This is a genomic window from Micromonospora sp. NPDC051141 (assembly GCF_044455765.1).
GTDB lineage: Bacteria > Actinomycetota > Actinomycetes > Mycobacteriales > Micromonosporaceae > Micromonospora.
This window is the reverse complement of the sequence record NZ_JBITFD010000005.1, coordinates 225,815-336,273: the sequence shown is the minus strand read 5'-3', so window position 1 is coordinate 336,273 and position 110,459 is coordinate 225,815. Positions and strand designations below refer to the sequence as shown.

Annotated in this window: 113 protein-coding genes, 2 tRNA genes and 2 pseudogenes (2 of these 117 running past the window's edge); 52 read left to right on the top strand and 65 right to left on the bottom strand. The window is 72.9% G+C overall.

Translation table 11 applies throughout. The features are described 5' to 3' along the window. Together galE and galK are read left to right on the top strand one after the other, a co-directional pair. Positions 1 to 85 carry the end of a UDP-glucose 4-epimerase GalE gene (gene galE, locus ACIA6B_RS12770; protein ID WP_396772902.1) on the top strand. The gene continues 902 nt to the left of window position 1, outside the view, so the window shows 85 of its 987 coding nt (coding positions 903-987); the start codon falls outside the window, past its left edge; it ends in the stop codon at positions 83 to 85. After that, on the top strand, positions 82 to 1,242 hold the full coding sequence (gene galK, locus ACIA6B_RS12765; RefSeq protein ID WP_396772900.1) for a galactokinase: 1,161 nt from the start codon (positions 82 to 84) through the stop codon (positions 1,240 to 1,242). The genes galE and galK overlap by 4 nt, the downstream gene beginning before the upstream one ends. Positions 1,243 to 1,429: 187 nt before the next feature. Here galK and cysN read toward each other — a convergent pair whose 3' ends face one another. The 9 genes and pseudogenes from cysN to ACIA6B_RS12720 form a co-directional block, all read right to left on the bottom strand. Beyond that, the gene (cysN, locus tag ACIA6B_RS12760; RefSeq protein WP_396772898.1) at positions 1,430 to 2,734 is read right to left on the bottom strand and encodes a sulfate adenylyltransferase subunit CysN; all 1,305 of its coding nucleotides are present in this window, start codon (positions 2,732 to 2,734) and stop codon (positions 1,430 to 1,432) included. Further along, positions 2,734 to 3,645, bottom strand: a complete 912-nt coding sequence (cysD, locus tag ACIA6B_RS12755) for a sulfate adenylyltransferase subunit CysD (protein ID WP_396772896.1) — start codon at positions 3,643 to 3,645, stop codon at positions 2,734 to 2,736. Before cysD ends, cysN begins: the two co-directional genes overlap by 1 nt. Before the next feature lie 79 nt (positions 3,646 to 3,724). Then, positions 3,725 to 4,558, bottom strand: coding sequence for an inositol monophosphatase family protein (locus ACIA6B_RS12750; protein WP_396772894.1), 834 nt, complete (start codon positions 4,556 to 4,558; stop codon positions 3,725 to 3,727). A 75-nt stretch (positions 4,559 to 4,633) separates the two neighbouring features. After that, entirely contained in the window at positions 4,634 to 5,224 is a 591-nt protein-coding gene (gene pth, locus ACIA6B_RS12745; RefSeq protein ID WP_396772892.1) for an aminoacyl-tRNA hydrolase, read from the bottom strand. A 100-nt stretch (positions 5,225 to 5,324) separates the two neighbouring features. Continuing rightward, complete coding sequence (locus ACIA6B_RS12740; protein ID WP_396772890.1) at positions 5,325 to 6,020, bottom strand: 50S ribosomal protein L25/general stress protein Ctc; 696 nt, start codon at positions 6,018 to 6,020, stop codon at positions 5,325 to 5,327. A gap of 285 nt (positions 6,021 to 6,305) precedes the next feature. Then, a complete protein-coding gene (locus ACIA6B_RS12735) occupies positions 6,306 to 7,286 on the bottom strand; it encodes a ribose-phosphate diphosphokinase (RefSeq protein WP_107157145.1) in 981 nt (326 codons plus the stop codon). A gap of 50 nt (positions 7,287 to 7,336) precedes the next feature. Continuing rightward, positions 7,337 to 8,860, bottom strand: a pseudogene (gene glmU, locus ACIA6B_RS12730) (bifunctional UDP-N-acetylglucosamine diphosphorylase/glucosamine-1-phosphate N-acetyltransferase GlmU); the annotation flags it as partial. 115 nt (positions 8,861 to 8,975) lie between these two features. Beyond that, a tRNA-Gln gene (locus ACIA6B_RS12725) sits at positions 8,976 to 9,047 on the bottom strand. Positions 9,048 to 9,062: 15 nt separating this feature from the next. Continuing rightward, positions 9,063 to 9,923: a helix-turn-helix domain-containing protein gene (locus ACIA6B_RS12720; protein ID WP_396772888.1), complete on the bottom strand. Its 861-nt coding sequence runs from the start codon at positions 9,921 to 9,923 to the stop codon at positions 9,063 to 9,065. 77 nt (positions 9,924 to 10,000) lie between these two features. On the opposite strand from ACIA6B_RS12720, the gene ACIA6B_RS12715 reads away from it, so the two are divergent. Next, positions 10,001 to 10,663 (top strand): TetR family transcriptional regulator, encoded by a 663-nt coding sequence (locus tag ACIA6B_RS12715; RefSeq protein ID WP_396772886.1) that lies wholly within the window; start codon positions 10,001 to 10,003, stop codon positions 10,661 to 10,663. Here the strand turns inward: ACIA6B_RS12715 and ACIA6B_RS12710 are convergent. The 6 genes from ACIA6B_RS12710 to ACIA6B_RS12685 all read right to left on the bottom strand — a co-directional run bounded on the left by ACIA6B_RS12710 (position 10,660) and on the right by ACIA6B_RS12685 (position 16,522). Then, the gene (locus ACIA6B_RS12710) at positions 10,660 to 11,133 is read right to left on the bottom strand and encodes a DUF4383 domain-containing protein (protein WP_396772884.1); all 474 of its coding nucleotides are present in this window, start codon (positions 11,131 to 11,133) and stop codon (positions 10,660 to 10,662) included. The two genes, ACIA6B_RS12715 and ACIA6B_RS12710, sit on opposite strands and share 4 nt — an antisense overlap. A gap of 116 nt (positions 11,134 to 11,249) precedes the next feature. Continuing rightward, positions 11,250 to 11,705: a DUF4383 domain-containing protein gene (locus ACIA6B_RS12705; protein WP_396772882.1), complete on the bottom strand. Its 456-nt coding sequence runs from the start codon at positions 11,703 to 11,705 to the stop codon at positions 11,250 to 11,252. 85 nt (positions 11,706 to 11,790) lie between these two features. Continuing rightward, the gene (locus ACIA6B_RS12700; protein WP_396772881.1) at positions 11,791 to 13,590 is read right to left on the bottom strand and encodes an ABC-F family ATP-binding cassette domain-containing protein; all 1,800 of its coding nucleotides are present in this window, start codon (positions 13,588 to 13,590) and stop codon (positions 11,791 to 11,793) included. Positions 13,591 to 13,656: 66 nt separating this feature from the next. Further along, positions 13,657 to 14,610, bottom strand: coding sequence for a 4-(cytidine 5'-diphospho)-2-C-methyl-D-erythritol kinase (locus tag ACIA6B_RS12695; RefSeq protein WP_396772879.1), 954 nt, complete (start codon positions 14,608 to 14,610; stop codon positions 13,657 to 13,659). An 84-nt stretch (positions 14,611 to 14,694) separates the two neighbouring features. Continuing rightward, entirely contained in the window at positions 14,695 to 15,564 is an 870-nt protein-coding gene (gene rsmA, locus ACIA6B_RS12690; protein ID WP_396772877.1) for a 16S rRNA (adenine(1518)-N(6)/adenine(1519)-N(6))-dimethyltransferase RsmA, read from the bottom strand. 13 nt (positions 15,565 to 15,577) lie between these two features. After that, entirely contained in the window at positions 15,578 to 16,522 is a 945-nt protein-coding gene (locus ACIA6B_RS12685; RefSeq protein ID WP_396773149.1) for a TatD family hydrolase, read from the bottom strand. Positions 16,523 to 16,604: 82 nt separating this feature from the next. Here ACIA6B_RS12685 and ACIA6B_RS12680 point away from each other — a divergent pair, with 82 nt between their 5' ends. Then, a complete protein-coding gene (locus ACIA6B_RS12680) occupies positions 16,605 to 17,849 on the top strand; it encodes a hypothetical protein (protein ID WP_396772875.1) in 1,245 nt (414 codons plus the stop codon). 58 nt (positions 17,850 to 17,907) lie between these two features. Beyond that, the gene (locus ACIA6B_RS12675; RefSeq protein ID WP_396772873.1) at positions 17,908 to 18,759 is read left to right on the top strand and encodes an alpha/beta fold hydrolase; all 852 of its coding nucleotides are present in this window, start codon (positions 17,908 to 17,910) and stop codon (positions 18,757 to 18,759) included. A gap of 54 nt (positions 18,760 to 18,813) precedes the next feature. On the opposite strand, the gene metG is transcribed toward ACIA6B_RS12675, so the two are convergent. Continuing rightward, positions 18,814 to 20,616 carry a methionine--tRNA ligase gene (gene metG / locus ACIA6B_RS12670; protein ID WP_396772871.1) on the bottom strand — a complete coding sequence of 601 codons (1,803 nt, stop codon included), beginning with the start codon at positions 20,614 to 20,616 and terminating at the stop codon, positions 18,814 to 18,816. A gap of 127 nt (positions 20,617 to 20,743) precedes the next feature. Here metG and ACIA6B_RS12665 point away from each other — a divergent pair, with 127 nt between their 5' ends. Continuing rightward, positions 20,744 to 21,571, top strand: coding sequence for a hypothetical protein (locus ACIA6B_RS12665; RefSeq protein ID WP_396772869.1), 828 nt, complete (start codon positions 20,744 to 20,746; stop codon positions 21,569 to 21,571). 37 nt (positions 21,572 to 21,608) lie between these two features. Here the strand turns inward: ACIA6B_RS12665 and rsmI are convergent, their stop codons facing one another. After that, the gene (gene rsmI, locus ACIA6B_RS12660) at positions 21,609 to 22,448 is read right to left on the bottom strand and encodes a 16S rRNA (cytidine(1402)-2'-O)-methyltransferase (protein ID WP_396772867.1); all 840 of its coding nucleotides are present in this window, start codon (positions 22,446 to 22,448) and stop codon (positions 21,609 to 21,611) included. Positions 22,449 to 22,540: 92 nt separating this feature from the next. On the opposite strand from rsmI, the gene ACIA6B_RS12655 reads away from it, so the two are divergent. The 3 genes from ACIA6B_RS12655 (at position 22,541) to ACIA6B_RS12645 (ending at position 26,642) form a co-directional block, all read left to right on the top strand. Continuing rightward, complete coding sequence (locus tag ACIA6B_RS12655; protein ID WP_396772866.1) at positions 22,541 to 24,214, top strand: dolichyl-phosphate-mannose--protein mannosyltransferase; 1,674 nt, start codon at positions 22,541 to 22,543, stop codon at positions 24,212 to 24,214. 362 nt (positions 24,215 to 24,576) lie between these two features. Then, positions 24,577 to 25,866, top strand: coding sequence for a VWA domain-containing protein (locus tag ACIA6B_RS12650; protein ID WP_396772864.1), 1,290 nt, complete (start codon positions 24,577 to 24,579; stop codon positions 25,864 to 25,866). Between the two features lie 2 nt (positions 25,867 to 25,868). Next, a complete protein-coding gene (locus tag ACIA6B_RS12645) occupies positions 25,869 to 26,642 on the top strand; it encodes a peptidase (protein WP_396772862.1) in 774 nt (257 codons plus the stop codon). A gap of 116 nt (positions 26,643 to 26,758) precedes the next feature. On the opposite strand, the gene ACIA6B_RS12640 is transcribed toward ACIA6B_RS12645, so the two are convergent. Continuing rightward, positions 26,759 to 27,028, bottom strand: a complete 270-nt coding sequence (locus ACIA6B_RS12640; protein WP_396772860.1) for a hypothetical protein — start codon at positions 27,026 to 27,028, stop codon at positions 26,759 to 26,761. Positions 27,029 to 27,148: 120 nt separating this feature from the next. On the opposite strand from ACIA6B_RS12640, the gene ACIA6B_RS12635 reads away from it, so the two are divergent. From ACIA6B_RS12635 to ACIA6B_RS12620, 4 genes are all read left to right on the top strand, one after another. Continuing rightward, the gene (locus ACIA6B_RS12635) at positions 27,149 to 27,805 is read left to right on the top strand and encodes a 4'-phosphopantetheinyl transferase (RefSeq protein WP_396772858.1); all 657 of its coding nucleotides are present in this window, start codon (positions 27,149 to 27,151) and stop codon (positions 27,803 to 27,805) included. Between the two features lie 79 nt (positions 27,806 to 27,884). Further along, positions 27,885 to 29,267: a hypothetical protein gene (locus ACIA6B_RS12630; protein ID WP_396772857.1), complete on the top strand. Its 1,383-nt coding sequence runs from the start codon at positions 27,885 to 27,887 to the stop codon at positions 29,265 to 29,267. Positions 29,268 to 29,707: 440 nt separating this feature from the next. Further along, entirely contained in the window at positions 29,708 to 30,439 is a 732-nt protein-coding gene (locus ACIA6B_RS12625; protein ID WP_396772856.1) for a G5 domain-containing protein, read from the top strand. A gap of 99 nt (positions 30,440 to 30,538) precedes the next feature. Then, positions 30,539 to 31,003 carry a hypothetical protein gene (locus ACIA6B_RS12620; protein WP_396772854.1) on the top strand — a complete coding sequence of 155 codons (465 nt, stop codon included), beginning with the start codon at positions 30,539 to 30,541 and terminating at the stop codon, positions 31,001 to 31,003. A 1-nt stretch (position 31,004) separates the two neighbouring features. Here the strand turns inward: ACIA6B_RS12620 and ACIA6B_RS12615 are convergent, their stop codons facing one another. Continuing rightward, positions 31,005 to 31,874: an alpha/beta fold hydrolase gene (locus ACIA6B_RS12615; RefSeq protein WP_396772852.1), complete on the bottom strand. Its 870-nt coding sequence runs from the start codon at positions 31,872 to 31,874 to the stop codon at positions 31,005 to 31,007. A gap of 173 nt (positions 31,875 to 32,047) precedes the next feature. Between ACIA6B_RS12615 and ACIA6B_RS12610 the strand changes: the two genes are divergently transcribed. Next, positions 32,048 to 32,917, top strand: a complete 870-nt coding sequence (locus ACIA6B_RS12610; protein ID WP_396773147.1) for an aminoglycoside phosphotransferase family protein — start codon at positions 32,048 to 32,050, stop codon at positions 32,915 to 32,917. Positions 32,918 to 32,951: 34 nt separating this feature from the next. Here ACIA6B_RS12610 and ACIA6B_RS12605 read toward each other — a convergent pair whose 3' ends face one another. Further along, positions 32,952 to 34,067, bottom strand: coding sequence for an EcsC family protein (locus ACIA6B_RS12605; RefSeq protein ID WP_396772850.1), 1,116 nt, complete (start codon positions 34,065 to 34,067; stop codon positions 32,952 to 32,954). A 509-nt stretch (positions 34,068 to 34,576) separates the two neighbouring features. Here ACIA6B_RS12605 and ACIA6B_RS12600 point away from each other — a divergent pair. Beyond that, on the top strand, positions 34,577 to 34,918 hold the full coding sequence (locus ACIA6B_RS12600) for a hypothetical protein (RefSeq protein WP_396772849.1): 342 nt from the start codon (positions 34,577 to 34,579) through the stop codon (positions 34,916 to 34,918). 350 nt (positions 34,919 to 35,268) lie between these two features. On the opposite strand, the gene ACIA6B_RS12595 is transcribed toward ACIA6B_RS12600, so the two are convergent. Next, the gene (locus tag ACIA6B_RS12595) at positions 35,269 to 36,471 is read right to left on the bottom strand and encodes a helix-turn-helix domain-containing protein (protein WP_396772847.1); all 1,203 of its coding nucleotides are present in this window, start codon (positions 36,469 to 36,471) and stop codon (positions 35,269 to 35,271) included. Next, on the bottom strand, positions 36,458 to 36,622 hold the full coding sequence (locus tag ACIA6B_RS12590; RefSeq protein WP_396772845.1) for a hypothetical protein: 165 nt from the start codon (positions 36,620 to 36,622) through the stop codon (positions 36,458 to 36,460). Before ACIA6B_RS12590 ends, ACIA6B_RS12595 begins: the two co-directional genes overlap by 14 nt. A 189-nt stretch (positions 36,623 to 36,811) precedes the next feature. On the opposite strand from ACIA6B_RS12590, the gene ACIA6B_RS12585 reads away from it, so the two are divergent. From ACIA6B_RS12585 to ACIA6B_RS12565, 5 genes are all read left to right on the top strand, one after another. Next, positions 36,812 to 37,942: a helix-turn-helix domain-containing protein gene (locus ACIA6B_RS12585; protein WP_396772843.1), complete on the top strand. Its 1,131-nt coding sequence runs from the start codon at positions 36,812 to 36,814 to the stop codon at positions 37,940 to 37,942. Then, positions 37,939 to 38,541 (top strand): HD family hydrolase, encoded by a 603-nt coding sequence (locus ACIA6B_RS12580; RefSeq protein WP_396772841.1) that lies wholly within the window; start codon positions 37,939 to 37,941, stop codon positions 38,539 to 38,541. Before ACIA6B_RS12585 ends, ACIA6B_RS12580 begins: the two co-directional genes overlap by 4 nt. A 105-nt stretch (positions 38,542 to 38,646) precedes the next feature. Next, on the top strand, positions 38,647 to 39,222 hold the full coding sequence (locus ACIA6B_RS12575) for a hypothetical protein (protein WP_396772839.1): 576 nt from the start codon (positions 38,647 to 38,649) through the stop codon (positions 39,220 to 39,222). A gap of 59 nt (positions 39,223 to 39,281) precedes the next feature. Next, the gene (locus ACIA6B_RS12570; protein ID WP_396772838.1) at positions 39,282 to 39,611 is read left to right on the top strand and encodes a hypothetical protein; all 330 of its coding nucleotides are present in this window, start codon (positions 39,282 to 39,284) and stop codon (positions 39,609 to 39,611) included. Positions 39,612 to 40,240: 629 nt separating this feature from the next. Then, positions 40,241 to 40,414: a hypothetical protein gene (locus ACIA6B_RS12565; protein WP_396772836.1), complete on the top strand. Its 174-nt coding sequence runs from the start codon at positions 40,241 to 40,243 to the stop codon at positions 40,412 to 40,414. 430 nt (positions 40,415 to 40,844) lie between these two features. Here the strand turns inward: ACIA6B_RS12565 and fxsT are convergent, their stop codons facing one another. Continuing rightward, positions 40,845 to 45,239: an FxSxx-COOH system tetratricopeptide repeat protein gene (fxsT, locus tag ACIA6B_RS12560; RefSeq protein WP_396772834.1), complete on the bottom strand. Its 4,395-nt coding sequence runs from the start codon at positions 45,237 to 45,239 to the stop codon at positions 40,845 to 40,847. Between the two features lie 156 nt (positions 45,240 to 45,395). Here fxsT and ACIA6B_RS12555 point away from each other — a divergent pair, with 156 nt between their 5' ends. Continuing rightward, positions 45,396 to 45,542: a hypothetical protein gene (locus tag ACIA6B_RS12555; RefSeq protein ID WP_396772833.1), complete on the top strand. Its 147-nt coding sequence runs from the start codon at positions 45,396 to 45,398 to the stop codon at positions 45,540 to 45,542. A 272-nt stretch (positions 45,543 to 45,814) separates the two neighbouring features. On the opposite strand, the gene ACIA6B_RS12550 is transcribed toward ACIA6B_RS12555, so the two are convergent. The 6 genes from ACIA6B_RS12550 to ACIA6B_RS12525 form a co-directional block, all read right to left on the bottom strand. Beyond that, positions 45,815 to 45,891, bottom strand: a tRNA-Ala gene (locus ACIA6B_RS12550). 240 nt (positions 45,892 to 46,131) lie between these two features. Beyond that, the gene (locus ACIA6B_RS12545) at positions 46,132 to 46,914 is read right to left on the bottom strand and encodes a hypothetical protein (protein ID WP_396772831.1); all 783 of its coding nucleotides are present in this window, start codon (positions 46,912 to 46,914) and stop codon (positions 46,132 to 46,134) included. A 178-nt stretch (positions 46,915 to 47,092) separates the two neighbouring features. Continuing rightward, positions 47,093 to 47,734 carry a GNAT family N-acetyltransferase gene (locus ACIA6B_RS12540; RefSeq protein WP_396772829.1) on the bottom strand — a complete coding sequence of 214 codons (642 nt, stop codon included), beginning with the start codon at positions 47,732 to 47,734 and terminating at the stop codon, positions 47,093 to 47,095. Beyond that, a complete protein-coding gene (gene glp / locus ACIA6B_RS12535) occupies positions 47,731 to 49,044 on the bottom strand; it encodes a gephyrin-like molybdotransferase Glp (RefSeq protein ID WP_107157119.1) in 1,314 nt (437 codons plus the stop codon). Before glp ends, ACIA6B_RS12540 begins: the two co-directional genes overlap by 4 nt. Continuing rightward, positions 49,041 to 50,030 carry a UTP--glucose-1-phosphate uridylyltransferase gene (locus ACIA6B_RS12530; protein WP_396772827.1) on the bottom strand — a complete coding sequence of 330 codons (990 nt, stop codon included), beginning with the start codon at positions 50,028 to 50,030 and terminating at the stop codon, positions 49,041 to 49,043. The genes glp and ACIA6B_RS12530 overlap by 4 nt, the downstream gene beginning before the upstream one ends. 9 nt (positions 50,031 to 50,039) lie before the next feature. Next, positions 50,040 to 52,226, bottom strand: coding sequence for a diguanylate cyclase (locus ACIA6B_RS12525; protein WP_396772825.1), 2,187 nt, complete (start codon positions 52,224 to 52,226; stop codon positions 50,040 to 50,042). An 86-nt stretch (positions 52,227 to 52,312) separates the two neighbouring features. On the opposite strand from ACIA6B_RS12525, the gene ACIA6B_RS12520 reads away from it, so the two are divergent. Next, entirely contained in the window at positions 52,313 to 52,960 is a 648-nt protein-coding gene (locus ACIA6B_RS12520) for a 5-formyltetrahydrofolate cyclo-ligase (RefSeq protein WP_396772823.1), read from the top strand. Next, a pseudogene (locus tag ACIA6B_RS12515) lies at positions 52,917 to 53,117 on the top strand (FmdB family zinc ribbon protein); the annotation flags it as partial. The gene ACIA6B_RS12520 and the pseudogene ACIA6B_RS12515, both read left to right, overlap by 44 nt. 62 nt (positions 53,118 to 53,179) lie before the next feature. On the opposite strand, the gene ACIA6B_RS12510 reads toward ACIA6B_RS12515, so the two are convergent. After that, a complete protein-coding gene (locus ACIA6B_RS12510) occupies positions 53,180 to 53,401 on the bottom strand; it encodes a hypothetical protein (RefSeq protein ID WP_396773174.1) in 222 nt (73 codons plus the stop codon). A 600-nt stretch (positions 53,402 to 54,001) separates the two neighbouring features. Here ACIA6B_RS12510 and ACIA6B_RS12505 point away from each other — a divergent pair. Next, on the top strand, positions 54,002 to 54,265 hold the full coding sequence (locus tag ACIA6B_RS12505; RefSeq protein WP_396772822.1) for a hypothetical protein: 264 nt from the start codon (positions 54,002 to 54,004) through the stop codon (positions 54,263 to 54,265). A gap of 150 nt (positions 54,266 to 54,415) precedes the next feature. Here ACIA6B_RS12505 and ACIA6B_RS12500 read toward each other — a convergent pair whose 3' ends face one another. Further along, positions 54,416 to 54,598: a hypothetical protein gene (locus tag ACIA6B_RS12500; protein ID WP_281943797.1), complete on the bottom strand. Its 183-nt coding sequence runs from the start codon at positions 54,596 to 54,598 to the stop codon at positions 54,416 to 54,418. 209 nt (positions 54,599 to 54,807) lie between these two features. Here ACIA6B_RS12500 and ACIA6B_RS12495 point away from each other — a divergent pair, with 209 nt between their 5' ends. After that, complete coding sequence (locus tag ACIA6B_RS12495; protein ID WP_396772820.1) at positions 54,808 to 55,683, top strand: hypothetical protein; 876 nt, start codon at positions 54,808 to 54,810, stop codon at positions 55,681 to 55,683. A 196-nt stretch (positions 55,684 to 55,879) separates the two neighbouring features. Here ACIA6B_RS12495 and ACIA6B_RS12490 read toward each other — a convergent pair whose 3' ends face one another. Beyond that, a complete protein-coding gene (locus tag ACIA6B_RS12490) occupies positions 55,880 to 56,362 on the bottom strand; it encodes a DUF2231 domain-containing protein (RefSeq protein ID WP_396772818.1) in 483 nt (160 codons plus the stop codon). A 188-nt stretch (positions 56,363 to 56,550) separates the two neighbouring features. Here ACIA6B_RS12490 and ACIA6B_RS12485 point away from each other — a divergent pair, with 188 nt between their 5' ends. Beyond that, positions 56,551 to 57,402, top strand: a complete 852-nt coding sequence (locus tag ACIA6B_RS12485) for an oxygenase MpaB family protein (RefSeq protein ID WP_396772816.1) — start codon at positions 56,551 to 56,553, stop codon at positions 57,400 to 57,402. A gap of 180 nt (positions 57,403 to 57,582) precedes the next feature. Here ACIA6B_RS12485 and ACIA6B_RS12480 read toward each other — a convergent pair whose 3' ends face one another. From ACIA6B_RS12480 to ACIA6B_RS12430, 11 genes are all read right to left on the bottom strand, one after another. Then, on the bottom strand, positions 57,583 to 58,536 hold the full coding sequence (locus ACIA6B_RS12480) for a RecB family exonuclease (protein ID WP_396772815.1): 954 nt from the start codon (positions 58,534 to 58,536) through the stop codon (positions 57,583 to 57,585). 42 nt (positions 58,537 to 58,578) lie between these two features. Further along, positions 58,579 to 59,193: a MarC family protein gene (locus tag ACIA6B_RS12475; protein WP_281943080.1), complete on the bottom strand. Its 615-nt coding sequence runs from the start codon at positions 59,191 to 59,193 to the stop codon at positions 58,579 to 58,581. Between the two features lie 31 nt (positions 59,194 to 59,224). Further along, positions 59,225 to 60,091 carry a PHP domain-containing protein gene (locus ACIA6B_RS12470; RefSeq protein WP_396772814.1) on the bottom strand — a complete coding sequence of 289 codons (867 nt, stop codon included), beginning with the start codon at positions 60,089 to 60,091 and terminating at the stop codon, positions 59,225 to 59,227. A gap of 10 nt (positions 60,092 to 60,101) precedes the next feature. Then, positions 60,102 to 61,382, bottom strand: a complete 1,281-nt coding sequence (locus tag ACIA6B_RS12465; RefSeq protein ID WP_396772812.1) for a hypothetical protein — start codon at positions 61,380 to 61,382, stop codon at positions 60,102 to 60,104. Then, positions 61,379 to 62,227: a SigE family RNA polymerase sigma factor gene (locus ACIA6B_RS12460; protein WP_396772810.1), complete on the bottom strand. Its 849-nt coding sequence runs from the start codon at positions 62,225 to 62,227 to the stop codon at positions 61,379 to 61,381. The genes ACIA6B_RS12465 and ACIA6B_RS12460 overlap by 4 nt, the downstream gene beginning before the upstream one ends. Positions 62,228 to 62,330: 103 nt before the next feature. Then, positions 62,331 to 63,203 carry a PH domain-containing protein gene (locus ACIA6B_RS12455; protein WP_396772809.1) on the bottom strand — a complete coding sequence of 291 codons (873 nt, stop codon included), beginning with the start codon at positions 63,201 to 63,203 and terminating at the stop codon, positions 62,331 to 62,333. Between the two features lie 6 nt (positions 63,204 to 63,209). Then, complete coding sequence (locus ACIA6B_RS12450; RefSeq protein WP_013283898.1) at positions 63,210 to 63,368, bottom strand: hypothetical protein; 159 nt, start codon at positions 63,366 to 63,368, stop codon at positions 63,210 to 63,212. A 118-nt stretch (positions 63,369 to 63,486) separates the two neighbouring features. Beyond that, positions 63,487 to 64,185, bottom strand: coding sequence for a DUF6758 family protein (locus ACIA6B_RS12445; RefSeq protein WP_396772807.1), 699 nt, complete (start codon positions 64,183 to 64,185; stop codon positions 63,487 to 63,489). An 89-nt stretch (positions 64,186 to 64,274) separates the two neighbouring features. Continuing rightward, on the bottom strand, positions 64,275 to 64,898 hold the full coding sequence (locus ACIA6B_RS12440) for an RNA methyltransferase (protein WP_107154915.1): 624 nt from the start codon (positions 64,896 to 64,898) through the stop codon (positions 64,275 to 64,277). Positions 64,899 to 64,933: 35 nt separating this feature from the next. After that, entirely contained in the window at positions 64,934 to 65,425 is a 492-nt protein-coding gene (locus tag ACIA6B_RS12435; RefSeq protein WP_396772805.1) for a hypothetical protein, read from the bottom strand. Positions 65,426 to 65,518: 93 nt separating this feature from the next. Beyond that, positions 65,519 to 66,034: a MaoC family dehydratase gene (locus ACIA6B_RS12430; protein ID WP_396772803.1), complete on the bottom strand. Its 516-nt coding sequence runs from the start codon at positions 66,032 to 66,034 to the stop codon at positions 65,519 to 65,521. 546 nt (positions 66,035 to 66,580) lie between these two features. Between ACIA6B_RS12430 and trxA the strand changes: the two genes are divergently transcribed. From trxA to ACIA6B_RS12415, 3 genes are all read left to right on the top strand, one after another. Continuing rightward, on the top strand, positions 66,581 to 66,943 hold the full coding sequence (trxA, locus tag ACIA6B_RS12425; protein ID WP_281943096.1) for a thioredoxin: 363 nt from the start codon (positions 66,581 to 66,583) through the stop codon (positions 66,941 to 66,943). Positions 66,944 to 67,092: 149 nt separating this feature from the next. Further along, complete coding sequence (locus ACIA6B_RS12420) at positions 67,093 to 67,533, top strand: hypothetical protein (protein WP_396772801.1); 441 nt, start codon at positions 67,093 to 67,095, stop codon at positions 67,531 to 67,533. Further along, the gene (locus tag ACIA6B_RS12415; RefSeq protein WP_396772800.1) at positions 67,530 to 68,483 is read left to right on the top strand and encodes an MFS transporter permease; all 954 of its coding nucleotides are present in this window, start codon (positions 67,530 to 67,532) and stop codon (positions 68,481 to 68,483) included. Before ACIA6B_RS12420 ends, ACIA6B_RS12415 begins: the two co-directional genes overlap by 4 nt. Positions 68,484 to 68,528: 45 nt before the next feature. Here ACIA6B_RS12415 and ACIA6B_RS12410 read toward each other — a convergent pair whose 3' ends face one another. Next, positions 68,529 to 68,948: a thiol-disulfide oxidoreductase DCC family protein gene (locus tag ACIA6B_RS12410; protein WP_396772798.1), complete on the bottom strand. Its 420-nt coding sequence runs from the start codon at positions 68,946 to 68,948 to the stop codon at positions 68,529 to 68,531. Here ACIA6B_RS12410 and ACIA6B_RS12405 point away from each other — a divergent pair. Next, positions 68,884 to 71,106 (top strand): intein-containing Rv2578c family radical SAM protein, encoded by a 2,223-nt coding sequence (locus ACIA6B_RS12405; RefSeq protein ID WP_396772796.1) that lies wholly within the window; start codon positions 68,884 to 68,886, stop codon positions 71,104 to 71,106. The two genes, ACIA6B_RS12410 and ACIA6B_RS12405, sit on opposite strands and share 65 nt — an antisense overlap. A 26-nt stretch (positions 71,107 to 71,132) precedes the next feature. Further along, a complete protein-coding gene (locus ACIA6B_RS12400) occupies positions 71,133 to 71,540 on the top strand; it encodes a CoA-binding protein (RefSeq protein WP_396772795.1) in 408 nt (135 codons plus the stop codon). Here ACIA6B_RS12400 and ACIA6B_RS12395 read toward each other — a convergent pair. Then, positions 71,497 to 72,150 (bottom strand): TetR/AcrR family transcriptional regulator, encoded by a 654-nt coding sequence (locus ACIA6B_RS12395; RefSeq protein ID WP_396772793.1) that lies wholly within the window; start codon positions 72,148 to 72,150, stop codon positions 71,497 to 71,499. The genes ACIA6B_RS12400 and ACIA6B_RS12395 overlap by 44 nt on opposite strands. An 87-nt stretch (positions 72,151 to 72,237) precedes the next feature. On the opposite strand from ACIA6B_RS12395, the gene ACIA6B_RS12390 reads away from it, so the two are divergent. Then, a complete protein-coding gene (locus tag ACIA6B_RS12390) occupies positions 72,238 to 72,876 on the top strand; it encodes a PH domain-containing protein (RefSeq protein WP_396772791.1) in 639 nt (212 codons plus the stop codon). Between the two features lie 12 nt (positions 72,877 to 72,888). On the opposite strand, the gene ACIA6B_RS12385 is transcribed toward ACIA6B_RS12390, so the two are convergent. Further along, positions 72,889 to 74,085, bottom strand: a complete 1,197-nt coding sequence (locus ACIA6B_RS12385) for an acyl-CoA dehydrogenase family protein (RefSeq protein WP_396772790.1) — start codon at positions 74,083 to 74,085, stop codon at positions 72,889 to 72,891. Positions 74,086 to 74,261: 176 nt separating this feature from the next. Between ACIA6B_RS12385 and ACIA6B_RS12380 the strand changes: the two genes are divergently transcribed. Further along, positions 74,262 to 74,666, top strand: coding sequence for a DUF4190 domain-containing protein (locus ACIA6B_RS12380; protein WP_107154907.1), 405 nt, complete (start codon positions 74,262 to 74,264; stop codon positions 74,664 to 74,666). A gap of 4 nt (positions 74,667 to 74,670) precedes the next feature. On the opposite strand, the gene ACIA6B_RS12375 is transcribed toward ACIA6B_RS12380, so the two are convergent. Continuing rightward, complete coding sequence (locus tag ACIA6B_RS12375) at positions 74,671 to 75,561, bottom strand: SDR family NAD(P)-dependent oxidoreductase (RefSeq protein WP_396772788.1); 891 nt, start codon at positions 75,559 to 75,561, stop codon at positions 74,671 to 74,673. 116 nt (positions 75,562 to 75,677) lie between these two features. Here ACIA6B_RS12375 and ACIA6B_RS12370 point away from each other — a divergent pair, with 116 nt between their 5' ends. Continuing rightward, positions 75,678 to 76,166 carry a DUF4190 domain-containing protein gene (locus ACIA6B_RS12370; RefSeq protein WP_396772786.1) on the top strand — a complete coding sequence of 163 codons (489 nt, stop codon included), beginning with the start codon at positions 75,678 to 75,680 and terminating at the stop codon, positions 76,164 to 76,166. Positions 76,167 to 76,206: 40 nt separating this feature from the next. On the opposite strand, the gene ACIA6B_RS12365 is transcribed toward ACIA6B_RS12370, so the two are convergent. After that, positions 76,207 to 77,163 carry an HpcH/HpaI aldolase/citrate lyase family protein gene (locus tag ACIA6B_RS12365; protein WP_396772785.1) on the bottom strand — a complete coding sequence of 319 codons (957 nt, stop codon included), beginning with the start codon at positions 77,161 to 77,163 and terminating at the stop codon, positions 76,207 to 76,209. Positions 77,164 to 77,287: 124 nt separating this feature from the next. Here ACIA6B_RS12365 and ACIA6B_RS12360 point away from each other — a divergent pair, with 124 nt between their 5' ends. Continuing rightward, positions 77,288 to 78,112: an SDR family NAD(P)-dependent oxidoreductase gene (locus ACIA6B_RS12360; protein WP_396772783.1), complete on the top strand. Its 825-nt coding sequence runs from the start codon at positions 77,288 to 77,290 to the stop codon at positions 78,110 to 78,112. A 71-nt stretch (positions 78,113 to 78,183) separates the two neighbouring features. Continuing rightward, entirely contained in the window at positions 78,184 to 78,471 is a 288-nt protein-coding gene (locus ACIA6B_RS12355; protein ID WP_396772782.1) for a hypothetical protein, read from the top strand. A 4-nt stretch (positions 78,472 to 78,475) separates the two neighbouring features. Here the strand turns inward: ACIA6B_RS12355 and ACIA6B_RS12350 are convergent, their stop codons facing one another. After that, entirely contained in the window at positions 78,476 to 80,629 is a 2,154-nt protein-coding gene (locus ACIA6B_RS12350) for an APC family permease (protein ID WP_396772780.1), read from the bottom strand. Between the two features lie 133 nt (positions 80,630 to 80,762). Between ACIA6B_RS12350 and ACIA6B_RS12345 the strand changes: the two genes are divergently transcribed. Continuing rightward, positions 80,763 to 81,719, top strand: coding sequence for a DMT family transporter (locus ACIA6B_RS12345; RefSeq protein WP_396772779.1), 957 nt, complete (start codon positions 80,763 to 80,765; stop codon positions 81,717 to 81,719). Positions 81,720 to 81,785: 66 nt separating this feature from the next. On the opposite strand, the gene ACIA6B_RS12340 is transcribed toward ACIA6B_RS12345, so the two are convergent. Continuing rightward, positions 81,786 to 82,319: a hypothetical protein gene (locus tag ACIA6B_RS12340; RefSeq protein WP_396772777.1), complete on the bottom strand. Its 534-nt coding sequence runs from the start codon at positions 82,317 to 82,319 to the stop codon at positions 81,786 to 81,788. 291 nt (positions 82,320 to 82,610) lie between these two features. Further along, positions 82,611 to 83,480 (bottom strand): PhzF family phenazine biosynthesis protein, encoded by an 870-nt coding sequence (locus tag ACIA6B_RS12335; protein WP_396772776.1) that lies wholly within the window; start codon positions 83,478 to 83,480, stop codon positions 82,611 to 82,613. 33 nt (positions 83,481 to 83,513) lie between these two features. On the opposite strand from ACIA6B_RS12335, the gene ACIA6B_RS12330 reads away from it, so the two are divergent. Genes ACIA6B_RS12330 through ACIA6B_RS12320 form a run of 3 tightly spaced genes read left to right on the top strand, consistent with a single transcriptional unit; the run spans position 83,514 to position 86,587 of the window. After that, on the top strand, positions 83,514 to 84,794 hold the full coding sequence (locus tag ACIA6B_RS12330; RefSeq protein ID WP_396772774.1) for a magnesium transporter MgtE N-terminal domain-containing protein: 1,281 nt from the start codon (positions 83,514 to 83,516) through the stop codon (positions 84,792 to 84,794). Then, positions 84,787 to 85,431, top strand: a complete 645-nt coding sequence (locus ACIA6B_RS12325; protein WP_396772772.1) for a DUF1003 domain-containing protein — start codon at positions 84,787 to 84,789, stop codon at positions 85,429 to 85,431. Before ACIA6B_RS12330 ends, ACIA6B_RS12325 begins: the two co-directional genes overlap by 8 nt. 10 nt (positions 85,432 to 85,441) lie before the next feature. Further along, the gene (locus tag ACIA6B_RS12320; protein ID WP_396772770.1) at positions 85,442 to 86,587 is read left to right on the top strand and encodes a P-loop NTPase; all 1,146 of its coding nucleotides are present in this window, start codon (positions 85,442 to 85,444) and stop codon (positions 86,585 to 86,587) included. Between the two features lie 75 nt (positions 86,588 to 86,662). On the opposite strand, the gene ACIA6B_RS12315 is transcribed toward ACIA6B_RS12320, so the two are convergent. After that, positions 86,663 to 87,088, bottom strand: coding sequence for a preprotein translocase subunit TatB (locus ACIA6B_RS12315; RefSeq protein WP_396772768.1), 426 nt, complete (start codon positions 87,086 to 87,088; stop codon positions 86,663 to 86,665). A 72-nt stretch (positions 87,089 to 87,160) separates the two neighbouring features. Further along, the gene (locus ACIA6B_RS12310) at positions 87,161 to 88,468 is read right to left on the bottom strand and encodes a S1C family serine protease (RefSeq protein ID WP_396772766.1); all 1,308 of its coding nucleotides are present in this window, start codon (positions 88,466 to 88,468) and stop codon (positions 87,161 to 87,163) included. Positions 88,469 to 88,724: 256 nt separating this feature from the next. Between ACIA6B_RS12310 and ACIA6B_RS12305 the strand changes: the two genes are divergently transcribed. Further along, positions 88,725 to 89,333 carry an O-methyltransferase gene (locus ACIA6B_RS12305; protein WP_396772764.1) on the top strand — a complete coding sequence of 203 codons (609 nt, stop codon included), beginning with the start codon at positions 88,725 to 88,727 and terminating at the stop codon, positions 89,331 to 89,333. Positions 89,334 to 89,341: 8 nt separating this feature from the next. Here the strand turns inward: ACIA6B_RS12305 and ACIA6B_RS12300 are convergent, their stop codons facing one another. Further along, a complete protein-coding gene (locus ACIA6B_RS12300; protein WP_396772763.1) occupies positions 89,342 to 90,802 on the bottom strand; it encodes a leucyl aminopeptidase family protein in 1,461 nt (486 codons plus the stop codon). Between the two features lie 145 nt (positions 90,803 to 90,947). After that, the gene (locus ACIA6B_RS12295; RefSeq protein ID WP_013283866.1) at positions 90,948 to 91,115 is read right to left on the bottom strand and encodes a DUF3117 domain-containing protein; all 168 of its coding nucleotides are present in this window, start codon (positions 91,113 to 91,115) and stop codon (positions 90,948 to 90,950) included. Between the two features lie 189 nt (positions 91,116 to 91,304). Here ACIA6B_RS12295 and ACIA6B_RS12290 point away from each other — a divergent pair, with 189 nt between their 5' ends. Both ACIA6B_RS12290 and ACIA6B_RS12285 read left to right on the top strand, forming a co-directional pair. Next, on the top strand, positions 91,305 to 92,123 hold the full coding sequence (locus ACIA6B_RS12290; protein WP_107154892.1) for a PaaX family transcriptional regulator C-terminal domain-containing protein: 819 nt from the start codon (positions 91,305 to 91,307) through the stop codon (positions 92,121 to 92,123). 4 nt (positions 92,124 to 92,127) lie between these two features. Beyond that, positions 92,128 to 92,919, top strand: coding sequence for an enoyl-CoA hydratase/isomerase family protein (locus tag ACIA6B_RS12285; protein WP_107154891.1), 792 nt, complete (start codon positions 92,128 to 92,130; stop codon positions 92,917 to 92,919). Between the two features lie 3 nt (positions 92,920 to 92,922). Here ACIA6B_RS12285 and ACIA6B_RS12280 read toward each other — a convergent pair whose 3' ends face one another. From ACIA6B_RS12280 to ACIA6B_RS12265, 4 genes are read right to left on the bottom strand one after another with little or no spacing between them, the layout of a single operon-like run. Further along, a complete protein-coding gene (locus tag ACIA6B_RS12280; RefSeq protein ID WP_396772762.1) occupies positions 92,923 to 93,546 on the bottom strand; it encodes a hypothetical protein in 624 nt (207 codons plus the stop codon). A 25-nt stretch (positions 93,547 to 93,571) separates the two neighbouring features. After that, positions 93,572 to 94,156: a DNA-3-methyladenine glycosylase I gene (locus tag ACIA6B_RS12275; RefSeq protein ID WP_396772761.1), complete on the bottom strand. Its 585-nt coding sequence runs from the start codon at positions 94,154 to 94,156 to the stop codon at positions 93,572 to 93,574. 45 nt (positions 94,157 to 94,201) lie between these two features. Beyond that, entirely contained in the window at positions 94,202 to 94,699 is a 498-nt protein-coding gene (locus ACIA6B_RS12270) for an SRPBCC family protein (protein WP_396772760.1), read from the bottom strand. Continuing rightward, on the bottom strand, positions 94,696 to 95,316 hold the full coding sequence (locus ACIA6B_RS12265; RefSeq protein ID WP_396772759.1) for a DivIVA domain-containing protein: 621 nt from the start codon (positions 95,314 to 95,316) through the stop codon (positions 94,696 to 94,698). Before ACIA6B_RS12265 ends, ACIA6B_RS12270 begins: the two co-directional genes overlap by 4 nt. 240 nt (positions 95,317 to 95,556) lie before the next feature. Between ACIA6B_RS12265 and folP the strand changes: the two genes are divergently transcribed. Beyond that, positions 95,557 to 96,426 carry a dihydropteroate synthase gene (folP, locus tag ACIA6B_RS12260; protein WP_396772758.1) on the top strand — a complete coding sequence of 290 codons (870 nt, stop codon included), beginning with the start codon at positions 95,557 to 95,559 and terminating at the stop codon, positions 96,424 to 96,426. A 4-nt stretch (positions 96,427 to 96,430) separates the two neighbouring features. Here folP and ndhC read toward each other — a convergent pair whose 3' ends face one another. Then, the gene (ndhC, locus tag ACIA6B_RS12255; RefSeq protein WP_396772757.1) at positions 96,431 to 96,808 is read right to left on the bottom strand and encodes an NADH-quinone oxidoreductase subunit A; all 378 of its coding nucleotides are present in this window, start codon (positions 96,806 to 96,808) and stop codon (positions 96,431 to 96,433) included. Positions 96,809 to 96,936: 128 nt separating this feature from the next. On the opposite strand from ndhC, the gene ACIA6B_RS12250 reads away from it, so the two are divergent. From ACIA6B_RS12250 to ACIA6B_RS12240, 3 genes are all read left to right on the top strand, one after another. After that, positions 96,937 to 98,370 (top strand): hypothetical protein, encoded by a 1,434-nt coding sequence (locus ACIA6B_RS12250; RefSeq protein WP_396772756.1) that lies wholly within the window; start codon positions 96,937 to 96,939, stop codon positions 98,368 to 98,370. 197 nt (positions 98,371 to 98,567) lie between these two features. Beyond that, on the top strand, positions 98,568 to 100,415 hold the full coding sequence (locus ACIA6B_RS12245) for a 2-oxoacid:acceptor oxidoreductase subunit alpha (RefSeq protein WP_281943163.1): 1,848 nt from the start codon (positions 98,568 to 98,570) through the stop codon (positions 100,413 to 100,415). Continuing rightward, the gene (locus ACIA6B_RS12240) at positions 100,408 to 101,442 is read left to right on the top strand and encodes a 2-oxoacid:ferredoxin oxidoreductase subunit beta (protein ID WP_396772755.1); all 1,035 of its coding nucleotides are present in this window, start codon (positions 100,408 to 100,410) and stop codon (positions 101,440 to 101,442) included. Before ACIA6B_RS12245 ends, ACIA6B_RS12240 begins: the two co-directional genes overlap by 8 nt. Positions 101,443 to 101,514: 72 nt before the next feature. Here ACIA6B_RS12240 and ACIA6B_RS12235 read toward each other — a convergent pair whose 3' ends face one another. Continuing rightward, positions 101,515 to 102,156: an FMN-dependent NADH-azoreductase gene (locus tag ACIA6B_RS12235; RefSeq protein ID WP_396772754.1), complete on the bottom strand. Its 642-nt coding sequence runs from the start codon at positions 102,154 to 102,156 to the stop codon at positions 101,515 to 101,517. An 83-nt stretch (positions 102,157 to 102,239) separates the two neighbouring features. Here ACIA6B_RS12235 and ACIA6B_RS12230 point away from each other — a divergent pair, with 83 nt between their 5' ends. Next, on the top strand, positions 102,240 to 102,713 hold the full coding sequence (locus ACIA6B_RS12230; RefSeq protein WP_396772753.1) for a MarR family winged helix-turn-helix transcriptional regulator: 474 nt from the start codon (positions 102,240 to 102,242) through the stop codon (positions 102,711 to 102,713). A gap of 29 nt (positions 102,714 to 102,742) precedes the next feature. On the opposite strand, the gene ACIA6B_RS12225 is transcribed toward ACIA6B_RS12230, so the two are convergent. Then, the gene (locus ACIA6B_RS12225; RefSeq protein ID WP_396772752.1) at positions 102,743 to 103,756 is read right to left on the bottom strand and encodes a potassium channel family protein; all 1,014 of its coding nucleotides are present in this window, start codon (positions 103,754 to 103,756) and stop codon (positions 102,743 to 102,745) included. 456 nt (positions 103,757 to 104,212) lie between these two features. On the opposite strand from ACIA6B_RS12225, the gene ACIA6B_RS12220 reads away from it, so the two are divergent. The 3 genes from ACIA6B_RS12220 (at position 104,213) to ACIA6B_RS12210 (ending at position 106,689) form a co-directional block, all read left to right on the top strand. Next, positions 104,213 to 105,145: a hypothetical protein gene (locus ACIA6B_RS12220; protein WP_396772751.1), complete on the top strand. Its 933-nt coding sequence runs from the start codon at positions 104,213 to 104,215 to the stop codon at positions 105,143 to 105,145. Positions 105,146 to 105,250: 105 nt separating this feature from the next. Then, on the top strand, positions 105,251 to 105,874 hold the full coding sequence (locus tag ACIA6B_RS12215) for a helix-turn-helix domain-containing protein (RefSeq protein ID WP_396772750.1): 624 nt from the start codon (positions 105,251 to 105,253) through the stop codon (positions 105,872 to 105,874). A 224-nt stretch (positions 105,875 to 106,098) separates the two neighbouring features. Further along, positions 106,099 to 106,689 carry an ATP-dependent Clp protease proteolytic subunit gene (locus ACIA6B_RS12210; protein WP_396772749.1) on the top strand — a complete coding sequence of 197 codons (591 nt, stop codon included), beginning with the start codon at positions 106,099 to 106,101 and terminating at the stop codon, positions 106,687 to 106,689. On the opposite strand, the gene ACIA6B_RS12205 is transcribed toward ACIA6B_RS12210, so the two are convergent. Beyond that, positions 106,674 to 107,579 carry a lysostaphin resistance A-like protein gene (locus ACIA6B_RS12205; RefSeq protein WP_396772748.1) on the bottom strand — a complete coding sequence of 302 codons (906 nt, stop codon included), beginning with the start codon at positions 107,577 to 107,579 and terminating at the stop codon, positions 106,674 to 106,676. The two genes, ACIA6B_RS12210 and ACIA6B_RS12205, sit on opposite strands and share 16 nt — an antisense overlap. Before the next feature lie 32 nt (positions 107,580 to 107,611). Beyond that, positions 107,612 to 109,399: an adenylyl cyclase gene (locus tag ACIA6B_RS12200; RefSeq protein ID WP_396772747.1), complete on the bottom strand. Its 1,788-nt coding sequence runs from the start codon at positions 109,397 to 109,399 to the stop codon at positions 107,612 to 107,614. A 165-nt stretch (positions 109,400 to 109,564) separates the two neighbouring features. Between ACIA6B_RS12200 and ACIA6B_RS12195 the strand changes: the two genes are divergently transcribed. Next, positions 109,565 to 110,410, top strand: coding sequence for an SDR family oxidoreductase (locus tag ACIA6B_RS12195; protein WP_396772746.1), 846 nt, complete (start codon positions 109,565 to 109,567; stop codon positions 110,408 to 110,410). Positions 110,411 to 110,444: 34 nt separating this feature from the next. On the opposite strand, the gene ACIA6B_RS12190 is transcribed toward ACIA6B_RS12195, so the two are convergent. After that, a protein-coding gene (locus ACIA6B_RS12190) for an HAD-IIB family hydrolase (RefSeq protein ID WP_396772745.1) crosses the window boundary here: on the bottom strand, positions 110,445 to 110,459 show its final stretch. The gene runs 762 nt beyond the window's last position; only the last 15 of its 777 coding nucleotides appear in the window; the start codon falls outside the window, past its right edge; its stop codon occupies positions 110,445 to 110,447.

Below are 110,459 nucleotides of genomic sequence, written 5' to 3'. Positions count from 1 at the left end.
GGTGCCGGAGAAGCCGACCCTGCACGACATGGTCGGCGACGCCTGGGCGTTCTACCGCGACCACCGCACCGGGCAGACCTCATGAGCGGCGACGTCGCGGCCCGCGCCACCGAAGGCTTCCGGCAGCGGTACGCCGCCGAGCCGGCCGGCCACTGGGCGGCTCCCGGACGGGTCAACCTGATCGGCGAGCACACCGACTACAACGACGGCTTCGTGCTGCCCTTCGCGCTGCCGCTGCGTACCGTGGTCGCCGCGGCGCCCGGCCCGGACGCGCGCTGGACGGTCTGGTCGGAGCTGGACGACGCCCCGGTCGAGTTCGGCGCCGCGGAGGCCGACGAGCCCGGCCGGGTCGACGGCTGGGCCGCCTACGTGGCCGGCGTGGTGTGGGCGCTGCGGGCCGCCGGCCTCGACGTCCCCGGCGCGCGGCTCGCCATCGCCTCCGACGTGCCGGTCGGCTCCGGCCTCTCCTCGTCGGCCGCCATCGAGGCGGCGGTGCTGGCCGCGCTGGTCGACCTCGGTGGGCTCGACCTGCCCGCCGACCGCTGGCCCCGGCTCGCCCAACGCGCCGAGAACGAGTACGTCGGCGCGCCCACCGGGATCATGGACCAGTCCGTGGTCGTCCGGGGCCGGGCCGGTCACGCGCTCTTCCTCGACTGCCGCACCGAGGAGGTCGAGCAGATCCCGTTCGACCTGGACGCGGCCGGGCTGGCCGTGCTGGTGATCGACTCCCGCGCGCCGCACCGGCACGCCGACGGCGAGTACGCGGCCCGGCGCAGGAGCTGCGAACGGGCCGCCGCGACGCTCGGCGTGACCGCGCTGCGTGACGTGCCCACCGACGGTCTCGACGCGGCGCTGGCCCGCCTCGACGACGACGAGACGCGGCGTCGGGTCCGGCACGTGGTCACCGAGAACCAGCGGGTGCTCGACACCGTCGCGTTGCTGCGCGCCGACCGGGTCCGGGAGACCGGTCCGCTGCTGACCGCCTCGCACGCCTCGATGCGCGACGACTTCGAGATCACCGTTCCGGAGATCGACACCGCGGTCGAGGCGGCGCTCGCGGCCGGCGCGTACGGCGCGCGGATGACCGGCGGCGGGTTCGGCGGCTGTGTGCTCGCCCTGGTCGACGCGGACGCCGCCGAGAAGGTGGCCGCCGCCGTCACCACCGCGTACGCCGACCGCGGCTTCACCGCCCCCCACACCCTGACCGCCCTCCCCGCCCCCGGCGTCACCCGCCTCCCCTGACGCCCGCCGCACCCCCGCCCGCGCCCCCCCGACGCCCGCACCCCCGCGCCCCCCGACGCCCGCGCGCCCCGACGCACGCGCGCCCCGACGCCCGCGCGCCCCTGATTCACGGAAAGAGTGGCTATCCGAGCATGGATGGCCACTCTTTCCGTGAATCTGCGCGGCGAGCGCTGGGGGAGTGCGGTCGTCAGGCGGCTTCGACGATCATGCCGGCGCCGACGGTGCGGTTGGTGGCTTCGTCGATGATGACGAAGCCGCCGGTGGTGCGGTTGCGGCGGTACTCGTCGGCGAGCAACGGCACCGTGGTGCGCAGCCGGACGCGGCCGATCTCGTTGAGCTTGAGCTCGGTCGCCGTCTCGTCCCGGTGCAACGAGTTGACGTCCAGCCGGTAGTGCAGGTCCCGCACGATCGTGCGGGCGGAGCGGGTGGTGTGTTTGATCGCGTATCGGCCGCCGACCTGCAAGGGGCGGGTCTCGTCCATCCAGCAGATCATCGCTTCGATGTCCTGGGCGACCATGGGGGCGTTGTTCGGCCGGCAGATCAGGTCACCGCGGGAGATGTCGATCTCGTCGGTCAGGCGGACCGTCACCGACATCGGGGGGAACGCCTCCTCGACCGGGCCGTCTGCGGTTTCCACCGCGGCGATACGGCTGGTGAAGCCGGACGGCAGCACCATCACCTCGTCGCCCGGCTTGAGCACGCCGGAGGCCACCTGCCCGGCGTAACCCCGGTAGTCGGTGACGGTGGTCGACTGCGGCCGGATCACGTACTGCACCGGGAACCGCACGTCGACCAGGTTGCGGTCCGAGGCGATGTGCACGTGTTCCAGGTGGTGCAGCAGCGACGGGCCCTCGTACCAGGGCATGTTCTCCGAACGGGTGACGATGTTGTCACCGCGCAGCGCGGAGATCGGCACCACGGTCAGATCCGGCGCGTCGAGCTTCGCCGCGAACGCGGTGAACTCGTCGGCGATCCGCTCGAAGACCTCCTGCGACCAGTCGACCAGGTCCATCTTGTTGACACACAACACCAGGTGCGGCACCCGCAGCAACGAGCAGAGAAACGCATGCCGACGGGACTGCTCCACCAGCCCCTTGCGCGCGTCCACCAGGATCAACGCCAGGTCCGCCGTCGACGCGCCGGTGACCATGTTCCGGGTGTACTGGGTGTGCCCCGGCGTGTCAGCGATGATGAACTTGCGCCGCGGCGTCGCGAAGTAGCGGTACGCCACATCAATCGTGATGCCCTGCTCCCGCTCGGCGCGCAGACCATCGGTGAGCAACGCCAGATTGGTGTACTCGTCACCGCGCGCCGCGCTGACCGCCTCGACCGCGGCGAGCTGATCACTGAACAGCGACTTCGTGTCGTACAACAACCGACCGATCAACGTCGACTTACCGTCGTCGACGCTGCCGGCGGTGGCGAAGCGCAGCAGATCCATCGGCCGTGCGGCGGTCTCACCGTCAGCCGGCGCCCAGGTGTCGACACTCATCAGAAGTAGCCCTCTCGCTTACGGTCCTCCATGGCGGCCTCGCTGACCCGGTCGTCACCGCGGGTCGCGCCGCGCTCGGTGATCCGGGTGGCGGCCACTTCCTCGATCACCTTCTCCACCGTGTCCGCGTCCGAACGCACCGCCGCGGTGCAGGAGGCGTCACCCACGGTCCGGTACCGCACCTGAGCCTTGAACGGCTGCTCACCAGCCCGAGCCCGGAAGAACTCGTTGACCGCGTAGAACATGCCGTCGCGCTCGATCACCTCACGCTCGTGCGCGAAGTAGATCGCCGGCAACGGGATCCGCTCCCGGGCGATGTAGTGCCAGACGTCCAGCTCCGTCCAGTTCGACAGCGGGAACACCCGGATCGACTCACCCGGGTGATGCCGACCGTTGTACAGCGACCACAGCTCCGGACGCTGGTTCTTCGGATCCCACTGACCGAACTCGTCACGGAAGCTGAACACCCGCTCCTTCGCCCGGGCCTTCTCCTCGTCCCGCCGGGCGCCGCCGAACAACGCGTCGAAGCGGTGCTTCTCCACCGCGTCGAGCAACACCGGCGTCTGGATGCGGTTACGCATACCATCCGCCGACTCGCGGACCATGCCCCTGGTCAACGCCTCCGGCACACTGGCCACGATCAGGTGCAGACCCAACTCGGCGACCCGCTGGTCACGGTAGTCGAGCACCTCGGGAAAATTGTGCCCGGTGTCCACATGCATCACCGGGAACGGAATGTTGGCCGGCGCGAACGCCTTCTGCGCCAACCGGAGCATCACAATCGAGTCCTTGCCACCGGAGAACAGCAACACCGGCCGCTCCATCTCGGCGACCACCTCACGCATCACGAAGATGCTCTCCGCCTCGAGCGCGTCGAGGTGCGACACCTGGTACGCGGCGGGGGACGTCATGACACGAACTCGATTCGCTCGGATCCGTACATCGGATTCCAGACCTTTCCGGTCGGAGTCGTGAAGAAGAACGCTCAGGTTACCCGGAATGACGCTGCAACGCCGCAAGCAACCGACTCGCGAGATCCTTGCGGCAGACCAGCAGATCGGGTAGGCGCGGGTCGGCCTCGTTGTATTTCAGCGCAGAACCGTCGATCCGGGAAGCGTGCAGTCCGGTGGCCGTCGCCACAGCGACCGGAGCGGCCGAGTCCCACTCGTACTGGCCGCCGGCATGGATGTACGCGTCGACCTCGCCGGTCACCACCGCGGCGATCTTCGCACCCGCCGAGCCCATCGGAACCAGATGAGCGCCGACATCCGCTGCCAGATCGGTCAGGAAAACCGGCGGACGGCTACGACTGACCGCCAATCGGACGGTCCTTACGTCGCCGGCCGTGGCCGCCTCCACCGTCATCGGCGGGTACGCCGGCGGGTGGTCCGTGCCCAGCACGCGGTGCTGCGCCGGCAGACCCACCGCGCCCGCCACCAGACCGTGCGGCGTGGGCGCGTGCCGCGACCAGAGCGCGACGTGCACCGCCCAGTCCGCGCGCCCCTCCTCCGCGTACTCCCGGGTGCCGTCCAGCGGGTCGATGATCCACACCCGGTCAGCGGTCAGCCGGGACATCGCCTCCCGGCTCACCTCGGCCGTCCAGGCCAGCCGCGAGCCCTCGTCCTCCTCCGACAACACCGCGTCCGCCGGGCGCCACCGGGCCAACTCGGTCCGGATCAGGTCGTGCGCGACCTTGTCGCCGGCCGACGTCAGCGCCCCGGCGTCCGCGAAACCCAACTCCGCGCGCAGGTCCGTCAACGCCTGCCCGGCCCGCGACGCCAACCAGCGGGCGAACGCGCCGTCGATCATCGGAGGACTGCCCATGGTGTCACCGCTCCCGTCGCCGGCCCCGCTCACGTCGCGAGGCGCAGACTACCGGCCGGCACTCCGGGAGCCGGTTCAAGCCCCGTGGTACAGGTTCTGCGTCGGCTCCACACCCTTGGTGACCACCGACTCCACCACGTCCGCCGCGCGGTCGACCAGGAACTCCAACTCCTTGCGCTCCGCGGCGGAAAAATCCGAGAGTACGTAGTCCGCCGGGTCCTGCCGGCCCGGTGGCCGCCCGATGCCGAACCGCACCCGGACGTAGTCCTTCGTGCCCAGCGACTTCGACATCGACCGCAGCCCGTTGTGGCCGCCCTCGCCGCCGCCGCACTTCACCCGCACCTGCCCGTAGCCGATGTCCAGCTCGTCGTGCACCGCGATCACCCGCGCCGGGGGGATCTTGTGGAACTGCGCCAGCCCGGCCACCGGACCACCGGAGAGGTTCATGTAGGTGAGCGGCTTCAGCAGCACCAGCTTCGGGCCGCCGAACCCCAACCGCCCCTCGGCCGCCTCGGCCATCGCCCGCTTGTGCCGCCCGAACCTCGCGCCCACCCGCGCCGCCAGCAGGTCGGCCACCATGAACCCGACGTTGTGCCGGTTGGCCGCGTACTCCCGACCGGGGTTGCCCAGGCCGACCACCAGCCACGGCCCCGCCTCGTCCGTCACCCCGACGCCCCTTCCCACTCGCTTCCCCGACCAGCCGCCCCGATACGCCGACAGGCGCCCCCGGACCCCGGGGACGCCTGTCGCACAGCCTGCGGACCGATCAGGCCTCGGTCTTCGCCTCGGCCGGGGTCTCCTCGCCCTCGGCGGCCGGAGCGCCCTCCGGCGACTCGGCGGTCTCCTCGCCGGCCTCGGCGTCGGCCTCCTCGGTGGCCTCCTCGACCTCGGGGAGGGTGGCCTCGAGCTGCTCGGCGGTCGGGGCGGCGGTCACCGAGGCGACAGCGGTCTCCTCGTCGGTGGCCAGCTCGACGCCGGACGGCAGCTCGACGTCGGCGGCGGTGATCGTGGTGCCCGGCTCGGCGCCCTCGATCGACGCCTCCAGGTGGTCCGGCACCTTGGTGGCGTCGGCGGTCACCGAGAGCGTGTCGTGGTCGTGCACGATCAGGGTGTCCTTCGCGGCCTCACCGGTCAGCTGGACCGGGACCTCGACGGTGACCTTCTCGCCCCGGCGGACCAGCAGCAGGTCCACGTGCTCGAAGGAGTCCTTGATCGGGTCGCGCTGGATCGCCTTCGGCAGCGCCAGCACCTGGGTGCCGTCGCTGACCTCGATCGCGAAGAGCTGGTTCGCGCCGCCCTTACGGATCGCGGCGGCGAACTCCCGCGCCGGAAGCGCGATGTGCTTGGGCTTCTCGCCGTGGCCGTACAGCACGGCGGGCACCTTGCCGGCCCGGCGGGTACGACGGGCACCACCCTTGCCGAACTCGGTACGGGGCTCGGCGCTGATCTTTACCTCGGACACGGGGAAACTCCTGATACTTCGCTGCGGCGGCTTGTCGTCTGGCGGTGCTGGGCGAGGGGCTCGCTGGGGCTCAAGGTCATGAACGACCGCCCGGAGCACCGCGTCGATGACGGCGCCTCCGTGCGGTGCTTTTCAGCAGCCCGCCGGGCACCCTCGCCGTGGCAACCGGATTAGTCTACCCGAGCCAATTCCGCGCCCGCCGGCAGTCCCCCACTATCACCACACCGTCCGGTCCGCAGCGCAACGGCCCGGCCGCCGGAGGACACCGGCGACCGGACCCCACGGTCAGCTCAGGCCACCGAACAGGGTGGTCACCGAACCGTCGTCGAAGACCTCGCGGATCGCCCGCGCCAGCAGCGGGGCGATCGACAGCACGGTCAGCTTGTCGAGCTGCTTCTCCGGTGGCAACGGCAGCGTGTTCGTCACCACGACCTCGCTGATCGGGCTGTTCTTCAGCCGCTCCGTCGCCGGGTCCGACAGCAGCGCGTGCGTCGACGCGACCACGATCTCCGCCGCCCCGGACTCCTTCAGGATGTCCGCCGCCTTGGAGATCGTGCCGCCGGTGTCGATCATGTCGTCCACGATCAGGCACACCCGGCCCTCGACCTCACCCACCACGCGGTTCGCCACCACCTGGTTCGGCTTCAACGGGTCCCGGGTCTTGTGGATGAACGCCAGCGGGCAACCACCCAGCCGGTCCGTCCAGCGCTCCGCGACCCGTACCCGGCCCGAATCCGGCGCCACCACCGTCATCGGCCGGCCCGCGTACTTGTGCTCCACGTACTCGGCGAGCACGTCCATCGCGAACAGGTGGTCCACCGGGCCGTCGAAGAAGCCCTGGATCTGCGCGGTGTGCAGATCCACGGTCAGGATCCGGTTCGCGCCCGCGGTCTTCAGCAGGTCGGCCACCAGCCGCGCCGAGATCGGCTCCCGGCCCCGGTGCTTCTTGTCCTGCCGCGAGTAGGGGTAGAACGGCAACACCACGGTGATCCGCTTGGCCGAACCGCGCTTCAGCGCGTCCACCATGATCAGGGTCTCCATGACCCACGTGTTCACCCCGTGCGTCACGGACTGCACCACGAAGGCGTCCGAACCGCGGACCGAGTCCTTGAACCGTACGAAGATCTCACCGTTGGCGAACTCGTAGGCGTCGGCGGGCGTCGGCGCGACGCCGAGCACCTCACCGATCTCCTTGGCCAGCTCCGGAAAACCCCTCCCGGAGAAGAGCATCAGGCTCTTGCGGTTCTCGGCGACGATGCTGCCCATGGGCCCGTCTGCTCCCGTATGTCGGTGGTGCCCGGCGCGGCCGGGAACTGTTCGGTTGCAGTATCCCCCGGGTTCACCGGTCCACCCACCGCCCGGCGGTCCCCGTGGATTCAGTCACCTTCGCTTGCGGCCCCGCCCGGCCCCGCCTCGCCGTCGCGGGCCTGCCGGGCCGCGTCCGCCGCCGCCGTGCCGGCCCGCTTGCGCAGCACCCAGCCCTCCACGTTGCGCTGCTGGCCGCGCGCCACCGCCATCGCGCCCGGCGGCACGTCACCGGTGATCACCGAACCGGCCGCGGTGTACGCGCCGTCGCCCACCCGGACCGGGGCCACGAACATGTTGTCCGCCCCGGTACGCGCGTGACTGCCGATCGTGGTGTGGTGCTTGTGCACCCCGTCGTAGTTGACGAACACCGTGGCGGCGCCGATGTTGCTGTGATCGCCGATCGTGGCGTCCCCCACGTACGACAGGTGGGGCACCTTCGAGCCCTCACCGATCGTCGCCTTCTTGGTCTCCACGAACGTGCCGACCTTCGCCCTGCGGGCCAGCCGCGACTCCGGCCGCAGATACGCGTACGGGCCGACGCTGGCCTGCGGGCCCACCTCGGCGCCCACCGCGTGGCTGCGCACCACGCTCGCGCCCTCGCCCACCGTGGTGTCGACGAGCGTGGTGTCCGGGCCGACCGACGCGCCCGCGCCGACCGTGGTGGCACCCCGCAACTGGGTGTTCTGGTCGACCACCGCGTCCCGCTCCAGCGTCACCGTCACGTCGATCCAGGTGGTGTGCGGGTCGAGGAGGCTCACGCCGGTACGCATCCAGCCCTCGTTGACCCGGTCGCGCAGCAGCCGGCGCAGCCCGGCCAACTCCACCCGGTCGTTGCAGCCCAGCGTCTCCACGTGGTCGGCCGCCCGGTGCACCGCCACCGGCTCGCCCGCGTCCCGGAGCAGCGCGAAGACGTCGGTGAGGTACTCCTCGCCCTGGTCGTTGTCGGTGGAGAGCTTGCCCAGCGCCTCCCGGAGCCGGACCGCGTCGAACGCGTAGATGCCCGCGTTGATCTCCCGCAGCGCACGCTGCTGCGGCGTGGCGTCGCGCTCCTCGACGATCTGCGCCAACCGCCCGTCCGTGTCCCGCACGATCCGGCCCAGGCCGGTCGGGTCCGGCACCTCGGCGGCCAGCACGGTCGCCGCGGCGACGGCGTCCTCGTGCGCCTCGACCAGGGCCGCGACGGTCTCCGGCCGCAGCAGCGGCACGTCGCCGTTGATCACCACGACGGTGCCGGCCGCGTCCGGCACCGCATCCAGCGCGATGCGGACCGCGTGCCCGGTGCCGAGCTGGCGCTCCTGGAGCACCGGCGTGGCGGCCGGGGCCACCTCGGTCAGGTGCGCCCGCACCTGGTCGGCGCCGTGGCCGACCACCACCACGGTGCGGTCCGCGCCGAGCGGCCCGGCCGCGGCCAGGACGTGACCGAGCAGGGTACGGCCGAGCAGGGGGTGCAGCACCTTGGGCAGGGACGACTTCATCCGCTTGCCCTCACCGGCGGCGAGCACGACAACGGTGCGGAGGTGGGGCTGGGACACGACGTGGCTCCCGTCGGGACGGCGACAGTCTCGCGGTCATGCTAACCACGCAGCTCGCCGCAATTCACATCCGGCCGCACAAACGCCGTCCGTCTCGGACGATCCGGCGGTTGAGCTGGGGTGCCTGGATTCGAACCAGGAGCTCAAGGCTCCAAAGGCCTGCGGGTTGCCGTTACCCCACACCCCAATGCCATGTCAAGACCTACGGGTCGCCTCTCTCGGCTTGAACTTCGTCCGCGATCCGAAACAGCTCGGAGATCATACCTTCGATCCGCCAGTAGAGCGCACGGCCGCGCGGCACCGTGATCACCAAGCAGCCGTGGTAGGTGTCGCCGGTGTTCCGGCGCACCGTGGTGGGCTTGTGTCGCTTGAGCACCGTCCGGCGGAACCGGTCGACCGGCAGCCGGAGACGCTCCGCCCACCAGCGGACGGCGTCCTCGGCGTCGGCCGACTCGTGAATGCTGACCCGGTAGGTCGGTACGCTGCGCCCGATGCCGCACACCTCAAGAAATCGCAGGAACAACGCCAGCAGCCCTGGGTCGCTGTTGACGAACTGCACCGTTACGGCCCTGCGCCACGGTTTCGACTTGGCCCCCTCGCACCAGTAGATCGCCGCACCCAGCACCAGCAGGTCCCGCTCGCTGAGGACACCCACCGCACCGGCAGCCCGGGCCTGCTCGGCCGCCTGCGCCGCGTCCCGCGCCTCCCGATAGGCGCCCCAGCGAGCGTCGGTCATCACCTTCGAATGCGCGCGCCGCCGCTCGGCCACCGCCGCATCCGGGTCCAGCGGCAGGTGCCGCACCCACTGGTAGGCGGTCGACTTGGCGACGCCGAGCTGCTCCGCGATCTGGTTGACCGAGCGTCCGGCGGCGCGCAGCCGCAGCGCCTCGGCCCGGTCGTCGTCCCGGGCGCGGGGACGACGGGTCCACTCCGGCGGTGGCACGCCGCGCAGCAGCGCGGACGCCCGATCCCGGCCGATGCCCAGCCGGGCCCGGATCTCGGCGACGGAGAGCTGTTCCTCGACACGCAGCCGGCGCGCCTCGGCAGCGAGCGGATCGGTCACCAAGCCAACTTAGAACAGGCGTACGACAAGTGGTCGCCGGTCGGCCGGCGCGGACCACGCCTGGCAGGATGGGGTGGGTGACCGACGTTCCCGGCAGCGACCGCGTTCGCCGGCGGGCCGTCCCGGCGACCAAGCCCCGGGTGCGGATGTCCGCGGCGCAGCGGCGCGAGCAGTTGATCTCGATCGCCCGGCAGATCTTCGCCGAGCGCGGGTTCGACGCCACCTCGATCGAGGAGGTGGCGTCGCGGGCCAAGGTCTCCAAGCCGGTGGTCTACGAGCACTTCGGCGGCAAGGAGGGGCTCTACGCGGTGGTGGTGGACCGGGAGGTCCGCTCACTGCTGGACCGGATCACCACGGCGTTGACCGCGGGCCATCCGCGCGAGTTGCTGGAGCAGGCCGCGTTGACGCTGCTGACCTACATCGAGGAGGAGACCAGCGGGTTCCGGGTGCTGGTCCGGGAGTCGCCGCTGATGTCGGCGACGGGCAACTTCAGCAGCGTGATGAACGACGTCGCGCACCAGGTGGAGCACATCCTCGGCGCGGAGTTCTCCAGCCGGGGGTACGACCCGAAGCTGGCGGAACTCTACTCGCAGGCGCTGGTGGGCATGGTGGCGTTGACCGGGCGCTGGTGGCTGGAGGTGCGCCGGCCGCGCAAGGAGACGGTGGCGGCGCACCTGGTGAACCTGGCCTGGAACGGCCTGTCGCACCTGGAGTCGAAACCGGGGCCGATCCAGGGTTAGCGATTGCCCTCGGCGAGCGGGTGGTAGCGGCGGCGGCGCTCCTCCTCGGCGTGCTCGGGCGGCCCGACCTTGTCGTAGAGCCCGGTGGCGAGCAGGATCAGCCCGAACAGCAGCGACACGATGACTGTGGACATCGAGAAGTTCAGGAAGTTCGCCGAGGTCTGGAGCACGGCCATCATCAGGATGCCGGTGACCAGGAAGACCGCGCCGGCGGTGAGGTTCATGTAGTGCCCGAGGTTGTTCCTTCGGGACGCGCCGATGATCAGGACCGCGCCGAAGACCACCGAGACCAGCGAGAAGGCCAGGTTGGTGCGCAGCCCGAGCGCCCAGTTGCTGTCCCGGCCGAACAGCCCGTCGCCCCAGGTCTGGAACACGCCCCAGACGCCGAAGGCCAGGATGTAGAGGCCGATCAGCCCGGACAGCAGCCGGTAGAGCGGTCGCGCGGGATGGTTCACCGGGAAGTGCGCCATGGTGCCCTCCAGCCGTGGAGACTGATTCGGGGCAATTGTCCCCCGGGGCGTCCGCTTCCGTACCGGGAAACGCCGAAGGCCCGGCGCGGACGCCGGGCCTTCGGGGTGGCTCGGGGTCAGAGCACCAGGCGGGCCTTCTGCCAGGCCTCGTGCTCGTCGTCGGTGCCGACCTTGCCGTACATGCCGGCCACCAGCAGGACCAGCGACAGCGTCAGGACCACGATCACCGTCATGATCGAGAAGTTGAGGATGTTGGCGTCCGTCTGGAGGAACGCCAGCGCGGCCAGCCCGATGACCATGAGCGTGTACGCCAGCCACTGGTTGACCGCCACGTCGAGGTTGCGGCCGATCGCGGTGCCGACCAGGATCACCACGCCGATCAGGATCGACAGCAGCGAGAAGCCCATGTTGGTGCCCTGGCCGAGCACCTTCGTGTCGTCCTGGGCGAAGAAGTCGTTGCCGGCGCTGGCGATGATGCCGAGGCCGCCGAAGACGACGAAGTACAGACCAACGAGCCCGCCGATCGCCCGGTAGATCGGCCGCGCGGGGTGGTTGACGGGGGTGTGGGCCATCTCAGCGTCTCCAAGACCGTTCGGATGAGGGTTCCTCGGTGATTGTCCCGTACGGCGGTCAGTGACGCCGCACACCCCCCACGCCTCAGCCGCCGGGCAGCTCCTCGGCCAGCGCCAACCAGGTCTCCTCGGTGCGATCCCGCTCGGCCCGGACCTCCTTGAGCTGGGCGTCCAGCTCGGCGACGCGGGCGTAGTCGGTGGCGTTGGCGGCGAGTTGCTCGTGCAGGCCCGCCTCCTTCTGTTCGAGCTTGGCGATCTGCCGTTCCAGCCGGTTGAGTTCCTTCTTCGCGGTGCGTACCTCGGCGGCGGACATGCCGTCGCGGGCCGGCGCGGCCGTGCCCGGGGTGAGGTCGGCGGGCGCCGGGCCACCGGCCGCGGCGGCCCGGGCCAGGTACTCGTCGACGCCGCCGGGCAGGTGCACGAGCCGCCCGTCGCCGAACATGCCGTACGCGACGTCGGTGACCCGCTCGATCAGGTAGCGGTCGTGGCTGGCCACCACGATGGTGCCGGGCCAGGAGTCGAGCAGGTCCTCCAGCGCGGCGAGCGTGTCGGTGTCCAGGTCGTTGGTGGGCTCGTCGAGCAGCAGCACGTTGGGCTCGCCGGCGAGCAGGCGCAGCATCTGGAGGCGGCGGCGCTCGCCGCCGGACAGGTCGCTCACCGGCGTCCAGAGCCGCCGGTCGTCGAAGCCGAAGATCTCGGCGAGCTGGGACGCGCTGATCTCCCGGTCGCCGAACTGCACCCGGCGGGCCACCTCCTCGACGGCTTCCAGCACACGCAGGTGGCCGGGGAGTTCGGCGAGTTCCTGGGAGAGGAACGCCGGCCGCACGGTCTGCCCGGCGGCGAAGCGCCCGCCGTCGGCGCCTGTCACGCCGGCGAGCAGCCGCAGCAGCGTGGTCTTGCCGGCGCCGTTGCGGCCGAGGATCGCGATCCGGTCACCGGGGCCGACCTGCCAGGTGGTGTCGCGCAGGATCTCCTTCGGGCCGGCGTGCAGGGTGACGTGCTCCAGGTCGTACACCTGCTTGCCGAGCCGGGCGGTGGCGAGCCGTTGCAGCGACATGGTGTCGCGCGGTTCCGGCACGTCGGCGATGAGCGCGTTCGCGGCGTCGATGCGGAACTTGGGCTTCGAGGTGCGCGCCGGCGGCCCCCGCCGCAGCCAGGCGATCTCCTTGCGGAGCAGGTTCTGCCGGCGGGCCTCGGTGGCGGCGGCGATCCGCTGCCGTTCGACGCGGGCCAGCGTCCACGCGGCGAAGCCGCCCTCGTACGCCCGGACGGTCCGGTCGGCGACCTCCCAGGTGGTGGTGCAGACGGCGTCGAGGAACCAGCGGTCGTGGGTGACCACGACCAGCGCGCCCTTGCGGGTGACCAGGTGCCGGGCCAGCCAGTCGACGCCACCGACGTCGAGGTGGTTGGTGGGCTCGTCGAGGACGAGCAGGTCGGCGTCGCGGACCAGCAGCGCGGCGAGCGCGACCCGGCGGCGTTCCCCGCCGGACATGGTGCCGACCGCGGCGTCGAGGCCGAGGTGGGGCATGCCGAGGCCGTCGAGGATGGCCCGGACGCCGGCGTCGCCGGCCCACTCGTGCTCGGCGCCCATGCTCTCGCCGAGCCACGCGGTGCCGAGCACGACGTCCCGGACGGTGAGGTCTGCGGCCAGGTCGAGGCGTTGCGGCAGCCAGGAGACCCGCAGGTCGCGGCGGTGGGTGACCCGGCCGTCGTCGGGTTCCTCGGTGCGGGTGAGCATCCGTAGCAGCGTCGACTTGCCGGCGCCGTTGAGGCCGACCACGCCGATCCGGTCGGCGTCGTCGAGGCCGAGCGAGACGTCGGTGAGCAGCGGCCCGGCGGCGCCGTACCCCTTGGACACCCGGTCCAGGTTGACGATGTTGGCCACTGGCTCACCTTTCACACGACTCAGGCGCCCCGGGGTCCGGGACGCCTGAGTCAAGGGTACGGGGCGTCAGACGATGCGGGCGCCGTGCACGGGCCCGTGCGCGACCCGCGCCTCCCGGCACACTCCGGCGGCGGTCAGCTCGTCGGCGATCCGCTCCGCGTCGGCGGTGTCGGCGGCGAGGAACACGCAGGTGGGCCCGGAGCCGGAGACGATGCCGGCGAGCGCGCCGGCGGCCTCGCCGGCCTTGAGCGTCCCGGCCAGCGCCGGGCGCATGGCGAGCGCGGCGTCCTGGAGGTCGTTGCCGAGCGTGGCGGCGAGCACCCGCGGGTCCCGCTGGCGCAGCGCGCCGAGCAGCGCGTCGGTGCTGCCCAGCGGCGTGCCGGCGGCCCCGGTGTCGCGCAGCCGGTCCAGTTCGCGGTAGGCGGCCGGGGTGGAGAGGCCGCCGTCGGCGACGGCCACCACCCAGTGCCAGGAGGTGGGGCGCGCCAGCACCGGGCTGACCGCCTCGCCCCGGCCGGTGCCGAGCGCGGTGCCGCCGTGGATCAGGAACGGCACGTCGGAGCCGAGGTCGGCGGCGATGCCGGCCAGTTCGTCGCGGGACAGGCCGGTGCCCCAGAGCGCGTCGCAGGCGACAAGCGCGGCGGCGGCGTCGGCGCTGCCGCCGGCCAGCCCGCCGGCGAGCGGGATGGACTTGCGCAGGTGCAGCCGGGCGTGCGGGGCGACCCCGGCGTAGCCGGCGAGGGCGTGCGCGGCGCGCAGCACCAGGTTGGTGTCGTCCAGGGCCAGCTCGCCGGCGCCCTCGCCCTCCATGGTGAGTGCGAGCGTGTCGCCGCGGCGGGCGGTCAGCTCGTCGTAGATGGAGATCGCGTGGTAGACGGTGTTCAACTCGTGGTAGCCGTCCCGCCGCAGCGGTCCCACCCCGAGGTGCAGATTGACCTTGGCGGGCACCCGCACCTTGACCGGGCCGCTGGAGCCGCGCCGCTGCCCGTCCTCGTCCTCCGGTCGCCAGGCCTCGGTCACCGGAACAGCTCCCGTGGGCGCAGGCGGGTGTCGAACGGCTTCTGCACGGTCAGCTCCTCGGCGGGGTCGGGCAACGGCGCCAGCCTACTGGGCCCCGGCGGAGCCGTCCGGGGCCGACGCGGCGATGGCGGCGAACTGCTCGACGGTGAGCGACTCGCCGCGGGCGCCCTGGTCCACGCCGGCGGCGGTGAGCGCGGCGGCGGCCCGGTCCGCGCCGCCGGCCCAGCCGGCCAGCGCGGCGCGCAACGTCTTGCGGCGCTGGGCGAACGCGGCGTCGACCACCGCGAAGACCGCCCTGCGGGGTACGTCGGGCCGGGGCGGCTCGCGGCGGGTGAACGCGACCAGGCCGGAGTCGACGTTGGGCACCGGCCAGAACACGTTCGGCGGGACCTTGCCGGCGGCGCGGGCGCGGGCGTACCAGGCGAGTTTGACCGAGGGGATGCCGTACACCTTGGAGCCGGGGCCGGCGACGAGCCGGTCGGCGACCTCCTTCTGCACCATCACCAGGCCGTGCCGCAGCGTGGGCAGCTCGGCGAGCAGGTGCAGCACCACCGGCACGGCCACGTTGTAGGGCAGGTTCGCCACCAGCGCGGTGGGGGCCGGGTCGCCCAGGTCGGCGGCGGTGACCCGCAGCGCGTCGGCGGGGTGCACGGTGAGCCGGGCGGCGTCCGGGCCGGCGAACCGGGCGGCGGTGCCGGGCAGCGCGGCGGCGAGCGCCGGGTCGAGTTCCACGGCGTGCACGTGCGCGGCGACCGGCAACAGCGCCAGGGTGAGCGAGCCGAGCCCGGGGCCGACCTCCAGCGCCACGTCGTCCGGGGCCAGCCCGGCGGTGGTGACGATCCGGCGTACCGTGTTCGGGTCGTGCACGAAGTTCTGGCCGAGCTTCTTGGTCGGCGTGACGCCGAGCCGCGCGGCGAGTTCCCGGATCTCCGCCGGGCCGAGGAGTCCGGTCACGCCGGGCATCCTTTCACCACGGGCCGAACGCGCGCTCACCGGTGGTGGAGATGGCGGCGCAGAGTTCGTCCAGGTCGGCGCCGGTGGTGTCGGCCAGGAACCGGACCGTCAGCGGAATCAGGTACGACGCGTTCGGCCGGCCCCGGTACGGCATCGGGGTCAGGTACGGCGCGTCGGTCTCCACCAGCATCTGCTCCGGCGGGGTGACGGCGGCGGCCTCGCGCAGCGCGGCGGCGCTGCCGAACGTGACCGTGCCGGCGAAGCTGAGCAGGTGGCCCCGGCGCACGCACGCGCGGGCGAAGTCGGCGTCGCCGGAGAAGCAGTGCATCACCACGGTGTCCGGGGCGCCCTCGTCGTCGAGGATGCGCAGCACGTCGGCGTGCGCGTCGCGGTCGTGGATGACGAGCGCCTTGCGGTGGCGCTTGGCGATGGCGATGTGCGCCCGGAAGCTCTCCTCCTGCGCGGCCCGGCCCGCCTCGCCGGTGCGGAAGAAGTCCATCCCGGTCTCGCCGATCCCCCGGACCCGGTCCCGCCCGGCGAGCGCCTCGATCCGGCGCAGCGCCTCGTCCAGGTCGGCGAGGCGGGGCGCCTCGTTGGGGTGCAGCGCCACGGTGGCCAGCACCGCGGCGTACCGGTCGGCGACGTCGGCGCTCCACTCGGACGACGCGATGTCCACGCCGACCTGGACGAGCCGGTCCACGCCGGCGTCGGCGGCGACCGCGAGCGCGGCGGCGACCGGGTCGCCGTCGCCCGCGCCGCCCGGGGAGGAGCCACCGCCGCCGCCCGGGAAGGAGCCACCGCCGGGGGGTGCGCCGTACTCGCCGACGGTGATGTCGAGGTGGGTGTGGCTGTCCGGCACGGGCACCGGCAGCGGCTCGGGGGCGGGTGGGAACTCGCCGGCCCGGCGGGCGGCGCGCTGCTTGCGGGTCTCGGTCTGCTCGGTCATCGCGGCCAGCATCACACACCAGCGCCGGGCCGCGTTCCCGGACCGCCACCGGCCGTTCACACGCCCCACATCTGGCCGGCCTAGCGTCCCGGAAATGACCGTCACGGACCGTACCGGCGGCGCCGCCTCCGAGCGGACCGGGCTGCGCGTGGCGTACGACGGGCGCGTGCACCCGGCCGAGGAGCTCGCCCGGGGCGCGGCGTACGAGCTGTTCAGCGCCGACGAGGTGCCCGGCTTCGAGTGGTGTCCCCGGCCGGGTGGCGGCCTGCCCTGGCGGAAGTTCGTGCACGCGACCGAGGTGGACGCGGTGCACGGGGCGGCCGAGCCGACCGAGGAGCCCGACTCGCCGCTGCTGATGCCGGTGCACCGGGACCGGGGCTGGGCGTACGTGCACCAGCTCAGCCAGCGGCCGGCGGCGGCGGACGACCCGACGCTGGCCGCGGTGCGGGCGTCGGCGGTGATCCGGCCGGGCACCCGGATGGTGAAGGTGCTCTCCGCCCGGCAGCTCGCCGGTTACGTGCGGGGCTGGTTGCCGCACGGCTTCTGCTACCGGGAGCACGACGTGGCGCACCTGCGGACGCCGGCGGGGCTGGCGGTGCTGCGCGGCGACTCCGAGGGCGGCGACGTGGCGTACGCGTTGCGGTGGCGGGCCGCCGACCCGGCCGACTACGACGTCCCGGTCGGCCCGGCGCACCGCGGGCTGACCGCCCTGCCGCCCCGGGACCGGATCGGGCCGCCGGTGCTGGGTACCGGGTTCGTGCCGAGCGACGGGCAGCTCGTCCCGGAGTTCGTCACCCGGGACTTCGCCGACCTGCCGGTGCCGGCCAACGCCACGCTGCTCGCCTACCCGGCGGAGGGGGTGGAGGTGGTGCTCTACACCTATCAGGCGGAGCAACGCGGCTGGCTGCGGCTGGCCGGTCCGCAGTGGCGGCACCTGCTCGCCGCGGTGCCCGGCCTCGCCGCCGACCAGGAGTACGTGCCGACCGGCGACGCGCCGCGCTCGACCCGGTTGGTCGGCGCGTACGCCGGGGCCGAGTACGAGGCGGTGGCCGATCAGCCCGGCGGGTTCCGGGTGCTGGCGATGACCCGGGCGGCCCGCTATCCGGTGGACGCGGCGGCCCGGCGGCTGCGGACGGCCGGGTGGCGCGGGGTGCCCTGTCTGGTGCTGCGGGAGGAGGCGGGCTGGCTGCGGTTGCGGCTGCGCCGCCCGGATCCGGACGCGGTGGCGGTGACCGGGGCGCAGTGTCACGAACGGGGCGTCTACGAGGTGTGGGCGCCGGGTGGCGAGCTGACCGAGGACCGGGTGGTGGACCTGCCGTACCCGCGCCGCGACGCATAGCCGGCCGCAGGTCGGGAAGGCGTGGGCGTCCGAGACCCACGCGAGGGGGAATTCCGACATGCCTTTCGTCACCGTCGGTACGGAGAACTCCGCACCCATCGACCTGTACTACGAGGATCACGGTTCCGGTCAGCCGATCGTGCTGATCCACGGTTTCCCGTTCAACGGGGCCACCTGGGAGAAGATGAGCGGTCCGCTGCTCGCCGCCGGATACCGGGTGATCACGTACGACCGGCGCGGGTTCGGCAGTTCCGCGCAGCCGGCGTTCGGCTACGACTACGACACGTTCGCCGCCGACCTGGACGTGCTGATGACCGAGCTGGACCTGCGGGACGCGATCCTGGTCGGGCACTCGATGGGCACCGGCGAGGTGACCCGCTACCTGGGCGCGTACGGCTCGGACCGGGTGTCACGGGCGGTGGTGATGGCCCCGTTGGCGCCGTTCCTGCTGAAGACGCCGGACAATCCGGAAGGCGTCGAGAAGAGCATGTTCGACGGGTTCCAGCAGGCGATCATCCAGGACCGGTTCGCCTATCTGACGCAGTTCTGCGACGCGTTCTTCAACGCCAGTGAGAACAAGGGCAAGCTGGTCAGCGACGAGGCGTACCACGCGCACTGGCAGATCGGCGCGCAGGCGTCCGCGAAGGGCACCCACGACTCGGTGGACGCCTGGCAGACCGACTTCCGCGGCGACCTGCCGAACATCAAGGTGCCGGTGCTGATCATCCAGGGCGACAAGGACAACGTGTTGCCGTACCCGAAGACGGGTCAGCGACTGGTGAACATGCTGTCCGACGCCAAGCTGGTCACGCTCAAGGGCGCCCCGCACGGCACACCGTGGACGCACCCGACCGAGGTCAACAAGGCGATCATGGAGTTCATCGGCAAGCCGAGCATGGCCCGGGCCTGACCCGGACGACAGGCGGCCCCGGGGATCTCCCCGGGGCCGCTGTCGCGTCGGTGGTCAGCCGGCGAGGCGGGCCAGTTCCTCGTCGACGATGGACGGGTCGAGCTTGCGGAACACCGGCTTGGGCGCCGCGAGCGGCCGACCCACCTCCAGGGGTACGGACTCCCAGCGCGCCCCGACCGTGTAGTCGCCGGTCAGCACCGGGTACGCCGGGCCGCCGTCGAGGTCGTCGACCTCCTCGATCACCGGCATCGGCGCGTGCGTGCCGGTGCCGCCGAGCAGCTCGTGGATCTGCTGGGCGGAGTGCGGCAGGAACGGGGTGAGCAGCGTGTTGGCGTCGCTGACCACCTGGAGCGCGACGTGCAGGATGGTGCCCATCCGCGGCTTGTCGTCGTCGCCCTTGAGCTTCCACGGCGCCTGCTCGGACAGATACTTGTTGGCCTCGGCGACCACCTTCATGGCCTCGCCGATGGCCTGCTTCTGCCGGTGCCGGGCGATCAGGTCGCCGACGGTGGCGAAGCCGGCCCGCGCGACGTCGAGCAGCGCCCGGTCGGCGTCGGTGAGCCCGGCCGGGTCGACCGGCGGGATCGCGCCGAAGTTCTTCGCCGCCATCGACACGGACCGGTTGACCAGGTTGCCCCAGCCGGCGACCAGCTCGTCGTTGTTGCGGCGGAGGAACTCGGCCCAGGTGAAGTCCGTGTCGTTGCTCTCCGGGCCGGCGACCGCGATGAAGTAGCGCAGCGCGTCGGCGTCGTAGCGCTCCAGGAAGTCCCGGACGTAGATGACGACCTTGCGGGAGGAGGAGAACTTCCGCCCCTCCATGGTCAGGTATTCGCTGGAGACGACCTCGGTGGGCAGGTTGAGCCGGCCCAGCCGGCCGGGCTCGCCGTCGCGGGCGCCCTCGCCGGAGTAGCCGCCGAGCAGCGCCGGCCAGATCACCGAGTGGAAGACGATGTTGTCCTTGCCCATGAAGTAGTAGCCGAGCGCGTCCTTCCCCTCGGCGTCGGCCGACCACCACTTCCGCCACGCCTCCGGGTCGCCGGTGCGGCGGGCCCACTCGATGGACGCGGACAGGTAGCCGATCACCGCGTCGAACCAGACGTAGATCCGCTTGTCGTTGCGGCCCTGCCAGCCGTCGAGCGGGATCGGCACGCCCCATTCCAGGTCCCGGGTGATGGCCCGGGGCTGGAGGTCGTCGAGCAGGTTCCGGGAGAACCGCAGCACGTTGGGCCGCCAGCCCTCCCGGGTGTCCAGCCACTGCCGCAGCGCGTCGGCGAGGGCGGGCAGGTCGAGGAAGAAGTGCTCGGTCTCCACGAACTCCGGCGTCTCGCCGTTGATCTTCGACTTGGGATTGATCAGGTCGATCGGGTCGAGCTGGTTGCCGCAGTTGTCGCACTGGTCGCCGCGGGCGCTGTCGTAGCCGCAGATCGGGCAGGTGCCCTCGATGTAGCGGTCCGGCAGGGTGCGGCCGGTGGACGGGGAGATCGCCCCGGTGGTGACCTCCGGGACGATGTAGCCGTTGCGGTGCAGCCCGGTGAACAGCTCCTGCACCACCGCGTAGTGGTTGCGGGTGGTGGTGCGGGTGAACAGGTCGTACGACAGGCCGAGCGCCCGCAGGTCCTCGGCGATCACCCGGTTGTAGCGGTCGGCCAGCTCACGCGCGGTGACCCCCTCGGCGTCGGCCTGCACCTGGATCGGGGTGCCGTGCTCGTCGGTGCCGGAGACCATGAGCACGTCGTGACCGGCCATCCGCATGTACCGGGCGAAGACGTCGGAGGGAACGCCGAATCCGGATACGTGGCCGATGTGGCGCGGGCCGTTGGCGTAGGGCCAGGCGACCGCGGCGAGAACGTGACTCATGAGCGTCAAGACTAGTGATTGCCGTGGGCGCCCCGCGAACCAATAGGGCGGCCCGGCCCGACGTACGCCCGATTTGTCGCCGACACGCGGCCTGAGCTGCCCGGCGAGCCCGCCTCGCAGGTGTGGAATGAACGGCGTGACCAGCAGACCAGCGGCACCCGAGCCGTCCGCGTCCGCCCGGGCCGCGCCGCGCGGCACGCCGGTCGCCCCGCAGCCCCGGGTGGACCCGGTGGATCCGACGGTGGAGGTGGAGCCGACCACCGGGGCGCCGGTGGACGCCGTGCCGCGCCGGGTGCCGGTGCGACAGCCGCGCTGGCAGCGGCGGTCCGCCCCGGCCGGCGACGAGGCCACCGGCTGGGCGCCGATCGAGGAGGTGCACTGGGACGGCACGCCGCTACGCGACGAGCCGCGCCGCCGGACCGTCCGGATCCGCGCCCGGCGGGAGCCGACCCGCCCGGTCCACCCGCCGGACCCGCCCGTCGGGCTCGCCGTGCTGGTGACGCTGAGTCTGCTCGCCGCGTTCTTCGCCTGGGTGAGCGCCGGCCCGTTCTGGCTGGCGGTGGGACACTCGACGGGCGGCACCGTGATGATCACCGAGTGCGCGGGCGGCGGGCTCACGCAGCGCTGCCGGGGCATCTTCCAGGCCGACGGCGACCGCTTCCAGGCGCAGGGCGTACGGGTCAGCGGCGTGCCCGCCGGACACACCGCCACCGGCAACACGTTGCCGGCCCGGATGACCGGGCCGGGCGGCGCCACCGCGTACGCCGACTCCGGCGTCGGGCGGCACCTGCGCTGGCTGCTCGGGCTGGCCCTGGTGGCGGGCTGCGCCGCCGGGATCGCCCGATGGACCGGCGCGACCCGACTGGCGGACCCGCGACAGCGGCGCTGGGCGGTCGGCCTGGCCGCAGCCGGCCCGCTGCTGATCCTGATCGGCTTCCTCGCCGCCGCCTGGTGAGGTGTGAGGAGGGGGCCCCGCCCAACCAGGTGCAGCCTCAGCGGTGCACGACCGCGTAGACGTCACGGCGGCGCAGCCCGTACGCGGTCGCGACCTCGGTGATCGCGTCCCGCCGGGACGCCCCGGCCGCCTCGCGCTCGGCCACCGCAGCGCGCAGCGCGTCGTCGTCGGGGCGGACCGCCGGGGTCGCCGGCGCACCGGCCACCACCAGCGTGATCTCGCCGCGTACGTCGCCCGCGGCGGCCCACTCGGCCAGCTCGCCCAAGGGCCGGCGGACCACTTCCTCGTACGTCTTGGTCAGCTCGCGGCAGAGCGCGGCGGGCCGGTCCGGGCCGAACGCCTCGGCCAGGTCGGCAAGCGCCCCGGCGATCCGGTGGGTCGCCTCGAAGAGCACGAGCGTGCGTTCCTCGCCGGCCAGCGCGCGCAGCCGGGAACGGCGGGCGCCGGGGGTGCGGGGCAGGAAGCCCTCGAAGCAGAACCGGTCGCAGGGCAGCCCGGACAGCGCCAGCGCGGTGGTGACCGCGCTCGGGCCGGGGGCGGCGGTGACCGGGACGCCGGCCTCCAGCGCGGCCCGCACCAGCCGGTAGCCGGGGTCGGAGACGCTCGGCATGCCGCCGTCGGTGACCAGCGCGACGGTGTAGCCGGCGGTGAGCACCTCGGCGAGTTCCGGGGTACGCCGTTCCTCGTTGCCCTCGAAGTAGGAGACGATCCGGCCGGGCACGGTGATGTCGAGGTCACGGGCCAGCCGGGTGAGCCGCCGGGTGTCCTCGGCGGCGACCACGTCGGCGGTGGCGAGCACCTCGCGGAACCGGGTGGACGCGTCGGCCGGGTTGCCCAGCGGCGCGCCGAGCAGCACCAACCGCCCTACCTCGGACATTTCCCCCACGGCGTGCGCTCCCTCATCGATGGTCGTACCAATTTCGGAGACGACGGACGCCACCGGGCACCCTCGCAGCCTACGATCGCCGGGTGACGAGTGCCTCGACAGCACAGGAGCCCTCCACCACCGACCGGGCCGCCGGCTCACCGGACGACGACGGCGGGGGTGGCATCCCGGCCGCGGTCCGGCGTCGGCTCGCCACGGTCGACGACCATCTGGGCCGGGGGCAGGCGTGGCTGGCCACCGCCGTCGTGGTGGCGATCGCCGCGATCCTGCGCTTCGTCGGGCTCGGCCACCCCTCCGGCAAGATCTTCGACGAGACCTACTACGCCAAGGACGCGTACGGGCTCATCGACCGGGGCGTCGAGTGGAACTACAAGGACAACGGCCCGTCGTACGTGGTCCACCCGCCGCTGGGCAAGTGGCTGATCGGGCTCGGCGAGTGGGCCTTCGGCTACCAGGACGCCGAGACCAACATCTCGGTGCCGGGGCACCTGATGACCACCGCCCCGGAGTTCGGCTGGCGGTTCGGCGCGGCGGTCTGCGGCACGCTGTCGGTGCTGCTGCTGGTGCGCATCGGCCGGCGGATGTTCCGCTCCACCACGCTCGGCTGCGCGGCGGGTCTGCTGCTCGCGCTCGACGGTTTCCACCTGGTGCTGTCCCGCACCGCGATCCTCGACATCTTCCTGCTGTTGTTCGTGCTGGCCGCGTTCGGCGCGCTGGTGCTCGACCGGGACGCCCGGCGGCGACGCTGGTCCCGGGCGCTGGCGGCGGGCCTCGACCCGACCGTGCCGGGGCGCGCCGGCCGGCCGGCGTCGGGCTGGCGCAACTGGCCGTGGTGGCGGCTGCTCGCCGGCGTGCTGCTCGGCTGCGCCTGCTCGGTGAAGTGGAGCGGGATCTACTTCGTGCCGGCGTTCGCGCTGCTGGTGCTGCTCTGGGAGGTCGGGGTCCGCCGGTCGGCCGGGGTCCGCCGCCCGTGGCGGGACGCCGTCCTCGACGAGTTGCCCTGGCTGCTCGCGGCCGGCGTGCTGATGGTGGTGACCTACGTGGCCACCTGGTCGGGTTGGCTGCTGAGCGACGAGGGTTACTACCGTCTGGCCAGCCGCTACCCGAACGTCGAGGGGCTGAGCGACACGCCCGTGTTCGGCGCGCTGATCAACCTGTGGGAATACCACAAGGCCGCGTACGGCTTCCACACCCAACTCGACGACCCGCACAAGTACCAGTCCTGGCCGTGGCAGTGGCTGCTGCTGGGCCGGCCGGTGGCGTTCGCGTGGTCCGGTGACGGCAACTGCGGCGCGGCGAGCTGCGCCTCCGAGGTGCTGCTGCTGGGCACCCCGCTGCTCTGGTGGTCGTTCCTGCCGGCGCTGGCCGCGACGGTCTGGCTGGGCCTGGCCCGGCGGGACTGGCGGGCCGGGGCGATCCTGCTGAGCGCGGCGGCCGGGCTGCTGCCCTGGTTCTGGTTCGCGCTCGACGGCCGGACGATGTTCTCGTTCTACGCCGCGCCGGCGGTGCCGTTCCTGGTGCTCGCCGTGGTCTACGTGCTGGGCGCGATCGTCACCCCCGCGCCGGTCACCGGCACGGCCGCGCCGCCGAGCGAGGAGCAGACCAACGACCGCCGTCTGGTCGGCGGCATCATCGCGGGCGCCTACGTGCTGCTGGTGGCGCTCTGTTTCGGCTACTTCTATCCGATCTTCGTGGGGAAGCTGCTGCCGTACGCGGACTGGTCCGCCCGGATGTGGCTGGACGGCAGCTGGATCTGATCCGCGAGCGTGAACGCACGACGGCCCGGTGGAGACCTCTCCACCGGGCCGAAATGTGCTTGCGTCCGCGCCGCCGATCTGCTTGGCGGGTCGGGGCAGAAAAAAGCGCGCCCCGATCGCCTGCCACGGGGGAAGCGGGCGATTGGGGCGCGCAAGACAGAGCTTAACCACACTGCGCCGACCGCACAACGGGTGCAGCTCAGTCAGATTTCCGACCAACGCGCCACCCCCCGAAAGGTTTACATCGGGCAGCTAACGGTGGGTCATCTCCCGAGAACATAACGAGTTCGGCACCATCGGCGACCGGGTCGCACCCCACCACCCGGATGATCTTCCATTGTGGATCTCACTACACTCGCCCGGTGATCAACAAGAGACGATCGACGGCCGTCCTGTGGGGACTGCTGGCGGCGATCGCGCTGATCGGTCCGAGCCCCGCCGGGGCCGACGACGAGACCACCGAACCCGCCGCCGAACCACCCAAGGTCGAGCTGGTGCTCGACGTCAGCGGCTCGATGCGGGCCCGCGACATCGACGGGCGCAGTCGGATCAGCGTCGCCCAGCAGGCGTTCAACGAGGTGGTCGACGGCCTGCCCGACGAGACGCAGCTCGGCATCCGGGTGCTCGGCGCCACCTACCGGGGCAAGGACAAGAAGCAGGGCTGCCGGGACACCCAGCAGATCGTGCCGGTCGGCCCGGTGGACCGGACCGCGGCCAAGGCCGCCGTCGCCGGGCTGCGCCCCACCGGTTTCACCCCGGTCGGGCTGGCGCTGCGCTCCGCCGCGCAGGACCTGGGCACCGGCAGCACCGCCCGCCGGATCGTGCTGATCACCGACGGCGAGGACACCTGTGCCCCGCCCGACCCGTGCGAGGTGGCCCGCGAGCTGGCCGCGCAGGGCACCCGGCTGGTGGTCGACACGCTCGGCCTCGCCCCCGACGAGAAGGTACGCCGGCAGTTGCTCTGCATCGCCGGCGCCACCGGCGGCACCTACACCGCGGCGCAGAGCGCCGACGAGCTGACCGGCCGGATCAAGCAGTTGGTCGACCGGGCCCGCGACACGTACACGGTCGCCCCGGCGGTGGTCGGCGGCGCGGCGGCCTGCGCGGACGCGCCGCTGCTCGCGCCCGGCGTCTACACCGACCGGGAGGCGTTCTCCGAGCACCGCTGGTACCGGGTGCCGGTGCGCGCCGGGCAGGAGCTGCGCGCCTCGGTCAGCATCGGGCTGGACCGGCCGGTGAACCCGGACTACGGCGTGCTGCTGCGGGCCACCGCGCCGGACGGGCGGGAACTGGTCCGCGGCGTCGACGCCGGCAGCGGGCGTACCGACGTGGTCTCGGCCGGCCTGCGCTGGTCGGCCGCCGAGGAGGAGGACGCGGCGGGCCCGACGCCGACCCCGAGCGCGACGGCGGCGGCCCGGACCGTCTGCCTGGTGGTCAGCAACTCGTTCGCGGCCCGCGCCGGCACCCGCGCCGAACCGGGCATGCCGGTGGAGTTGACCGTGGACGTGGTCGCCGCCTCCCCCGCCCCGGACGGGCCGGACCTGGGCCGCGGCTGGGCCCTGCTGCTCCTGCTCACCCTGGCCGGCCTCGTCACCGGCCTGGTCGCCGGGCTGCTCACCCGCTGGTGGGTCGCCACCTGGAGGGAGAACTGAGGATGCGTACCCTCATCCGCGTCGCCGCGGCGACCGCCGCCGCCGGCCTCACGCTCGCGCCCGGCGCCGCCCTCGCCGCGCCGAGCCCGTCCCCGGGCGCGACCACCGTGACCAAGGCCGGCACCTCGTTCCTCACCGCCACGACCATCACCGCCGGCCAGCCGGTACGGGTCGGCGCCTCGACCGGCGACCACCTGTACTGGTCGTTCCGGGCCGAGGCCGGGCAGGTGCACGAGGTCGGCGTCACGGTCACCTTCGGCAAGCCGCGCACCGGCCCGTCCACCTGGACGGTCGACGTGTTCGACGGGCTGCGCCGCCGGCAGGCGTGCACGGCCGGCGCGCAGACCCCCACCGTGGACGCGGCGGCGACCGGCGTGACGCTCGGCTGCACGCTGCGCCGGGTGCGGCCGTGGGCCGAGCCGTGGTCCGGCGACCCGCTACCCGGCACCTACTACGTCCGGCTCTCCGTCACCGACCTGCCCGAACCCGACCTGGGCCTGCCGGTCGAGGTGGACCTGCTGGCCGGCGCGACCGACTCCGGCGGCGCGTCCGGCGACGACGGTGAACTGGCGGCGCCACTGGTGCCGAACACGCGGGCCGGGACGGTGCTGACCGCCGAGCCGACGCCGGAGCCGGCCGCCGAGGAGAAGACCGACCTGACCGGCTGGCTCCCCGAAGCCGGCTCACGCTGGGTGTGGACCAGCGCGGGCGGGGTGCTCGCCGCCGTGGCCGGCGTGGTCGGCTTCGCCCTCACCCGGCGGCCCCGCCGCCACTGAAACCGCCACCGGCGGCCCCGCCGCCACTGAAACCGCCACCGGCGGCCCCGCCGCCACTGAGACCGCGACCGGTGGCCGCCGCGAACCCGACGCGGCGGCCACCGGAAGCGTGATACTCAGACCGTACGCGGACCGCGCGGCACCCAGCCGATGAACCGGTCCTGCAACGCGGTGACCGGCGCGGCACGCAGGTCGTGCGTGGCGGCCGCCAGGCAGGAACCGAGATAGACGCTCAGCGACGCCCGGTCCACCTGGTACTCGATCAGCAGGTTCCGGCGTTTGGTGGCACAGGGCCAGTCTTCGCCGCACGAGCCGCAGGTCCAGTCGGGCGTCACGGGGATGTGCTCGCCGGACCGTGGTTCCGACGCCTCCACACAGGGGGCCATCGGCCACTCCTTCCATCGATGTCGATGACGCTGCCTCCCCCCACAACGTTCCTTCAGCGCCACACTGCGCTCCGCCGTTACGGTACGGTCACCGCGTGTCCCCGTCACCCACTGACGCACGTGCGTGACTTGTTGCCGCCCACCGTGGCGGTGGCGGTGGCCGGTCCGGCCGACTGGTCCGGCACGCTGCTGCCGGCCGAGCGGGCCGGCCTGGGCGACCGCGCGGTGCCCCGCCGCCGGCGCGACTTCACCGCCGGCCGGACGTGCGCCCGCCGGGCCCTCGCCACGCTCGGCCTGCCGGTCACGCCGCTGCCCACCGGCCCGGACCGCGCCCCGGTCTGGCCGGCCGGCGTCGTCGGGGCGATCACCCACACCGAGGGCTACTGCGCCGCCGCCGTCGCCCGCGCCACCGACGTCCGCGCGGTCGGCATCGACGCCGAACAGCACCGCCCGCTCACCCCGGGGGTACGCCGGAAGGTGTGCCGCCCCGACGAGGAGGCGGACCTGGTCCGGCTGCCGTCCGGGCTCCCCTGGCCGACCGTGCTGTTCAGCGCCAAGGAGACCGTCTACAAGGTCTGGTACCCGCTCGTCGGCACCTGGTTGGGCTTCCCGGACGCCCGGCTCACGCTCGACCCCGACGCGGGCACGTTCCGCGCCGAGATCGCGCCGGCCCGGCTCGCCGCCGCCCCGGTGCCCGATCCGCCGTCGTCGATCACCGGACGGTTCGCGGTGGACGACGACCTGATCCGTACCGCCGCCGTCCTGGTACGTCGGTGAGGGCCGGATGGCGGCGTTGTCGCCGGCTTGTACCGTCGTCCCGACTGAAATCTCCTCCCGAAGGTGCCCAAGGAGTACGGTGAGCCACCCTCAGCCTCCGTCCGGGTCAGAGGACCCGGACCAGCAGCCGCAGGAACCGCCGACGCAGGCGTTCCCCACCGCGCCGATGCCGCCGGTGTCCGGCAGCCCCTGGGCGCCGCCGACCTCGGACGCGCCGACGGCCCCCATCTCGGGCGCGCCCCAGTCGCCGGTCTCCGGGCCGCCCCAGCCGCCGGCCCCGCCGACCCAGGCAATCCCGCCGGCCCCGGCCACCGAGGCGTTCCCGTCCCGGCCGACCTCCGGCGCGCCCCAGCCGCCGACCGAAGCGATCCCGCCGGCACCGCCGACCGAGGCGTTCCCGCCGGCCCCGCCGACCCAGGCGATCCCGCCGGCACCGCCGACCCAGGCATATCCGACGGCGCCGTCGACCCAGGCGTTCCCGCCGCCACCGTCCACCGAGGCGTTCCCGCCGGCGCCTCCGACGTCGGGCGCGCCGTACCCGCCGGGTGGGGGGTACCCGCAGGCGGGTGGCTACCCGCAGGCAGGCGGCTACCCGCAGGCGGAGGGTTACCCGCAGGCAGGTGGCTATCCGCAGGCGGAGGGTTACCCGCAGGCAGGTGGCTATCCGCCGTCGGGGGGATACCCGCCGCCGGGCGGGGCGCAGCCGCCGTATCCGCCCGCGTCGGGCACGCCGTACCCGCCACCGGGTGGGCAGTATCCGCCGCCGGGCGGTGAGGCGTACAAGGCGACCGGCCCGTACCCGCCGCCACCGGGGCAGCCGTTCGGGCCGCCGGCGAAGAAGTCCGGCCGGAACGTCTGGCTCACCGTCGGCATCGTGGTGGCGGTCCTGCTGCTGCTCTGCTGCGGCGGTGGCGTCTTCGCGCTCTACACCGGCGCGAAGAAGACCAAGGAGGCGATCGACACGCTGCCCACCCCGGACATCAGCTACAGCAACCCGATCGATCCGCCGCCGCCCACCGGTGACCCGTCCGTCACCACGCCCCAGCCGGGCACCACCGACGACGAGACGTTCAACATGCCCGCCGGCGACAAGCTGATCGTCAACGACGACGAGGGCACTGTGGAGATCGTCGTCGGCAACTTCCGGACCAAGGACACCGCCTGCCGGGAGTACGCGTCCGCCCCGAAGAACGGCACGTTCCTGATCGCCGACGTGTCCGCCGAGGTCACCAAGGGCACCGGCTCTATCAACCCGTTCTTCTTCACCTGGAAGGGCGCGGACGGCACCGAGGAGAGCGGCATCGCCGGCGCGTTCTCCGGCTGCGGCAAGCTGATGACCTCCGGCAACAACCTGCCGGCCGGCTCCAAGCGCAGCGGTCAGCTCATCTTCGACGTCAAGGACCGCAACGGCGTCGTCGAGTACGAGCACCACCTGCGTACCGCCGGGTCCTGGAAGCCCTGACCGGCGCGTGACCCCGCCCGGGGGCCGGTCCGTCGAGGGCCGGCCCCCGGGGCCGTTCGGTCGGTGCCGCCGAGCCGTTCGGGTCTGTTCATGTGCGTGTGCCACTCGCCGGCCGCCAGGCTCGACGGATGGCGAACGACCGCCTACGGCAAGGTGCAACTGCTGCCACCGGCGTAGTCCGTTCCCGCCCCACCGAGATCTTGGTACGGATCGGCCCTGGCGAGGGCGGTCCCGTACCAAGATCTATGGCGGTGTCGCGGCGGTCCGATCGGCCGGCCGTCGTCGGTCTGCCGGTCGGGAGGCCGGGTCGACGGGCGCCCCCGGAGCCACCGCTTGTCCGAATCCCGCGACTCGTCGTCGCCGGACGCTGCCGCAGCGTCGATGTGGAGCGCGCCGATTGACCGCTGGCAATCGTTGCGTACGCAAGCAGACTGTGGTGCGTGACGAACCCATCACCGCAGGTCCCGGGTCCCCGCCCGGCGTTTCCCGCTCCGAGACAGTCCTGGTGGCGCCGGCTCTCCAGCGGCGCGAAGGTCGCGGTCGTGGCCTCGGGCGTGCTGGTGCTCTGCTGCTGCGGCGGCGTGGCGATCGGCGCCGGCCCCGACTCCCCCTCGGCTCCGGCCGGGAAGAAGGCGGCGCCGGCCACGTCCACGTCGACCGGTGTCGAGGCGGCGGCGGTCGCCGCGCCGACGACCTCCGTCCCGTCCCCCGCCGCGTCGCCGACCGAGGCGAGCCCGAGCCCGAGCGCGCCGCCGTCGCCCCAGGTCCGGACCACGACCGTCACCGCGACCGCGAAGATCGCCTACCCCACCCGGACCGTCAGGGACGCCACCCTGCCGCAGGGCACGAAGAAGGTACGCACGCGCGGCGTCAACGGGGTGCGCACGCTGACCTACCGGGTGACGGTCACCGACGGGGTGCAGACCGCCCGGAAGCTCATCCGGTCCGTGGTCAGCAAGCAGCCGGTGACGCAGGTGGTCGCCGTCGGCACGAAGCCGGCGCGCAGGTGCGACCCGAACTACAGCGGGGCCTGCGTGCCGGTCGCGAGCGACGTGGACTGCTCCGGCGGCAGCGGCAACGGTCCCGCGTACGTCGACGGCCCGGTCCGGGTCGTCGGCAGCGACATCTACGACCTGGACCGGGACGGCGACGGGGTGGGCTGCGACGACTGACGGCTGCTGCCGGGGGTGCCCCGCGGTGCCGGCCGATCCGGTCGCCGCGGCCGGCCGCAGGGGCGCGGGGGACGGCTTCCGCGCCCCTATGCTGGGCCGGTGATCATCGCTGACGCCACCGGCTCCTGGGCCGGCACCAACGGTTTCCGGATGTTGCCCGCCGATCCGTTCACCGAGTCGCCGGCCACGCTGACCGTGACGACCGCTGCCGGCGGCCACCTGACCACCGTGGCGTACGCGTGGACGCATCCGGACGACGGCCCGCAGGACGGCCTGCTCGTGATCGCCGCCGGGGAGCAGCCGGGTTCGCTGGCCGCCTGGTGGGGCGACTCGTGGCACCAGCAGCCCACCGCGATGACGCTCACCGGCGCGACGGGCAGGGCGTCGGCGGTCGAACTGGCCGCCGAGTACGCCGGCGGGTGGGGGTGGCGGATCACGCTGGACGCCGCCGACCCGGCGACGCTGCGGCTGGTGATGGAGAACGTGGTCCCGGCGGACCAGGCTGGCCCCGACACGCCGGCCGGTCCCTACCCGGTCATGGTCACCGAGGTGCGCCGGGCCTGAGTCAGCCCCGGCCGTCGAGGATCTCGCGCAGCCGGCGGGCGAACGCCTCCGGCTGGCCGGCGTAGCCGCCCTCCCCACCGACGAAACCGCCGTGGTGGCTCGGGAAGACCGCCGGCCGCCCGCCGAGCAGCTCGGCCGTCGCCACCGACGTGCGGCCGGTGAACGTGGCCGCCGACTCCTCGCCCACCGCGATGACCAGCCGGGTCGGCGCCACGCGGAGCGCGTCGACGTCGGGCCGGTAACTGGTGACCGCCACGGACCGGTCGGAGAGCAGCGGGTCGTCCCGGGAGCCGTCGTCCTCGACCGGCATCCCGAACGCCGCCGGGTCGGGCAGGGGCCGGGCGAAGTAGTCGTCGGTGAACTCGCCGCGCCACGACGTCATGGCCACGAACGCGGCCATGCCGGCACCCCAGCCGTTCTTCCGGTACGCCTCCTGGCAGGCCGCGGTGGCCCGCGCGGCGGCGTCCGCGTCGGGCAGCAGCGTGACGAGTGGCGGCTCGTGCGCCACAAGCGTGCCCACCGTGTCCGGGTACGCCGCGACGAGGGCGAGCGCGGTCACCGCGCCGCCGCTGCTGGCGAACATGTCGACCGGGCCCGTGCCGAGCGCGTCGACGACGGCCCGTACGTCGCCGGCCTGGGTCTCGGGCACGGAGTCGGTGCGGCCGTCCCGGCGCACGCTGCGGCCGAGCCCGCGCGGGTCGTAGGTGATCACGGTCCGGTCCCGGAAGTACGAGGCCAGCGCCGTGAAGCCGTCGGCGCACATCGGCTGGCCGATCATGAACAGCGGTCGGTGCCCGCCGGTGGTGGTGCTCGGGGCGTGCACGTCGTAGACGAGGTCGACGTCGGGTGTCTGGAGCGTGTGCGTGGTCATGCTCCGGTCGACAGCCGTCGGCCCGGAAAGTCATCGGTCCGCCGGGATTCCCATGCGGATGCGGTTCCCGGCGGTGTCCACGTCCACCGCCCACCACCCGCCAATGGATGCCGGGTCGGGTAAACCCCGCGACAGGCGGACCGGCCGAGGGCTACCGTCCGCCGGTGACGCGCATGCACGAGCACGAGGTGCACACCGACCCCGCCCTGGTCGAGCGGCTGGTCGCGAGGCAGTTCCCGCAGTGGGCCGGTCGACCCGTCACTCCGGTCCGCTCCGGCGGCACCGACAACGCGATCTACCGGCTCGGCGACGACCTGACAGTCCGGCTGCCCCGCATCGAGACCGCCGTGAAGCAGGTCGAGTTCGAACACACCTGGCTGCCCGTGCTCGCGCCGCGCCTGTCGGTGGCGGTGCCCGAGCCGTGCGCCGTGGGCCGGCCGGCCGAGGGCTACCCGTGGCCGTGGGCGGTGCACCGCTGGATCGACGGCGAGCACCCGAGCGACGCCACCACCGACCACCGGCGCTTCGCCGCCGACCTGGGCACGCTGGTCACCGGCCTGCGGCAAGCCGACCCCACCGGCGCCCGCACCGGCTACCGGAGCGGGCCGCTGCGGCAGCGCGACGCGTACCTGCGGGAGTGGGCCGAGGCGGCCCACGGCCTGGTCGACGTCGACGCCGTACTCGCCGCCTGGGAGGCGGCGCTGGCCGCACCCGCCTGGGCCGGCCCGCCGGTGTGGGCCCATGGCGACCTGCTCGCCGGCAACGTCCTCGTCCGGGACGGCCGGCTCTGCGGCCTGATCGACTTCGGCGCGGCCGGCGTCGGCGACCCGGCCTGCGACGCCCTGCCGGCGTGGACGCTGCTCGACGCCGACTCCCGCCCGGTGTTCCGCGAGGCCGCCGGCTTCGACGACGCGACGTGGGCACGCGGCAAGGGCTGGGCGCTGCTCTTCGTCAGCGCGCTCACCTACTACCGCACGACAAACCCCACGATGTACGCCGTCGGCCGGCGCGCGGTCGACGCGGTCCTGGCCGACTCCACCTGACGTCGGTCACGAATCCCGCCGACGCCGCCACCCGTCAGGCGCGGGGACCGTTCAGCCGGTCGTCCGGGGCGGTCCGGACGTCGCCGGCCTCCGCCCCGGCGGACGAGTCGCCCCGCTCGACGGACGAGTCACCCGTCTCGACGGACGTGACGTCGTCGAGCAGCTCGTCGACCTCGACCACCGTCGCGTCCGCCTGCGGGGCGGGCTCCGTCGCGTCCGCCGCCGACGTCGGCTTCGTGACCCACTCCTCCCACGACAGGTCGTGCTTCTCCGCCAGGTAGCGGGCGCGGTAGAGCCGGGTCGCGTCCTCGATGGCCGACTGGAGCATGGCGAAGCTGAGCCCGGCGGCGACGAGCGCGCCGGCGATCGGCACGACGTTCGCCAGCCGCGTCCGGACCAGCCGCAGCCCGAGCAGCTTGAAGATCTGCTGGATGACCCGGACGAGAGGGTCCCGCCCCAACTGGCTCCACGTGGCGCGGCGCATCATCTGCTGGGTGAGGCGCGACAGGCTCGCGAGCGCTGCCGTCTTGCTCGCGGACGACGACGCCATGCTGTAGTTCAGGACCCCCATCAGGAACAACTCCTCCTCGGGGTCCCGTGGGTCGTAGCCGTAGTGGACCGCCACCTCCGCCACCGCCCGGCCGAGCAGCGCCAGCGAGATCACCACGTCCGACGCCACCGCGGCGACCGCGACACCCGCCGTCGTGCCGCCGCTGACGGTGGTGCTGACCGTGGCGCCGGTGACCGCGACGGAGGCGAGGCCGGATTCGATCACCCCGACGAACGGGATCGTCATCGCCGGCCGACCCTTGTCGAGGTCCTTGAGGTCGAGCGAGCCGAACGGCGAGCCCTCGGCCAGATCCGGGTGGTCACGGCGCAACCGCTCGGCCCGCTTGGTCAGCGACGCCGAACGCAGGGCCGGCAGGAAGATCGCCTTGAAGCCACCCTCCAGCGCCTTCATGATGGTCTCGTCGCCGAGTTGCATGGTCCGGCTTCCGCCGGGGATCTTCTTGATCTGTTCGCCGGCACGCCTGGTGAGCGACGCGACCTGGCCGACCATGCGCGCCCGCACGCCGTCGCGGCGCTTCCGCTCGCTCTCCAGCAGGCTGGACCAGGCCCGAGCCTCGTAGTCGGACATGCCTTCCCGCATCAGCGCCCCCTGTCGATTCGTGAAAACCCGATCAAGTCTGGTGCCGGGAACCGGGGGCCTCAAGCGATCGGACAAGCGGCTATCCGACTCAAGAGCGGTCACCCGTGGCGGTGGGCGGTATGGCCGACCCGGGCCGAAGTCCGAAAAGGACCACGGTGTGCCTTAGAACTGCGCGGGAGTGTGAACCTGTCATGCCGGGTGACACCCGATAAGTCAGCCTGAATAGGGCCAGAGCAACGATTGTCATGCACTCTAGCGGTTTTACCGACAGCTACATTTGGGAGCGCTCCTATCGCGGTCTCCGCGTCACCGGACGATCACCCATCGACGTTCCCCGGCGGGGGTAGACACAGTGGACTATGCTCACTCGGAGATCGCTGGGGGGCGGCGGGTGTGCCGATTCCCCGGATGTCGTGTTCAACGAACCATGAAGGCGCCGAATGCGGCGCCCGGGAACGGAGTTCGTCATGAAGCTAGCCCGAAGGATCGGATTCACCGCCACTGCTGTGGTGGCACTTGTTGCCGCATCCGCGACCCCCGCACTCGCCGACTCCGGCGACACCATCTACGGATTCTGGCCGAACCGGATCGCGCACGCTACCTTCACCAGCTACGGCGACAAGTTCACCGTGTGGGACGACGAGAGCGACGGGCGGGCCGCGATCGCCTTCTGGCAGGTGGGCAGCCGCAGCGGCCAGTGCGTGAACAGCAACGGCGCGGGCACCTCCAAGACCTGCAACTACGACTTCCCGGAGAACACGACGATCGTCTGGAACCTTACCGCGCAGGGTTGGGCGAACCCCGGCTGCTGCACGGCGATTGTCGGTGGGGAGCAGCGGGACAAGACCTGATCCGAACCGGCGAATGACGCGCGGAAGCCACCACGGCAGCGCCACGCGTCGTCTGGTCGGACAAATCGATAAATGATGTGGTGCGGTTGCCGCAGGCAGCGGGATGACGCGGGATCGGCATCCCGACTGTCTACGGCGACCGCGCCGCTCACCACTCGCCTTGAATTTCCGCCGACCATTGGTGTCAATGGTGCAGGCGCACCTGCACCATTGACACGAACCGGCCACGGACGGATCGGGTGGAGGCTCGTCCGACGTCAATAAGCCTGCGGGGAACGCGGAGCATCCACCGGGCGCGACAATCAGCCGGTTGCGGACCCGGGCCAGTGACAGAAACGGCGCGGTCAGGGTCAGCCCACTCCGAGCGCGGCGGCGAGGTGGACGAGCATCGCCGGGGCGCGCGGATCACGGGCGACGCGGGCGAGGATGTCCCGCCCGTCCGGCCGGTGACGGATCTCGGCCGGCGCGACTCGGTCGGCCTCCACCACGAGCCGGCCGGCACCGACCGGGTCACCCGCTTGCAGGTACGCACGGGCGACATCCATCAGGTACGCGGCCCGATGCTCGGCGGTCAGCCACCGCCACCCGTCCCGCGTGATCACCTGCTCGTGCCGGGCCACGGCGTCCGCCGCGTCACCGCGTTCCGCCGCCACCGCGATGCGGGCAAGCTCGACCGCCGTCGGCCCGAACCCGGTCCGGTGGTGGTCGTGGCCGTCCCCCACCCGCACCGCCATCTCTGCGGCCTCGTCGACCAGTTCGACGGCGGCGCGGTCGTCCCCGTCGCGGGCAGCGGCCAAGGCACCCTGCGCCAGCAGAGTCCCGCACAGCGACAGCTCCGCCGCGTCGCCGAACTCGACCACCGGCGGAACGATCCGGTACGCGGCAGCCAGCATCACCGCCTTCGCCGTCCGAACCCGCGACGACGCGCGCAACACCTGGCCGAGCTGCACGGCGGAGGCCGCCACCAGGACCCGGTCGCCGGTGGCGGCGCTCATCGCCCGGTCCACCGCCAACCACGCCACGTCGGGAGCGCCGAGCTTCACCAGCAACGCGGCCGTCACGCGGTACGCCTCCACCAGCGGGACCCGGCCCCCGCCGGGATCCTGGACGTGGGTGCGCTGCGCGTCGGCCACCACCTGCGGCAGCAGGTCGACCACCATCGGGTAGCGGGCGCGCTGGAAGGTGCTCCAGGCATGCGCGACCTCCCGCGCCATCCGGTCCGCCGGCACCACCGGGCGGCGGGAAGCCGGCCGTTGCAGGGCGATCTCGTACGCCGACAGCGCCGCCCGGATCCGCTCGACGCCCTCGGCGCGCTCGGCCACCTCGACCGGCCGGCTGTCCCGACCGAGCAGCACCGCCGTGTCGATGCGCAGCACGGCAGCGATGTCCTGGAGCGTCGACACCTTGTCCAGCGACCGAACGCCGCGCTCGACCTTGTCGACCCAGCTCTTCGACTTGCCCAGCCGATCGGCCAACACCTGCTGCGACAGCTTCCGTCGTCCGCGCCAGTACGCCACCCGCCGCCCGACCGGCAACAGCTCACCGCTGTCCACGGCGCCACCGCCGATCCGGCACGGCCCGGGTGGTCTCCTCGGCCGGTATCCGATCCGCTTCCGCCTGCGCGAGGATCCGTTGCCGCGCGGCCTCGCGTTCCGCTGCTTCGATCCGCTCGCCTCGGCTCTCGGCTGGAGCGTCCTCGCTCATCCCCACCTCCCGCTGGCAGGGCCCGCCCGCACGTACAGGATCAGGCCTGGCACATTCAGTAACCGTGACGCTACGATCGCGGCGACGCGCGTAGGACTCACCCGCAGTACGAATGAGCTGGTCAGCAGTCAGCCGGCATCGCTGTCCACGACGGGGAAACGTCGACTGCCGGTCACTGTAGGGACGGCGATGGCATCACTCGGACGATCCACCTCGGCTCGTGGCGACGTAACCGGCTACCTGTTGAAGCTGATTCGGGAGTCCATCCCCCTGACTCAGGAGCAGCTCGCCGTGGAGCTTGGCGTCGACCGCGCGACCGTTCAGAGTTGGGAGTCAGGACGGAGACCGTTCCTCGCCGTCCCGTTCGGCCAGGCCGCCAGAATCCGGCAGCGGCTCGGTAGCCTCGGCGCGAATCCGGTGCTGCTCGACGCCGTGGGAGACGCCGTCGACGCCGACGCCGTTCTCGCCGCCCTGCTCAATCCGAAGATCGAGCGGGCAGACCTTGCCGAGCAACCCCTCGGCTGCATGGTGCTCACCCACCGGCTGACCGACCTCATCCTCTGGGCCGTTCTCGGCCAGACCCCCACCTTCATCGGAAGCCTGCCGTCTTCCCACCGTCGACGAGGCCCAGTCGCCACAGGTCCAACTCTGCGGACAGCGGACCAGCGCGTCTTCTTCACGGCCCTGCACGTCCTGGCCGAACGCGCCTCAGCTCAGCGCCAACCCGACGTGCTGCTGCACCGGCAGGCATGCTTCCTCGCCGGTATGGATCCCACGGGCTCATCCGCCGCATGGCTCACCCGGAGCACCACCCGCAAGTCCCCCGGGGCGCGTGCCTTCCACACATGGTCGCCGCTGTGGCCGGACGCCCGCTCCATCGTCACCTCTATGGCCAACCAGGGAGATGTCGAGCCACTACGAGACTTCATCGCCCGCGCACATCCCGATGACGCCTGCCAGCGCGCGGCCCTCAACTACTCCGCGTACTGGGTCGGCGAGATCCCCTATCGCCAACCCAACGACTCCTTCATGCCCGCCACCATCGACGATTGGCGCGGTGCCCGTCTCCTGCGGCACCTCGTCGAGCGCCTCGAAGCTGACCACCCGTTCATCGATCTCAACATCCACAACCTGTGGGCTCTGCTCGCTGCCAGACGCGGGCTCGTCCACGACCACCCTGCCACAGGACAAGCGCTCGCCAACCGTGCCGGTGCCGTCCTCGACAGCGACCAGATCTCCGCGCAGTCCCGCAGGGAACTAACCTCTGTCGTCTACAGCCTGCGTACCGAGGGCATCACCGGCAAAGGGACGGGCAGATGAGCGAGGACCAGCACGCCGCAGCGATGAGATTCATCTTCGAGGCCGGCGTCCTGAAACGCGCCGCTCGTACCGGCTGGTGGTTCGCCGGGGTCAAGCACCCTGAGTCGATCGCCGAACACTCCCACCGCACCGCCCTGATCGGCATGATCCTCGCCGCCATGGAGGGGGCCGATCCCGCGCGGACCACGATGCTCTGCGTCCTGCACGACACCCAGGAAACGCGCATCACGGATATCCCACACATCGCCAAGCGTTACCTCAGCGCCGCGCCCAATACCGCGGTCACCGCAGATCAGGTAGCCGGCTGCCCACCCGGCGTCACCGACGCCATTACTGCGGCCGTGGCCGAGTACGAAGCCGGTGAAACCCTCGAAGCCGTCGTCGCCCGGGACGCCGACAAACTCGAATGCCTCGTCCAAGCCGTTGAATACCGCCACCAGGGCGTCGACAACGTCCAACGGTGGATCGACAGCAGCCGTGCCGCGCTCACCACCGCCTCCGCAAAGCAACTCGCCGACGCGGCACTGGCCGGCCAACCCCTCTCCTGGCTCACCTCACCGTCGAAGAGGCCCGTCTCCGACGAGGAAACCAGCCTTTGACCGCCACCACGACGCCTCGCGGCACTTTCCTCCGCACGCTCGGCGCCTCCGGACACCTGCCGCCGCACATTCCGTAGCACCTGACCTGCCCGCTACGCTCCGCCGGTGACGGATGCCGGTGTCGCGTTGGGCGTCGAGGCCGCTCGTCGGCTGGCCGCGCTGAATGTGATGGACATTCAGCCAGGGCTCACCGATGCCGAGTTCGACTGCATCGAGAGGAATTTCGGCTTCGAGTTCGCCGACGACCATCGCGCTTTCCTCGGCGCCGGGTTGCCGGTCCGGACGCCCGGCTGCGTCGATGATCCCGAGAGCGAGGGGTGGGGCTGGCCGAATTGGCGTCAGCCTAGTTCCGATGCCTTGAAGGAGCAGCTCGACTGGCCGCTCACCACCGCCCTCGACGAGATCCTCAAGGGCGAGTGGCCACCCGGATGGGGAAGGCGCCCACAAGACCTCGTCGCGCGCGAGGCCAAAGCGAGGCGGCACCTCTCCCAGGTTCCCCGGATGATTCCCGTCTACGCCCATCGCTATCTGCCGGCGGGCCGTGGCTCCTCCGGCCATCCGGTGTTGTCCATCCACCGGCTCACCGACACCATCGTCTACGGCCACGACCTCGCCCACTACATCGACCAGGAGTTCCGGACGCATGAGGTGACGGCACCCCTGTGGCGGCACTACACATGAGCGGCGAGGAACCATCGCCCGGCTTCGACAACCGGTGTCAGCCCAGGTACATCGGTGGCGTGGAGAGCATCGAGAGTCGGTGCTGGCTGGATTGGTGGGCGAATGCCACCACGATGCTCGGTTGTTTCGAGGCAGTCGTCCTGATCACCACGACCGACGCAGGTTGGACGGCCGACGGTCGCCTGGTCGACGCCACCGGTGACGAGCGGGAGAGCCTCGCCCTTCTGTGCGACCTCGACCCGGCCTTCACCTTGCGATTAAACGACGACAGCATGGTGGAAGTCGTCGTTCATCGCACCGACGGGCATGATCGCTTTCGTCTCATCGAACGAGTTTCCCGGTCTGGGCAGGCAGGATTTCCGGCAGTTGAAAAGGCCGGCCCCGACTGACGGGAAACAGGCGATCATGATCGTCGAGCACACGGCGACCATGCCCGACACCTGTCGGGGGGGTGTAGGCGGACGGGCTGCCGGGTACCTCGCGCCCAACCCCGTACCCCCTGCTCAGGGGTACCTTATGACCGTCGTGCTCGCCGTTGTCTGCAGCGACGGGGTGGTGATCGGTGCGGACTCCCAGATCACCGAGAGCGATCGCGGTCTGAGCTTCCCCGCCCAGAAGCTGCACCCGCTGGGATCCTGCGCCGCCTGGGGCGGCAGCGGCGCGCGGGGAGTACTCACGATCTGCATCCCCTCCTCCAGGACTCGGCCACCGCCATCCTCGAAGCACCCGACATCGGCGACGAGTTGCAGGAGCGCGTCCTGCCCGTGTTCAAGAAGCACTACGAGAACTACATCCCGGACGTGCCCGGCGAGGGCAGCGGCGGCGGGTGTCGACGTACCTGCTCGCGGCCGGCTACAGCCAGGGCGGGCCGTGGGTCGTGGAGATCAACCCCAACGGCCTCGTCGGGCGCTACGAGGACGTGGGCTTCCACGCCATCGGGGAGCACCCATGGCCCAGCAGGCCGGCGCACTGCTGTCCCACATTCGGATGACCACGCGCACCGTCGAGTATGGTTCGGGTGCTGGAGGCGCTGGCGCAGACCTCGCCGTCGGTCGGCGGCCCGTTCAGCGTGGCGTGCATCCGCGAGGAGGGCGCCCACCACCTCGACGAGAAGGAGATCGCCAAGGCGCTGAAGGACTGCCAGCGCTGGCGCGATCTCGAACAGGAAACGCTCGACCGGCTGTTCGACTGACGCCGCGGACGACCGGCGAGGTAGTGGCTCGTCGGAGGCGGCAGATAAGGCCGCCTCCGACGAGCGAAAGACGGCCTCTGAACTGGGTGGAGCTGAGGGGATTTGAAACCCTGACAGTGATGATGTGGGAGCCATCCCGTCCGGCGACCCATCACCGGCCTGCTCAGCCAGGGTCCAGCCGTTCTTACGGCCCAGACCCGAGACCAGCTCGCACAGGTACTGCCGCGCCCGCCGCCGCGGCTCCGATCGGCGAGACCGAGGCCCGATCCGCGCATGCAACCGGTCCAACTCGCCATTCCACTGATCGACATCAACGTCCGTCACAGCCAGACCAACGAACACGAGCCGAAGACGATTCGCCTACTGCTGTTGCAGTACTAATTAGCACCGTGCGGTCCCCGTCTACCGCGACCGTGGCGTTTCCGTCACTTCAGCCAGTTGGTAAAGGCCACGGGGCGGCATCAACCACTGTGGAGAGCCATCCCGCGAATTCCGGGATAGGAGGTACGACCCCGGCTGCCGTTCGTATCGCCTCGGCGACCTGCCCGACGAGCTCCGGGAACGTAAGGAGCGCATCAGCCGCTGGGCGCTCGCCCTGTGCACGAAGGGCCAAACCGAGTCCGACCAGCGCGATGAGTTGCCGGTCGTCTGCTCGGTCGACGGCACGTAGATACGCGTGCTGCGCCTGCTCCATGTCACCTGCCACCAGGTGAACGTCGCCAACCGTCGCGTCCGGCGTCGCATCGCCCGCGCCGGACGGGGTCTGGTAGAGCAGGTGGAACCGCTCCGGTCGAGCGAGCCGCCAGCGCATCAGGACCGCTCGGGCGTCCAGCGCGGGAACGTCGATTCGTTGGCGCAGCTGCGGTTCGTATCGCAAAGTTCCCGCGTCGTTTCGCGACATCGTCCAGCGCTCCGCGAGTTGGTGCACCAAGTCGCCGGGCGCCTGGAGATGATGCGCCCGCCAACCGGCCCAGTGGTCTGCGGTCGCCATGCTGACCGTGTCGGCGATCTCGTCGGACGCCTCATGCCTCATGGCGTCGAGGACGCCGGTCAGCGCCGTCACGACGTCGTGTCCGTAGGTGGTGAGATGCGGGTCAGTGCGGATCTGACTCAACGCTCGGGCGACCTGGTGCTGCCAAAGGCCGCATTCGAAGGCGGCTCGGGTCCGGTCCCGATGCGGAAGGGAGGGTTGTTGGTGGCGGTTGTGCCAGAAACGGGCCACCGCCGTGAACGCATACGTGCCGTTCAGCAGGCCGCCGAGCGGTCGCGGATCGTCGCGCCACGGCGCATAGTAGCGGGGGTTGTCGTGGTGTTCGAAGAGCGGCACTAGGTTGTGCAATGCGCCAAACTTCAGATGCTGCAGCTCGTGGAGAAGCGTTCCGGCGAACGAGACCGGGTCGTCGGGTGGCGACATGGCTATGTATCCGTGGGCTGCGGACGAGCTGGAGCTGGCCGGACGGAGCAGAGGCGCTGGGGGCAGGGGAACGAGGCAGCGCACGAAGGACTGGAACGCCTCAGCTTCGTCGGCGTCATAAGCCCTGATGATCGAGACGGATTCGTCGAGCAGGCGGGCCCACATGTCGGCGTCCGCGAGAACGACGGGATTTGCGCGGCTCTGCTGACGCTGGAGATATCGGTCGAGGGGATCGAGGATCACTCGCTCGTTGATGTTGCGGATCGCCGTCCAGCCTGGCCCGTCTACCTTCGGGTACGGAGGCACGGTGACGGTGCATCCGTCAAACGTCACGGTGACGGTCAAGCCAGACCGTCGCACCCGGGCCAGGCCGGTCGCGCTGTCACCGAAACTCGCTACACCGAGAGTCGGCAACGCAGCCATGCCCTCCCAGACCGGAACGTGAACATCGAAAATGCGGTGTGTGACGATGCCGGCGACCGCTGCGACGGCCTGGAGGTGCCCCAAGACGACCCAGCTAGGCAGGTCGTCCTCCCACCTGCCGTCGGTGTGCCGAAGGACGTGCACCAGCCAGGCCCCGACCTGTGGACTCGTGATCACCCGGTCTGCGGAGCGAGGCGCCGACTGACGTGCTTCATCGATGAGCGCCACGGCCGCATCCGTCTCCGCAGATGAGGGCCAACCTTTGGCGCGGAGGAGGACAGCCACCAGGAGCAGCATCCGATGGCTTGTCATACCTGAGGAGAGTTCGTCAATGACCCTCCGGTCGCAGTGTCCGCGGGCGAGACGGTTGAATGAGGTGCGGGTCAGCGAGTGGCTACCCAACGGTCTGCCCAGCTCGGCCGAATGGAGGATGTTGGCGTAGGACTGGATGATTGGAGCGGATCCATCGCTCAGTCCGCCCCCGCCTCCTGAGTACCCGCTGACACTCGGTCCCTGGAGGCGCTTCAAGAGCTGAGCGACCGTCGACTCCATTGTGGCCGGATGCAGACTGCGCAGATCACTCAACGACAGGGAAGCCACGGCCGCGACACCGGTGTCAATCACGGACGGTACGAATTCGGCTCCGCCTGCAGGAGCGTTGTCCAGCGGCGTTTCGTTCGAGACAACGACCGGTTCGCCACGCAATGCGCGCGCGGTTTCCGCGGCATCCTGATGGTCCTCACCCAACACCCGAATCCGCCTCTCCAGAACCGAACGATAGACCGCCAGCGCCTCGTCCTGACGGCCCAGATCCCGCAGAAGGTCGGCCCGGTTGGACTCGGAGACCAGGGTGTCAGGATGGTCCAGCCCGAGCACCTCCTTCCGTAGCCGCACCGTCTCGTCATTCAACTCCAACGCGGCGTGCGTCTCGCCGAGTCGCCGCAGGTCGACAGCGAGGTTACTTATCGAGGTCAGGGTATCGGGATGGCGCTCGCCAAGAACCGCGCGCCGTCGCTGGAGCACGTCCCGGTTCATGTCGCGGGCGGCGCTGTACTCGCCCATTCGATGGAGCACCACGGCGAGGTTGCTCATCGATGCCAGCGTGTCGGGATGGTCTTCTCCGAGAACCTGTCGCCGCCGGCGGTAGGTGTCCTCGTTGAGCTGGCGGGCGGCCTCGAAGTTACGAAGTGCGCTCAGATCGGAGGCCAGGCTGGCTGCCGAGTGCAGCGTGTTAGGGTGATCCGGCCCACGCCACTCCCGCTGCAACCGGTAGTTCTCCTGGTCCAGGGCCCGAGCGAGATTATGCCGCCCATAGTCCCGGTGGGCCAGCGCCAGCATGTGCGCTGCGGAGACGGTGTGCGGATCGTTGCGGCCGAGTTCTTCCGTCCACCGCAGGAACCAGTCTTCCAACAGTGCAGGTGCGGTGCGCATGTCCCGTCGGATGAGCACGAACCAGCCCGCATCACAGGCCAGATCGAGCAGCGGCGGCGCCGGCTCTGGGTGGTCAAGCACGATGAGAATGTGCGGGAACAGCGTGGCCCAGTCTCGCCAGGTGACCGGATCGCTCGGATCACCGGGCCGCGCCGCAACCACGAGCGCCTCCGCGAACCGTTGGTAGGTGAAGATCTCGGCGTGTGTGAGCTGGCTACGGAGCACGTCCTGGACCAGCCGGTGCACCTGGACACATCGGTCGACTCGTTCAACGAGGCCGTGCTCGACCATCTGCGCCACAGTGTTCAGTAGGTCCGGCTTGGCAACCGTGGCTCGCCGTACCGCGTCGAGATCCGGCGGCACGCCCTGCGCGGGCACCACCGAGGCGGCCTCTTGCAGCAAGGTGAAGGGCACGGGCTCCGGGCTGAGGAAGGCAAGGGTCCGGAGCATGCCGAGGGCCGCCGGGTTCTCCTCCACGAGCCTCCTGACCGTCAACAGCACCGCTCGTGCGAAAGAGTCGGCGTAACCGGGTGCCAGGCCCTGGTCGAGGATTCGTGCCGGCTGACTGGCGAGCTCATCGAGATACTCGGAGGCCGACATGCCGGTTCGTCGTAGAAATGTGGCCGCCTGTGCAAGGGCCAGCGGAAGGTTGCCTAGCGCGGCGGCCATAGCCAGTCGGTCATTCCGACCCAGCGCCGGATGGTACGAGGCGAGCACCTCGGTCGACTGATGACCTTGCATAAGGCTGACGTCGATGACATCGGCGACCTCCCGGATAGCCGGGTTGCGAGAGGTGATCAGAACGTGCCCCCGGCCGCCGGGCAGCCACCCTTCGATCTGGTCGGCGCTTATCACGTTGTCGAAGATCAATAGCCAGTCGTTCGCGGTGCGTAGGTGCTGCATAACGAGCCGCACGGCCGCGCCGATGTCGGCGCCCCTTCGACTCCCGGGCTCGACCAACTCCAGCGCGACAGCCAGTTCGGCGAACTGCTCCCCGATGAGGCTGTCGCGTTCGGCCCGGATCCACCACACGGTCGAGTAGAAATCCGCGAAGCGGTGAGCATACTCCCTCGCGATCTGGGTTTTGCCGACGCCGCCCATGCCGGCCATGGCCTGAACGAGTACCCGTCCACCAGTCTGCAATTTCGCCCGCAGGTCCTGCAGGATGTCATCCCGTCCGACGAAGCGGGGATTTCGCGCCGACACGTTCCACACAGCGCGACCCGATCCACGGGATCCGGGTTCGGGCGGCGCGGATGACTCGGTGGAGCCGCGGCGAACGTCGTCGAGAAAGCGTTTCCAGCGGTCCCAGTCCGGCGGGGTACCGGCCCATTCCGACCAGATACGGATAACCGTCCAGAGTTGCTTGTCGTTCCGGGGTGGACGGCGGAGCCGGAGCCACTCGCCGACCCGTTTGCTGAGGTCCGGGAAGGGATTTCCGTCTGCCCGGTCCAGCTGCCGGCGAGAGTACGACTGCGGGCGCGCGTTCTGTGCGTCTGCCTCCAGGGATTCGAGCTCCGTGAACAGATCGCGTTCGGGATGCCTGGGATCATTCACCTGATCATCCTTATCGACTGCCATATGCCCGCCCGGGTGCCCGCTGCCCGTTGACGGGCGCCGGGCAACGCCTGTGAGGTCGCAGTTTATCGAACTCGATGCCCGTCTTGGCGAGATGACTTACGGGCACCGAGCCGGTAGCGCCACCGTCGAGTCATGTCCGAGCGTACTGAGAGTGATCAGAAGACCCCGAATCGGAACGTTGCCGCGCGATCGAAGAGCACTGTGCTGTTGACGGTGCTGGGCAGCCTAGTCTCCGGTGTCGCGCGAGCGATCGCGGAGCGGCTGCTGAACATCCTGTGAAGGTAGTTTTTACGATCTGACCGACCCTGCCGAGGCGCTCCTCGGTGGGGTCGATCACCCAGCGGCATAAGGGCAACCGCCGGGCACTACAGCGGGTCGTGGTGGCACTCGGCCGCTTTGCAACTCGCGTTCGGGGCCCCGCCGCCATCGAACTCAGCCGTTCGGTTTAAGTTCTGCTGCCCCGTGCCACGGTCTGGGGCTCTGTCCGACGGTCAAACGGGCAAGGGCGGGTTCCCCGTCATCCGAGAACCCGCCCTTGACCTGCTGCTTCTTGGTGGAGCTGAGGGGATTTGAACCCCTGACCCCCTCGATGCGAACGAGGTGCGCTACCAGTCTGCGCCACAGCCCCTCCGCTGGCGAACCAGCGTCGGTCCCACCCGGCTTGCACCGGGCGGGCCGGCACAAGGCTAACAGGTCACGCCCCTCACACGCGAACCACCCCGCCCGCCCCGAGGCCCCACCCGACCCCGTCCCGTCGATCTTGGAATTGTGGCACTTCCGATAAGCCTTGAAAGGGGCAAACCTTGGCACCACAACTCCAAGATCGACCCAGCGTCCCCTGCGGGCGAGCACCCGACGACGGGCGCGGTCAGGCGCCCCGGCCGGACTGGTAGGGGCGACCACGCAGGCCACCCGCCCGCCGGTAGGACACCGAGCCGCCGCTCGCGGCCGGTGGCAGGTCCGCCGGCCGGTCCAGGCCCATCGCGGTACGCCGGACCGCCTCCCGCTGGGCGGCCAGCCGGCGCTGCGCCTCCCGCCGGGCCGCCGCGCGCCGGGCCTGTTCGCGGCGCACCTCGGCCTGGCGGGCGGCGAGCCAGGCGGCTTCCCGGGCGTCCGCGCGCCGCCGCCGGCGTTCGGCGAGGGCCCGGTGCCGCAGGTGTACGACGTACGCGACGAGCAGCGCGCCGGTGACCGAGACGCTGATCCAGAACCCGGGCCCGACCAGCATCACGCCGACCAGTTCGACCAGGTTGAGCAGCAGCAGTGCGGCGAGCACCCGGCGTCGGCGGTAGACGGCCGGGGTGTGCCGTCGGCGGGGCGGGTGCCGTCGGCGGGACTGCGCGGGGACCGCCGAGACGGGCCGGAGCCGGCCGGAGCGCCGCCGGACGGGAGGCGCGGAGACCGGACGAGCCAGACCACCCGTGTCGGAATCCTCACTCAAGGTGACGACAAGGGTGCGGGGCGGGTGCACCGGCTGGCGTCCGGGCACGGTGCGTCGACGACGCTGGCGCTGAAGCACCCGTGCCGTCGACTGCGCCCGCTCCGCCACCAGCCGCTCGGTGGCGTCGTACCGGCGGACCAGCGCCGGAGCGAGAGCGAGCAGACCGGCGGCGGCGAGGACGGCGAGGAGCACCGACGTCGGCACCCTCACCCCTCCCGTCACCAAGTTCGGGGCGAGCGCCACACGGCCGCAACTTCTTCCGTCGACTCTCGTTAACGGCGCACATCGTGCGGACCAGCAGCGCTTGCCACAGCTTGCAGTTACTTGAGGTTACGGGCCGCCGACCCGCTTCACCGTGCGCCGCGCCGGGCGTCACGGCCGGAACGGCTCAGCGCCGGCTGTCACGTACGCGGTGCCACCGCGCCAGCAGACCGCCCTCGGCGGCCACTTCCTCGCCGGTCATCGCGTATCCGATGTGGTCCCGCCAGGCGCCGTCGATGTGCATGTACCGCACGTGGTAGGCCTCCTCGCGGAAGCCGAGCTTCTCCACCACCCGCCGGGACGGGGCGTTCTCCGGCCGGATGTTCACCTCGATCCGGTGCAGGCCACCGGGGCCGAACGCGTGGTCCACGGCGAGCGCGACAGCGGTCGGGATCACACCCCGTCCGGCCACCCGCGAGTCCACCCAGTAGCCCACGTACCCGGAGCAGAACGCCCGGCGCACGATGCTGCCCACGTTGAGGTGGCCGACCAGCCGCTCCTGCCCGTCCTCGCGCAGGCAGACCGCGAACGGCATGCCGTCCCCGGTCCGCGCCGACCTCCGCTGGTCGGCGTGGACCAGACGGAACGCGGCTGGCGAGTTCGTCGCGTCCCAGCCGCCGGGCACGTGCGACTCCCACGGGGCCAGCCACTCCCGGTTCGCGCGCCGGATCGCCGACCAGGTCGCCGCGTCGGAACGCCGGTACGGCCGCAGCACCACCGGACCGTCCACCAGCACCGCCGGCCACCCCGGCGCCCGCCGGAACCTCACCGGCGTCGGTCCAGCAGGAGCACGTCCACGGTGGAGCCGGCGGCGGCGGTGGTGACCCGCTCGCCGAGCACCAGCAGGCCGTTCGCCTCGGCCAGGCCGGAGAGCGTGTACGGCCCACCGGCCAGCGGCTGCACGGTGTAGCCGCCACCGCGCCGCTCGGCCACGTGCGCGGGACGGAACTCGCGCAGCCCGCCCGGCGAGGAGACGGTCTCCAGCAGGTGCGCGCGCACGCTCGGCCGGAACACCGGCTCGGCGCCGGCCAGCAGTTGGATGGCCGGGCGGGCCAGCACCTCGAAACCGATCAGCGCCGCGCCGGGCTCACCGGGAAGACACACCACCGGCACCTCCTCGGCGCCGACCGTACCGAACCCGAGCGCCGTGCCGGGATAGAGGGCCACCTCTGTGAAGGCCACCGGCCCGGCCCGGCCGCCGTCGCGGCGGGACAGGATGCGGCGGACCATGTCGCCCGGCCCGGTGCCGGTGCCGCCGGTGGTGATGATCAGGTCGGCCCGCAGCGTCTGGTCCTCCAGCAGGCCGCGCAGCGCCTCCGGGTCGTCGTCGCAGATCCCGACCCGGTACGCGAGCCCGCCCGCCTCGGCCGCCGCCGCGGTCAACGCGTGCGAGTTGGTGTCCACCACCTGACCGGGCTGGCTGCCCCGTCCCACGTCGACGAGTTCGTCACCGGTGGCCACGATGACCACCCGGGGGCTGGGGCGCACCACCACGTGCCCGATGCCGGTGGCGGCGAACACCGCGACCAGGGCCGGTGAGACGTACGCGCCGGCGCGGGCGAGCAGCGTGCCGGCGACGAGTTCCTCACCGGCGCGGCGCAGGCCGTACCCGCGCTTGGGCGCGCGGAAGATCTCCACGGCGGCCATGCCCTGGTCGGTCCACTCCACCGGCACCACCACGTCGGCGCCCACCGGCAGCGGCGCGCCGGCCGCCACCGAGAAGCAGGCGCCGGGGGTGAGCCGGACCGGCCGCCAGCTCGCCGCGCCCAGGTCACCGACCACGTTGAGCCGGATGCTGCGCCCGCCGCGGATACCGGAGGGGGCCGGGACGTAGCCCGGCCCCCGGCTCCCTCCAGAGATGTCCTCCCAGCGCGCGGCGTACCCGTCCACCGCCGCCTGGTCGAAGGCGGGGAACGAGTGCGGGGCGACCACGTCCTCGGCGAGCACGTTGCCGTACGCCTGGGTCAGGTCGAGGTCGAGCGGAGGCAGCGCGCGTAACCTGCGCAGCACGCTGCCCAGGTAGTCGGCGAGCGGCGTCAACTCGTTCGCGGCCGCCTCGGCGTCGGCCGTCGCGGTCATGTATCGGCACCGCCGGACGCGTTACGCAGGCCGTTGAGGACCGCGTCGGTGACGGTCTCGTCGCCGTTGTTGACGAACTCCGCGAGCCACTTGCGGAACTCGGTGCCGATGTCCTCCCGCTCGGCGGCGATCTGCACCACGGTCTGGAGGTAGCCCAGCGGCATGCCGGTGTCGTAGCGGGTGCCCCGGTAGACGATGGCGTGCACCGGCACCCCCTCGGTACGCAGCAGCTCCATCGCGTCGGTGAGCTGGATCTCGCCGCCGCTGCCCGGCTTCGTCCGCCGGATCGCGTCGAAGATCCGCCCCGGCAGCACGTACCGGCCGAGGACGGCCAGGTTGCTGGGCGCGTCCTCCGGGCTGGGCTTCTCCACCATGCCGGTGACCCTGACGACCTCGGCGATGTCGGCGTACTCCGATTCGGCCGGCTCGACCGAGGCGATGCCGTAGCGGCTGGTCTCGGCCGGGTCGACCTCGAAGAACGCGAGCACCACGCCGCCGGTGCGGGCCTGGAGTTCCAGCATGGCCGGCAGCAGCGGCTCGGCGGGCTTGACGAACTCGTCGCCGAGCAGCACCGCGAAGGCGTCGTCGCCGACGTGCGACTCGGCGAACCCGACGGCGTGGCCCAGGCCGAGCTGCTCCGGCTGGCGGACCGTGTAGACGGCGGCCAGTTCCTCGGTGCGCTTGACGGCGGCCAGCAGCTCCGGCTTCTTGGCGAGCCGCTCCTCCAGGTCGGGTCGCCGGTCGAAGTGGTCGACCATCGAGGTCTTGCCCCGCCCGGTGATCAGCAGCACGTCGGTGATGCCGGCCTGGGTGGCCTCCTCGACGATGTACTGGAGAACCGGCCGGTCGACGACCGGCAACAGCTCCTTCGGGACCGCCTTGGTGGCCGGCAGGAACCGGGTGGCCAGGCCGGCCGCCGGGATGACGGCCTTGACCGCACGGGAGCGACCGGGGGTCGCTGAGGGGTTCGCTGAGTGCTCCGACATGCCGCGAGACTATCGGCCACGGCTCTGCCGCGGCGGGTGAGGACCGGAAGACGCGCCGCCCTGCGCGGCGCCCGCCGGGTCCGCCGCGCCGGCCCGGGGCAGCCCGTCGGGCGGGCTGACGGTGGCGGCCACCACCGGAATCTCCTGGGTGCGAGCCGGATCTCCGACAGCTACGGGGGCCATCCGGTAGCCGTCCCGCCCGGCCGCCTTGGCCGCGTAGAGCGCGTCGTCGGCCGCGTCGAGCACCTGCTGGCCGCCGGCGGCGTGGTCCGGGTAGACGGCGATGCCGATGGAGACCGTCACCGGCACCCGCAGCGGCTCGTCGCCGTGACCGTCGATTGGCACCGGCTGGTCCCGCACCACCGCCCCGAGCCGCTCGGCGACGATCGTGGCGCCCCGGGCGTCGGTCTCCGGCAGCAGTACCACGAACTCCTCGCCGCCGTGTCGGAACGCCAGGTCCACCTCGCGGATCACGCCGCGTACCCGGCGGGCGAACTCGACCAGCACGGCGTCCCCGGCGGCGTGCCCCCAGGTGTCGTTGACGTGCTTGAAGCGGTCCAGGTCGAGCGCGAGCACGCTGAGCATCCGGCCGAACCGGTTCGCCCGTTCCACCTCCCGCCGGATCGACTCGCGCAGGTAGCGGTAGTTCCACAGCCCGGTCAGCGGATCGGTGAGGGAGAGCCGCTGCGCCTCCTCGTGCACCCGGACGTTCTCCACCGCCACCGCCGCGTGGCCGGCGAAGGTGCGCAGCGTGGCCACGTCGTCGTCGTCGAACTCGTGCCCACCGAGCCGGTCGTAGAGGGCCAGCACGCCGAGCGCCGCGCTGGGCGGCGCGGCCGGGTCGCCGTCCACCGGCGGGTGGCCGGGACGCTCCGGGCCGCGCGGGTCGGGGGCGGCGAACGGCACCGCCACGTACGTCTCGCAGGTCGGTTCCCCGGTCGGCGGGTCCGGCGCGCTCCAGCGGCCCCGCACCGGCTCACCGGTGGCGGCCACCGCGCCGACCACGCCGGTGCCGACCGGCACCCGCAGCGTCGCCGGGTCCGCCGGGTCGTCGGTCGGCCAGCGCCCGGCCAGCCCCTCGACGCACTGGCCGACCAGCACGCCGTGACCGTCGAGCAGCAGCACCGCGCCGGCCCGCGCGCCGGTCCCGGCGATCGCGCTGTCCAGGATCACCCGCAGGATACGTTGCAGGTCGTGCGTGCTGGCCAGCGTGTCGCCGAGCACGACGAGGTGGTTGCGGAGCTGGTCCCGGCTGCTGGTCAGCGCCGCCACGTAGCTGCCGGTCTCCCGCATCATCCGGTTGAACGCGGCGGCCAGCCGTCCGATCTCGTCGCGGCTGCGGACCGGCACCCGCGCGGTCAGGTCGCCGTGCGCCACCCGGTCCACCGCACCGGCCAGCTCGACCAGGGGCCGGGTCGTCACCCGGGCCAGTCGCCAGGCGGCCAGCACGGCCAGCAGCGCGGCCAGCGCCACCGCCGCGGCCAGCGCGCCGAACAGGACGGGTGGACGCCGGGCCGGCACCGAGAGCACCAACGGCAGCGGCTGCCCCGGGTTCGGCCCGACCCGACGCACGTACCGCCCGTCGCCGGTGCCGGCCACCCGCTCCCCGACCGCCTGGCCGGCGGCGGCCAGCACCGCTGCGCGTACCCCCGGGTCCTCGGTCGTGTGGGTGATCCGCCCGGGGCCGTCGAGGAGGGTGACGTCGACGCCGGTCACGGCCGCGAGCCGCGCCACGAAGGCCGGGTCGACGGGCTGCGCGGCGGCGACCGCGCCCAGGTCGGCGCCGGCCGGGTCGCGGAGCCGGACCTGGACGGCGAGCGCCCCCACCCGGCCGGTGGGCGCGCCGGCGCAGTCCTGCCACGGACCGGCCGGCCCACCGGCGGTGGCGTAGGTGGTCCGGCCGGCGGCGTCGGCGATCACGACGGCGGTGGCCAGCCCTCGGCCGACCACCTGGTCGGCGGCGCGCGACCGGGCGACCGGGTCGGCCGCCAGCGCGACCGCGTCGGCCGCCGCGCGCAGTTGCTGGCAGAGCGCGTCGACCGAGGTACGCACGCCGGCCGCGGCCAGGCCCAGCCGCTCGGTGGCGCGGCTGCGGTCGACCGCGCTGAGGGTGGCGCCGACGAAGAACGCGCCGAGCAGGACGGGGCCGAGGACCACCACGAGGAAGGCCACCGTCAACCGCCCGCGTAGCGTCAAAAGCCTTCCCCCCGGAAGTTCCGCGCCCCTTGGTGCGATGCTGACACAGAGCGACCGGTAGGCAAGCGTTGCGTCAGGAGTGTTGCGTGCCGGATTTTTCGGATGAGGTGCACGAGGCGAAGCGGGAACTGCGCGTCGCGCTGCTCGCCGCCCGCCGGTCGCTGTCCGCGCCGCGTCGCGCCGAGGCGGCGGCGTCCGTCCAGGCCGAGCTGACCGCCCTGGTACGCCGGCTGCGCCCGGCCCGGATGACCGCGTACGTGCCGGTCGCCTCGGAGCCCGGCGGGGACGATCTGCCGGAGGTGCTGCGGGCCGCGCTGCCGCCCGGGGCGGCGCTGCTGCTGCCGGTGCTCCGGGACGACCTGGACCTGGACTGGGCCGCCTACACCGGGCGGGAGTCGCTGCGCGCCGCCGGCCGAGGGCTGCGCGAGCCCACCGGGCCACCGTGGGGCCGGACCGCCGTGGCCGGCGCGGACCTGGTGGTGATGCCCGCGTTGGCGGTGGACCGCCGGGGCGTCCGGCTGGGCCGGGGCGGCGGCTCGTACGACCGCGCGCTGGCCCGGGTGCCCGCCACCGTGCCGACGGTGGCGCTGCTGCACGACGGCGAGCTGGTCACGACCGTGCCCGCCGATCCGCACGACCGGCCGGTGCACTGCGTGATCACGCCCGGGGACGGGCTGGTGGCGGTGCCGGGTGTGGGACCGGGCGCTTCCGCTGGACGAATCCGGGTGCGATGACGCACCATTGGCACTCGAAGACCACGAGTGCCAGACCGGCCGTGCCAGAGATCCGGAGGAGAACGTGCCCACGTACCAGTACGCCTGCACCGCGTGCGGCCACCAGCTCGAGGCGGTGCAGTCCTTCTCGGACGAGCCGCTGACCGAGTGCCCGGCGTGTGAGGGGCGGCTGCGCAAGCTCTTCAACTCGGTCGGCATCGTGTTCAAGGGCTCCGGCTTCTACCGGACGGATTCCCGTTCGTCCGGTTCCGACAGCGCGTCGAGCCCCGCGAGCAAGCCGGGGAAGTCCGACTCGTCCTCGTCCGACTCGCCGTCGTCCGGTTCGTCCTCGGGCTCGTCCTCGTCCTCCGGGTCCGCATCGGGCTCCGGCTCGTCCGGCTCGGGGTCCGGCTCGTCCGGCTCGGGCTCGTCCGGCTCGGGCTCCGGCTCGTCGGCCAGCAAGGCGCCGGCGGCCTCCAGCTCCTCCTGATCGCGCGCTGACCCGAAGTGGCCGTTTCCCGTGCGGGGGCGGCCACTTCCTCCTGATCGCGCGCTGACCCGAAGTGGCCGTTCCCGTGCGGGGGCGGCCACTTCCGTGCCCGCCGTGGCCGGTTGTCCACAGGACGGCCGGGTTGTCCACAGGCGCCGGCGACGGGGCGACGCGGCGGCACCGGGCGCGCCTAGCCTGCTGGCGGAACGGTCGGCCGGCGGTGGGAGGCAGTGGTGACGGGTCAGGAGGCGACGTTGCGACCGGTGCGTTGGCGCGGGCTGCCCCGACGCCGCACGCTGGTGCGGGTGACGCTGGTCGCGGTGCTGCTGGGGCTGGCCGCGGCGGTGCTCCGGACGCCGGCCGGCTGTCCACCCGGGTCACCGCCGCCCGGATCGGCTCCCTCCGGATCAGCTCCGCCCGGGTCGGCTCCCTCCGGGTCAGGTCCGTCCGGGTCGGCTCCGGCCGGGCCAGGTCCGTCCGGGTCGTCCGCGGGTACCGGCGTCACCGCGTCCGCCGACGCACCGTCCGCCGACGCACCGTCCGCCGGCCCTCAGCCGCTGCCCGAGGGGTCGGTGGGCGTCCCGATCCGGCTGGGCGAACCGGCCGCGCTCGCGGTGTTGCGTCCGGGCGCCCGGGTCGACCTGCTGGTGGTGCCCGCCGGCGGTTCACCGGACCCCACGCTGCTCGCCCCCCGCGCGCTGGTGCTCGACGTGGTGGGGGCCGGCGGGGCGGTCGACGGCTCGTCCGCGCTCTACCTGGCTCTCCCGCCCGAGCAGGCCCGGCGCGCGGTCGGACTGCCCGAGGGCAGCCGCTTCGCCGTGGTGGTCCGTAGCTGACCACCACCTGACCACCGCCCCCGCCAGCCCGTGCCGCCCGGCGGGAGTCGGCCGGTGCCCGACCGGCGGGGAGTTGGCCGGTGCTGGTTCGGCGGGGAGTTGGGCGGTGCTGGTTCGGCGGGGAGTTGGGCGGTGCTGGTTCGGCGTGGGTCAGCCCCAGTGCGGAGGACGCTCAGCGAGCAGCCAGTCGTCATCGCCGCCGGGCCGCTCGCCCCAACCGTGGTCGGTGTCGTCGGTGGTCTGCTCGGGCAGCACCACGAGATCGTCGCTGAGGTCAACCACGCGGTCGTCGTCGCCGCGCGGGACGCGGATGCCGGGTTCGGTCACGAGCAGCAACAATACCGCCGCCGGGCGAGCCGTCACGCCCCTCGGTAACCCCGCTCGCACATTCACGGAAAGAGGGGTCATTACGCGCCCGATAGCCACGCTTTCCGTGAATCAGCGGGCTGGACGGGGGTGTGAGGTGTGGGTGTGGGGTGGGTGGGTTGGGCTTCGCCGCGTCGGGCGGCCGGTCGGCCGTGGCGTTGGTAGCGTCGGTCGGCGTGACGACGCCGAGTGGTGGCAGCACCGACGACGAGACCTGGCGACGCCCCGAGCAGCCAGCCGCCCCGGACGGGACACCGCCCGACGACCAGCCCGCTGACCATCCGCCAGCCGGGGTGAGCCCCGAAACGCTCTCGGAGACGGGTCCCACCGTCGACGCCGACCCGGCCGATGTCGATCGCCCCGGGAGAACGGGCGCGGACGTTCCACCCGGCACCGATGCCGAATCGCACACGGCCGAACCCCACGGGATCACACCGCAGGCCCCCGAGCCGCCCAGGGCCGGACCGCAGACCGACGAGCCGCACACCACCAGGACGCACGGGGTCGAGACCTCGGCCGGTGAGGCCGGCGTGGTCGAGGGGGCCGCCAGCCCGTGGTCGCGTACGGGTGCGGCGGAGAGTCCCTGGGCCAGGCCGGACCCGGCCGCGCCGACCGGCGGCTGGACCGCGACCGGCAGCGAGTGGCCCGGCACGCCCGGAGCCGCCATCGATCCGGCAACCGGCGGGCATGCGGGTGGGCCGGCAACCGGCGGGTATGTGGGTGGGCCGGCAACCGGCGGGTATGAGAGTGGGCCGGCAACCGGCGGGCCGTCCAACGCCGGCGGGCCGCCCAACGCCGGCGGGCCGCCCAACGCCGGCGGGCCGGCAACCACCGGGTACTCCGGGCCGCCGCCGAGCATGCCGCCGCCCCCCGGCTGGCGACCGCCGGTGCACGTACGGACGCCACCGCCCCGGCAGCTCCCGCCGCAGGACATGGCCGCCATGGACCGCTCGGAGCAGCGCGCCCAACAGCTCACCTACGGCATCGGCGCGGTCGTCGGCGTGGTGCTGGTGCTGCTGATGTGCCTGCTCTGCTCGCGGTTGCTGTTCTAGCGTCGGGGCGACCGTCGCTCACGCTGAAGCGACGGCCGGCGTGTCGGGGCCGGCGACACTGAAGTGCAGGAAGCGATATACCCCAGAGTCATAAATATGACTTTGAGGTATATCGCTTCACACTTGATAGCCCCTTCGCCGGAAGTCACGCACGGTAACTGGCGGCGGCAGGCAGCCGCAGCCGCAGCCGCAGCCGTCAGACGATGCCGTCCCACACCATCTTGGCGCCGCTGTCACCGGTGAGGTAGACGTAGACCAGCGCGAACACGGCGAGCACGGCGGCCACGGCGGTGAGCGCCAGCGGCAGCCAGCGGGGCAGGTTCCGGGTCCGGGCGAGGCCCGCGGTGGACAGCAGCAGCAGGAGCGCCGCCACGGCCAGGCCGAGCGTGAACCAGAGCAGCGTCTCGCCGTACTCGGCGTGTTCGTGGATCTTCTGAAGGCCCTCGGGTGGGTAGCCCCGCGATCGCAGCGCCTCCTCCAACTCCTCGCCCGACTCGGTCGCCACCCAGGCCACGATCGGGGTGACCACGGCCAGCGCCGCCACCGCCCAGTCCAGTCGGGGGCGCCAGCGGGGCAGTACGCCGTACGCGACGGTGAGCACGGCCAGCAGCGGCACCAGCACCACCACGGCGTGGATGACCAGAACGTGGCCCGGGAGGCCGTTGATTTCCCTGAACACCGACACCTCCGGCGAGTGGACGGATTCGCGCGGTCAGCGTACGACGCTGCGCCGCCGCACACCTGCTCACACGTACGGGTCGCCGCGCCGGTTCACGCGGCGGCGCCCCGGCCTGCCAGTCCCATCGTTCCGCCGACGACTGAGCCGGCCCGACCGAGCCGGTCCGGCCGGCGTGGCACTCTTGATCGGTGGACACCGACGACCTCGGCCTGTTCGGTCCGGGATCGGTCACGTGGAAGGTGCACGAGGAACCGATCCTGATCGTCGCCGGCCTGCGCTCGCTCTACCTGCAGGCGTTGCACCCACGCGCGATGGCGGGCGTCGCGCAGAACAGCAACTACCGCGCCGACGCGTGGGGCCGGCTGGTCCGGACCTCGACCTACGTGGCGACGACGATCTACGGCACCACCGCCGAGGCGGAGGCGGCCGGCCGTCGGCTGCGGATGCTGCACGCCCGGATGCGCGCCACCGACCCGGTCACCGGCGAGGAGTTCCGCGTCGACGAGCCGGACCTGCTGCGGTGGGTGCACGTCACCGAGGTCGAGTCGTTCGTGAGCACCGCCCGCCGGGCCGGGCTGGCGCTGACCGACGACGAGGTGGACGGCTACTACACCGAGCAACGCCGGGCCGCGGCCCTGGTGGGCCTGGACCCGGCGGGAGTGCCGGGCACCGCCGCCGAGATCGAGGCCTACTACCGGGACGTACGCCCGGAGCTGCGGATGACCCGCGAGGCGGCCGAGACCGCGCTGTTCCTGACCGCTCCGCCGATCCCCTGGAAGCTCAGCCTGCCGGCGCGGCTCGGCCTGAACCTCGGCCCGCCGCGCTGGGCGTACTTCGGGGTGGCCGGCACCGCGTTGGGTCTGCTGCCACCCTGGGCGCTGCGGCTCTACGGCGGGCTGGGCCTGCCCACCACCGCGCTGTCGGCGGAGGTGGGCGTACGGGCGCTGCGGCTGGCGCTGGCGGCGGTGCCGCGGCGCTATCGGGAGGGGCCGTTGCAGCAGGCTGCCAAGGAACGCGCCGCCCGCCTCGCGGCGGCCTGAGCCGGCGGCTGCGGCGGCCGGGAGCGCGGCGGCCGGAGCCGTCGACTGCGGCGGCCGGCAGCGGCGACAGCGCGGGTGCCGATAAGGGGCCGGCAGCGGCGACAGCGCGGGTGCCGATGAGGAGCCGGCAGCGGCGACAGCGCGGGTGCCGTTGAAGGGCTGCGCCAGCGGGTGCCGGGGTCAGCCGGCGTCGGCGGTGGGCTGCGCGGGACGGTCGACGGCGGACCACGGCTCCTTGCCGGGGACCTGCGCGCCGGTCGGGCAGGTGCGCCGGTAGTCGCACCAGCCGCAACGCGGCCCCGCCTCGGTGGGGAACGCCTCGTCGGGGTCGGCCCCGTCGGCGACCGCCCGCTCGGCGGCCATGATGTCGCGGGCGGTGTCCTCCGCGCGGGTGAGCTGCCGGTCCAGCGACTCGGGGGTGTGCTCGTGCGCGGCGACCGTGCCGGTGGGCAGGTGGTGCAGCTCGACCCGGCGGCAGGGCCGCCGGAACACCCGCTCGGCCGCGTACGCGTAGAGCGCGAGCGCCTGCGAGCCGCGCGCGTCGTCGGCGTCGAGCCCGGTGCGGCCGGTCTTGTAGTCGACGATGACCAGCTCGGGCCGCCCGTCGGGGCCGGGGCGGGAGTCGATCCGGTCGGTGCGGCCGTTGAAGGCGAGCACCGCGGTCTTCACCGCCACCACCCGCTCCACCCCGACCGGCTCGTCGGCCGGGTCGAGACCCGCCACGTAGGACTCCAGCCAGGTCAGCGCCCGCCGGAACGCGTCGCGCTCCTGCTCGTCGTCGCGGTACCCCTCGCGCACCCAGGTGCCCTTGAGTAGCGTGCCGAGCACCTCGGGGCGGCGGCGGTCGGGGGCCAACGCATACCAGTTCTTGAGCGCGGTGTGGACGCTGGCGCCGAGCGAGTTGTGCGCCCACGGCGGCCCCTTCGGCGGGGCGGGCCGGTCCACGTACGCGTAGCGGTAACGCCGGGGGCAGTCGGCGTAGGCGCCGAGCTTGCTGGGGGTGCAGACGAAGAGCCGTTCCGGCATGCCCTCGAAGCCGAGCTGCTCGGCCTGCTCGGCGCGGGGCCGGGGCGCCCGGCCGCCGGTGGGTCGGCTGCTCGAAGCGGGGCGGCCGGTCGATGATGGTCGTCGCACCCCTGCGATCCTGCCACCCAGGTCCGACACCGGACGACAGGCTCAGGCGTTGTTGACGTACTCGGTCACGAATGCGGCGATCGCGTCCGCGATGAGCTGCACCGCGATGGCGGCCAGCAGCAGGCCGGCGATCCGGGTGAGCACCTCGATGCCACCCGGGCGGAGCACCTTGACGATCCCGCCGGAGAAGCGCAGCACCACCCAGACCGCGACCATCACCGCGACGATGGCGAGCGCGATGGCGACGTAGTCGGTGACCCCGCCGGCCTGCTGCACGAACAGCATGGTGGCCACGATCGCGCCCGGCCCGGCCAGCAGCGGGGTGCCCAGCGGCACCAACGCGATGTTGGAGGTGACCTGCTGGCTCGGGTCGTCCGCCTTGCCGGTCAGCAACTCCAACGCGACGAGCACCAGCAGCAGCCCGCCGGCGGCCTGCAACGCGGGCAGGTCGACGTGCAGGTAGGCCAGGATCGTCTGCCCCGCCACCGCGAAGATCACGATGACCCCGAGCGCCAGCGCCACGGCCTGCCAGGCGGCCCGGTTCCGGTCGCGGGCGGGCAGCGGCCCGGTGAGCGCGAGGAAGATGGGCATCATTCCGGGCGGGTCGACGATCACCAGCAGGGTCACGAAGACCTCGCCGAAGAGCTTGAGATCCACGCGGACACGGTAGCCGTGCCGCCGGAACGCTTCAGCCTGAAGCGACCGGGGTCACCCCCCGGGCCAGCGCGACGATCCGCTCGTACGCCTCGGGGGCGGTGGTGTACGCGCCGAGCCGGACCGTCTTGTGCGTGCCGTGGAAGTCCGACGCGCCGGTGACCAGCAGCCCCAGCTCGGCGGCGAGCCGGCGGACGTGCTCCCGTTCGGCCGGGCTGTGGTCCTCGTGGTCGGCCTCCAGGCCGGCCAGTCCGGCCGCCGCCAATGCCGCGATCAGCTCGTCGGGCACGATCCGGCCGCGCCGGCTGGCCCTCGGGTGGGCGAAGACGGGCACCCCGCCGGCGGCCCGGACCAGCGCGACCGCCCGGAACACGTCGATGTCGTCCTTGGGCAGGCGGTACCGCTCCCCCAGCCAGTCCCTGCCGAACGCCTCGGTGGTGGTGGCGACCAGTCCGGCCCGGATCAGCGCCTGCGCGATGTGCGGCCGGCCGACCGTTCCGCCGGCCGCTCCGGCCAGGATCTCCGACCAGCTCACCGGGATGCCGTCGGCCTGGAGCAGCCGGACGATCCGCTCGCCGCGTTCCTCGCGGGCCCGCCGGACCCGGGCCAGTTCGGCGGCCAGCTCCGGTTCGGCCGGGTCGAAGAGGTACGCGAGCAGGTGCAGCGGGAGGGCCGGCTCGGTGCCGGACCAGCGGCAGGAGAGTTCCGCGCCACGGACCAGGGTGAGGCCGGGCGGCAGTGCGGCGACGGCCGACGCCCAGCCGGCCGTGGTGTCGTGGTCGGTCAGGGCCACCACGTCGAGCCCGGCGTCGGCGGCGGCCCGGACCACTTCGGCCGGGCCGAGCGTGCCGTCGCTGGCGGTGGAGTGGGTGTGCAGGTCGATGCGGGCGGGAACGCTCACCGGCCCGACGCTACGCCCCGTCGGGCAGCGCGGGGGTGTCGGCCACCACCACCGGCCGTTGCCCCGGCGCCATCCCGTCGATCGTGGACGGGGTCGGGCGTTCGCCGGCCAGCACCCGTTCCGGCCGGACCCGGACCAGCCCGCCGGCGGCGTCCACGTGCAACGCGACACCGGCCCGGGTCCAGGCCACCGGGCCGACCAGCTTCGGGCCGGCCGGGTGGGCCGCCGGCGCGGCGGCCGGGTCGGCCAGGTCGACCAGCAGGGCGGTACGCCCGGTGCCGTTCACCAGCAGCCACCGCCCGTCCGGCGAGACGGCGCCGAGCCCGTCGGCGGCCAGCTCGGCGACGCAGCCGCTCCGGGTCGGGGTGAGACCGCGCCCCGGGTCGAGCAGTGCCACGCAGGGCCGCCGCGTCGGCCCGGTGGTGACCAGGGCGACGAGCCGGCCGTCCGGACGGGTGCCGTAGACGACGCGGACGTTCGGGTTCACGGGGCCCGGCGCGCCGCCCATCGCCCGCCGCCAGACGCTCATGCCACCCTGGCCGGGCTGGGCGATCAGCACGTCGTCGCCGGTGAAGCCGACCGGCACGACACCGGTCGGCGCGCTCACCCGGCTGGGCGCGATGAGCTGGCCGGCGACCACGCTGGCGGCGACCACGTCCGGGCCGTCCCGCCAGGCCACCTGCCGGCCGTCCGCGGAGACCGCGACCGCGTCCGCGGCGGCGAGCATCACCTGCGGCGTGCCCCCGTCGGCCGCCACCCACCAGAGGGTACGGCCGGCGGCGGTGGCGGCCGAGGTGAGCAGCCAGCCCTCCCCGTCGTGGATCCGCTGCGCCCGTTCGACGCCGTCCACGCCGGTCAGCTCCCGGCGCTGGCCGCCGCTGGTGTCGAGCTGGTCACCGAGGAGCAGGTCGAGTTCGGCGCGGACCGGCCCCGGCCGGTACACCGGCGTCGGCTCGCTGGGCAGCGGGGAGAGGGAGAGCCCGGGCGGGTCGCCGAGCACCACGGTCGGCGTGCCGCCGCGCCCGCCCGGCCCGCTGAGCTGCACCATGCCGGTGGTGACCAGCACCGTCGCGACGCCGGCCAGGGCGAGGCCGGTGAGCGTCCGGCGGCGTCCGGTGCGGCGGGCCCGGCGCAGCACCTCCCCCGCCGGGTCGGCGCGGCGCGGCGCGGGCGTGTCGACCCGGCGGGAGAACGTCTCCCGCAGCGCCCGTTCCAGCTCGGCCTCCCCCACGGGGAGTGGACGCTCCGGGCTGCTGGTTCGGTTGTCACCGGAGGGCCGGACGCCGCTCATCGGGTCTCCGCCGGGATCGGGGCGGCGGGGCGGACCGGGGCCGGCCCGGTCGCCGCCGGCGGCGTGGTCGGTGCGGGCGGCGGGGCGGCGGGCTGCCGCGCGGACCCGGCCGGAAGTCGCGGCGTCGACGGCTCGACGGATGACGGCGCGGACCCGGCCGGACGACGAGCGGGTCGGGCGGCGGCCGGCGGCCGGGCCGAACCAGCCGGGAGGCGGGACGTCGGCGGCACGACGGGCTGCCGGGCCGCCGCCGCGCGCCCCACCCGCGGACCGGCCGGGGCCGGCAGGACGCGGGGTGGGGTGGCGGCCGGACCGGGTGCGGGAGCCGGCTCGCCCGGAAGGCCCAGGGCCGCCTCCGCGCCGAGGCGGCGGCGCAGCGTGTTCAACGCCCGGGAGGTCTGACTCTTGACCGTGCCCGGGGAGATCTCCAGCAGGGCGGCCGTCTGCGCCTCCGACATGTCCTCGTAGAAGCGGAGCACCAGCACGGCCCGCTGGCGGGCGGGCAACGCCTGGAGGTGCCGCCAGAGCGCGTCCCGGTCGAGCTGGTGTTCGATCTCGTCGACGCCGGCCCGCTCGGGCAGCACCTCCGTCGGCCGTTCCCCGTGCCAGCGGCGACGCCACCAACTGGTCGACGTGTTGACCAGGACCCGGCGGGCGTACGGCTCGATGGCGTCGATCCCGCCGAGCCGCTTCCAGGCCAGGTAGGTCTTGGTCAGCGCGGTCTGGAGCAGGTCCTCGGCGGTCGCCCAGTCACCGGCCAGCAGATAGGCGGTACGCAGCAGGGCGCCGGACCGGGCCGCGACGAACTCGCGGAACTCCTCCTCCAGCGGATCCCTGCTCGTCACGCCCACCTCCGCGCCCCCGTCCTGCCTGGCAGGCTCCCACGACCGAGCGGGTCGGGTCGACGGCGAAAGGTGCGCAGTCCCTGAGATGTTCGGACGAAAAGTTTCAGGCGCCGTCGTCGGCCTTGGCCTCGTCGGCCTCCTTGCCCAACCGCGCCTCGACGGCCTGCGGCTCGTACATCTCCTCCACCACGCGCAGGTAGAGTTCGTTCGGGTTGGGCAGGTTCTTGACCTCGCGGAGCGCCTGCTCCTGACCCGCCGACTCCAGCACGAACGTGCCGTAGTTGAGAGCCCGGCCGGTCGGGGTCTGTTCGTACTTCATGTCGGTGACCCGGACCAGCGGCATCATCGCGACCCGGCGGGTGATGATGCCGTTGACCACCATCACCCGCTTGTTGGTCAGGATGAAGCGGTCGTACCACCAGTCGGCGACCCGCCAGGCCACCCAGCCCATCACCGCGAACCAGAGCAGCACCGCGATGGTGGTCAGCGCGCCGACGTCCCGCCCGGCGAGGAAGCCGGAGAGGTAACCGAGCACGAACGTGGCCGCGATGCCGACGATGATCGGTGTGCTGAGGTGGATCCAGTGCCGCTTCCACTCGCCCCGGTAGCGCTCGGTGGGGAAGAGGTAGCGCGCGACCAGCGAGCTGGGCTCGTCCTCCAGGGGCAGCACCCGACGCGGAGCCATGCCCGAGGCGTCGACCCGGAGACCGGCCAACTCCTCCTCGGAGATCGGCTGCTCCGGATAGCCCTCCGGGTCACGCGCCCAGGCGCGACCGGAGCGGCCCTCACCGGCGAAACCCGGTCCGTCGCCGAACGCGGCGTCGCCCGAGAGGGAGGGGCCGGCCCCGTAGCCGGGACCGGCGCCGTAGCCGGGACCGTCGTCCGGGTCGATCCGGGGGATCGGTTCGGTGTCGTGCTCCCGGCGTGCCCGGTCGGGATCGTCCGGGTCGAAGGGGGGACCGGAAGGGCTTCCCATGGCCGGCTAGGCGACCAGGTTGGTGAAGAAATCACCGAAGCCCTGCGCGATGTCCATGATGCCGCCACCGAGAGACTTGAACACGTCGGCCGCCGAGTTGGGTCGGTAGGCGACGAAGAAGATCAAGAATGCGATGCCGGCCCAGGTGAGGACCTTCTTGACCATAGCGGGCCATCCTCTCGCGCGGAGCCGGGTCCAAGTACCGCAGCGGCACCCAGAGTATCAGCATGGTGTCGTACCGTGAATATCTGCGTCCGTTCCCCGACTCGCCGGTGCCGGCCGGTCAGGCCTGCCCGTGCAGGTACGGGGACGGTGCGCCGTACACGAGCTCGGGCGGTGTCCACTCGGTGAGGTCGCACAGGACGACTTCTTCCGCGAGGAGGTGACCCGCGCTCGCCGGCCAGGCTATCGCATGGAGCCACATTCCCCGAGCCTCACCGGCGTACGCGCTTCGATCCGTTTCGGACCGGACGAGCCACAGTGGAGTCGGATGGCCGGCCACCCGGATCTTCGCGTGCGGCACACGCTCCGGATGACCAGGGCCGGGATCGGTGAGCGCCTCCTCGACCTGGGGGCCGGGATCGGGACCGGGCAGTCCCGCGAAGCGGGAACCCAGACCCACACCGGGCTCCTCGGCGACGAAGATGAGGTCGGCCGGTCCACCGTCGAGCGGCGCCGGACCGGCGCAGGCGACCACCGTGGCCCGGATGCCGGCCCGGTCGTCGCCCGCCCAGGCCACGCCGGTCAGCGTCCAACCCGGTGGGAGCGGCCACGGGCACCAGAGCGGTACGCCGGGCCGGTCGGGCGTGTCGCCGTCGGCGGCCACCCGCTCGACCACGCTCGCCATGATCTCGGCGCCGATGTGTTCCGGCACGTGCAGGGGCGGGACCGGCCCGCAGCGCAGGCACCGGTACTCGCCGTGCATCAGGTCCGGCTCGCGTACCGGGCCCGCACATCTCGGACAACTCACCACGACAGTCACGCCTTCACCGTCCCGCCGGGGCGGCGGGCCGTCAAGCGGGGCGGGCCGACGAACGTGGGATTTTCGCCCGGCGACACACCCGCGATCCGTCAGCCGGGCGGCGGGCCGGCGTACGACCGGACCCAGGCGTGCATGGCGATGCCGCTGGCCACCCCCGCGTTGATCGAGCGGGTGGAGCCGTACTGGGCGATCGAGAACAACGCGTCGCAGGCCGTCCGGGCCACCGGTGACAGCCCCGGCCCCTCCTGGCCGAAGAGCAGCACGCAGCGGCGGGGCAGGACGGCGGTCTCCAGCGGCCGGGAGCCGGGCAGGTTGTCGATGCCGACCACCGGCAGCCGCTCGCCGGCCGCCCACGCGACGAACCCCTCGATCGTCGGGTGGTGCCGGACGTGCTGGTAGCGATCGGTCACCATGGCGCCCCGACGGTTCCACCGCCGGTGCCCGACGATGTGCACCTCGGCGGCGAGGAACGCGTTGGCGTTGCGCACGACCGTGCCGATGTTGAAGTCGTGCTGCCAGTTCTCGATCGCCACGTGGAAGTCGTGCCGCCGCCGGTCCAGGTCGGCCACCACGGCCTCGCGCCGCCAGTAGCGGTAGCGGTCCACCACGTTGCGCCGGTCGCCGGCGGCGAGCAGCTCCGGGTCGAGTCGCGGGTCGTCCGGCGGGTCACCGGTCCACGGCCCCACCCCCACGTCGAGCTGGTCGTCGGTCACGGTTGCCGAGCGTACGCACCCGGCGGCGCGCGCCGTCAGCGCAGGTCGAGCGCGCCGCCCAACCGGTCCAGGAAACGCCGGTCGGCGGGGCCGGGCGCCGTCCCGTCGGCCCGGCACACCCGGGCGGCCACCGATTCCACCCACTGTCGGTACGCGGCGGAGTCGGCCGGATCGGCCCGGCGGCGCAGCACGCGCACTGCGGCCCGGGCGGCGGCGAGCAGGTCGACCAGGTCGGTGAGGCGCTCGGCCCGGACGGCGGCCCCGTCGTGACGCGCGTAGATGGCGGTGACCACCGCGCGGATCAGATCACTGTCGAAGGCGCGGCCGGCGGCCACCGCGTCCAGGCCGGCCAGCCCGGCGGCGATCCCCCGTGGCGGGCGGCCGGGGCCGGGCGACGCGGCGGCGACGAGGACCCGGCCGGGCAGGTCGGTCAGCAGGTCCCACTCCGCAGCGGAGTAGGCGGCGGTGGTGAGCGGTGCGGCGCGGCGACCGGCAGAGGGCGGCTCTCCGGCGACGGAGTGGCTCATGGGGACCTCCAGCCAGAGCATATGCCCCGGAGGCCGGTCCGGGTCCCGTCCCGGGGGAACGGGACCGGGACCCGGTCGGCGGGGTGCCCGACCTCAGCGCGGCTCGGGGAAGCTCGGGCGCTCCGGGTCGACGCCCTCCGGCACGGCAGCGACCGCGTACTCCTGTTTCGGAACCATGACCTTGCGGCGGAAGACGCAGACCAGCGTGCCGTCCTGGTTGTAGCCGCGGGTCTCCACCGCGACCACGCCGCGGTCCGGCTTCGAGGCCGACTCGCGCTTGTCCAGCACCGTGGTCTCGCCGTAGATGGTGTCGCCGTGGAACGTCGGGGCCACGTGTCGCAGGGACTCGATCTCCAGGTTGGCGATCGCCTTGCCGCTCACGTCCGGCACGGACATGCCCAGCAGCAGCGAGTAGACGTAGTTGCCGACCACCACGTTGCGCTTGAACTGGGAGGCGGACTCGGCGTAGTGCGCGTCCAGGTGGAGCGGGTGGTGGTTCATGGTGAGCAGGCAGAAGAGGTGGTCGTCGTACTCGGTGACGGTCTTGCCCGGCCAGTGCCGGTAGACCGCGCCGACCTCGAACTCCTCGTAGTAGCGGCCGAACTGCATCCTGGTCCCTTCGACGGGCGGCGATGGAGTTCGGCACAGCATGCCTTACCGCTGGTTAAGGCAAGGGGCGGGGCGCTCGCGCGGTGGAAATGTCACACCGGGGCGCCATCCGGGGGGAGACGCAATGAGCGGCGGGGCCCTCCCCGGCACCCGCCGCCCACGCTCTGATGTGAAAGATTCTGCCGTACGGGACCAGGGTCCGACAGAGACCGGCGTCACATTTATCTTTTCGTAACAATACTCAGAGTTACTGGCCGCCTCCCCGTAAGCGATCTCCGCAGGCCGGATCGCCGCTTGTCAGCACGGAAATTACCGATTCGCAGCGGCAACACAGCGTGATCTCCCTGGAAACGCTCCCATCACGTCCCGTCACGCAAATGCGTCCTGCACTTGCAAGCCGCACGATCTTGCGAACAGATAAGGTTCGATGTGCTGGAGAACACGTCCGGAGCGGTAGGCGTTTCGTCGCGCAGGTCACGGGAATTCTCACGGACCGACCCTGGTTCCACCGGACGTACGGCAATCCGCGGTGATCGGAGAGAGCACATGGCAACGGTTGAGCTGACCACGGCCAACTTCGACGAGGTGACCAGCCGGGACGGCATCGTCCTGCTCGACTTCTGGGCGGACTGGTGCACTCCGTGCAAGCGCTTCGCCCCTGTCTACGAGCGCTCCTCGGAGAAGCACCCGGAGATCGTCTTCGGCAAGGTCGACACCGAGGCGCAGCAGGAGCTGGGGGCCAAGTTCAACATCAGCTCCATCCCGACCGTGATGGCGATCCGCGACGGTGTCATCGTGTTCGCCCAGCCGGGCGCGCTGCCCGAGTCGGCGCTGGAGAACCTCATCGAGCAGGTCGAGCAGCTGGACATGGACGACGTCCGCAAGAAGCTGGCCGAGCACAAGCACTGAGCACGGCGCGTCTTCCGCCGCCGGCCGGGCCCGTTCGCGGGACCGGCCGGCGGCGTTTCGCGTACCGGGGTGACCGGCGGGACGGGCAGTGGGAAATGGCCGACTGAGGGACAGTTCCGGACGGTTCACTCCCGTATCGTCACGACCTGATGGAGACCTTGACCGTGCGCGGGCGCGCCGTCCGGCTCGGCGTCACCCTGCTCGGGATGGCGCTGCTCCTGCTCGGCACCGTGCACGGCACGGACGACGACTTCCCGTTCGGGCCGTTCCGGATGTATTCCACCTCCGACCCGCCGGACGCGCCGGCCCCCGACACCCGGGTCGAGGGCGTCGACGAGACCGGCGCCGTGGTCCCGCTCGGCCAGGACGCCACCGGCATCCGCCGCGCCGAGATCGAGGGCCAGCAGGACCGGTACGCCGCCGATCCCAGCCTGTTGCGCACCGTCGCCGAGGCGTACGCGGAACGGCATCCCGACGCGCCGGCGCTGGTGGAGGTGCGCATCGTGGTCCGCCTGCACGACATCCGGGGCGGACGCCCGACCGGCGAGTGGACCGACCGCACGGCCGTACGCTGGGACGCCGCCGGATGACCGGCTGGCTCACCGAGGCGGTGCCGCGCGGCCGGGTCGCCGCGTTCCGCACGCTCGTCTACCTCTTCGTCGCCGCCGACCTGGTCGTCTTCACCCCCTGGGTGCGCACCCGCGTCGACGTGCCCGGCGACCTCTACCAGCCGCTGCTCGTCGGCCGGCTGCTCCCGCTGCCTACCCCCACCCCCGCCCTGGTCGGCGTGGTCTTCTGGGTGCTGCTGGTGTCCGCGCTGCTGGCCGCGACCGGTCGCGCGCCGCGGCTGCTCGGCTGGACGGTCTTCGCGCTCTACTTCGAGTGGATGATCGTGGCGATGAGCTACGGCAAGGTCGACCACGACCGGTTCGGGCTCCTGGTGGCGCTGGCCGCGCTGCCCACCGCCGGCCGGGCCCGGCACGGCGACCCGACCCGTACCGAGGCGGGCGGCTGGGCGCTGCGGGTCACCCAGATCGCGGTCATCTGCACCTACTTCCTGGCCGCCTGGGCGAAGTTCCGCTTCGGCGGCCTCGACTGGGCTACCGGCTCGGTGCTGGCCCGGGCGATCATCCGCCGCGGCACCGACCTGGCCGACCTGATCGCGCAGGTGCCGCACCTGCTGATCGTGGCCCAGTTCGGCATCCTGGCGTTCGAGCTGCTCAGCCCGCTGGTGTTCGTGCTGCCCGCGCGGTGGCGGACGGCCATGGTGGGCTTCTTCTACTCGTTCCACCTGGTGACCGTCGCGACCATCACCATCTCGTTCGCGCCGCACCTGGTGGCGATGGCCGCGTTCCTGCCGCTGGAGAAGGTCCGCCCGGTGGCGTTCGCCCGCCGCCTACGCCGTCCCACCCCACCCCCACCGTCCTCCTCACCGTCCTCCCCACCGTCCTCCCCGCCTCCCGCGGCGTCCGCACCGCCCGCCACGGTGATCAAGGAGTTTGCGTCTCCGCAGAGATCGACGCCGACGCAAACTCCTTGATCACCCCCACGGTGGGGTTGGGTGGGTGGGGGTGGGGGTGGGGGGTCAGGGGGTGGGGTCGGGGCGGCGGGTCGGGCCGTAGAGGCGCTCGCGGGTCTCCTGGGGCAGGGCGCACGCGGCGGTGCCGCCGGGCAGCCGGTGCCGGTTGCGGGCCACCCAGCGGTACGCGGGCCAGGCCGCGGCGCGTACCGGCGGCAGCCGCAGCGCACCCCCGGCGACGCGCCAGAGCGGCCCGCTGTCGCCGAGCAGCCGCGCGATGGCGTCCGGCCCGGCGGCCCGGGAGCCGTCGGCGCCCACCCACTGCACCGCCTCCTCGCACTCGGCCTCGGTCAGGCCCAGCGCCGCCAGGTCGGCGAACTGCCACGGGACCACCCGGGCCCCGGTGGGGATACGACGTTCGATGAACTGCGCGCAGCGGGTGCAGAACGCGCAGTCGCCGTCGTACACGAAGGTCGACGTCTCCATGCGTCCATCCTGCACCCGCGCCGGCCGCGTCGGTGCCCGGTGTCCGGCGCGTCACTTGCGCTTGGTTCGTACACGTGTTCGAATGAACGCCATGCGCTGGGACAACCTCTCCGCTCCCCCGGACGAGGGGGCTCCTGACCGGGCAGCGCCGGCGGCTCCACCCCTGCCGCTGGCGCTGCCCCACGCGGTCGTCCGCACGTTCGACACCCCCGACTTCGCCGGCATGACGTTCTACGAGGTGCAGGCCAAGTCGATCATCAACCGGGTGCCCGGTCAGTCGCGCGTGCCGTTCGAGTGGACGGTCAACCCCTACCGTGGCTGTTCCCACGCCTGCACCTACTGTCTGGCCGGCGACACGCCGATCCTGATGGCGGACGGGCGCACCCGGCCGATCAGCGAGCTGACGCCCGGCGACCGGATCTACGGCACCCAGCGGCGCGGCGCCTACCGGCACTACGTCGTCACCACCGTGCTCGACGCCTGGTCGACGGTGAAGCGGGCCTACCGGGTCACCCTGGCCGACGGCACCACGCTGGTGGCCAGCGGCGACCACCGCTTCCTCACCGAACGCGGCTGGAAGCACGTCACCGGCGGCATGCGCGGCGGCGGGCGGCGCCCGCACCTGACCACCCGCAACCGCCTGCTCGGCACCGGCCGGTTCGCCGTTCCGCCGAAGCGTTCCACCGACTACCACCGGGGTTACCTGCACGCGCTGGTCCGCGACGCCGACCGACGCCGGCTGCCACGGCACGAGGCGGAGGCCGACGGCCCGCGCCTCCGCTTCCGGCTGCGCACCGTCGAGGCGGAGGCGCTGGAGCGGGCCGAGCGGTTCCTCGCCGACGCCGGGATCGACGTCGAGCGGACGTCCGGGCGACCGGCCCGCCGGTTGACCACCCTGCGCACGGCGGGGCCGGTCCGGGCCGAGGTCGTCGCCGCGCTGGTCCGGCCACCCGTCGAGCCGACCGACGACTGGCGGCACGGCTTCCTGGCCGGCATGTTCGACGCCGCCGGCAGTTGCCGCCGCGGCGTGTTCCGGATCGGCGTCACCGACGACGAGAGCCGGCGCCACACGGCCGAGGCGCTCGACCGGCTCGACTTCCGGTGGGCGCTCGACGATGCCGGCAACCGTAACGGGGGCCTCCAGATCCGGCTGACCGGCGGCCTGCCGGAGCGGCTGCGTTTCTTCCACCTGACCGATCCGGCGGTCACCGACCGCCGCTCGATCGAGGGCACGGCGCTCAAGTGCGCGGCGCGGCTCCAGGTGACGTCCATCGAGGACCTCGGGCTGGAGCTGCCGCTGTGGGACATCACCACCGGCACCGGCGACTTCGTCGCCAACGGGGTGGTCAGCCACAACTGCTTCGCCCGCAACACCCACACCTACCTCGACCTGGACGCCGGGGCCGACTTCGACCGCAAGGTGATCGTCAAGGTCAACGCCGGCGAGCTGGTCCGGCGCGAGCTGGCCGCTCCACGTTGGCGGGGCGCGCACATCGCCATGGGCACCAACGTGGACTGCTACCAGCGGGCCGAGGGGCGCTACCGCCTCATGCCGCCGATCCTGACGGCGCTGCGCGACTTCGCCAACCCGTTCTCCATCCTGACCAAGGGCACCCTGCTGCTGCGCGACCTGCCCCTGTTGCGCCAGGCCGCCGACGTCACCCGGGTCGGGTTGTCCTACTCGGTGGGTTTCGTGGACGAGACGCTCTGGCGCCTGGCCGAGCCGGGCACACCGAGCCCGCGCCGCCGCCTGGACGCGGTCCGCCGGCTCACCGACGCCGGCTTCCCGGTCGGCGTGCTGATGGCCCCGGTCCTGCCCGGCCTCAGCGACGACGAGGAGTCGATCGACGCCACCGTCGCGGCGATCGCCGCCGCCGGGGCGGTCGACGTGACGCCGCTGCCCCTGCACCTGCGCCCCGGCGCCCGGGAGTGGTACGCACGCTGGCTGGCCCGCGAGTTCCCCCACCTGGTGCCCCGCTACCGCCAGCTCTACCAGGCCGGGGCGTACGCGCCGCAGGCGTACCAGCGGGAGGTGACCGCGCGGGTCCGGATCGCGGCCCGCCGGCACGGGCTGCACCGCGGCGAGGTCGGCGACAACCGGCGGCTGCCCGACACCGCGCCACCGACACCGGCCGCCGAACAGCTCGCCCTGCTGTGACCGGGCGGGCGGGTTAGTCTCGGTGCATGCGGTCCGCCCAGCAGCTTCTCGCCGACTCCGCCGTGATCGCCGTCGTCGGGGCCTCCCGTGATCCGGGCAAGGCCGCGCACCGCGTGCCGCTGGAGATGCAGCGGCACGGGTGGCGGATCATCCCGGTGAACCCGACCGTCGACGAGCTGTTCGGCGAGAAGGCGTACCCGACGCTTGCCGACATCCCGCACCCGGTCGATCTGGTGGACGTGTTCCGCCCGGCGCGGGACGCGGTCGAGGTGGTCCGGCAGGCGGTGGGGATCGGCGCGCCGGCGGTCTGGTTGCAGCTCGGGATCGTCTCCGCCGAGGCGCGCCGGATCGCCGAGGCGGCCGGCATCGACTACGTCGAGGACAGGTGCCTCATCGTGGAGCGGGCCGCGGCCGGCCTGAGCCGGCGCGGCTGACCGTTTCGACAGGCAGCTCGCGGCCGAAGATCAGGTCGAGCTGGGCGTCCAGCGCGACCAGCGCGGTCTCCGGCGAATAGTGGCCGCCGAGCACGTGGATGCCGAGCCCCTCCAGCACGGCGAGCAGGCCGACGGCGGCCGGTTCCGGGTCCACCCGGCCGGCCGTGGCCAGCGGTGACCTGGCGATCTGGTCCGCGACGAAGGCCCGCAACGCCGCAGTGTCGTCGTGCAGCGCGGCGGCCACGGCGGGCCGGACGGCCGTGTAGGCGAGGAAGGCCAGGGCCACCCGGCCGTCCGCCCGCCGTTCCTCGTCCAGCGGCAGCAGCTCGGTCAGCATGGCCCGGAGCAGTGCCCGGGGTGGCGGCGTCGCGCCGAGCGCCTCGACCGCCCGACGGATCCGGGTCTCGTTGCGCTCGCTCACCACGGCGAGCGCGAAGACCATCATCTCGTCCCGGGTACGGAAGTAGTGCTGCACCATCCCGGCGCTGACCTGGGCCGCGGCGGCCACGTGCCGCAGGCTGACCCCCTCCAGCCCCTGCTCGGCCGCGACCCGCATCAACGCGTCCGCGATCAGCGCCCGGCGCTCCCGGTGGTCCACCCGCTTCGGCATCTCTCCATGTTTTCACAATGCAACTGCATTGACACGACGACCGGGACGCCTTTACCTTGCAACTGTATTGGAAAAAGGGAGGCGACGATGAGGCTGGTCCGACGCGTGGTGGCGTACGAGTGGGGCATGTGGCGCAGCCTGACCCGGTGGGTGCTGCGCCGCCCCTACCCGGTGGCGCCCGGCGCGACGACGTTCGCCTACGTGGGCGGCGTCCAGACGATCCTGGTGGCCTTCATCGTCATGTCCGCGATCGAGATCCCGATCCTGGACGTGATCCTGCGGCACACCGTCGACTCGCCGACGATCCGGCACGCCGCCGTCGGGCTCGGCGTCTGGGGTCTGCTGTGGATGTTCGGGCTGATGGCCAGCCTCCGGATCCACCCGCACGTGGTCGACGGCGACGGCCTGCGGGTGCGCAACGGCGTCTCGCTCGACGTCACGATCCCGTGGGCCGCCGTCGCGGCCGTGGCGGTCCGCCGCCGGTCGCTGCCGTCCAGCCGCGCGGTCCGGTACGACGAGGACGACCCGACGGTGCTCAACCTCGGCGTCGGCAGTCAGACGGCGATCGACCTGGTGCTGCGGGAACCGCTGTCGGTGCCGCTGCCGGGCGGGCCGAGCACCCCGGTCCGGGAGATCCGGTTCTACGCGGACGACCCGGCCGCGCTCGTCGAGCACGCCCGCCGACACCTTGCCGCCGACCCCGTCGCGCGCCCGCCGAAGCGTTGAGAGGGGCCCTCCTTAAAGCTTGTACTGCTTGAGCAGGCCGCGGGAGATGATGGTCTTCTGGATCTCCGAGGTGCCCTCGCCGATCAGCAGGAACGGGGCCTCCCGCATCAGGCGCTCGATCTCGTACTCCTTGGAGTAGCCGTAGCCGCCGTGGATCCGGAACGCCTCCTGGACCACCTCGGCGCAGTACTCCGAGGCGAGCAGCTTGGCCATGCCGGCCTCGACGTCGTTGCGCTGGCCGGCGTCCTTGAGCCGGGCCGCGTTGACCATGAGCGCGTGCGCGGCCTCGATCTTGGTGCCCATCTCGGCGAGCTTGAACGCGATCGCCTGGTGCCGGGCGAGCGGCTGGCCGAACGTCCTGCGCTGCTGGGCGTACGCGACGGCCAGCTCGAACGCGCGGATCGAGATGCCGCAGGCGCGGGCCGCCACGTTGACCCGGCCCACCTCGATGCCGTCCATCATCTGGTAGAAGCCGCGGCCGACCTGATCCTCGCCGCCGAGCACGGCGGAGGCGGGGACGGCGACGCCGTCGAGCACCATCTCGGTGGTCTCGACGCCCTTGTAACCCATCTTGTCGATCTTGCCGGGGATGGTCAGGCCGGGCGCGGTCTCGCCGAAGCCGGGCTCCTTCTCCAGCAGGAACGTGCTCATGTTGCCGTAGACCGAGTCGGCCCCGGTGTCGGTCTTGACCAGGGTGGCCACCACCGAGGAGTACGCGCCGTTGGTCAGCCACATCTTCTGGCCGTTGAGCACGAAGGTGTCGCCGTCGCGGACCGCCTTCGACTTGATCGCCGAGACGTCCGAGCCGCACTCCGGCTCCGACATGGAGAACGCGCCGCGCACCTCGCCGGTCGCCATCTTCGGCAGCAGGCGGGCCTTCTGGTCGGCCGAGCCGTGCTGCGAGACCAGGTACGCCACGATGAAGTGCGTGTTGACGATGCCGGAGATCGACATCCAGCCCCGGGACAGCTCCTCAACCACCAGCGCGTAGGTCAGCAGCGACTCGCCGAGGCCGCCGTACTCCTCGTCGATGGTGAGGCCGAACAGCCCCATCTCGCGCATCCCGTCGAGGATGTCGGTCGGGTACTCGTCGGCGTGCTCCAGCCGCTGGGCGTGCGGAATGATCTCCTTGTCGGCGAACTCCCGGACCGTTTCCAGGATCGACCGCTGCACATCGGTCAGGCCGGGCGTCTGGGCGAGTCGGGCCATCTCAGCCTCCGGGGTCGGCGCATTACTCATGGGTAACTGAACGCTCGGTCAGTATCGGCCCCGCAACCGGCCGCGCCAAGGTGACCAGTCCACACAACCGCTGTGAAAAGGTTCACCGCTGCGGGTAGCGTCCGCAAGAGAAAGGGCGGTTGACCTGCGGATCCGAGGGGGCCGGCGTGACCGACGAGCAGCCACCGTCGCCGTACGAGCCGCCGGACCGCGGCCAGCCGCACGGGCCACAACCGCCGTACGGGCACCAGCCGCAGTGGGGACAGCAGCCGCCGTACGCCCCGCAGCCGCCATACGGCCAGTACGGCCCGCCCGGCGAGGGTCCGCGCCCGCGCGGCGGCCCCAACGTGCTCGCCATCCTGTCGCTGGTCTTCGCGTTCGTCTTCGCGCCCGCCGGCATCGTCTGCGGCCACCTGGCCAAGCGGCAGATCCGGCAGACCGGCGAGGAGGGCGACCAGCTCGCCACCTGGGGGCTGATCCTCAGCTACGTCTTCACCGCGCTCGGCCTGCTGGTCTGCTGCGGCTGGATCGGGCTGGCGATCTGGGCCAACGCCGACAACAACGGCTACTGACGCGTCAGCGGAACTGCGCCTCCCGGACGCTGTTGCCGCCGTCGACCACCAGCATCTGCCCGGTGATGTACGACGCGGCCGGTGAGCAGAGGAACGCGATCGCGGCGGCCACCTCGTCCGGCAGGCCGGGCCGGCCCACCGGCGTGCCGAGCCCCTGCTTGATCTCGACCATGGTGGACGCGGCGGTGTGGATGATGCCCGGTGCCACCGCGTTCACGGTCACCCCGTCGGCGATCATCTCCATCGCCAACGCCCGGGTCAGCCCCACCACGCCGGCCTTGGCCGCCGCGTAGCCCGCCTCGGTGGGCAGCGCGTTGACCGGTCCGGCGGTGGCGGCCAGGTTGACGATCCGCCCCCAACCGCGTTCCGACATCCCGTTGATGAACGCGCGGCTGCACAGGAACGCGGTGGTCAGGTTGCGGTCGATCTCGCCGCGCCACTCGTCGTAGGTCAACTGGGCCACCGGCCGCAGCACCTCGGGGCTGGCCCGGCTGGCCAGGCCCGCGTTGTTGACCAGCACCTCGACGTCGCCGAGCTGCTCGGCCACCGCGTCGGCGAGCGCGCCCACCTCCGACTCGTCGGTGAGGTCGGCGACGAAACCGGTGACGCCCAGTTCCTCCGCGCGGTCGTGGATCCGCCGGGTGGTCGACACGATCGCCACCCGGGCGCCCAGGTCGGCCAGCCGGCGCGCGGTCGCGTACCCGATGCCGTCCGCGCTGCCCGCGCCGGTCACCAGCGCGACCCGGCCGTCCAGCCGCATGGTGGCCGGCTCCGGGAGCGGCGCGGCCCGTTCCTGGTCGGCGGCGCCCGCCGGCTCCCCGGCGCGCGGGCGGCGCGCCGACCCCGGCCGGCTCGTGTCCCGTCGCGACCGACCCCCACGCGCGTCAAGTGCCATGTCGAGGATCCTGCCCGCTGTGGACCTTCCGGGCAATGCGGCACCCGGAAAGGGGGTGCTCCGGGTTTTCCGTTGGTGGCTACCCTGACCCGGACCACGTACCTGGAGATGATCAGATGAGCTATCCCCCGCCGCCCGGTGGCTGGCACGACCCCTCGGCCGGGCCGCAGTCGAGCCCGCCGGTCGACCCCTACGCGCCCGAGGACCCGTACGCGGTCGGGAAGTCGCCCTACGCGCCCCCGCCCGGCGACCCGTACGCGGCGCCCGGCTACCCGCCGGCCGGCTACCCGCAGCCGGGCGCGTACCCGCCGCCCGGCGCGTACGCCGGCTACGCGCCGCCGGCGAGCCGGACGAACACGCTGGCCATCGTGGCGCTGGTGCTCTCGCTGGTCGGCTTCACCTCGTGCATCACCGCGCCGATCGGCGCGATCATGGGGCACGTGGCCCAGCGCCAGATCCGGGAGACCGGCGAGCAGGGCGAGGGGATGGCGAAGGCGGCCATCATCGTCGGCTGGATCCTCACCGCCCTGCTGGTCGCCGGCATCATCTTCTACATCGTGATGATCGCGATCGCCATCAACTCGGACAGCTCCACCAACTACTGACGCGATCGGGCCGCCCCGCGCGGGGCGGCCCGGCGCGCGGTCACGCCGAGGGCGGGGTGAACGAGGAGGTACGCGTCATCCCGGCGGCCCGGCCCTTGGCCGAGATCACCAACGCCATCTTGCGGGACGCCTCGTCGATCATCTCGTCGCCGAGCATCACCGCGCCCAGCTTCCCGCCCGCCTCGGACGTGTAGTAGTCGTACGCGTCGAGGATCAGCTCGGCGTGGTCGTAGTCGGCCTGCGCCGGCGAGTAGACCTCGTTCGCGGCGTCGATCTGGCCCGGGTGCAGCACCCACTTGCCGTCGAAGCCCAGCGCGGCCGAGCGCTTCGCCACCTCGCGGAACGCGTCGGTGTCGCGGATCTGGAGGAACGGGCCGTCGATGGCCTGCTTGTCGTGCATCCGGGCGGCCATCAGGATGCGCATCAGGATGTAGTGGTAGGGATCGCCCGGGTAGTCCGGAATCAGCGCGCCGACCACCAGCGACTTCATGTTGATCGAGGCCATGAAGTCGGCCGGGCCGAAGATGATCGTCTCGACCCGGGGCGAGGCGGCGGCGATGGCGTCCACGTTGACCAGCCCGGCGGCGTTCTCGATCTGCGCCTCGATGCCGATCCGGCCGACCTCCAGGCCGAGCGTCTTCTCGATCTGCGTGAGCAGCAGATCCAGCCAGTGCACCTGCTCGGCGTTCTGCGCCTTCGGCAGCATGATGCAGTCCAGGTTCGCCCCGGCGCCCTCGACCACCTCGATGACGTCCCGGTAGGTCCACGGCGTGGTCAGGTCGTTCACCCGGACCACGCGGGTCTTGCCGGCCCAGTCCCCCTCGTTCAGCGCGGCGACGATGTTCTTGCGCGCGTCCGGCTTGGCCAGCGGGGCGACCGCGTCCTCCAGATCCAGGAAGACCTGGTCGGCGGGGAGGCCCTGGGCCTTGCCGAGCATCTTGACGCTGGACCCGGGAACCGCCAGGCAGGACCGGCGGGGGCGACCGACAGCGGTCATGGATGCGCTCCTATCAGCGTCCGGCGGCAGCACGCGACGCGGCGGTGGAAGTCGGAACTTAACGATCCCAAAGGACGGGGCTACGTCACGGTAACCTCGTGCCGTGACCGGGGTGAATGGACCTGTGGAAGATCTCACTGAGCGTCGGATCGTGGTGCTGACCGGCGCGAGTTCGGGCATCGGGCTGGCCGCCGCCGTCGAGCTGGCCCGCCGTGGAGACCAGGTGGTGCTGGTCGGCCGGGACCCGGCCCGGCTGCGCGCCGCCGGCGAGCGGGTGCGCGAGTCCAGCGGCGAGCAGCCGGAGCTGTTCCGCTCCGACTTCGCCGTGCTCGACGACGTACGCGGGCTCGCCGAGCGGCTGCGCGCGAACTACGACCGGATCGACGTGCTGGCCAACAACGCCGGCGCGATCGTGCTCGAACCGGTCACCACTGTCGACGGGTTCGAGCTGAGCATGCAGGCCAACCACCTCGCCCCGTTCCTGCTCAGCAACCTGCTGGCCGACCGGGTGCGCCGGATGGTGGTGACCGCCTCCAACGCGCACCGCAGCGGCGTGCTCGACCCGGACGACCTCAACGCCACGCTGCGCCACTACCGGCCGTTCCGGGCGTACGGCACCAGCAAACAGGCGAACATCCTGTTCACCGCCGAGGCGGCGCGGCGTTGGCCCCGGGTGCGGTCGTACGCGTTCCACCCCGGCGTGGTGAGCACCCGGTTCGGCAACGAGAGCCGGGTGGTGGCGCTCGGCATGCGGCTGCTGCCGTTCCGCACCCCGGAGAAGGGCGCGGAGACACTGGTCTGGCTCGCCGGCCAGGACCCGTCCCGGCTGATCGACGGCGGCTACTACGCCGACCGCAGGCCGCGCCGGCCGCGCCCCTGGGCGGCCGACCCGGCGCTGGCGGCCCGGCTCTGGACGGCCAGCGCCGAGGCCGTCGGCCTCGCCGGCTGAGGGACACCGCGCCGGTCGACCGGGCCGCTGCGGGACACCGCGCCGGTCGGCCGGCTGGGACACTCGACGCCATGACGACGGGGAACGAGGTCCTGCTGGTCGCGTTGGTCGACCTGAGCGCCGACGCCGACGCCGGCCGACGCTACGAGGACGCGGTGCTGGCGTTGCTCGACCGGCACGGCGGGGGGCTGGAGCGGCGGTTGCGCACCGGGGACGGGGAAACCGAGGTGCACGTGATCCGGTTCGCCGCCCGCGACGGGCTCGACGCGTTCCTGGTCGACCCGGAGCGCGCCGCGCTCCGGGCGGAGCTGGGCGACGCCGCCCCCACCACCCGCGTGCTGGAGGTCCACGACGTCTGAGGCGTCACTGCGACACGTGCACCGGGACGCTCGTCACCACCACGCCGGGCAGCGCCCGCAGCGCGGCGCGCAGCCGCTGCTCGGCGCGGCTGTGCAGCAACCGGTGCCGGCGCCGGCGCAGCACCACCTCCGGCACGATCACGGTGAGCGTCAGCTCCGGGCCGGCGGCGTGCAGCGCCTCCAGGTAGTGCGCCAGCGGCCCGATCACCGACCGGTACGGCGACACGATCGTCTCCAGCCGCAGGTGGTCGCCCCAGGCCCGCCACTGGTCCCGGAACCGGTCCGCCTCGGCCTCCTCCGGCGCGATGTGCACGGCCAGCGTCGGCCGGCCCAGCGAGGCCGCGTACGCCAGCGCGCGCAGCGAGGCCCGGTTCAGCCGGGCCACCGGCACGATCACCAGGTGGCGTAGCTGCTGGGGCAGTTCCTCGCCCTCGGCGGAGCCGGCCGGGCCGGGCGGCGCCCCGGGCGGCGGCGGGTGCAGCGCCAGCGCCCGGTGCAGCGTGGCGTAGTGCCGGTGGATCCGGCGGAACAGCAGCACCAGCAGCGGCACCGCGACCACCACCACCCAGGCGCCCTCGGTGAACTTGGCGACCGCGGCGGTCAGCAGCACCAGCCCGGAGAGCGCCGCGCCGACCGCGTTCACCGCGAGCCGGCGACGCCAGCCCCGCCCGCGCCGGCGTCGCCAGTGCACCACCATCCCGGTCTGCGACAGCGTGAACGCGAGGAAGACGCCGACCGCGTAGAGCGGGATCAGCGTCTGGGTGTGTCCACCGAAGGCGACGAGGACGGTCGCCGCGGCGAGCGCGAGCGCGACCAGCCCGTTGCTGAACGCCAGTCGGTCACCCATGTGCAGGAAGCGGCGCGGCGCGTGCCCGTCCCGGGCCATGAAGAACAGCAGCCGGGGGAAGTCGTTGAACGCGGTGTTCGCGGCCAGCAGCAGGATCAGCGCGGTGGTGGCCTGGAGGATCGCGTACCCGGGGCCGGTGGGGAACGTGACGCGGCCGAGCTGGGACAGCAGCGTCTCGTCCGCCCGGGGCACCAGGCCGTCCAGGTGGATCAGCCCGACCAGCCCGGCGAAGAGCGTGACCAGCATGGCGACCATCCAGCCCAGCGTGGTGCGGGCGTTGCGCCACTCGGTCGGGCGGAACGCGGGCACCGCGTTGGAGACCGCCTCGATGCCGGTCATCGACACCGCGCCGGAGGAGAACGCGCGAAGCACCAGCAGCAGCCCCAGCCCTTCCGCGGCCGGCACCGCCGGTGGCGGCACCGGCGCGAAACCCCGCGCCGCGGCCTTCGCGTAGCCGACCGCCAGCACCGCGAGGACCACCACCACGAACGCGTACGTGGGCAGCACGAAGATATTGCCGGCGGTGCGTACGCCACGCAGGTTGCCGGCGAGCAGCACGGCGATCACCAGCACCCCGAGCGGCACGGTCCACCTGGTGAACCCGGGCAACGCCGAGGTGACCGCGTGCACGCCGGCGGCCACCGACACCGACACGGTCAGCACGTAGTCGAGCATCAGCCCGGCCGCGGCGGCCAGCCCCGCCGTACGCCCCAGGTTGTCGCCGGCCACGAGGTACGACCCGGCGCCGTGTGGATAGGCCGGAATGGTCTGCCGGTAGGAGAGCCCGACCGCGACCATCAGCACCGCCAGCAGCGCGGCCAGCGGCAACGCCAGCCCGAGCGCGGCACCACCGGCCAGCACCAGCACGGCGAGCATCGCCTCCGGCCCGTACGCGACGGAGCTGAGCAGGTCCGAGGAGAGCACCGGCAACGCGACCAGCTTGCGCATCCGCTCGTAGAGCACGGAGCTGCTGGCCAACGGCGGGCCGACCAGGGTCCGGCGTACCCGGGCCACCGCCCGGCCGGCCCGGCTGCCGGGCAGGTACGCCGGACCGGTGGCGACCAGTTCGTCCGGTTGCGCCACGGTGAACAGGTCGATCGGGGCCAACCGCCCGAACCGGGTGGGTCGGGGCGGCTGCCCGCGCCGGCCGAGCGTCGGGTCGACGGGCAGGTCGCCGGCCCCCCGGGGGCCGTGCCAGCGGGTGCCGAGCCGGCCGAGCGCGGCCCGTTCCCCGACGCCGAGCGGCGGGAACTCGGCCGACGGCGTGACCACGGTGCCCGGCTCCGCCGCGTCGTCCCGCTCTGCCTCCACTCCCGCACTGTCGTGCACCGCGGCCCCTCCGGTGGCCGGTTCGGCGACAGTTCGGCCCGGGGAGACGCCTCCGATCGGTCCGGGAAGACGCCTGCGAACGTCGGGGATCGCCGGAACGCGCATGATCGGAGCCGTGCACACCGCCGGACACCGCCCGCCGCTCGACACGCTGACCGTCGGCGCGCTCGCGCTGGCCGTCGCCGCCGTCTCGTCGTCCGCGCCGCTGGTCGCGTTCGCCGCCGCGCCGGCCCTGGCCGTCGCGTTCTGGCGCAACATGTTGTCGGTGGCGGTGCTCGGGCCGGTCGCGGTGACCCGCCGAGGGGCCGAACTCCGGGCGCTCCTGGTCGGGCCGGGCCGCCGGGAGGGGCTGTACTGCGTGCTCTCCGGGGTGGCGTTGGCCGCCCACTTCGCCACCTGGATGCCGAGCGCGAAGCTCACCTCGGTCGCGGCGGCGACCGCGTTGGGCGCGACGCAGCCGGTCTGGCAGGGGCTGATCGCCCGCTGGCAGGGACATCGGCTGCCGACGGCGGTCTGGGCCGGCATCGCGGTGGCGGTGCTCGGCGCGGCGCTCGCCACCGGCGCCGACGTCGCCGTCTCCGGCCGGGCGTTCGCCGGCGACCTGCTGGCCGTGGTCGGCGGCATGTTCGCGGCCGTCTACACCGCCCTCGGTGAGCGTGCCCGGGCCAGCGTCAGCACCACCGGCTACACCACCGTCTGCTACGGCGTGTGCGCGCTGATCCTGCTGGTGGTCTGCCTGGTCGGTGGCGTACGCCTGCACGGCTACGACGGCGGGACGTGGCTGGCCGTCCTCGGCCTGGTGGCCGGCGCCCAACTCCTCGGGCACTCGATGTTCAACTACGCGCTGCACCGGGTCTCCGCCACCACGGTCAGCGTGCTGATCCTGCTGGAGGCGCCCGGCGCGGCGCTGATCGGCTGGGTCTGGCTGGGTCAGCTACCCCGACCGCTGGCCCTGCCCGGGCTGGCGCTGCTGCTGGTGGGCGTCGCCGTGGTCGTGCTCGGGGGCGCGCGGGCCGGTCGCCGCGCCGCGCCGGTCCCGGTGCCGGTCGACCCGCCGCCGCTGCGGGACTGACCGCCGGCCCAGGCGGCCCACGCGGCCCAGGCGGCCCCACGCTGCCCGCGACGGGGCCGCGGCGGGTCAGCGGCGGCGGACGCGGTGCAGGCGGAACGGCTTGCGGACGGCTCGGACCACGGACGCCGGGCGCGGCTGTTCGGTCGACGGGCCGTCCGGCAGGTCGGCGCCGCTCACCGCCGTGCCGGCCGGCGTGAGCCGGTTGAGCGCGCAGCCCTCGGCCGCCCACCGGGCCACCAGCTCGGTGGCCGAGCCGGACGCGTTGAGCCGCTTCGCCGCCACCAGCGGCGCGACGGTGTCCCACTCCTCGGTGCCCGGCCGGAGCCGACCCACCCGCGCCGGCCAGCTCACGATCCGCCCGCCGTGGTCGCCGCGCAGCGTCACCTCGGCCGCCTCGGTGTCGGCCAGCCCGGGCGCCGCCTGCTCGCCGGGGCCGGTCACCACCAGCAACGCGCCGTCCAGCGGCAGACACCACAGCGCGTACGCCGGGCCGTCGCCGACGCCGACCCAACAGACGGCGGCCTTCTTCACCGCCTCGTCCACCAACGGCGGGGTCACCCGCTCGTCCACCTCGTCGCTCACCCGCCCATCCTCCCGCATTCCACCGCCGGAGGGGTTCCTCGGAGCGGTCGGGCTCGCGCGGGAGACCTCGCCTACGGCGCTACCAACTTGATGGCGTCGATGGGTCACCTGCTACCCGGTCGCCAGCAACCGATGCCGGTTCACGGGAGCGGTGAACCGTTCACGCCATCAAGTTCGTAGGCGCCGGACTGCTCCTTCCCTGCGCGCCGACAGCGCCGACGCCCGCCGCACACGGCCCGCCTGATACGGCTCAACCGGCAACGGGCCACTCAGCCGACGAAGGGCCGCTCAGCCGACCCCAAGGGCCGCTCAGCCGACGAAGGGCGGGACGGTGATCTCGCCGCGGGCCACCGGCACCACCTGACCGGAGACGGTCGCGCCGACCGCGGTCCCGCCGGCGGCGGTCACGGTGCAGGCCAACGACGAGGGCCGGTGGATCTCGATGCCCTGGCGTACCGCGTACGGCGTCCGGCCCTCGCCTGGCAGCAGACCGCTGGCGACCAGCCAGACGCCCAGCCCGAGCGCGGCCGAACCGGTGGCCGGGTCCTCCGGGACGCCGATCCCGGGCACGAAGACCCGGGCGTGCGCGGTTTGCGACTCCGGGTCCCAGGAGAAGAGGCTGACGTGCTCGACGCCGTACCGCTCCGCCGCCGCCGTGTTCAGTCGCGCCCGGGCCACCGCGTCGGGGCGTACCGGAAGGTAGGGGAACTCCAGGCCGCACCCGGCGACGCGCGGCGGCGGGCCGGCGTGGTCGGCCGCGGAGAGCCCGACGATCTCCAGCAGCGGCTCCGGGTCGAGTTCCGGGCCGAGCGTCGGAGTGCCCCCGGTCAGCGTCGCGCCGGTCGGGGTCACCTCGATCGGCAGCACGCCGGCACCGCATTCCTGGGTGACCCGGCCCACCTCGAAGAGGCCGCGCCGGCCGGCGGTCACCGCGGCGCCCACGCTCGGGTGCCCGGCGAACGGCAGCTCGTCGGTCGGGGTGAAGATGCGGGCCCGGTAGGTGGCGCCGGCCTGGGTGGGCGCCAGCACGAAGACCGTCTCGGACAGGTTGAACTCCAGCGCGAGCGACTGCATCTGCTCGGTGGCCAGCCCTTCCGCGCCGAACACCACGGCCAGCGGGTTACCGGCGAACGGGCGGTCGGTGAAGACGTCCACGATCTCGTAGGCCAAGGTCGACATGCTGTTAGAGAGTAGGCCCTTAGGCTGGTCCCCGTGAGCACGCCGAACCGGGTCTACATCGCTCGACTCGCCGGAGTCGCCGTCTTCGACCCGAACGGCGACCAGGTCGGCCGCGTCCGCGACGCGGTCGCCCGGATGCGTCCGACCCAACGACCGCCGGAGGTGGTGGGGCTGGTCGCCGAGATGCCCATGCGGCGACGCATCTTCCTCTCCATCAACCGGATCACCTCGATCGACCCCGACGCCGTGGTGCTCGGCAGCGGCACGCTCAACCTGCGCCGGTTCGAGAAACGACCGAACGAGCTGCTGGTGCTCCAGGAACTGCTCGACCGGCGGGTCCAGCTCGAAAGCGGGAAGGCCGGCTCGGTGGTGGACGTGGCCATGGAGCACAGCCGGGGCGGCGAGTGGGCGCTGACCCGGGTCGCCGTCCGCGAGCAGACCGGCCGGCTCACCCGCCGCGGCCACCTGCACCAGGTCGAGTGGGACCGGGTCCGCGGCCTCGGCGTCGTGGGCGACAACCGGGGTACGGCCAACCTGCTCGCCGTGCTGGAGGACATGCGCCCGGCCGACCTGGCCAACGCGCTCCAGGACCTGCCCGACGCCCGACGCAACGAGGTGGCCGCCGCGCTCGACGACGAGCGTCTCGCCGACGTGCTCAGCGAGCTGCCCGAGCGCGACCAGGTGGAGATCCTGGCCGCGCTGGACCGGGAACGGGCCGCCGACGTGCTGGAGGAGATGGACCCGGACGACGCCGCCGACCTGCTCAACGAGTTGCCCCCGCCGGAGCAGGACGTGCTGCTCGACCTGATGGAGCCGGGCGAGGCCGACCCGGTGCGCCAACTGCTGCGGTACGCCTCGGGCACCGCCGGCAGCGTGATGACCTCCGAGCCGGTGATCCTGCCACCGGACGCCACCGTCGCCGAGGCGCTGGCCCGGATCCGGGAGGTGCAGCTCTCGCCCGCCGTGGCGGCGCAGGTCTTCGTGACCCGCGCGCCGTTGACCACGCCGACCGGGCGTTACCTGGGTATGGTGCACTTCCAGCGGTTGCTCCGCGAGCCTCCGGCCGACCTGCTCGGCGGGATCGTGGTCAACGACATCGACCCGCTGCGGACGTCCACCCCGCTGACCGAGATCACCCGCCGGATGGCCACCTACGACATGGTGGGCATGCCGGTGGTGGACCGGAGCAACCGGCTGGTCGGCGCCGTCACGGTGGACGACGTGCTGGACCATTCCCTGCCGCGCGACTGGCGGGACCGGGACGCGGCACCGACCCCGTCCGCCACCGACGACGGGACCGTGGACGATGAGTGAGCAGCGACGCGGCGAGCGGCTCGACCAGCCGCGCGCCCCCCGGGGCCTGCACCTGCCCCGGATCGACGCGGATTCCTTCGGCCGTTGGGCCGAGGGCATCGCCCGGGGCATGGGCACGGCCAACTTCCTGGTCTACATGACGCTGATCCTGGCCGCCTGGTTCCTGTGGAACACGCTCGCCCCGGCGCACCTGCGGTTCGACCCGTACACGTTCACGTTCCTGACGCTGGTGCTCTCCCTCCAGGCCTCGTACGCCGCCCCGCTGATCCTGCTCGCGCAGAACCGGCAGGCGGACCGGGACCGGGTCTCGCTGGACGAGGACCGGCGGCGGGCCACCATGCAGAAGGCCGACACGGAGTACCTGGCCCGGGAGATCGCCGCGCTGCGGATCGCGATGGGGGACGTGGCGACCCGGGACTTCCTGCGCTCCGAGCTGACCCGGCTGGCCGAGGAGCTGGACGAGGCGGCCGAGCGGCGGCGCAAGCTGGAACGGCGGCAGCACGAGCGGGGACCGCAGGACCGGGGACAGCAGGACCGGGGGATGCGGCGACCGCCCGGTGGCGGCCCGCTCGACGAGCCCCGCGACGAGCTCGACGGTGACCACGCCCACGACGCCCGCCACCAGAGCCCGACGTAGCATTACGGGCATGTCAGCACCCGTCAGCACCGTCTCCGACGCGATCCAGGCCGCGCTGGCCACCGTCAACGACCCGGAGATCCGCCGGCCGATCACCGAACTCGGCATGATCCGCTCCGCGGAGCGGGACGACGACGGCGTGGTGCGGGTGGAGCTGCTGCTCACCGTGGCCGGCTGCCCGCTGAAGGACAAGCTGCGTACCGACATCACGGCCGCGGTCGGGGCGGTGCCCGGGGTGAGCCGCGTCGAGATCATCTTCGGGGTGATGAGCCCGGAGCAGCGCCAGGAGTTGCAGTCGAAGCTGCGCGGCGGCGGCACCGCCGAGCCGGTGATCCCGTTCGCCCAGCCCGGCTCGCGGACCCGCGTCTACGCGGTGGCCAGCGGCAAGGGCGGCGTCGGCAAGTCCAGCGTCACGGTCAACCTGGCTGCCGCGCTGGCCGCCCGGGGCCTGTCGGTCGGTGTGGTGGACGCCGACATCTACGGCCACTCGGTGCCCCGCATGCTCGGCGCCGACGGCGCGCCGACCCGGGTCGAGGACATGATCATGCCGCCGCAGTCGCACGGCGTGAAGGTCATCTCGATCGGCATGTTCACCCCCGGCAACGCGGCGGTGGTCTGGCGCGGCCCGATGCTGCACCGCGCGCTCCAGCAGTTCCTCGCCGACGTCTACTGGGGTGACCTGGACGTCCTCCTGCTCGACCTGCCGCCGGGCACGGGCGACATCGCGATCTCGGTGGCCCAGTTGCTGCCGAACGCGGAGATCCTGGTGGTCACCACGCCGCAGGCCGCCGCCGCCGAGGTGGCCGAGCGGGCCGGCGCCATCGCGTTGCAGACCCACCAGCGGGTGGTCGGTGTGATCGAGAACATGTCCTGGCTCGAACTGCCGGACGGTTCCCGGATGGAGGTCTTCGGCGCCGGCGGCGGCGCGGCGGTGGCCGAGTCGCTGACCCGGACCATCGGCGCGCAGGTGCCGGTGCTCGGGCAGATCCCGATGGACACCCGGGTCCGCGAGGGCGGCGACGCCGGCCAGCCGATCGTGCTGACCCAGCCGGACGCGCCGGCCGCGAAGGCCATGTTCGAGGTGGCCGACCGGCTCGCCGTACGCCGCGAGTCCCTGCTCGGCAAGCCGCTCGGCCTCAAGCCCGCCGGCCGCTAGACCTCGATCCGCCGCTCCCCCGTCGCCCCCTTCCGGTCCGCCGGGAGGGGGCGACTCACGTCCGGGCCACGTGGCTCAGGTGGCGTCGTCGTAGGAGGGGCGGGGTGACGGCGGGGTGGGAGACGCCGGGGTCGCGACGGCGGGACGGGGGGTCGGGTTGCGCAGGTCCGCCGCCTTGGCCACGTCCTTCAGCTCGTCGTGCACGCCGGTGACGTCCGAGCGCAGGTTGTCGTACATGCTCTGGAGCGGCTTCCGGATCGCCTGCTCGTCGTCCTCGCTGAGCAGGTGCTTGCGGATGAACGCCTTCGGGTGCAGGTCCTCCAGTTGGATGTCGGTCCCCAGCTCGCGGCTCAGGTCTCCGGTCGCGTTCCGCGCCATGTTCCGCAGGTTGCGCACCATCCGCAGGCCGTCGTTGATCACGTTGGGCAGCCGGTCCCCGAAGATCAACAGTGCCAGGAGCAGCAGGGCGCCGATCTCCCACCAGTTCAGGTTCTCGAACACTCCGGCCTCCTCGTCCGTGTCAGGGCAAGACTACGCACGGAAGGCGGCCCGGCGGGAGGGGGTCACCGGTCCTCACTTGGCGTCCGCGGCGAGCGTCACCGAGGTGTTCTGCCGGGCCGAGCCGCGCCGGTACTCCACCGTCACCACCGAACCCGGCGCGTACTTGCGCACCAACGCCACCAGGTCGGTCGGGTCGGTCATCGGGTGCTTGTCCAGCCGGAGCACCACGTCGCCGGTACGCATCCCGGCCGCCGCCGCCGGACCGGCCGGCTCGACGGCGTTGAGCCGCACCCCGCCGCCGGTGGCGCCGGTGCCGCCCACCGAGGCGCCGATCACCGTACGCCGGGCCTTGCCGGTGCCGATGATCTCCTCGGTGACGCGCTTCGCCTGGTTGATCGGGATGGCGAAGGCGAGCCCGATGTTGCCGGCCTCCTGCCCGTCGGCCACCAGCGACTTGATCGTCGAGTTCACGCCGACCACCCGGCCCGCCCCGTCCACCAGCGGGCCGCCGGAGTTGCCGTGGTTGACCGCGGCGTCGGTCTGGATCGCCGCGTAGTAGCGGGTCGGTCCGCCCGGCTCGCCCGCCTGCATGGTGCGGTCCAACGCGCTGACGATGCCGGCGGTGACGGTGTTGGCAAGCGACAGCGGCGAACCCATGGCGAGCACCGGATCCCCCACCGCGAGCGCGTCCGAGTCGCCGAACTGCACCGGCGTCAGCCCGCTGCGGGTGACCTTGATGACCGCGATGTCCGACTCCGGGTCCTGCCCGACCACGGTGCCGGCGGCGGTGCTGCCGTCGTTGAACACCACGGTGGCCCTGCCCGGGCCGTCCGCGACCACGTGGTCGTTGGTGACGATGTGCCCGTCCGTGCTCACCACGAAGCCGGAGCCCTCGCTGGTGCCGCCGAGGCTGGCCACCCGGATGGTGACCACGCTGGGCAGCACCCGCTCGGCGACCCCGGCCAGCGACTCCGGCTTGCGCTGGGCGAGCGCCGGAGCCTGCCCGGCCTGCGCGCCCAGCGTCGGCACGGCGCCGCCGCCCAGGAAGGCGTACGTCAGGGCGCTGCCCAGTGAGCCGGCCAACAGCGCGGTGATCAGCGAGATCAACACCACCTGACGCAGCCCCGGCCGGGTCGGCGCGTCCGGGTCGGTGACCGGCTCCGGCTCACCCGCCCCGCTGGGCGCGGCGGCCGGGACCACCACGGCCGCGGGCGCGTACGGGTCCCGCCACGGGTCGGCCAGCGCGTCGGACCACCAGGGCGACGTCGTGCCACCCCCGGCGCTCGGCGGTGGCTGCCCGGGCACCGGCCCTCCCGCCGGTGCGTCCGAGCCGCCGGGCCGGCGCCAGTCCCAGCCGTCGGTCACGTCCGTGCCTCCCACATTCGTCCCGCGCGCCCCGCGCCGACGCCGGCGGAGCCGGACGATCGAGACGCGCGGGACCCATCCAGGATTGCACGGATGCCCCGGGTGGAGTCAGGGGTTGCCGCCCGTGATCGCCCGAGGGCCGACTCGCGGCTGCGCGCGTACCGGCTCGCCTCTACGCTCACAGTGCCAACCGACCCCTCGCACCAGCCCCGCCCCCAGGAGGTGCCCCATCGCCACGGTCGCCGGTCCCGGCGGTTCGACGGCCCAGGCGTTGCAGTTCGCCGAGTCGTACGTCACCGAGGACATCGTGCTGCGCACGGCCCGCGCCCTCGCCCACGAGGTGGGTGTGGAGGCGGTGACGCCCGGCGCCGGTGCCGCGCTGCGCCTGCTCGCCGCCGCCGGTAACGCCCGCGCGGTGGTGGAGATCGGCACCGGCACCGGGGTCAGCGGCGTGTGGCTGCTGCGCGGCATGCGCCCCGACGGCGTGCTCACCACGATCGACGTGGAGGTGGAATACCAGCGCATCGCCCGGCGGCTGTTCCAGGAGGCGGGCTTCCCGTCGGGGCGTACCCGGATCATCACCGGTCGGGCGCTCGACGTGCTGCCGCGTCTCGCGGACGGCGTCTACGACCTGGTCTTCGCGGACGCGCCGGGCCCCGGCTTCGCGGCGTACGTGGACGCGGCGCTGCGGCTGCTGCGCCCCGGCGGGGTGCTCGCGCTCAACGGCGCGTTGGCCGCCGGCCGGATCGGTGACCCGGCCGCGCGGGACATGGAGACGGTGACGGTGCGGGAGACCATCAAGGCGATCCGCGAGTCGGAGCACTGGGTGCCCGCGCTGCTGCCGGTCGGCCACGGGCTGCTCGCCGCCGTGAAGAGCTGACCGCCCGCTCAGCCCAGCGTCGCCAGCCAGCGCAGCAACCCGCGTACGCCCCAGCCGGTGGCGCCCCTGGTCAGCTCGCCGTGCACGTCGTCGGACCAGGACGGGGCGGACATGTCCAGGTGCGCCCAGCGGTCCCGCAGGTCGCCGGTGAACTCGCGGAGGAAGAGCGCGGCCACCACCGAGCCGGCGCCCCGGGCCGGGGAGCTGTGCAGGTCGGCGACGTCGCTGGCCAGGTATTCCAGGTAGTCGTCGGCGAGTGGCATCCGCCAGGCCCGCTCGCCGGCCGCGCCGATCGCGGCCAGCAGGTCGGTGGCCAGGTCGTCGTTCTCGGCGTAGAGCGCGGCGTGCCGCTTGCCCAGGGCGACCGCGTTCGCCCCGGTCAGGGTGGCCAGGTCGACGAGCAGGTCGGGCCTCAACTCCCGGACCGCGTACGCCATCGCGTCGGCGAGCACCAGCCGTCCCTCGGCGTCGGAGTTGGTGCTCTCGCTGGTCAGCCCGCCGTAGTGCCGGATCACGTCGCCGGGGCGGAACGCGGAGCCGCTGACCATGTTCTCGGCCAGCGGGGCCAGCGTGGTGATCCGGACCGGCAGGCGCAGCGCGGCGGCGCCCAGCGTGGCGGCGACCACGGCGGCGGCGCCGGCCATGTCCTTGCGCATCAGTTTCATGGCCGGCACCGGCTTGATCGAGATGCCGCCGGTGTCGAACGTGATGCCCTTGCCCACCAGCACCACGTGGGTACGCGCGCCGGCCGGCCGCCAGTCCAGCTCGACCAGGCGCGGCCCCTGGACGGAGCCGCCGCCGACGGCCAGGATGCCGCCGAAGCCCTCGGCCGACAGCTCCTCCGGGCCGCGCACGCGCAGGTGCAGGTCGGGGCGGTCGGCGGCGGCGCCGGCCACCTGGTCGGCGAACCACGCCGGGTGCTTGGTGGAGGACGGGGTGTTGGTCAGGTCGCGGGCCAGCCGGGTCATCTCGGCGGTGACCCGGGCCACGGTCAGCGTGTCGGCGAGCGCGTCCGGGTCGGCCACCAGCACGTCCACCCGGGCCAGGGCGGGTCGTGCGCCGGCCTCGGTGAGCCGGAACCGGTAGGAGCCGAGCAGCAGCCCCTCGACCAGGCCACGCAGCGCCGACTCGGACCCGTCGGGAAGCGAAATCGTGATCTGCGTCTCATCCTTGCCGGCGCGGGCCAGCGCGGCCCCGGCGGAGCGCCAGCCCGCCTCGTCGCCGTCGCCGACGCCGAGCAGCCAGAGCCGGCTCGGGGCGCCGCCGGGACGCAGGTGTTCGCGGATCTCGCCGGCGGCCCCGGTGAGGCGGGCGGCGGGCAGCAGCGCGGTCGCCTCGGCCCGGACGTCGTCCCCGGGCGGGACGGCGGTGGGGACCAGCGCCGGCGGGGCGTCCGACCCATCGGGACGGATGGGCAGGACGAGGGCGTCGGGTCGCGTGGACCCGCTCACCAGACGAATGGCCAGCACGCTGGACCGTACCTCCGAAAACGCTCTAAGCGGGACGCTTTGCCGCTTGCCGGCCGAGGAAGGCCCTGAGCCACCGGGCAAGCCGGTGGCTCAGGGTAGGACGAACCGTCCGCGCGGTGGGACACCACGCGGACCACTCCTCGAATCAGCCGGCGGCCGCCTTCAGCGCGTCACCCAGCGCGGTGGCCTCGTCGGGAGTCATCTCGACGACGAGCCGGCCACCACCCTCCAGCGGGACCCGCATGACGATGCCCCGACCCTCCTTGGTGACTTCCAGCGGACCGTCGCCCGTCCGCGGCTTCATCGCCGCCATGTTGTCTCCCCTCAGACCTACGCCAGGGTCGGTGGGTTGCCCCACAGCCACTTCGCCATCGCACCCGCAACAGTCGCGGAGGCGTCGACCAACGATTTTCCCTGATGAACACCGCCGGACCCAAACCGAAGCAGCATTGATGTAACAGCATCTAGCTTATCTTGGGTAGGCCTGTCACAATGTGCGGTCATGCAGGCACGGTCGGCACTCTTCGACCTGTACGGCGACCACCTCCGCGTCCGGGGTGGCCGTGCACCGGTCGCCGCCCTGGTCAAGCTGCTGGCGCCGCTCGGGATCGCCCCACCGGCGGTACGCACCGCGGTGTCCCGGATGGTCCGTCAGGGCTGGCTGGAACCACTCCGGCTCGCATCCGGACCCGGATATTCGATCACCCCGAAAGCGGGTCGTCGACTCGACGAGGCGGCCTCCCGGATCTACCGGACCGGTCGGCACAGTTGGGACGGACGGTTCGATCTTCTCGTCCTCACCGCGCCCGCCTCCCGCCGGGACCGGCAGCGGCTCGCCGCCAACCTCACCTTCCTCGGCTACGGCACGCTCGACGACTGCACCTGGGTGGCCACCCGCCCCGGCGAGGACGTCGACCTGCTGCTCGCCGAGGCGGGCGTGCGCTTCGAACGGTTCACCGCCGCGCACGCCGCCGGCACCCCCGGCGCCATGGGCGTGGTCCGCCGGGCCTGGGACCTGGTCGAGATCGGCCGGGCGTACGAGCGCTTCGTCGCCGAACAGAAGCCGCTGCTGTCCGGCGTCACGGTCCGCAGCAGCGACGAGGAGGCGTACGCGGCCCGGTTCCGGCTCGTGCACGCGTGGCGTACCTTCCTGTTCCGGGACCCGCAGTTGCCCCCGGCGCTGCTCCCCGAGCGCTGGCCGGGCACCAGCGCGGCCGGGTTCTTCGACCGGCACGCGGCCCGGCTCCGGCCGGCCGCCGACCGGTACGTCGAGCAGTGCCTCGACGCCAGCCACCGCCTCGCCCGACAGAAGGGTCGTTAGAAACGTGACCGAGCCGCTGCTCGTCGACCGCACCGACGCCGTCGTCACCCTGACGCTGAACCGCCCGACGGCGATGAACTCGCTCGACGTGGCGCTCAAGGAGGCGCTCCGGGAGACGCTTGCCGAGTTGGAGACCGACCGCTCCTGCCGGGCGGTCGTGCTGGCCGGCGCGGGCGGCTCGTTCAGCGCCGGGCAGGACCTGCGGGAGCACGTGCAGACGCTGGAGTCGGCGGACGCCGACCCGCTCGCCACCGTGCGGGCGCACTACAACCCGATCGCCGCCCGGCTGGCCAACCTGCCCAAGCCGGTGGTCGCCGCGGTGCGCGGGATGGCCGCCGGGGCCGGCGCCTCGCTGGCGTTCCTGGCCGACTTCCGCATCGGCGGCCCGAAGACGCGGTTCCTGATGGCGTTCGCCGGGGTCGGGCTCGCCGCCGACACCGGGGCCTCCTGGACGCTGCCCCGGCTGGTCGGCCATGCCAAGGCGGTCGAGCTGCTCATGCTCGCCGAGCCGGTCGGCGCCGAGGACGCCTGCCGGCTGGGCCTGCTCACCCGGTTGGTGGACGACGACGAGCAGGTGCTCCCGGCCGCGCAGGAGCTGGCCGTCCGGCTCGCCGCCGGCCCGACCGTCGCGTACGGGGCGATCAAGCGTCAGCTCTCCATCGCCGACGCCGGCACGCTCGCCGACGCGCTGGCCGCCGAGGCGCAGGCGCAGGCCATCTGCGGCGGCACCGCCGACCACCGGGCCGCCACGATGGCGTTCGTCAACAAGCAGAAGCCGGTCTTCGAGGGGCGCTGAGGCTCAGTCGTCCTCCTCCGGGTCCTGGTTGGCCTCGACACCGAGCACGAACGCCTGCATGGCCAGCTCGTCGCCGGCCGGCGAGACGAACGCCGGCAACTCACGCGGGCCCAGCTCCTGCACGTAGGACCAGAAGATCCGGACCGCCTCGGCCCGCGTGGCCGCCTCGATCGGCAGGTCGAGGCTGACCAGCCAGGTGCGCCGGGCCGGCGGCGGACCGAGCCGGTCGGCCAGCGCCCGCCAGCGCGCCGGGTCGAGCGCGACGACCGGGCCGTCCGGGGCCGGGCCGTCGACCGGCACCGGCTCGTCGAGCGCCCGCCGGGTGTACGTCACCACGAGCGCGCCGGCCACCGCGTCGGACTGTGGGTCGTCCGGATCCTCCCGGCCCCCGGCGCCGGCCCGCGTCACCCGGCCGAGCGCCACCAGCCGCAGCGGCTCCTCGACCAGCACCGCCACCCGGTCACCCGGGCGCGGCCGGGCCGCCCCCGGCAACCCGGTCAGCTCCAGCACGTCGTGGTGCACCAACCGCTCGGCCTGGTAGCGCTCGGCGGGCAGCAGCACCGCCCAGGCGCCCGGCGTGGTGTCGGCGTCGGTCGTCCCGCTCGTCCGTGGCTCGGTGTCGGTCATGCCCCAATCCCATCACGCCGCGTCGTCAGACCCCGGCCCGGTCACCACCGGCGTGGCATCCGGCGAGGTGATCGTCCACCATTCCGGTGGCCTGCATCAACGCGTAGGCGGTGGTCGGGCCGACGAAGCGGAAGCCCCGCTTCTTGAGCGCCTTGGCCATCGCGGTGGACTCCGGGGTGAGCGCCGGCACGTCGTCGAACGAGGCGGGGCGCGCCGGTCGGGGCGGGGGCGCGAACGACCAGAGCAGCGCGGAGAGCCCGTCGGGCAGCTCCAGCGCGGCCCGGGCGTTGGCGATCGCCGCCTCGATCTTGGCCCGGTTGCGGACGATCCCGACGTCGGCCAGCAGCCGGGCCGCCTCGGCCTCGCCGTAGCCGGCGACCGACTCGATCCGGAACCCGTCGAAGGCGAGCCGGAACGCCGGCCGCTTGCGCAGGATGGTCAGCCAGGACAGGCCGGACTGGAACGCCTCCAGGGTGAGCCGCTCGTAGAGCGCGTCGTCGCCGCGCAGCGGCCGACCCCACTCCTCGTCGTGGTAGGCGGCGTAGTCGGGGGTGCTCGCCCCCCAGGCGCAACGGGGCAGCCCGTCCGGGCCGGTCACCAGGTCAGTCACGCCGCACAGGGTAGTGCGACCCACCGACTCCGACGCACGCCACGGTCAGGGCAGACGGCCCTGCTCGACCAGCCGGGCGAACCTCTTCAGCGCCTGGGTCAGACCGAACTTCGAGCCGGGCCAGAGCACCGGCCAGGCCACCCGGCCCGCCGTCCCGCCCGGCAGGTGGAACCACTCGTGCCAGACCACCTGGGTGCGCTCCCGGTCCATCGGGGTGCACCGCAGCACGCCCGGGCCGCGCAGCAGCTTGCCGCAGTGCACCACGCCGACCTCGTACGGCGCGTCGACCCGCACCACCCGCATCTCGTCGCGGAGCACGGCCGGGCCGACCGCGGTGACCGCCTCGACCAGGCTGCCCTCGCCGCCGTCGCCCTCGACCACCCGGACCCTGGTGAACGGGATCCAGTCCGACTGCCGTTCCCACGCGGTCAGCGCCGCGAAGACGCGCTCCGCCGGCGCGTCGACGATCACCGTGGCGGTGACCTCGGCGGCACCCGGCTGGGCCGCCTCGGCGAAGCCTGCGGAACCCTCCGCGCCGGTCACGCCGGCTCCGAGCGGACCACCGGCCCGCGGGCCGGGTCGTCCACCTCGCTGTCGTCCGCGCTCGCACCGGCCGGCCCGGCGGTGATCCCACCGGCCGGGGACGTGGTGTCCTCGACCGCGGCGGCGGCCGGCGCCTCCGCCACGCCCGCCTCGGCCGGCGGAGCGGTAGGCGGCGCAGGCGTCGACAGGTCGATGGTCACCGGACCGGCGCCCGACGGGTCGAGGGCCGTCTCGTCGCCACCGGTCCCGGCCCCGGCGACGACGGCCTCCTCGCGCGCCCGGCGCAACGCGTCGGCCTCTTCGGTCCGCCCCTCCCGCAGTGCGGTGTTCTCGGCCTCCAGCACGCCGATCAGCTCGGACTTGTAGCCGATGTCGTAGGCGGCCCGCCGGAGCGCCACGTCGACCTGGGCCATCCGGTAGCCGCGCAGCGCGGTGTCGAACCGGACCCCGGTCACGTCCGACTCGTCGAGCGGGCGGCCACCCGGCAGCGGCACGGCCCGGCCGTCCGGCTCGGCCGGCACCAGCCCCGGATCCCGCCCGGAGACGAGCACCGTCACTCCGAACACCACTGCCGCGACGGTCAGCGCGACGACCAAGAGGAGCAGAACCTCACCCATGGAGAGATCGTGGCATGCGGGCCGGGATCGGGCGAGCCCTCCACGGCCTCCGGTCGGCAAAACCCGCGCTCCCCGGTCAGTGGAAATGAGCACCATCTCCCACATTCCAGGAAACCCGAGGATCGTGGCACGTAAGTGCCCGGGAAGGGGCCGTCAAATACCAGGATCTCGGGGCGGTGGCGGGTGGCACCACGGGGGCATGCGAAGGTGCGACGGTTGCACCGGGACGAGGAGGCGGGGATGACCGGGATGTTGCGGCTCGGCCGACGGGCCTTCGCCCCGGGTGAGCTGGTGGTGATGGCGATCGTGAACCGCACCCCGGACTCGTTCTTCGACCGGGGCGCCACGTTCGCCCGGGACAGCGCGCTGCGGGCGGTCGAGCGGGCGGTGACCGAGGGCGCGGAGATCATCGACATCGGCGGGGTGAAGGCCGGGCCCGGCGACGAGGTGGACGTGGCCGAGGAGATCCGCCGCACGGTGGACACCATCGCCGCGGTCCGGGCCGCCTTTCCCGACGTGGTCGTCTCGATCGACACCTGGCGGGCGGAGGTGGCGGTGGAGGCGGTCGCGGCCGGCGCGGACCTGCTCAACGACACCTGGTCGGGGGCGGACCCGGCGCTGGCCCGGGTCGCCGCGGCGACCGGCGCCGGGCTGGTCTGCTCGCACGCCGGTGGGCTGGCCCCGCGTACCCGGCCGCACCGGGCGGCCTTCGACGACGTGGTGACCGACGTGCTCGACACCGTCACCGGGCTGGCGGAACGCGCGGTCGGGCTGGGGGTACGCCGGGACGGCATCCTGATCGACCCGGCGCACGACTTCGGCAAGAACACCCGGCACTCGCTGGAGATCACCCGGCGGCTGGCCGAGCTGACCGGCACCGGTTGGCCACTGCTGGTGGCGCTGTCGAACAAGGACTTCATCGGCGAGACGTTGGACCTGCCGGTGCCGGAACGGCTGGAGGGGACGCTCGCCGCCACCGCGGTCTCGGCCTGGCTCGGCGCCCGGGTGTTCCGCGCCCACCAGATCCGCCCGACCCGTCGGGTGCTGGACATGGTGGCGTCGATCCGGGGGGACCGGCCGCCGGCGGCGACCCGGCGCGGGCTGGCCTAGGGGGTCAGGTCCAGCGCAGCACGCCACGCCGCCAGGCGTAGAGGATGCCGAGCGCCACGATCGCCACGAAGACGCCCATCTCCACCACCGTGGTCGCCCCGAAGCCGGGCCGGTCGAAGACCAGCGCCCACGGGAAGAGGAAGACCGCCTCCACCGCGAACAGGACATAGAGGTACGCGTAGACGTAGTAGCGGATCTGCATCTGGGCCCAGTCGCCGCCGACCGGGTCGAGACCGCACTCGTACGTCGTCCGCTTGCCCCATGGCTCCGCGGGTCGGGCCGGACGTAACATCCGGTTCGCCGAGAACGCCGTCAGGAAGAAGAGCACGGCGGCGAGCAGCAGTAGACCGAGCGTGGCGTACGAGCCGAGGTATCCGGTCACGATCCGGAGCGTACCGGTCCCGTCGAGACGTCTCGGACACGTTACGAATTTGTTTCCTCGCGGGACTAGTGCCGGAGGGCAACCGTCCCCGAATAATGAGACCTCGTTGACACGTCCCCGGAGGACAGATGACCCGCCCCCGCGTCCGGCCTGCCCACCGGGTCACGCCTCGCCGTACCCTCGCGCTGTTCGCGCCCGCGCTGATCGCCGCGGTCGCGGCGGTCGCCGTGGTGGCGCCGGGATGGGCCGCGGTCACCCCCGCCGCCGCGGCCGGGGTGGTCCGGGCGGCCGACCCGGGCGCGCCGGGCGACCCGGGCGGCGACCCCGGCGACCCGACCGAGCCGACGCCGACCGGGGACGCGACCACCACCGCGCCGGCCCCGACCACGGCGCCGCCGACGGAGGAGGCCCCGCCGCCGACCACACCCCCGCCGCCGGTCACCACCGAGCCGGCCCCGCCGCCCACCACGGCGCCGGCCCCGCCCGCCACCACCGCGCCGGCCACCACCACCGCACCGGCCCCGCCGCCGGTCGGACCGCCCGTCAAGCCCCCGCCGCCACCGCCCACCCAGGCCGCCGGCGGGCCGTTGGGGGTGCAGGTCAGCACCGGCGACCTGGCGCTGACGCCGGACTACTGGAACGCCGACAGCACGGTGGCCACGCTGCGGGTGACCGTGACCAACACCGGTGGACGCGAGGAGCAGATCAGCCTCGGCTACTCGTTGCCGGCCGGGCTGGTCGACGGCGGCACGCCGGGTTGCGTCGACGCCGGGGGCGGCAACCACCGCTGCGGCGGGTGGACCGTCGCGCCCGACGCCCGGTTCAGCGCCACCATCCGGGTCCGGGTCGCCGGGGACGCCTGGCGGACCATGCCGCTGAGCGGATCGGTCCAGGTCACCGCCGTCGCGCCCGGCGTCGCCGGGGCGGCCTACGACGACGAGGGCTTCGCGGTGCTGTTTCCGCCCGGCCCGCCGGTGCCCGGCATCTCGCTCCGCGCCGACGAGGTCCTCTTCGACATCAGCGGCGCGCCGAGCACGCTCACCGTACGGCTGGGCAACACCGGCGAGGTGGACGCCGCCGGACGGGTGGAGGTGCTCCTCCCGACCGGGGTGACGGTGAGCGACATGGGGAACGCCTGCGCCCCGGTGGCCCCGGACCGGACCCGGTGCGAGCTGGGCACGCTGCCGGCCGGCCGGACCGCGACGCTGCGCCTGCCGGTGACCGCGTCGGCGGAGGCCCAGCGCATGGCCCCGCTCGCCGGCGCGGTGATCGGCCGGTTGGACCCGCGGAGCGGGCGGGACCGACAGGTGCAGATGAGCTTCCGGATCAGCGCGGCGGCGGCGCAGTCCACGCCGGTGGCCGGGGCGCCCGCGCCCACGGGTTCTCAGGGAGTGCTGACTGCGTCCGAGCGGTCCGATTCCGGCGACGGCCCGGCCCGGGGGATCGCCATTGCCTTGATCATCATGTCGGCGTTGCTCGTCGTTTTCGCGTTGACGCTGGCCACGCGCTCGCTGCGACGCCGCAGCGACATCACCGTGCCGGAGCCGACCACGGAGCGGTGAGCCGCGCGGCGCGGTGATCTGGATTACGGTCGGCGGTACTAACCGTCCCTAATCAGGGCATACAGCAGCCGGTTCGGGTCTCACCCGTCGGACCACCACCAAGGCGGCCCTAACCGTCCGACGTAGGCTCTGACGGTGAGAAACGGAGCGGGCCGCGTCGACGAGGGCGACGGCGCTCAGCGAAGCGAGGTGCGGGCGTGACCAAGCAGATCCGTCAACTGGACCGGGTGGTCATCCGGTTCGCCGGCGACTCCGGCGACGGCATGCAGCTCACCGGCGACCGGTTCACCTCGGAGACGGCACAGTTGGGCAACGACATCTCCACGTTGCCCAACTTCCCGGCCGAGATCCGCGCGCCCGCCGGCACGCTGCCGGGCGTGTCGAGCTTCCAGGTGCACTTCGCCGACTACGACATCCTGACCCCAGGCGACGCGCCGAACGTGCTGGTGGCGATGAACCCGGCCGCGCTCAAGGCCAACCTGGCCGACCTGCCGCGCGGGGCGGACATCATCGTCAACACCGACGAGTTCACCCGTCGCAACCTGGCCAAGGTGGGCTACGCGACCAACCCGTTGGACGACGACACGCTCGACGGCTACGCGGTGCACCCGGTCGCGCTCACCTCGATGACGATCGGCGCGCTGGCCGAGCTGACGGTGTCCAAGAAGGACGCCGAACGGGCCAAGAACATGTTCGCGCTCGGGCTGCTGAGCTGGATGTACTCCCGGCCGTACGAGTCGACGCTGCGGTTCCTGGAGCGCAAGTTCGCCCGCCGGCCGGAGCTGGTGGCGGCGAACGTGGCCGCGTTCCGGGCCGGCTGGAACTTCGGCGAGACCACCGAGGACTTCTCCGTCCGGTACGAGGTCAAGCCGGCGAAGATGCCGCCCGGCACGTACCGCAACATCACCGGCAACGCGGCGCTGTCGCTGGGCCTGGTGGCCGCCGGGGTGCGGTCCGGGCTGCCGGTGTTCCTCGGCGCGTACCCGATCACCCCGGCCTCGGACATCCTGCACGAGCTGAGCAAGCACAAGAAGTTCGGCGTGGTCACCATGCAGGCCGAGGACGAGATCGCCGCGGTCGGCGCGGCGCTGGGCGCGTCGTACGGCGGCTCGCTCGGCATCACCACCACCAGCGGGCCGGGCGTGGCGCTGAAGAGCGAGACGATCTCCCTGGCGGTGGCGCTGGAGCTGCCGCTTGTCATCGTCGACGTGCAGCGGGCCGGGCCGTCCACCGGCATGCCCACCAAGACCGAGCAGGCCGACCTGAACATGGCCCTGTACGGCCGGCACGGTGAGGCGCCGGTCGCGGTGATCGCGCCGAAGTCGCCGTCGGACTGCTTCCACGCCGCGCTGGAGGCGGCGCGGATCGCGCTGACCTACCGCACCCCGGTCATCCTGCTCTCCGACAACTACGTGGCCAACGGCTCCGAGCCGTGGCTGCTGCCGGACGTGGAGTCCCTGCCCGACCTGCGGGTGGAGTTCGCCACCCGGCCCAACGGCGAGGACGGCACCACGTTCCTGCCCTACCTGCGTGACCCGCAGACGCTGGCCCGCCCGTGGGCGGTGCCCGGCACGCCGGGGCTGGAGCACCGCATCGGCGGCCTGGAGAAGGCCGACAAGACCGGCGACATCTCGTACGACCCGACGAACCACGACTTCATGGTGCGGACCCGGGCGGCCCGGATCGAGACCATCCCGGTCCCCGACGTGGAGGTCGAGGACCCGGACGGCGACGCCCGGGTGCTCGTGCTGGGCTGGGGCTCGACGTACGGCCCGATCGGCGCGGCCTGCCGGGGGCTACGCCAGCGTGGACTGCCGGTGGCCCAGGCGCACCTGCGGCACCTGGCCCCGATGCCGGCCAACCTCGGCGAGGTGCTGCGCTCCTACGACCGGGTGGTCGTGCCCGAGATGAACCTCGGCCAGCTCGCCCACGTGATCCGGGCGAAGTACCTGGTCGACGCGATCGGCTACAACCAGGTCCGCGGCCTGCCGTTCACCGCCGCGGAGCTGGAGACGATGCTGGAAGAGGTCCTGAAGAATGTCTGAGCCCGTCGCCCTGAAGCTCACCGCCAAGGACTTCAAGTCCGACCAGGAGGTGCGTTGGTGCCCCGGCTGCGGCGACTACGCCGTCCTGGCAGCGGTGCAGGGCTTCATGCCGGAGCTGAACATCCCCCGGGAGAACATCGTCTTCGTCTCGGGCATCGGCTGTTCGTCCCGCTTCCCGTACTACATGAACACGTACGGCATGCACTCGATCCACGGTCGCGCCCCGGCGATCGCCACCGGCCTGTCGGTGTCCCGGCCGGACCTGTCGGTCTGGGTGGTCACCGGTGACGGCGACGCGCTCTCCATCGGCGGCAACCACCTGATCCACGCGCTGCGCCGCAACGTCAACCTGAAGATCCTGCTGTTCAACAACCGGATCTACGGGCTGACCAAGGGCCAGTACTCGCCCACCTCCGAGGTCGGCAAGATCACCAAGTCGACGCCTGTCGGCTCCGCGGACGCCCCGTTCAATCCGCTGTCGCTGGCGCTCGGCGCCGAGGCCACGTTCGTGGCCCGCACGCTCGACTCGGACCGCAAGCACCTCCAGTCGGTGCTGCGGGCCGCCGCCGAGCACAAGGGCTCGGCGTTCGTGGAGATCTACCAGAACTGCAACATCTTCAACGACGGCGCGTTCGAGCCGCTGAAGGAGCCGACCACCCGGGACGACTACCTGATCCGGCTGGAGCACGGGCAGCCGATCACGTTCGGCACCGACGGGCAGTTCTGCGTCGTCCACCCGCCGGGCGGCTTCGGGCTGGAGGTGCGGGAGACCGCGACCACCCCGGCGGAGCAGATCGTGGTGCACGACGTCACGGTCGCCGACCCGGCGTACGCGTTCGCGCTGTCCCGGCTGCCCGGGCTGGATCTGCGCAACACGCCGCTCGGGGTGTTCCGGTCGGTGGACCGGCCCTCCTACGACAGCGTGGTGCAGGAGCAGGTCGCGTCCGCGCGGGCGAGCGTCGACCAGACCCCGGAGCAGCAGCTCTCGGCGTTGCTCGGCAGCGGTGACACCTGGACGATCATGTAACTCCTGATCCGCGCACGGGAAAGGGCGGGCCGTCCCCCGGGACGGCCCGCCCTTTCGCGGTTTCCGGACCGGTCAGACGGTCGCCGGCACCCACAGCTCGTCGATCGCCCGCTCGGCGGCGGCGAGGCTCGCCTCGTGCAGCGGGATCAACTCGGCCATCGCCGGGTTGACCGGGGCCAGAGTCAGCTCGGCCGAGATGAACCGCGGCTCCAGGCCGGTGCGCGACAGGCCGTGCGGCAGCCAGGGCTCGGCGTGGTCCCAGCCGGCGCGCGGGGTGCCCGCGCCGTAGCCGCCGCCCCGGGTGCCGAACACGATGAACTCGCGACCGCCGAGCAGCCCGGCGCCGGTGGCCGGATCGAGCGCGAGACCGGGCGCGATCAGGTGGTCGACCCAGGCCTTCACGCTGCTGGGCGGACCGAAGTTGTAGAGCGGGAGGCCGAGCAGGATCGTGTCGGCGCGCAGGACCTCGCCCACCAGGTCCTCGGTCACCTGCCAGGACGCGCGCTGCTCGGGGGTGTGCTGGTCGGGCGGCACCGCCCGGGCGAGACCGCCGGCGGTGTCCAGGTGCGGCACCGGATCCTGGCCGAGGTCCCGGTAGGTGACCGTGCCGCCGGGGTGGGCGGCACGCCAGGCGTCGGCCGCGCGGGCGGTGAGGCGACGGCTGACCGACCGCTCACCGGTGATGCTCGAGTCGATGTGCAACAGATGGGCCATCGTTTACTCCTCCATCGATCGTTCGTGTAGCACGAACCATTTATAGCAGGTCGATGTTCCTTGTTCGCCGTAGACTGGGTCACATGCCAGCCGAGCCCGCCGACGAGCGCCGCTCCGGGCCGCTGCTCCAGCACCTGGCCCGGCGGATGCGGCTGCGCTCGGAATCGGTGCTGACCCCGCTCGGCCTGCGCGTCCGGCACCTGGTCGCGCTCACCGTGCTGCGTGACTCGGGCGACATCAGCCAGCAGGGGCTGGCCGGCACGCTCCAGATCGACGGCACCAACGTGGTCGGGCTGCTCAACGACCTGGAGTCGGCGGGCCTGGTCGAGCGCCGCCGCTCCCCGACCGACCGCCGGCGGCACGTCGTCAGCCTCACCGGGGCGGGCGCCAAGCGGATCCGCGAGGCCGAGTGCGCGCTCGCCGACGCGGAGGACGAGGTGCTCGGCGCGCTGGCGCCCGACGAGCGGGACCTGCTCTACGACCTGCTCCGGCGGGCCAGCCAGGGCTGCGCCCCGACCTGCACCGAAGCGGTCACGGAGGGCCCGGACGCCTGCTGACCGGGCCGGCGCCGGGACGGGGGCGGCGCTCAGGCCGTGGTGGTCGCCTGCGGGCGGTCGTCGCGGACGTGGACCAGCATGTCGCCGGTCTCGATCACCGCGCCGGCGCGGTCGTTCAGCGTGACCACCTTGCCGCGCCGGACCAGTGCGATGACCAGCGACTCCAGCTCACGCGGCGAGCGGCCCACCTCACTGCGCTCGGCCGAGCGCATCGCCAACGCCATGCCCTGACCCGGGGTGAGCAGGTCCTCCACCACGTCGATCAGGGGCGGGGCCGAGGTGGAGAGGCCGAGCAGCCGCCCGGCGGTGGCCGACGAGACGATCACGTGGTGCGCGCCGCTCTGCTTGAGCAGCGGCGCGTTCTCCGCCTCCCGGACCGCCGCGATGATCCGGACCTGACCGGCGGTGAGCTGCCGGACGGTCAACGCCACCAGCACCGAGGCGTCGTCGCTGTCGGTCGCGATGATGACCGCCTTGGCGGTGCGGACGTGCGCCTCCTCCAGCACCGACGAACGGGTCGCCGAGCCCTCGATCGTCACCAGCCCGTTCGAGGTGGCCTGGCGCAGCGCCGGCCCGCTCCGCTCGACCACCACGATCTTGGACTTGTCCGCCCCGTTCTCCAGCAGCGCGGAGACCGCGCTGCGGCCCTTGGTGCCGTAGCCGCAGATGATGACGTGGTCCTTCACGGATCTCCTCCACCGCGACAGGCGACGGCCGGTCCGGTACTGCTCGGTCAGGACTTCCAGGGTGGTGCCGACCAGGATGATCAGGAAGAGCACCCGGGCCGGGGTGATGAACAGGACGTTGATCAGGCGGGCCGACGGACTGGCCGGCGTGATGTCGCCGTACCCGGTGGTGGAGAGCGAAACCACCGTGTAGTAGAAGCAGTCGAGCAGCGTCAGGCCGTCCTCGTTGACGTCGCGGTACCCGTCGCGGTCGAGCCAGACCACGAAGACGGTGGCGAAGACCAGGCCGAGGGCGGCGAGCAGGCGCAGGCTCAGTGCGCTCAGCGGCCCCCGCCGTTGCGCGGGAAAATGGATCACCGTCGGTCCCGCTCCGCCACCGTCGCCTGCACGCCCTCAAGATAGCGGGTACGCCGGGAGTCGGCCGGGCGGGCCGTGGGACCGGCCCCCACGCCGCAAGCGGTAAGGATCTCGTCACATCCGTCGACGCCCCAGCGGGTGAGACTCGACCCGACGAATGTGACGAGGGGGAGTCGGATGCGTACAGATGCGGCACTGACCACGCTGGCCGTGGTCGTCGGGGTGGCTCTGGCCGGCCCCTCACCAGCGGTGGCGGACCGGCCCGGGGACCGCCCGCCCGGGACGGCCCGACCCACGCGGCCGAAGCCCGTCGTCCCCTCGCCGACCGCCTCCCCCCGTCCGACCACGTCCCCGACGCCCACCGCGCGGCCAACGCCGTCCCCGTCCCCGACACCCACCGCGCGACCGACGCCGTCCCCGACCGCGTCGCCGACACCGACCGCGTCGCCGACGTCGATGCCGACGGCGAAGCGCACCGCGGTCGTGCTGCCGTCGCTGACCGGCCGGGGCAGCACCGCGTACGACGTCAACGCGGCCGGGGTGGTGGTCGGATCGGCGGAGCTGGCCAGCGGCTACTGGCACGCGGTCCGCTGGGTGGACGGACGGGCCGAGGACCTGGGCACGCTCGGTGGGCTGAACAGTCAGGCCCAGGCGATCGACGAGCGGGGCCGCATCGTCGGCACCGCCCAGGCCGCGGACGGCAGCAGCCACGCGGTGGCCTGGGTCGACGGGAAGATCCAGGACCTCGGCCTCACCGGTGGCATCTTCTCCATCGCGTACGACACCGCCGGAGACCGGGTGGTCGGCGTGTATCACGTCACCGACAGCTTCGCCGGGCGGCGGGCGTTCGTCCGCACCGGCAGCACCGAGATCACCATCGACGCGCCGCCGGGTGCCAGCGCCGTCGCGGTCAACGAGGCGGGCACGGTCGCCGGCACCTACGGCTACCGGGACTGGACCGACCCGCCGTTCGTCAACCAGGCCTTCGTGTGGCGCAACGGGGTCGTCCGGTCGCTCGGCACCCTCGGCGGTCCCACCAGCGACGCCAGCGGCATCAACGATCTCGGTCAGGTGGTCGGCACCAGCTGGACCGCGGACGGCGCGTTCGCCGCCTTCTTCTGGGACGGTACGACGATGCGCCGACTCTCCACCAGCTCGGCGTCCCCCAGCGCACAGGCCGTGAACGACTCGGGTCTGGTGGTCGGCACCGACGGCACCGCCGGCCGGGCGATGCTCTGGCCCGCACCGACGGCGGGCTCCCAACTGCTGCCGCTGCCGGACGGGGCGGTGGGCAGCATCGCGATCAATGTCAACGACGCCGGTCTGATCGTCGGCCAGGCGGACTTCCTCTCGCCGAGCTTCCACAGCCGGGCGGTCGTCTGGCGTTGACCGACCGGCCCGGTCGGTACCACGGGGGCCGACCGGGCCGGTCCACGCCGCCGGGACGGGGCATGATGGGTAGCGTCGGCGAACGGCGACCGCGAGGAGGCCGGCATGTCGTTGCTGCGACGGGTGATCGGCGGGGTGCTACGGCGGATCCGCCTGCGTCAGGGCCGCACGTTGCGCGAGGTGGCGCAGGCGGCCGGCGTCTCCCTGCCCTACCTCTCCGAGGTCGAGCGCGGGCGTAAGGAGGCCTCCTCCGAGGTGCTGGCCGCGATCTGCCGGGCGCTCGGCATCCACCTCGCCGACCTGCTGGAGGAGGCGCGCGACGAGCTGCGCCGGGAGCGCCCCACGCCGGTGGGTCCCGGGGTGCCACTGGCCCGGCTCGACCGGGTGCCCGCGGCCCGCAGCGGCCCACAGCTCCGGGTCGGCCCGCCCCGCCTGCACGCCACCCGACGCCCGGGCGGCCCGAACGCGCCGCATCCGGCCCGGCCGGTCACGCCGCCGCACACCGCGCATCCCGTCCGGTCGACCCCGCTGCTCGGCGGCGGGCTGCGCCCGATGGGCGGCTCCCCCACGCCGGTCGGCCCGCCGCTCGGCCACGCGTCGGAACTCTTCGGCACCGGCACCCGGATCTGGCTGATCCCGACGCCGGCCGCGCGCCCGCGCCCGCGTACCTCACCGACGCTGGCCCGGCGCCGGGCCCGCGCGGCCCGACGGCGGCCGGTCGCGGCGTAGCGCCCCCGGTCGGGCCGGACGAACGCCGACCGGGCGCGGCGCAGGTCGCCGCGACGGACGACCGGGCGCGGCCCGCACCGACCGGCGGCGCCGACCCGGTTCTGCCGAGGGCGAGTCTGCCCGGGGCAGAAAGCCTGGGCCGCGCGGGTACGCCCGGCGGACGCTGGAGACCGCCGGCTCGCCGGGCGGTCCCCCGCCCACCGGCGTCACGGAGGTGGGCAGTCATGAGTGGCATCTGGATGCGGGACGAGGGGCAGCCGGTCTTCGGCGACCGGGTCTTCGAGCGGCTGCTCAAGGAACGGATCATCTTCCTCGGCACCGAGGTCACCGACGACTCGGCCAACCAGATCTGCGCGCAGATCCTGCTGCTCGCGGCCGAGGACGCGGAGCGGGACATCTATCTCTACATCAACTCGCCGGGCGGCTCGGTCAGTGCGGGGATGGCCGTCTACGACACCATGCGGTGGGTGAAGAACGACGTGGCGACGCTGGCGCTCGGGATGGCCGGCTCGATGGGGCAGTTCCTGCTCTGCGCCGGCACGGCGGGCAAGCGGTTCGCGCTGCCGCACTCGCGGATCATGATGCACCAGCCCTCCGGCGGGTTCGGCGGCACGGTCGCCGACATCACCATCCAGGCCGAGAACATGCTGCACGTGAAGCGCACCATGCAGGAGCTGATCGCCCGGCACAGCGGGCACACGCTGGAGGAGATCCAGCGCGACTGGGACCGGGACCGCTGGTTCACCGCCGAGGAGGCCCGCGAGTACGGGCTGGTCGACCAGGTCCTCTCCCGGGTCGATCAGCTCGCCGCCTGACCCGGTCCGCCGATCGGCACGCCGGGGCGGGTCCGCTGGTCGTCGGTGTCGCGGGCCGCCGGCACCGGTGTGAGCACCCCGCCCCGGCCGGCGAGTTCGGCCACCACGAGCACCACCGCCTGCGTGATCACGATGCTGGTGACCACGGCGGCGATCGTGCCGCTGGCCGCCACGGTGGCCGCGCCGAGGTTGTAGAGGGCGTGCCAGACGGCGACGGCCGGGATGCTGCCGGTGCGGTTCCAGAGCCAGCCGAGCACCACCGCGCCGCAGAAGATCCCGATGGCGAAGCCGACCAGGGTGCCGGCGGAGAATCCCCGATAGTTGGCCAGGACCACGAACAGCGGCGCGTGCCAGCCGACCCAGACCACGGTGACCAGGCTGATCGCCGTCAGCGGGGCGTGGCGCCGTTGGAGGCGGGGCTGGAGGAAACCGCGCCAGCCGGTCTCCTCCCCGAAGCCGTTGACCACGACCAGCAGGAGCAGCACGCCGGCCAGGCCCCAGCCGGGGAACCCGTTGATCAGGGCCAGGTCGGCGAGCCGGGGCGGGTTGCCCCGCAGGGCGGCGACCAGCGCGCCGGCCAGCAGCATGCCGAGCGGCGAGACCGCGACCAGCCACCAGGCCCCGATCCGCCAGCGCAGGACCCGCCGGCCGAGCCCGACGCCGACGTCCCGACGCCGCAACAGCACGGCCATCGCCGCGGCGGCGAGCGCCGGCCCGACCAGGCCGGGCAGGTGGGTGGCCGCGCCGCCCACCCGCACCACCCGGCCGGTCGCCGCCAGCGGCAGCCAGCAACCCCAACTGATCGTGTACGCCACCAGCACGTAGCCGATGGCCGCCCGGTCCCGCATGGTGTCAGCGTCGCCGGGGGCGACCCGGAGCGCCACGGTCACCGGACCGGGCGGTCCGGGCCCTCGGCCTCTGGTCAGGGGTAGCTGACCACCGGGCTGGTGCCGTACGAGCCGACCACCGGGGTGCCGGCCTCGTTGATCGTGCGCTCGATCCCGCCGCTGCCGTTCAGGAACACGGTGATCGCGTCGTGGAACCGTACGCCGGCCCGGCGCGGCGCCTCGATCGCCCGGTCGCAGCGGATGTCCACGCCCTGGTTGAAGTACGCGTAGACGCCCAACCCCCACGCCTCGTGCGTGCGGACGTGCGGAGCCACCCGGTAGGAGGCCCAGCCGTCGCCGGTCGGGCTGCGCCAGGCCGCCTGGCTCGGCGGGTCGTAGGGCAGCTCGCTCTGGTAGAACACGGTCCGGCCGCGCTCGCCGTGCCAGATCGTCTGCCAGCGCTGGTAGTGCTCGACGAAGAGCCCGTACGCGGTGACGTCGTCGCCGTTGACGACCACCCCGGTGGCGGCCGTGTTGACGTCCCAGCCGATGGTGCCCGGCTGGCCGTGGTCACCCCGCCAGGCCCAGATGTTGTCGATCAGCGTGTGCCGGCTGTGCACCACCAGACTGGTCACCGCCCGGCCGGCGGACGGGCCGCCGACGCGGAAGAAGACGTCCTGCAACGAGATCGGGTTGGCGGCGTGCGCCCGGTGACTGTGCCGCCCACCGACCTCGACCAGCACCTCCGACTCGACCGGCCCGGCGTCGACGAGCACCCCGGCGATCCGTACCCCGTCGACGTCCTCGATCCGCAGCGCCGCGTCGCCGGTGACCGGCGCGAGGCTGGGCATGCCGAGGCCGAGCATGACGGTGTTCGGCCGGCGGACGCGCAGCGCCCGGTCCAGGCGGTAGACGCCGGGGGTGAGCAGCAGGTGGCGGCCCCGGGCGAGTTCGGTGTTGATCCGCGTCGCGGTGTCGGTGGGCCGGGCGATGAAGAAGTCGGTCAGCGGCAGCGACGGCGTCGGCGCACCGCCGGCGCCCCAGGTGGTGCCCGCGGTGTCGCGGCGCAGGCGGGGCACCGCCACCCGCCAGCGGCCCGCGCCGTCGACGAAGAGGTACGGCTTCTCCCGGATCACCGGGCTGGTCGGCAGCGTGGTGTACGGCGGGTCGGGGAAGCCCTGCGCGGGCGCGCCGACCACGCCGGAGAAGACCTGGTTCCACACGCCGTTCGTCCACTCGCCGCCGAGTTCGCTGTCCCGGGTGAGCCACTGCTGCTGGGAGCCGTTGATGGTGATGCCGTCCACCTTGGAGTCGGCGATGAAGCCGCCGCTGGAGTAGCCGCCGTTGCCGGGCTCCAGCCAGAGGACGCCCTTGACGTGCACCCGGCGCATCGGCGACGCCTGGGAGACGGCCCACTGGTTCGACCAGTCGGTCGGGGTGACGGCGAGGTTCTCGGCCGAGCGCCAGAAGTTGGTCAGCGCGGAGATGCCGGCGGGCGAGTTCGGGTCGGGCTGGCCGATCACCCGGACCGCGCCGTGGATCTCCACGTCGTCCGGGTGGGCGCCGAGCCCGGCCACGGTGGTGTAGTAGCCGAGTCGGGCGTCCACCTCGTAGCGGCCGGGCTTGAACAGCACGGCGTACCGGTCAGCGCCCATCTCGTTGTGCTCCTGGGCGGTGAAGATCCGGTCCAGGGTGGACTGGATCTCCTCGGTCGGGGTGCTCGGGTCGTAGACGAAGACGTTCGGGCCGAGGTCGGGCTCGTGGGCGGGCCGCGCGGTCGGGGACGCGACGGCGGCGCCGGCCGGGAGACCGAGGGCGGTGAGCGAGGCCGCCGAGGCGGTGAGCGCGAGGAAGCGGCGGCGGGAGGGGTCGGATGATCGCATCTGCCTGCCTGTTCGGTGGTGGAAGGAGAGCGGAGAGCGCTCTCTCGCCGTTCCTACCGCATCCCCGTCGATCCCACCAGAGCCCGCCGGTTCCGGAACCGGGAAGCATCGCGGCGGGGCGGTGGTTGACCCAAGAAGTTGAACTCGCAACCACAGGGAGCGCGCATGTCCATCGCCGTCACCGGGGCCACCGGCCAGCTCGGCCGCCTCATCGTCACCGCGCTGCTCGACCGCGGCGTACCGGCCGGGGAGATCGTGGCGATCGGCCGCGACCCCGAGCGGCTGGCCGACCTCGCCGGCCGAGGCGTCGTCACCCGGCCGGCCGACTACGACGACCCCGACTCGCTCCGGGCCGCCCTCGCCGGGGCCGAGAAGCTGATGTTCGTCTCCGGCAGCGAGGTCGGCCGACGTCGACCGCAGCACGCCAACGTGGTCACCGCCGCCCGGGAGGCCGGCGTCGGGCTGGTCGTCTACACCAGCATCGCGCACGCCGACACCGCCGAGATGCGGCTGGCCGGCGAGCACCGGGACACCGAGCGGCTCATCCGCGACTCCGGGCTGCCGTACGTCCTCCTGCGCAACAGCTGGTACCTGGAGAACTACACCGACCAGCTCGACGCGTACCGGGAGCACGGGGTGGCGGGCGCGGCGGGCGACGGGCGGGTCAGCGCCGCCACCCGCGCGGACTACGCCGAGGCCGCCGCCGTGGTGCTCACCACCGACGGTCACGACCAGCAGGTGTACGAGCTGGGCGGCGCGCCGTTCACGCTCACCGACCTCGCCGCCGAGGTGGCCCGGCAGACCGGCGCGCCGGTCGGCTACACCGACCTGCCGGTGGACCGCTACACCGAGGTGCTGGTCGCCGCCGGCCCGCCCGAGGGGTACGCGGCCGTGCTCGCCGACAGCGACCTCGGTATCGCCCGGGGTGAACTGGAGGTCGGCGACGATCTCGCCAAGCTGCTCGGCCGCGCCCCGACCACGCTGGCCGAGGCGATCCGCGCCGCACGCTGACGACGCCGCCGCGCCCGGCCGCCCCGACCGGCGGTCAGGCGCGGTCGGC

Coding starts and splice junctions, on each gene's coding strand:
- galK (WP_396772900.1), top strand. CDS start 82: ATGAGCGGCGACGTCGCGGCCCGCGCCACCGAAGGCTTCCGGCAGCGG.
- cysN (WP_396772898.1), bottom strand. CDS start 2,734: ATGAGTGTCGACACCTGGGCGCCGGCTGACGGTGAGACCGCCGCACGG.
- cysD (WP_396772896.1), bottom strand. CDS start 3,645: ATGACGTCCCCCGCCGCGTACCAGGTGTCGCACCTCGACGCGCTCGAG.
- ACIA6B_RS12750 (WP_396772894.1), bottom strand. CDS start 4,558: ATGGGCAGTCCTCCGATGATCGACGGCGCGTTCGCCCGCTGGTTGGCG.
- ACIA6B_RS12735 (WP_107157145.1), bottom strand. CDS start 7,286: ATGGGCAGCATCGTCGCCGAGAACCGCAAGAGCCTGATGCTCTTCTCC.
- ACIA6B_RS12710 (WP_396772884.1), bottom strand. CDS start 11,133: ATGGCGCACTTCCCGGTGAACCATCCCGCGCGACCGCTCTACCGGCTG.
- ACIA6B_RS12705 (WP_396772882.1), bottom strand. CDS start 11,705: ATGGCCCACACCCCCGTCAACCACCCCGCGCGGCCGATCTACCGGGCG.
- ACIA6B_RS12685 (WP_396773149.1), bottom strand. CDS start 16,522: ATGCTGGCCGCGATGACCGAGCAGACCGAGACCCGCAAGCAGCGCGCC.
- ACIA6B_RS12680 (WP_396772875.1), top strand. CDS start 16,605: ATGACCGTCACGGACCGTACCGGCGGCGCCGCCTCCGAGCGGACCGGG.
- ACIA6B_RS12675 (WP_396772873.1), top strand. CDS start 17,908: ATGCCTTTCGTCACCGTCGGTACGGAGAACTCCGCACCCATCGACCTG.
- metG (WP_396772871.1), bottom strand. CDS start 20,616: ATGAGTCACGTTCTCGCCGCGGTCGCCTGGCCCTACGCCAACGGCCCG.
- ACIA6B_RS12665 (WP_396772869.1), top strand. CDS start 20,744: ATGAACGGCGTGACCAGCAGACCAGCGGCACCCGAGCCGTCCGCGTCC.
- rsmI (WP_396772867.1), bottom strand. CDS start 22,448: ATGTCCGAGGTAGGGCGGTTGGTGCTGCTCGGCGCGCCGCTGGGCAAC.
- ACIA6B_RS12645 (WP_396772862.1), top strand. CDS start 25,869: ATGCGTACCCTCATCCGCGTCGCCGCGGCGACCGCCGCCGCCGGCCTC.
- ACIA6B_RS12640 (WP_396772860.1), bottom strand. CDS start 27,028: ATGGCCCCCTGTGTGGAGGCGTCGGAACCACGGTCCGGCGAGCACATC.
- ACIA6B_RS12615 (WP_396772852.1), bottom strand. CDS start 31,874: ATGACCACGCACACGCTCCAGACACCCGACGTCGACCTCGTCTACGAC.
- ACIA6B_RS12610 (WP_396773147.1), top strand. CDS start 32,048: ATGCACGAGCACGAGGTGCACACCGACCCCGCCCTGGTCGAGCGGCTG.
- ACIA6B_RS12605 (WP_396772850.1), bottom strand. CDS start 34,067: ATGCGGGAAGGCATGTCCGACTACGAGGCTCGGGCCTGGTCCAGCCTG.
- ACIA6B_RS12590 (WP_396772845.1), bottom strand. CDS start 36,622: ATGAGCGAGGACGCTCCAGCCGAGAGCCGAGGCGAGCGGATCGAAGCA.
- ACIA6B_RS12585 (WP_396772843.1), top strand. CDS start 36,812: ATGGCATCACTCGGACGATCCACCTCGGCTCGTGGCGACGTAACCGGC.
- ACIA6B_RS12580 (WP_396772841.1), top strand. CDS start 37,939: ATGAGCGAGGACCAGCACGCCGCAGCGATGAGATTCATCTTCGAGGCC.
- ACIA6B_RS12555 (WP_396772833.1), top strand. CDS start 45,396: ATGTCCGAGCGTACTGAGAGTGATCAGAAGACCCCGAATCGGAACGTT.
- glp (WP_107157119.1), bottom strand. CDS start 49,044: ATGACCGCGACGGCCGACGCCGAGGCGGCCGCGAACGAGTTGACGCCG.
- ACIA6B_RS12530 (WP_396772827.1), bottom strand. CDS start 50,030: ATGTCGGAGCACTCAGCGAACCCCTCAGCGACCCCCGGTCGCTCCCGT.
- ACIA6B_RS12465 (WP_396772812.1), bottom strand. CDS start 61,382: ATGAGCGGCGTCCGGCCCTCCGGTGACAACCGAACCAGCAGCCCGGAG.
- ACIA6B_RS12455 (WP_396772809.1), bottom strand. CDS start 63,203: ATGGGAAGCCCTTCCGGTCCCCCCTTCGACCCGGACGATCCCGACCGG.
- ACIA6B_RS12450 (WP_013283898.1), bottom strand. CDS start 63,368: ATGGTCAAGAAGGTCCTCACCTGGGCCGGCATCGCATTCTTGATCTTC.
- ACIA6B_RS12435 (WP_396772805.1), bottom strand. CDS start 65,425: ATGAGCCACTCCGTCGCCGGAGAGCCGCCCTCTGCCGGTCGCCGCGCC.
- ACIA6B_RS12430 (WP_396772803.1), bottom strand. CDS start 66,034: ATGCAGTTCGGCCGCTACTACGAGGAGTTCGAGGTCGGCGCGGTCTAC.
- trxA (WP_281943096.1), top strand. CDS start 66,581: ATGGCAACGGTTGAGCTGACCACGGCCAACTTCGACGAGGTGACCAGC.
- ACIA6B_RS12420 (WP_396772801.1), top strand. CDS start 67,093: ATGGAGACCTTGACCGTGCGCGGGCGCGCCGTCCGGCTCGGCGTCACC.
- ACIA6B_RS12415 (WP_396772800.1), top strand. CDS start 67,530: ATGACCGGCTGGCTCACCGAGGCGGTGCCGCGCGGCCGGGTCGCCGCG.
- ACIA6B_RS12405 (WP_396772796.1), top strand. CDS start 68,884: ATGAACTGCGCGCAGCGGGTGCAGAACGCGCAGTCGCCGTCGTACACG.
- ACIA6B_RS12410 (WP_396772798.1), bottom strand. CDS start 68,948: ATGGAGACGTCGACCTTCGTGTACGACGGCGACTGCGCGTTCTGCACC.
- ACIA6B_RS12400 (WP_396772795.1), top strand. CDS start 71,133: ATGCGGTCCGCCCAGCAGCTTCTCGCCGACTCCGCCGTGATCGCCGTC.
- ACIA6B_RS12395 (WP_396772793.1), bottom strand. CDS start 72,150: ATGCCGAAGCGGGTGGACCACCGGGAGCGCCGGGCGCTGATCGCGGAC.
- ACIA6B_RS12390 (WP_396772791.1), top strand. CDS start 72,238: ATGAGGCTGGTCCGACGCGTGGTGGCGTACGAGTGGGGCATGTGGCGC.
- ACIA6B_RS12385 (WP_396772790.1), bottom strand. CDS start 74,085: ATGGCCCGACTCGCCCAGACGCCCGGCCTGACCGATGTGCAGCGGTCG.
- ACIA6B_RS12375 (WP_396772788.1), bottom strand. CDS start 75,561: ATGGCACTTGACGCGCGTGGGGGTCGGTCGCGACGGGACACGAGCCGG.
- ACIA6B_RS12370 (WP_396772786.1), top strand. CDS start 75,678: ATGAGCTATCCCCCGCCGCCCGGTGGCTGGCACGACCCCTCGGCCGGG.
- ACIA6B_RS12365 (WP_396772785.1), bottom strand. CDS start 77,163: ATGACCGCTGTCGGTCGCCCCCGCCGGTCCTGCCTGGCGGTTCCCGGG.
- ACIA6B_RS12355 (WP_396772782.1), top strand. CDS start 78,184: ATGACGACGGGGAACGAGGTCCTGCTGGTCGCGTTGGTCGACCTGAGC.
- ACIA6B_RS12340 (WP_396772777.1), bottom strand. CDS start 82,319: ATGCGGGAGGATGGGCGGGTGAGCGACGAGGTGGACGAGCGGGTGACC.
- ACIA6B_RS12335 (WP_396772776.1), bottom strand. CDS start 83,480: ATGTCGACCTTGGCCTACGAGATCGTGGACGTCTTCACCGACCGCCCG.
- ACIA6B_RS12325 (WP_396772772.1), top strand. CDS start 84,787: ATGAGTGAGCAGCGACGCGGCGAGCGGCTCGACCAGCCGCGCGCCCCC.
- ACIA6B_RS12320 (WP_396772770.1), top strand. CDS start 85,442: ATGTCAGCACCCGTCAGCACCGTCTCCGACGCGATCCAGGCCGCGCTG.
- ACIA6B_RS12295 (WP_013283866.1), bottom strand. CDS start 91,115: ATGGCGGCGATGAAGCCGCGGACGGGCGACGGTCCGCTGGAAGTCACC.
- ACIA6B_RS12290 (WP_107154892.1), top strand. CDS start 91,305: ATGCAGGCACGGTCGGCACTCTTCGACCTGTACGGCGACCACCTCCGC.
- ACIA6B_RS12280 (WP_396772762.1), bottom strand. CDS start 93,546: ATGACCGACACCGAGCCACGGACGAGCGGGACGACCGACGCCGACACC.
- ACIA6B_RS12265 (WP_396772759.1), bottom strand. CDS start 95,316: ATGGGTGAGGTTCTGCTCCTCTTGGTCGTCGCGCTGACCGTCGCGGCA.
- folP (WP_396772758.1), top strand. CDS start 95,557: ATGACCGGGATGTTGCGGCTCGGCCGACGGGCCTTCGCCCCGGGTGAG.
- ACIA6B_RS12250 (WP_396772756.1), top strand. CDS start 96,937: ATGACCCGCCCCCGCGTCCGGCCTGCCCACCGGGTCACGCCTCGCCGT.
- ACIA6B_RS12240 (WP_396772755.1), top strand. CDS start 100,408: ATGTCTGAGCCCGTCGCCCTGAAGCTCACCGCCAAGGACTTCAAGTCC.
- ACIA6B_RS12235 (WP_396772754.1), bottom strand. CDS start 102,156: ATGGCCCATCTGTTGCACATCGACTCGAGCATCACCGGTGAGCGGTCG.
- ACIA6B_RS12230 (WP_396772753.1), top strand. CDS start 102,240: ATGCCAGCCGAGCCCGCCGACGAGCGCCGCTCCGGGCCGCTGCTCCAG.
- ACIA6B_RS12220 (WP_396772751.1), top strand. CDS start 104,213: ATGCCGACGGCGAAGCGCACCGCGGTCGTGCTGCCGTCGCTGACCGGC.
- ACIA6B_RS12215 (WP_396772750.1), top strand. CDS start 105,251: ATGTCGTTGCTGCGACGGGTGATCGGCGGGGTGCTACGGCGGATCCGC.
- ACIA6B_RS12210 (WP_396772749.1), top strand. CDS start 106,099: ATGAGTGGCATCTGGATGCGGGACGAGGGGCAGCCGGTCTTCGGCGAC.
- ACIA6B_RS12200 (WP_396772747.1), bottom strand. CDS start 109,399: ATGCGATCATCCGACCCCTCCCGCCGCCGCTTCCTCGCGCTCACCGCC.
- ACIA6B_RS12195 (WP_396772746.1), top strand. CDS start 109,565: ATGTCCATCGCCGTCACCGGGGCCACCGGCCAGCTCGGCCGCCTCATC.